Origin of the sequence: Pseudomonas oryzihabitans NBRC 102199, from assembly GCF_000730625.1 — a bacterium.
In the GTDB taxonomy this organism is placed as follows: domain Bacteria; phylum Pseudomonadota; class Gammaproteobacteria; order Pseudomonadales; family Pseudomonadaceae; genus Chryseomonas; species Chryseomonas oryzihabitans.
This window is the reverse complement of sequence record NZ_BBIT01000010.1, coordinates 1-114,446: the sequence shown is the minus strand read 5'-3', so window position 1 is coordinate 114,446 and position 114,446 is coordinate 1. Positions and strand designations below refer to the sequence as shown.

At 68.0% G+C, this 114,446-nt stretch carries 93 protein-coding genes and 3 pseudogenes (1 of these 96 running past the window's edge); 44 read left to right on the top strand and 52 right to left on the bottom strand.

Annotated elements, in window-relative coordinates; all coding sequences use genetic code 11:
- The 3 genes in view from secD to POR01S_RS13170 are tightly spaced (at most 59 nt apart) and all read left to right on the top strand, a layout consistent with a single transcriptional unit that may run on beyond the window.
- A protein-coding gene (gene secD, locus POR01S_RS13180) for a protein translocase subunit SecD (protein WP_027597225.1) crosses the window boundary here: on the top strand, positions 1–383 show its 3' portion. The gene continues 1,486 nt to the left of window position 1, outside the view; 383 of the gene's 1,869 nt are visible here — the last part of the coding sequence; its start codon lies off the left edge, out of view; its stop codon occupies positions 381–383.
- Positions 384–393: 10 nt separating this feature from the next.
- Positions 394–1,299: a protein translocase subunit SecF gene (gene secF, locus POR01S_RS13175; protein ID WP_027597224.1), complete on the top strand. Its 906-nt coding sequence runs from the start codon at positions 394–396 to the stop codon at positions 1,297–1,299.
- A gap of 59 nt (positions 1,300–1,358) precedes the next feature.
- Entirely contained in the window at positions 1,359–1,886 is a 528-nt protein-coding gene (locus POR01S_RS13170) for a glycine zipper 2TM domain-containing protein (protein WP_007162948.1), read from the top strand.
- Positions 1,887–2,040: 154 nt separating this feature from the next.
- Here the strand turns inward: POR01S_RS13170 and POR01S_RS13165 are convergent, their stop codons facing one another.
- The 7 genes from POR01S_RS13165 to POR01S_RS13140 all read right to left on the bottom strand — a co-directional run bounded on the left by POR01S_RS13165 (position 2,041) and on the right by POR01S_RS13140 (position 7,969).
- A complete protein-coding gene (locus tag POR01S_RS13165) occupies positions 2,041–3,081 on the bottom strand; it encodes an acyltransferase family protein (protein WP_027597223.1) in 1,041 nt (346 codons plus the stop codon).
- A gap of 286 nt (positions 3,082–3,367) precedes the next feature.
- Entirely contained in the window at positions 3,368–3,913 is a 546-nt protein-coding gene (locus POR01S_RS13160; protein WP_042136318.1) for an HI_1492 family protein, read from the bottom strand.
- Positions 3,914–4,033: 120 nt separating this feature from the next.
- On the bottom strand, positions 4,034–4,171 hold the full coding sequence (locus POR01S_RS23845; RefSeq protein WP_007159685.1) for a hypothetical protein: 138 nt from the start codon (positions 4,169–4,171) through the stop codon (positions 4,034–4,036).
- 64 nt (positions 4,172–4,235) lie between these two features.
- Positions 4,236–5,588 carry an MATE family efflux transporter gene (locus tag POR01S_RS13155; RefSeq protein WP_042136316.1) on the bottom strand — a complete coding sequence of 451 codons (1,353 nt, stop codon included), beginning with the start codon at positions 5,586–5,588 and terminating at the stop codon, positions 4,236–4,238.
- A 79-nt stretch (positions 5,589–5,667) separates the two neighbouring features.
- Positions 5,668–6,306: a pyroglutamyl-peptidase I gene (gene pcp / locus POR01S_RS13150; RefSeq protein WP_042136313.1), complete on the bottom strand. Its 639-nt coding sequence runs from the start codon at positions 6,304–6,306 to the stop codon at positions 5,668–5,670.
- Positions 6,307–6,314: 8 nt separating this feature from the next.
- Positions 6,315–7,265, bottom strand: coding sequence for a DUF979 domain-containing protein (locus POR01S_RS13145; RefSeq protein WP_027597219.1), 951 nt, complete (start codon positions 7,263–7,265; stop codon positions 6,315–6,317).
- Positions 7,262–7,969, bottom strand: coding sequence for a DUF969 domain-containing protein (locus tag POR01S_RS13140; RefSeq protein WP_027597218.1), 708 nt, complete (start codon positions 7,967–7,969; stop codon positions 7,262–7,264). Before POR01S_RS13140 ends, POR01S_RS13145 begins: the two co-directional genes overlap by 4 nt.
- Positions 7,970–8,241: 272 nt before the next feature.
- On the opposite strand from POR01S_RS13140, the gene POR01S_RS13135 reads away from it, so the two are divergent.
- From POR01S_RS13135 to bfr, 6 genes are all read left to right on the top strand, one after another.
- On the top strand, positions 8,242–9,162 hold the full coding sequence (locus tag POR01S_RS13135) for a LysR family transcriptional regulator (RefSeq protein ID WP_027597217.1): 921 nt from the start codon (positions 8,242–8,244) through the stop codon (positions 9,160–9,162).
- Between the two features lie 105 nt (positions 9,163–9,267).
- Positions 9,268–10,014 (top strand): 5-oxoprolinase subunit PxpA, encoded by a 747-nt coding sequence (locus tag POR01S_RS13130; protein WP_042136311.1) that lies wholly within the window; start codon positions 9,268–9,270, stop codon positions 10,012–10,014.
- Positions 10,011–10,688 carry a 5-oxoprolinase subunit PxpB gene (gene pxpB / locus POR01S_RS13125; RefSeq protein WP_042136308.1) on the top strand — a complete coding sequence of 226 codons (678 nt, stop codon included), beginning with the start codon at positions 10,011–10,013 and terminating at the stop codon, positions 10,686–10,688. Before POR01S_RS13130 ends, pxpB begins: the two co-directional genes overlap by 4 nt.
- On the top strand, positions 10,685–11,617 hold the full coding sequence (locus POR01S_RS13120; protein ID WP_042136306.1) for a 5-oxoprolinase subunit C family protein: 933 nt from the start codon (positions 10,685–10,687) through the stop codon (positions 11,615–11,617). The genes pxpB and POR01S_RS13120 overlap by 4 nt, the downstream gene beginning before the upstream one ends.
- A gap of 150 nt (positions 11,618–11,767) precedes the next feature.
- Positions 11,768–12,658: a PA4780 family RIO1-like protein kinase gene (locus POR01S_RS13115; protein WP_027597213.1), complete on the top strand. Its 891-nt coding sequence runs from the start codon at positions 11,768–11,770 to the stop codon at positions 12,656–12,658.
- 120 nt (positions 12,659–12,778) lie between these two features.
- Entirely contained in the window at positions 12,779–13,276 is a 498-nt protein-coding gene (gene bfr / locus POR01S_RS13110) for a bacterioferritin (RefSeq protein WP_007159675.1), read from the top strand.
- Between the two features lie 40 nt (positions 13,277–13,316).
- On the opposite strand, the gene POR01S_RS13105 is transcribed toward bfr, so the two are convergent.
- From POR01S_RS13105 to POR01S_RS13055, 11 genes are all read right to left on the bottom strand, one after another.
- A complete protein-coding gene (locus tag POR01S_RS13105; protein WP_042136305.1) occupies positions 13,317–15,884 on the bottom strand; it encodes an ATP-binding protein in 2,568 nt (855 codons plus the stop codon).
- A gap of 97 nt (positions 15,885–15,981) precedes the next feature.
- A complete protein-coding gene (locus tag POR01S_RS13100; protein WP_042136303.1) occupies positions 15,982–17,310 on the bottom strand; it encodes a bifunctional DedA family/phosphatase PAP2 family protein in 1,329 nt (442 codons plus the stop codon).
- 62 nt (positions 17,311–17,372) lie between these two features.
- Positions 17,373–18,518, bottom strand: coding sequence for an alginate O-acetyltransferase AlgX-related protein (locus tag POR01S_RS13095; RefSeq protein WP_042136301.1), 1,146 nt, complete (start codon positions 18,516–18,518; stop codon positions 17,373–17,375).
- A gap of 10 nt (positions 18,519–18,528) precedes the next feature.
- Positions 18,529–19,944, bottom strand: coding sequence for an MBOAT family O-acyltransferase (locus POR01S_RS13090; protein ID WP_027597209.1), 1,416 nt, complete (start codon positions 19,942–19,944; stop codon positions 18,529–18,531).
- Between the two features lie 13 nt (positions 19,945–19,957).
- Positions 19,958–20,608, bottom strand: coding sequence for an alginate O-acetyltransferase AlgF (locus tag POR01S_RS13085; protein ID WP_042136299.1), 651 nt, complete (start codon positions 20,606–20,608; stop codon positions 19,958–19,960).
- On the bottom strand, positions 20,605–21,270 hold the full coding sequence (locus tag POR01S_RS13080) for an SGNH/GDSL hydrolase family protein (RefSeq protein ID WP_027597207.1): 666 nt from the start codon (positions 21,268–21,270) through the stop codon (positions 20,605–20,607). The genes POR01S_RS13085 and POR01S_RS13080 overlap by 4 nt, the downstream gene beginning before the upstream one ends.
- Positions 21,271–21,284: 14 nt before the next feature.
- The gene (locus POR01S_RS13075; protein WP_042136297.1) at positions 21,285–25,067 is read right to left on the bottom strand and encodes a cellulose biosynthesis protein BcsC; all 3,783 of its coding nucleotides are present in this window, start codon (positions 25,065–25,067) and stop codon (positions 21,285–21,287) included.
- 3 nt (positions 25,068–25,070) lie between these two features.
- Positions 25,071–27,299 (bottom strand): cellulose biosynthesis cyclic di-GMP-binding regulatory protein BcsB, encoded by a 2,229-nt coding sequence (gene bcsB / locus POR01S_RS13070; protein WP_081875215.1) that lies wholly within the window; start codon positions 27,297–27,299, stop codon positions 25,071–25,073.
- Positions 27,296–29,494 carry a UDP-forming cellulose synthase catalytic subunit gene (bcsA, locus tag POR01S_RS13065; RefSeq protein WP_042136295.1) on the bottom strand — a complete coding sequence of 733 codons (2,199 nt, stop codon included), beginning with the start codon at positions 29,492–29,494 and terminating at the stop codon, positions 27,296–27,298. The genes bcsB and bcsA overlap by 4 nt, the downstream gene beginning before the upstream one ends.
- A gap of 2 nt (positions 29,495–29,496) precedes the next feature.
- Positions 29,497–30,552, bottom strand: coding sequence for a cellulose synthase operon protein YhjQ/BcsQ (locus tag POR01S_RS23120; protein WP_051399196.1), 1,056 nt, complete (start codon positions 30,550–30,552; stop codon positions 29,497–29,499).
- A 364-nt stretch (positions 30,553–30,916) separates the two neighbouring features.
- Complete coding sequence (locus POR01S_RS13055) at positions 30,917–33,934, bottom strand: cellulose biosynthesis protein BcsC (protein ID WP_042136293.1); 3,018 nt, start codon at positions 33,932–33,934, stop codon at positions 30,917–30,919.
- A 252-nt stretch (positions 33,935–34,186) separates the two neighbouring features.
- Here POR01S_RS13055 and POR01S_RS13050 point away from each other — a divergent pair, with 252 nt between their 5' ends.
- The 12 genes from POR01S_RS13050 to lipA all read left to right on the top strand — a co-directional run bounded on the left by POR01S_RS13050 (position 34,187) and on the right by lipA (position 45,329).
- Positions 34,187–35,452, top strand: a complete 1,266-nt coding sequence (locus tag POR01S_RS13050; protein ID WP_042136292.1) for a glutamate-5-semialdehyde dehydrogenase — start codon at positions 34,187–34,189, stop codon at positions 35,450–35,452.
- Positions 35,452–36,114 (top strand): nicotinate-nucleotide adenylyltransferase, encoded by a 663-nt coding sequence (gene nadD / locus POR01S_RS13045; RefSeq protein WP_042136291.1) that lies wholly within the window; start codon positions 35,452–35,454, stop codon positions 36,112–36,114. Before POR01S_RS13050 ends, nadD begins: the two co-directional genes overlap by 1 nt.
- Positions 36,115–36,124: 10 nt before the next feature.
- Positions 36,125–36,475: a ribosome silencing factor gene (gene rsfS, locus POR01S_RS13040; RefSeq protein WP_042136289.1), complete on the top strand. Its 351-nt coding sequence runs from the start codon at positions 36,125–36,127 to the stop codon at positions 36,473–36,475.
- A 5-nt stretch (positions 36,476–36,480) separates the two neighbouring features.
- Positions 36,481–36,948, top strand: a complete 468-nt coding sequence (gene rlmH, locus POR01S_RS13035) for a 23S rRNA (pseudouridine(1915)-N(3))-methyltransferase RlmH (RefSeq protein ID WP_007159668.1) — start codon at positions 36,481–36,483, stop codon at positions 36,946–36,948.
- A 12-nt stretch (positions 36,949–36,960) separates the two neighbouring features.
- Positions 36,961–38,856 carry a penicillin-binding protein 2 gene (mrdA, locus tag POR01S_RS13030; protein WP_042136287.1) on the top strand — a complete coding sequence of 632 codons (1,896 nt, stop codon included), beginning with the start codon at positions 36,961–36,963 and terminating at the stop codon, positions 38,854–38,856.
- 44 nt (positions 38,857–38,900) lie between these two features.
- On the top strand, positions 38,901–40,004 hold the full coding sequence (gene rodA, locus POR01S_RS13025; protein WP_085982634.1) for a rod shape-determining protein RodA: 1,104 nt from the start codon (positions 38,901–38,903) through the stop codon (positions 40,002–40,004).
- 39 nt (positions 40,005–40,043) lie between these two features.
- Positions 40,044–41,048, top strand: a complete 1,005-nt coding sequence (gene mltB / locus POR01S_RS13020) for a lytic murein transglycosylase B (RefSeq protein WP_371099744.1) — start codon at positions 40,044–40,046, stop codon at positions 41,046–41,048.
- Complete coding sequence (locus POR01S_RS13015) at positions 41,048–42,037, top strand: septal ring lytic transglycosylase RlpA family protein (RefSeq protein WP_037007194.1); 990 nt, start codon at positions 41,048–41,050, stop codon at positions 42,035–42,037. Before mltB ends, POR01S_RS13015 begins: the two co-directional genes overlap by 1 nt.
- A 126-nt stretch (positions 42,038–42,163) precedes the next feature.
- Positions 42,164–43,324, top strand: coding sequence for a D-alanyl-D-alanine carboxypeptidase family protein (locus tag POR01S_RS13010; protein ID WP_007159663.1), 1,161 nt, complete (start codon positions 42,164–42,166; stop codon positions 43,322–43,324).
- A 73-nt stretch (positions 43,325–43,397) separates the two neighbouring features.
- Positions 43,398–43,673 (top strand): DUF493 domain-containing protein, encoded by a 276-nt coding sequence (locus POR01S_RS13005; protein ID WP_007159662.1) that lies wholly within the window; start codon positions 43,398–43,400, stop codon positions 43,671–43,673.
- Complete coding sequence (gene lipB, locus POR01S_RS13000) at positions 43,673–44,329, top strand: lipoyl(octanoyl) transferase LipB (RefSeq protein ID WP_007159661.1); 657 nt, start codon at positions 43,673–43,675, stop codon at positions 44,327–44,329. Before POR01S_RS13005 ends, lipB begins: the two co-directional genes overlap by 1 nt.
- Position 44,330: 1 nt before the next feature.
- The gene (gene lipA / locus POR01S_RS12995; protein ID WP_017642509.1) at positions 44,331–45,329 is read left to right on the top strand and encodes a lipoyl synthase; all 999 of its coding nucleotides are present in this window, start codon (positions 44,331–44,333) and stop codon (positions 45,327–45,329) included.
- A 136-nt stretch (positions 45,330–45,465) separates the two neighbouring features.
- Here lipA and pgm read toward each other — a convergent pair whose 3' ends face one another.
- Entirely contained in the window at positions 45,466–47,130 is a 1,665-nt protein-coding gene (gene pgm, locus POR01S_RS12990; protein ID WP_042136284.1) for a phosphoglucomutase (alpha-D-glucose-1,6-bisphosphate-dependent), read from the bottom strand.
- 159 nt (positions 47,131–47,289) lie between these two features.
- Entirely contained in the window at positions 47,290–48,039 is a 750-nt protein-coding gene (locus POR01S_RS12985) for a sulfite exporter TauE/SafE family protein (protein ID WP_081875214.1), read from the bottom strand.
- 103 nt (positions 48,040–48,142) lie between these two features.
- On the opposite strand from POR01S_RS12985, the gene POR01S_RS12980 reads away from it, so the two are divergent.
- On the top strand, positions 48,143–49,045 hold the full coding sequence (locus tag POR01S_RS12980; protein ID WP_042136281.1) for a LysR family transcriptional regulator: 903 nt from the start codon (positions 48,143–48,145) through the stop codon (positions 49,043–49,045).
- A 46-nt stretch (positions 49,046–49,091) separates the two neighbouring features.
- Here POR01S_RS12980 and POR01S_RS12975 read toward each other — a convergent pair whose 3' ends face one another.
- The 5 genes from POR01S_RS12975 to leuS all read right to left on the bottom strand — a co-directional run bounded on the left by POR01S_RS12975 (position 49,092) and on the right by leuS (position 55,127).
- The gene (locus tag POR01S_RS12975; protein ID WP_042136280.1) at positions 49,092–50,414 is read right to left on the bottom strand and encodes a lytic murein transglycosylase; all 1,323 of its coding nucleotides are present in this window, start codon (positions 50,412–50,414) and stop codon (positions 49,092–49,094) included.
- A gap of 73 nt (positions 50,415–50,487) precedes the next feature.
- Positions 50,488–50,649, bottom strand: coding sequence for an alternative ribosome rescue factor ArfA (gene arfA / locus POR01S_RS12970; protein WP_007159657.1), 162 nt, complete (start codon positions 50,647–50,649; stop codon positions 50,488–50,490).
- 88 nt (positions 50,650–50,737) lie between these two features.
- The gene (holA, locus tag POR01S_RS12965) at positions 50,738–51,775 is read right to left on the bottom strand and encodes a DNA polymerase III subunit delta (RefSeq protein WP_042136278.1); all 1,038 of its coding nucleotides are present in this window, start codon (positions 51,773–51,775) and stop codon (positions 50,738–50,740) included.
- A 48-nt stretch (positions 51,776–51,823) separates the two neighbouring features.
- The gene (locus POR01S_RS12960; protein WP_027597194.1) at positions 51,824–52,438 is read right to left on the bottom strand and encodes an LPS-assembly lipoprotein LptE; all 615 of its coding nucleotides are present in this window, start codon (positions 52,436–52,438) and stop codon (positions 51,824–51,826) included.
- A gap of 25 nt (positions 52,439–52,463) precedes the next feature.
- Positions 52,464–55,127, bottom strand: a complete 2,664-nt coding sequence (gene leuS, locus POR01S_RS12955) for a leucine--tRNA ligase (RefSeq protein WP_042136275.1) — start codon at positions 55,125–55,127, stop codon at positions 52,464–52,466.
- A gap of 177 nt (positions 55,128–55,304) precedes the next feature.
- Here leuS and POR01S_RS12950 point away from each other — a divergent pair, with 177 nt between their 5' ends.
- Positions 55,305–55,628, top strand: a complete 324-nt coding sequence (locus tag POR01S_RS12950; protein ID WP_255211830.1) for a hypothetical protein — start codon at positions 55,305–55,307, stop codon at positions 55,626–55,628.
- Between the two features lie 41 nt (positions 55,629–55,669).
- On the top strand, positions 55,670–56,431 hold the full coding sequence (locus tag POR01S_RS12945; protein WP_042136272.1) for a YdcF family protein: 762 nt from the start codon (positions 55,670–55,672) through the stop codon (positions 56,429–56,431).
- 7 nt (positions 56,432–56,438) lie between these two features.
- Here POR01S_RS12945 and lnt read toward each other — a convergent pair whose 3' ends face one another.
- From lnt to POR01S_RS12915, 6 genes are all read right to left on the bottom strand, one after another.
- Positions 56,439–57,986, bottom strand: coding sequence for an apolipoprotein N-acyltransferase (gene lnt, locus POR01S_RS12940; RefSeq protein WP_042136269.1), 1,548 nt, complete (start codon positions 57,984–57,986; stop codon positions 56,439–56,441).
- A gap of 227 nt (positions 57,987–58,213) precedes the next feature.
- Positions 58,214–59,050: a CorC family transporter gene (locus POR01S_RS12935; RefSeq protein WP_007159650.1), complete on the bottom strand. Its 837-nt coding sequence runs from the start codon at positions 59,048–59,050 to the stop codon at positions 58,214–58,216.
- A gap of 7 nt (positions 59,051–59,057) precedes the next feature.
- Complete coding sequence (gene ybeY / locus POR01S_RS12930; RefSeq protein WP_042136266.1) at positions 59,058–59,513, bottom strand: rRNA maturation RNase YbeY; 456 nt, start codon at positions 59,511–59,513, stop codon at positions 59,058–59,060.
- Positions 59,503–60,519 carry a PhoH family protein gene (locus POR01S_RS12925; protein WP_027597188.1) on the bottom strand — a complete coding sequence of 339 codons (1,017 nt, stop codon included), beginning with the start codon at positions 60,517–60,519 and terminating at the stop codon, positions 59,503–59,505. The genes ybeY and POR01S_RS12925 overlap by 11 nt, the downstream gene beginning before the upstream one ends.
- Before the next feature lie 100 nt (positions 60,520–60,619).
- Positions 60,620–61,993, bottom strand: a complete 1,374-nt coding sequence (gene miaB / locus POR01S_RS12920) for a tRNA (N6-isopentenyl adenosine(37)-C2)-methylthiotransferase MiaB (protein WP_155951403.1) — start codon at positions 61,991–61,993, stop codon at positions 60,620–60,622.
- A gap of 86 nt (positions 61,994–62,079) precedes the next feature.
- On the bottom strand, positions 62,080–62,484 hold the full coding sequence (locus tag POR01S_RS12915) for a RidA family protein (protein WP_042136264.1): 405 nt from the start codon (positions 62,482–62,484) through the stop codon (positions 62,080–62,082).
- 119 nt (positions 62,485–62,603) lie between these two features.
- On the opposite strand from POR01S_RS12915, the gene POR01S_RS12910 reads away from it, so the two are divergent.
- Both POR01S_RS12910 and POR01S_RS12905 read left to right on the top strand, forming a co-directional pair.
- Positions 62,604–63,527 carry a LysR family transcriptional regulator gene (locus POR01S_RS12910; protein WP_042136263.1) on the top strand — a complete coding sequence of 308 codons (924 nt, stop codon included), beginning with the start codon at positions 62,604–62,606 and terminating at the stop codon, positions 63,525–63,527.
- 65 nt (positions 63,528–63,592) lie between these two features.
- On the top strand, positions 63,593–63,928 hold the full coding sequence (locus POR01S_RS12905; protein ID WP_007159644.1) for a DUF1820 family protein: 336 nt from the start codon (positions 63,593–63,595) through the stop codon (positions 63,926–63,928).
- Positions 63,929–63,940: 12 nt separating this feature from the next.
- On the opposite strand, the gene POR01S_RS12900 is transcribed toward POR01S_RS12905, so the two are convergent.
- From POR01S_RS12900 to POR01S_RS12885, 4 genes are all read right to left on the bottom strand, one after another.
- Positions 63,941–64,486 (bottom strand): tetratricopeptide repeat protein, encoded by a 546-nt coding sequence (locus POR01S_RS12900; protein WP_027597185.1) that lies wholly within the window; start codon positions 64,484–64,486, stop codon positions 63,941–63,943.
- Between the two features lie 197 nt (positions 64,487–64,683).
- A complete protein-coding gene (gene hemL / locus POR01S_RS12895; protein ID WP_027597184.1) occupies positions 64,684–65,970 on the bottom strand; it encodes a glutamate-1-semialdehyde 2,1-aminomutase in 1,287 nt (428 codons plus the stop codon).
- Between the two features lie 20 nt (positions 65,971–65,990).
- The gene (thiE, locus tag POR01S_RS12890) at positions 65,991–66,620 is read right to left on the bottom strand and encodes a thiamine phosphate synthase (RefSeq protein WP_042136261.1); all 630 of its coding nucleotides are present in this window, start codon (positions 66,618–66,620) and stop codon (positions 65,991–65,993) included.
- Positions 66,617–67,414, bottom strand: a complete 798-nt coding sequence (locus tag POR01S_RS12885) for a hydroxymethylpyrimidine/phosphomethylpyrimidine kinase (RefSeq protein ID WP_042136259.1) — start codon at positions 67,412–67,414, stop codon at positions 66,617–66,619. The genes thiE and POR01S_RS12885 overlap by 4 nt, the downstream gene beginning before the upstream one ends.
- A 179-nt stretch (positions 67,415–67,593) precedes the next feature.
- Between POR01S_RS12885 and POR01S_RS12880 the strand changes: the two genes are divergently transcribed.
- The 7 genes from POR01S_RS12880 (at position 67,594) to POR01S_RS12850 (ending at position 80,092) form a co-directional block, all read left to right on the top strand.
- The gene (locus POR01S_RS12880; RefSeq protein ID WP_027597182.1) at positions 67,594–69,327 is read left to right on the top strand and encodes an ABC transporter ATP-binding protein; all 1,734 of its coding nucleotides are present in this window, start codon (positions 67,594–67,596) and stop codon (positions 69,325–69,327) included.
- On the top strand, positions 69,324–71,069 hold the full coding sequence (locus POR01S_RS12875; protein WP_052382663.1) for an ABC transporter ATP-binding protein: 1,746 nt from the start codon (positions 69,324–69,326) through the stop codon (positions 71,067–71,069). Before POR01S_RS12880 ends, POR01S_RS12875 begins: the two co-directional genes overlap by 4 nt.
- Positions 71,070–71,139: 70 nt before the next feature.
- Complete coding sequence (gene amn, locus POR01S_RS12870) at positions 71,140–72,612, top strand: AMP nucleosidase (protein ID WP_042136257.1); 1,473 nt, start codon at positions 71,140–71,142, stop codon at positions 72,610–72,612.
- 680 nt (positions 72,613–73,292) lie between these two features.
- Entirely contained in the window at positions 73,293–74,456 is a 1,164-nt protein-coding gene (locus POR01S_RS12865) for a type III PLP-dependent enzyme (RefSeq protein ID WP_027597179.1), read from the top strand.
- Positions 74,457–74,637: 181 nt separating this feature from the next.
- On the top strand, positions 74,638–76,854 hold the full coding sequence (locus tag POR01S_RS12860) for a TonB-dependent receptor (RefSeq protein ID WP_027597178.1): 2,217 nt from the start codon (positions 74,638–74,640) through the stop codon (positions 76,852–76,854).
- 62 nt (positions 76,855–76,916) lie between these two features.
- The gene (locus POR01S_RS12855) at positions 76,917–77,600 is read left to right on the top strand and encodes a Fe2+-dependent dioxygenase (RefSeq protein WP_027597177.1); all 684 of its coding nucleotides are present in this window, start codon (positions 76,917–76,919) and stop codon (positions 77,598–77,600) included.
- Positions 77,600–80,092 carry a PepSY domain-containing protein gene (locus POR01S_RS12850; RefSeq protein ID WP_052382664.1) on the top strand — a complete coding sequence of 831 codons (2,493 nt, stop codon included), beginning with the start codon at positions 77,600–77,602 and terminating at the stop codon, positions 80,090–80,092. The genes POR01S_RS12855 and POR01S_RS12850 overlap by 1 nt, the downstream gene beginning before the upstream one ends.
- Here POR01S_RS12850 and POR01S_RS12845 read toward each other — a convergent pair.
- Positions 80,089–80,538, bottom strand: a complete 450-nt coding sequence (locus POR01S_RS12845; protein ID WP_255211831.1) for a DMT family transporter — start codon at positions 80,536–80,538, stop codon at positions 80,089–80,091. The two genes, POR01S_RS12850 and POR01S_RS12845, sit on opposite strands and share 4 nt — an antisense overlap.
- A 107-nt stretch (positions 80,539–80,645) precedes the next feature.
- Between POR01S_RS12845 and POR01S_RS12840 the strand changes: the two genes are divergently transcribed.
- Both POR01S_RS12840 and POR01S_RS12835 read left to right on the top strand, forming a co-directional pair.
- Positions 80,646–81,137 (top strand): hypothetical protein, encoded by a 492-nt coding sequence (locus tag POR01S_RS12840; RefSeq protein WP_042136254.1) that lies wholly within the window; start codon positions 80,646–80,648, stop codon positions 81,135–81,137.
- Positions 81,138–81,146: 9 nt separating this feature from the next.
- A complete protein-coding gene (locus tag POR01S_RS12835) occupies positions 81,147–81,599 on the top strand; it encodes a DUF421 domain-containing protein (RefSeq protein WP_042136252.1) in 453 nt (150 codons plus the stop codon).
- Positions 81,600–81,663: 64 nt separating this feature from the next.
- On the opposite strand, the gene POR01S_RS12830 is transcribed toward POR01S_RS12835, so the two are convergent.
- The 4 genes and pseudogenes from POR01S_RS12830 to zapE form a co-directional block, all read right to left on the bottom strand.
- A complete protein-coding gene (locus tag POR01S_RS12830) occupies positions 81,664–81,969 on the bottom strand; it encodes a con-10 family general stress protein (RefSeq protein WP_027597172.1) in 306 nt (101 codons plus the stop codon).
- 75 nt (positions 81,970–82,044) lie between these two features.
- A pseudogene (locus tag POR01S_RS12825) lies at positions 82,045–82,176 on the bottom strand (con-10 family general stress protein); the annotation flags it as partial.
- Positions 82,177–82,478: 302 nt separating this feature from the next.
- The gene (locus tag POR01S_RS12820) at positions 82,479–83,342 is read right to left on the bottom strand and encodes an MBL fold metallo-hydrolase (protein WP_027602500.1); all 864 of its coding nucleotides are present in this window, start codon (positions 83,340–83,342) and stop codon (positions 82,479–82,481) included.
- A 100-nt stretch (positions 83,343–83,442) separates the two neighbouring features.
- Entirely contained in the window at positions 83,443–84,543 is a 1,101-nt protein-coding gene (zapE, locus tag POR01S_RS12815) for a cell division protein ZapE (protein ID WP_042136249.1), read from the bottom strand.
- Positions 84,544–84,703: 160 nt separating this feature from the next.
- Here zapE and POR01S_RS12810 point away from each other — a divergent pair, with 160 nt between their 5' ends.
- A complete protein-coding gene (locus tag POR01S_RS12810) occupies positions 84,704–85,924 on the top strand; it encodes a pyridoxal phosphate-dependent aminotransferase (protein ID WP_042136246.1) in 1,221 nt (406 codons plus the stop codon).
- On the opposite strand, the gene POR01S_RS12805 is transcribed toward POR01S_RS12810, so the two are convergent.
- From POR01S_RS12805 to POR01S_RS12780, 6 genes are all read right to left on the bottom strand, one after another.
- Positions 85,925–86,707: a hypothetical protein gene (locus POR01S_RS12805; RefSeq protein WP_042136243.1), complete on the bottom strand. Its 783-nt coding sequence runs from the start codon at positions 86,705–86,707 to the stop codon at positions 85,925–85,927.
- Between the two features lie 296 nt (positions 86,708–87,003).
- Positions 87,004–88,341, bottom strand: a complete 1,338-nt coding sequence (locus POR01S_RS12800; RefSeq protein ID WP_027597166.1) for a sigma-54-dependent transcriptional regulator — start codon at positions 88,339–88,341, stop codon at positions 87,004–87,006.
- Complete coding sequence (locus tag POR01S_RS12795; RefSeq protein ID WP_042136241.1) at positions 88,326–89,771, bottom strand: sensor histidine kinase; 1,446 nt, start codon at positions 89,769–89,771, stop codon at positions 88,326–88,328. The genes POR01S_RS12800 and POR01S_RS12795 overlap by 16 nt, the downstream gene beginning before the upstream one ends.
- A 72-nt stretch (positions 89,772–89,843) precedes the next feature.
- The gene (locus tag POR01S_RS12790) at positions 89,844–90,995 is read right to left on the bottom strand and encodes an L-talarate/galactarate dehydratase (protein ID WP_042136239.1); all 1,152 of its coding nucleotides are present in this window, start codon (positions 90,993–90,995) and stop codon (positions 89,844–89,846) included.
- Positions 90,996–91,019: 24 nt separating this feature from the next.
- Positions 91,020–92,378 (bottom strand): MFS transporter, encoded by a 1,359-nt coding sequence (locus POR01S_RS12785; RefSeq protein WP_042136237.1) that lies wholly within the window; start codon positions 92,376–92,378, stop codon positions 91,020–91,022.
- Positions 92,379–92,465: 87 nt separating this feature from the next.
- Positions 92,466–93,500, bottom strand: coding sequence for a LacI family DNA-binding transcriptional regulator (locus tag POR01S_RS12780; RefSeq protein ID WP_042136235.1), 1,035 nt, complete (start codon positions 93,498–93,500; stop codon positions 92,466–92,468).
- Between the two features lie 144 nt (positions 93,501–93,644).
- Here POR01S_RS12780 and POR01S_RS12775 point away from each other — a divergent pair, with 144 nt between their 5' ends.
- From POR01S_RS12775 to POR01S_RS12765, 3 genes are all read left to right on the top strand, one after another.
- Complete coding sequence (locus tag POR01S_RS12775) at positions 93,645–94,244, top strand: LysE family translocator (protein ID WP_042136233.1); 600 nt, start codon at positions 93,645–93,647, stop codon at positions 94,242–94,244.
- Between the two features lie 17 nt (positions 94,245–94,261).
- The gene (locus tag POR01S_RS12770; RefSeq protein ID WP_042136231.1) at positions 94,262–95,119 is read left to right on the top strand and encodes an AraC family transcriptional regulator; all 858 of its coding nucleotides are present in this window, start codon (positions 94,262–94,264) and stop codon (positions 95,117–95,119) included.
- Between the two features lie 120 nt (positions 95,120–95,239).
- Positions 95,240–97,213 (top strand): BCCT family transporter, encoded by a 1,974-nt coding sequence (locus POR01S_RS12765; protein ID WP_027602507.1) that lies wholly within the window; start codon positions 95,240–95,242, stop codon positions 97,211–97,213.
- Between the two features lie 194 nt (positions 97,214–97,407).
- On the opposite strand, the pseudogene POR01S_RS24320 reads toward POR01S_RS12765, so the two are convergent.
- The 3 genes and pseudogenes from POR01S_RS24320 to POR01S_RS12755 form a co-directional block, all read right to left on the bottom strand.
- Positions 97,408–97,980: pseudogene (locus POR01S_RS24320) on the bottom strand (methyl-accepting chemotaxis protein); the annotation flags it as partial.
- A 288-nt stretch (positions 97,981–98,268) separates the two neighbouring features.
- A pseudogene (locus POR01S_RS24315) lies at positions 98,269–99,408 on the bottom strand (cache domain-containing protein); the annotation flags it as partial.
- A 198-nt stretch (positions 99,409–99,606) separates the two neighbouring features.
- Complete coding sequence (locus tag POR01S_RS12755) at positions 99,607–100,356, bottom strand: carbon-nitrogen hydrolase family protein (protein ID WP_042136229.1); 750 nt, start codon at positions 100,354–100,356, stop codon at positions 99,607–99,609.
- 215 nt (positions 100,357–100,571) lie between these two features.
- Here POR01S_RS12755 and gbd point away from each other — a divergent pair, with 215 nt between their 5' ends.
- From gbd to dld, 3 genes are all read left to right on the top strand, one after another.
- Complete coding sequence (gene gbd, locus POR01S_RS12750; RefSeq protein WP_042136227.1) at positions 100,572–101,708, top strand: 4-hydroxybutyrate dehydrogenase; 1,137 nt, start codon at positions 100,572–100,574, stop codon at positions 101,706–101,708.
- 160 nt (positions 101,709–101,868) lie between these two features.
- Positions 101,869–103,212, top strand: a complete 1,344-nt coding sequence (locus POR01S_RS12745) for an MFS transporter (protein ID WP_042136225.1) — start codon at positions 101,869–101,871, stop codon at positions 103,210–103,212.
- Positions 103,213–103,291: 79 nt separating this feature from the next.
- Entirely contained in the window at positions 103,292–105,061 is a 1,770-nt protein-coding gene (gene dld, locus POR01S_RS12740) for a D-lactate dehydrogenase (RefSeq protein WP_052382662.1), read from the top strand.
- A gap of 18 nt (positions 105,062–105,079) precedes the next feature.
- Here the strand turns inward: dld and POR01S_RS12735 are convergent, their stop codons facing one another.
- From POR01S_RS12735 to POR01S_RS12725, 3 genes are all read right to left on the bottom strand, one after another.
- Positions 105,080–106,018, bottom strand: a complete 939-nt coding sequence (locus tag POR01S_RS12735; protein ID WP_042136224.1) for a LysR family transcriptional regulator — start codon at positions 106,016–106,018, stop codon at positions 105,080–105,082.
- A 451-nt stretch (positions 106,019–106,469) separates the two neighbouring features.
- Complete coding sequence (gene bglX, locus POR01S_RS12730; protein ID WP_052382661.1) at positions 106,470–108,749, bottom strand: beta-glucosidase BglX; 2,280 nt, start codon at positions 108,747–108,749, stop codon at positions 106,470–106,472.
- A 147-nt stretch (positions 108,750–108,896) separates the two neighbouring features.
- A complete protein-coding gene (locus POR01S_RS12725; protein ID WP_027602514.1) occupies positions 108,897–110,174 on the bottom strand; it encodes a glucarate dehydratase family protein in 1,278 nt (425 codons plus the stop codon).
- A gap of 182 nt (positions 110,175–110,356) precedes the next feature.
- Between POR01S_RS12725 and POR01S_RS12720 the strand changes: the two genes are divergently transcribed.
- Both POR01S_RS12720 and POR01S_RS12715 read left to right on the top strand, forming a co-directional pair.
- A complete protein-coding gene (locus tag POR01S_RS12720) occupies positions 110,357–112,018 on the top strand; it encodes a VRR-NUC domain-containing protein (protein ID WP_042136219.1) in 1,662 nt (553 codons plus the stop codon).
- The gene (locus POR01S_RS12715; protein WP_042136217.1) at positions 112,015–114,288 is read left to right on the top strand and encodes an ATP-dependent DNA helicase; all 2,274 of its coding nucleotides are present in this window, start codon (positions 112,015–112,017) and stop codon (positions 114,286–114,288) included. The genes POR01S_RS12720 and POR01S_RS12715 overlap by 4 nt, the downstream gene beginning before the upstream one ends.
- Positions 114,289–114,446: the final 158 nt, after the last annotated feature.

The following is a 114,446-nucleotide window of genomic DNA, read 5'->3' as shown; positions in this document are numbered from 1 at the left end:
TGCTGCTGATGGCCTTGATGTCCATCCTGCATGCCACCCTGACCCTGCCGGGCATCGCCGGTATCGTCCTGACCATGGGTCAGGCGGTGGACGCCAACGTGCTGATCTTCTCGCGGATCCGCGAAGAGATCGCCAACGGCATGCCGATCCAGCGCGCCATCCATGAGGGCTTCAGTCGCGCCTTCACGGCGATCCTGGACTCCAACCTGACGACCCTGCTGGTGGGCGCCATCCTGTTCGCCATGGGCACCGGGCCGGTCAAGGGCTTCGCCGTGACCATGTCGCTGGGTATCTTCACCTCCCTGTTCACCGCCATCTTCGTGACCCGTGCCATGGTCAACCTGATTTATGGCGGCCGGAACGTCAAGAAGCTGTGGATTTGAGGACGCGGCGATGAAAAAGACCATCAACTTCATGGGCGTACGCAATATCGCGTTCGCCATCACCGCGCTCCTGACCGTTCTGGCGCTGTTCAGCTGGTTCTACAAGGGGCTGAACTTCGGCCTGGATTTCACCGGCGGTACCCTGATCGAGCTGCGCTACGAGCAGCCCGCCGACCTCGGCAAGATCCGTCAGGAGTTGCAGGGCGCCGGCTTCGAGGAGGCGGTGGTGCAGAGCTTCGGCGCCACCACCGATGTCCTGGTCCGGATGCCGGGTGACAACCCGCAGCTGGGCCAGCAGGTGACCAGCGCGTTGCAGAAGGCGAGCACCGAGCGCTTCTCCCTGACCCGTACCGAGTTCGTCGGTCCGCAGGTGGGCGAGGAACTGCGTGACCAGGGCGGCCTGGGCATGCTGCTGGCCCTGGGTAGCGTGCTGGTCTACGTGGCCTTCCGCTTCCAGTGGAAGTTCGCCGTGGGCGCGATCATTTCGCTGGTGCACGACGTGGTGGTGACCCTGGGCCTGCTGTCGTTCTTCCAGATCACCTTCGACCTGACGGTGCTGGCGGCGGTCCTGGCCATCATCGGCTACTCGCTCAACGACACCATCGTGGTGTTCGACCGGGTGCGGGAGAACTTCCGGGTACTGCGCAAGGCCAGTCTGATCGAGAACATCAACGTCTCGACCACCCAGACCCTGCTGCGCACCCTGGCCACCTCGATCTCGACCCTGCTGGCCGTGGCGGCGCTGCTGTTCTTTGGCGGCGACAACCTGTTCGGCTTCTCCCTGGCGCTGTTCATCGGCGTGCTGGCCGGTACCTACTCGTCGATCTATATCGCCAACGTGGTGCTGATCTGGCTGGACCTGAAGAGCGAGGACCTGATTCCCCCGCAAGCCAAGGAACTCGACGACCGTCCCTGATGTCCCAGGCATGGCAAAGGGCCAGGTGCCCGCTATGACAGAGTAGTCAGGAGGTTGTAGTGAACAAGTCGATGCTCGTAGGTACGGTTCTGGGAGCCATCGTCGCCACCGCTGGTGGCGCCGTGGCGTACAGTTTCGTCGACCGCGGGCCTCAGTACGCCGAGGTCGTCGCCGTCCAGCCGGTCAAGGAAACGGTCAAGACCCCGCGCGAGGTCTGCAAGGAGGTCGCGGTGACGCATCGGCGGCCTGTTCAGGACCAACACCAGATCGCCGGGACCGCCGTAGGCGCGGTCGTCGGCGGTCTGCTGGGCAACCAGGTCGGCAACGGCAGCGGCAAGACCCTGGCGACCATCGCCGGTGCCGTGGGCGGTGGTTACGCCGGCAACAAGGGTCAGGAATACATGCAGAACCGCGACACCTACACCACCACCCAGACCCGCTGCAGCACGGTCAACGACAGCAGCGACAAGGTGGTCGGCTATGACGTCAAATACCTGCTGGATGGCAAGATCGGCCAGGTCCGCATGGACCACGAGCCGGGCAAGCAACTGGAAGTGAAGAACGGCCAGGTACTGGCCAGCCAGTGATTCGCGTGACCGGCTGAAGCCCCAGGGCTGCAGCCAACAAAAAACCCGCTGCCAGGTGACTGGCAGCGGGTTTTTTTATTGGCTCTTGCGCGGTGATCCGAAAGCTCTGCCGCGCCGGCCAGGGCGCGCAGGGCGCCCTGGCCGGTGTCGTCATTTAGACGGCGGGGCGGGGGGTTTCTGCTTTGGGCCGAAGCCACCGCCGGGCGGAGATCCACGCCGGCGCCTCGAACAGACCGTTGATGCCGCGGGCTTCCAGCAGCTTGGCGATGGCCACCGGCACCAGGATGCCGAAGGCGCAACCGGCGACGATGTGCAGCAGGCCGTCGTTGATGTGCAGGCCCTTGCTCAGGACGATGCGGGCGCCACTGCCGCTGAGCACGTGCATCACGTAGATGGGCATCGACAGCGCGCCCAGGGTCAGCACCCATTGCAGCGGCCGCTGCGCCAGCACCATGCAGAGGCTGCTGACGAAGACGATGCCGTTCAGCGCCAGCACCAGGGTGGCCAGGCCACGATCGGTGTAGACCAGGCCCAGCAGGCCGTGGAACCAGTATTCGAGCACCACGAACAGCAGACCCGAACCCAGCATCACGCGACCGGCCTGTTCCTCGATGGCCTGCTTGAAGTTGTTGAACCAGACGCCGAAGGCGAAGAACACGAAGTTCTGCGCGGTAAAGGTGAAGAAGAAGTCTTCCGGGCCGGCGTTCTGGAACAGATAGACCAGGGCGCCAAAGGCGAACACGGCGAAGAAGGCCAGCGGCTTGGCCCAGCGATAGGCGAGCATGGCCAGGCAGAACACCAGGAACAGCGCATAGAGGAACCAGAACTGCTGGCGTGGCTCCCAGACCGTCAGGACTTCGCTGAAGCTGACGCCGCCATTGGTGTAGCGCGACATCAGCGCCTCCACCGAGCCCTGCAGCAGCGACCAGACCAGGAAGGGATAGACGATGGTGTCGATCTTGTTCACCAGCAGGCCGCCGGTGCCGCGCTTGATGAAGGAGCTGTAGAAGAACAGGCCGGACAGGAAGAAGAACAGCGGCATGTGGAAGCTGTAGATGACGCTGTCCACCAGGCCGTGGAATTCGGCGTCCTGCAGGATGCCGGCGTTGAGCAGGCCGCGGACGACATGGCCGTAGACGACCAGCACGATGCCTATGGCCTTGGCATAGTCGACCCAGAGATTGCGAGTGTTCATTGAATGATCCTTTTCAAAAGAGAACCTGTGCAGCTGAAGCCAAAGCACTGGGGCAAACGAAAGCGGGAACGCTGCGGCGCCAGGGCGCGCGTTGCGACAGGTTCGGTCATGGTAGGACTCCCGAAGGAACGACGTCCGTAAGTAGCCGGTTACAGGAAGGGGCTCCTTGCCCGCGTTCTGACCGTGGCTATCTGCCATTGTTCATGGCTTGTTTCCGGCCATACGTGAACGGGGCAACACTTTGATGGCCAAAGGCCCAATTGTCCGACGAGCTGTAACCGGATGTTTAGAGAGAGTCTTTGACGAACTGCAGCTGCTTCTCCTTGAGCAGGGGCTCGTAGCGCGGCGAGGTATAGATCAGCAGGACCTGCTTCTTGCGTGCCGCCTGGGCGCTGAACTTGTAGACGACGGTGTCGTGGTCGAAGGCCAGATAGGCCTGGGCGTCGTCGTCCTGGGTCAGGCGCTCGAAGGCGGCGGCCGACGACTGGGAAGAGGGCTTGCCGTATTTCTGGGTGAGGCCTTCGGCGATCAGGAAGGACTGCGCCAGGGGCGTGACGATGGACAGGCGCAGGAAGCGGCCATCGATGAAGAAGGCGCCGGCCTCGACCTTTTCACCGGCGAAGGTCAGGTCGGTGCATTCGAAATACTCGACGCCAACGACGTCGATCTTGCGCGGCTGGAAGGTGCAGAGCTTTCTCGCCAGAAAGGCTTTCTGCTCGGTGCCGAAGGCGATCCCGGCGTAGCCGTCGACGGCCTGAGCCAGCGCCGGGACAAGCGCCAGTAGCGCCAACAGGGGCGCGCGCAGAGGCGACAGGTAGGACCTGGCGGTCATGGTGATCCGGATTCCCTTCACGAAGGCCCTTGGGCCCACTCAACCCGACGGATGCTAAGAGCTCCGCCGGGGCTTTGCCACCGCTGTCGACGGCTTTTGTCGAGAGGTTCAGGGTTGGCGTCAGGCGATGCCGGGCGGAATCTGGTCCTTGCCGTAATCCTTGAGCTTTTCCAGATTTTCCGGCTTCTGGTGCTCGGGGACGTCGTCGCCGTCGGCGGGGGTGTCCAGGGGTTCCTGATCGCGGGTGTCTTCGCTCATGGCAGCGCTCTCGGCAGGGGATGTCCGACTTTGAGGGGGGCGCCGACCCGGCGGTTCCGCAGCGTCAGGCGCTGCCGTCGTCGCTGAGCCAGCCTTCGCGGTGGGCCAGGCGCCAGGCGAGCAGGGCGGAGATCAGGCCGCGCAGCGCCATGAAGGCAAGAAAGGCCAGCCACAGGCCGTGGTTACCGAGGCCGCGCAGCAGCCAGCCGAGCGGCAGCGCCAGCAACAGGGCCAGCAGCATCGAGTTGCGCATCTCCCGGGCGCGGGTGGCGCCGATGAAGAGGCCGTCCAGCAGGTAGCTGACCATGGCGATCAGCGGCAGCACGGCCAGATAGGGCAGGTAGGCGTGAGCCGCCTCGCGTACCGCGACGATGTCGCTCTGCAGGGCGATGAACAGATCGCCGCCGAGGGCGAAGGCCAGGGCGAAGCCGAGGCTGGCCAGCAGTGACCAGCCACCGGCGATCACCAGCACCCGGCGCAGGGTGGCGCCCTCGTGGGCGCCCAGGGCATGGCCGGCCAGGGCCTCCACCGCATGGGCGAGGCCGTCGAGGGCGAAGGCGGTGACCAGCAGGCCATTGAGCAGCAGGGCGTTGACCGCCACCGTGGTCTCGCCCAGCTGGGCGCCCTGGGCGGCGAACAGCAGGAACACCGCCTGCAGCGCCAGGGAGCGGATGAAGATGTCGCGATTGACCGCCAGCAGCGGCCGCCAGCTGGCGAGGCGGCGCAGCGCCGGGCGATCGATCCGGCCGGGCCACAGCCGCAGGCGGCGCAGCACCAGCCAGAGGCCGAGCAGCATGCCGCTCCATTCCGCCAGCACCGAGGCCAGGGCGATGCCTTGCACCCCGGCGCCGAGACCCAGCACGAAGCCGGTTACCAGCAGCAGGTTCAGGGCATTGGTGGTGAGCAGCAGCACCAGCGGCGTGCGCGCATCCTGGGTGCCGAGCAGCCAGCCGATTACCGCGTAGCTGAGCAGCGCCGCGGGCAGGCCGAGCAGGCGCAGGTGCAGGAAGCGCGCGGCCAGGTCGGCGAAGGCGGGATCCAGGCCGAGCCAGGCAAGCAGCGGTTCCAGCGCCAGGCTGGCGGCCAGCAGCAGGAGCAGCGACAGACCCAGCCCGAGCAGGCCGGCCTGCAGGAGGATCTGGCGCAGAGCGGCGCCGTCGCGGCGGCCGCTGGCCTGGGCGGCGAAGCCGGTGGTGCCCATGCGCAGGAAGCCGAGGATGCCCAGCAGGGCGGTGTAGAAGGCGCCGCCCATGGCCACCGCGGCGAGCTGACGGGCTTCGGGCAGATGACCGGCGATGGCGCTGTCGACCAGGGTCACCAGCGGCACGCTGAGATTGGACAGGATCATCGGCGCGGCCAGGGCCCAGACGCGGCGGTGCAGCAGGGGGTGACGCCAGTCGGCAAGCAGGGTGGACATGGGCTAATCGCAGCGGCGGCGGAGGGGGCATTGTAGGCCAGCCGGCCCGGGTGGTCCTCCGCCGCAGCGCCTGCGGGGATCAGTCCAGTTGGCCGCCGCCTTCGCGCAGGTCCGCCCGGGTGGTCGCCGCGCAGGTGAGCGCCAGGCGCAGACCGGCGATCAGGGTCTCCAGGGCCATGGACGGCGCGCCGGGCTGAGCGGCGGCCTGGGCCGGCAGATAGGGGATATGGATGAAGCCGCCGCGTACCCCGCTGCCCTGCAGGCGATGCTGCAGGCCGTAGAAGACGTGGTTGCAGACGAAGGTACCGGCGGTCTGGGACACCGCCGCGGGAATGCCGGCGTCGCGCAGGACCCGGGTCATGGCCTTGATCGGCAGGGTGCTGAAATAGGCCGCCGGGCCATCGGCCACCACCGGCTCGTCGATGGGCTGGCGTCCGGCGTTGTCGGGGATGCGGGCGTCGTCGACGTTGATGGCGATGCGCTCCAGCGACAGCTCGGCCCGCCCGCCGGCCTGGCCGACCGCCACCACCAGGGTCGGGCGATGGCGCTCGAGCAGCTCATCCAGCACCCGGAGCGCGGTGCCGAATTCGGTCGGCAGCTGCGCCGCGACCACCGGCAGATCGCCGAGGCACTCGCCATCCAGCCGGCGCACGGCTTCCCAGGAGGGGTTGAGGGTCTCGCCGCCAAAGGGCGCGAAGCCGGTGAGCAACAGGGTCATGGGATACCTCACATCAGCAGATAGAGCAGCACCACGTTGCAGGCCAGCACCGCCAGGGCGGTGGGGACCTGGGCCTTGATCACGGCATTCTTGTCGTCCAGCTCCAGCAGGGCCGCCGGCACGATGTTGAAGTTGGCCGCCATGGGCGTCATCAGGGTGCCGCAGTAGCCGGAGAACATGCCGATGGCGGCCATCACCGCCGGATCGGCGTGGTAGACGCCCACCAGCACCGGCACGCCGATGCCGCCGGTCATCACCGGGAAGGCGGCGAAGCCGTTGCCCATGATGACGGTGAAGGCGGCCATGCCCACCACATAGACCACCACCGCCACCAGGCGCAGGTCGAGGGCCACGTAGGCGGTGGCCAGGTGCGCCACCGCCTTGCCGACGCCGGCGTCGGTAAAGACCAGGCCGAGCATGGCCAGGGCCTGGGGCAGCACCAGCGACCAGCCCAGGGCATCGGTCAGGCGCCGCGATTCGCGCATCGCCTGGATCGGGGTGTCGCGGGTCAGCCAGCAGGCCAGCGCCAGGGCCACCAGGGCGCCCAGGCCGAGGGAGACGAAGGTGACGTTCTTCGGGTCGAGCAGCGGCAGGCCGGCGATCTGCACATCCTTAAGCAGGACGCTGCCGATCACCGTCACCACGGGAATGGCCAGTGCCGGAATGAACAGGCGATTGCCCAGGCGGCCGGCGCTGGCACGGGTCTCGCGTTCAGGACGACTGGCGTGATGACCGCTGCCCACCGCACCGCAGCCGGCGAGCACCGCCATCAGCAGCACCCCGGCGCCCACCCAGGCGGGTGGCAGGCGATCGCCGATCAGGAAGACCAGGCTGAACAGGCCCCAGAACAGGCCGCTGGTCCAGCGCTTGGGGTGCTGACGATCGGCCAGAGTCATGACCGCGGTCAGCGCCAGGATGGCGCCGGCCAGCCAGAACAGGTACTGGATCGACAGGATCATGGCCGCACCTCCCGGTTCGCGGTCAGCTCGCGATAGAGCTGGCGATCGAAGCGGTGCAGGCGCAGGGCGTGGATGAAGAAGGCGCAGAGCGCCGTGGGAATGCCCCAGAGGGCGATGTGCAGGGGTTCGACATCGAGTCCGGCGCCGAGCAGGAAGGTGTGCATCAGGGCGATGGCGCCAAAGGCGACGAAGATGTCCTCGCCAAAGAACAGGCCGACATTGTCGGTGGCAGCGCAAAAGGCCAGCAGCCGCTGGCGCAGGGCCTCGGGCAGGCGGCCATGGAGTTTTTCGGCGGTGCCTTCGGCCATGGGCGCCAGTAGCGGACGGACCATCTGCGGATGGCCGCCGAGGCTGGTCAGCCCCAGGGCGGCGGTGGTCTCGCGGACGAAGAGGTAGAAGATCAGCAGGCGGCCGACGGTGGCGTTGCGAAAGCGGGCGATCCAGTTCTGCGCATGCAGGCGCAGGCCGTGGCGTTCGAGCAGGCCGATCACCGCCAGCGGCAGCAGGATGATCAGCGGCAGGGCGCGCGCCTTGATGAAGCCGGTGCCGATGGCGGCGAGCAGCGCCTCGGGGCTGAACTGGGCGGCGATCCCGGTGGCCACGGCGGCCAGGGCGACGACCAGCAGCGGATTGAACCTCAGCACGAAGCCGACCACGATGACCAGCACGCCCAGCAGCGGCCAGAGGTTGACGGTGGTTTGCATAGGTGGATGTCTCCAGCGGGTCCACCGCGCTCCGGGCAGACGGTGCGGCGGACGGTAGGAAGCCGCGGGCGGCTTCGGCTGATCCAGGCAGTGCCCGCGGCACCGCTCGTTATTGTTGTCAGACGTCACTTGGCATAACGCCGGCTGGCATCTTTCGCCGCCGGCGGAGCTGGCGTCCAGCAAATAAAACTGTTCGCCGCCGATAGGGAAAAGCGGGGCAGACAAGCTCGCCGGTGGGGGTAAAGTGGCGGGGTAGCCTTGTCGAGGTCCCCATGAATCTGCGCTTTCTCGATACCTTCGTCTGGGTCGCCCGCCTGGGCAGTTTCCGCCTGACGGCGGAAAAGCTGTCCACCACCCAGGCGGCCATTTCCAGTCGCATCGCCGTGCTGGAGAGCGAACTGGGCGTGCAACTGTTCCTGCGCGACTCCCGCGGCGTGAGCCTGACCGCCGAGGGCCATCGGGTACTGGGCTACGCCGAACGGATGCTGGCCACCCAGCGCGAGCTGCACGAGGCCCTGGGCCATGGCCAGACCCTGGAGGGCCGCCTGCGCATCGGGGTGATGGATACGGTGATCCACAGCTGGCTGGACCAACTGATCGCCGCGGTCACCCAGACCTATCCGGCCATCGAGCTGGAATTGACCGCGGACACGGCGCTGAATCTGGCCGAGCAGCTGGCGCGGGGGCAGCTCGACCTGATCTTCCAGACCGATCTCCTGCGCGCCGAGGGCATCCGCAATCTGCACCTGGCCAGCTATCCGGTGCGCTGGCTGGTGGCCAGCGACAGCCACCTGGCGCGGCCCTACGCAAATCTGGCCGAACTGGCGGGCGAACGGCTGATCACCTTTTCCCGCCATTCCCGCCCGCACCAGGACATCCTCGGCCTGCTCCAGCGCGAGGGCATCGCCGAACCGCGGGTCTGTTGCATCAACTCGGTGGCGGCCATCATCAAGCTGATGGGCGAGGGCTTCGGTATCGGCGCCCTGCCGCCGGCCCTGGTGATCGAGGAATTGGCCCGCGGCAGTCTCATGCCCCTGCCGCTGGCCGGCCCGCCGCCCTTCGATGTCCAGGCCAGCTGGCATGGCGGCGCCGGCCTGGCGCTGAGCGAGGCGGTGGTGGCCCTGAGCCAGACGGTGGTGGCCGACTGGTGCACGCGGCTGGGGCCGGAGCGCGCCTTGCCGGTGCTGGTCTAGCCAAGGTGTTTCAACAGCTTCTTATCGCCAGCGCCCGGAATCTTTTGTTGGACAGCGGCGCTCCGGCTTTCCGACACTCGAGCTACCTTCTCAGAGGATCCTGTCATGCCCGCTCGCCTGCTGCTCAATTGCGATTCCGGTGAAAGCTACGGTGCCTGGTCCATGGGTGACGACGCCCATGCCATTCCCCTGGTCGATCAGGCCAACCTGGCCTGCGGCTTCCATGCCGCCGATCCCCTGACCATGCAGCAAGCCGTGACCCTGGCGGTGGCCAACGGCGTGCAGATCGGCGCCCATCCGGCCTATCCCGATCTGGTGGGCTTCGGTCGGCGACCCATGGCCTGCACCCCGCCTGAGGTGGAAGCCATGATCCTCTACCAGATCGGCGCCCTAGACGCCTTCTGCCGCGCCGCAGGCGTGCGCGTCGAGTACGTGAAGCCCCATGGCGCCCTCTACAACGCCCTGGTCAAGGACGATGCCCTGCTGAGCGCCGCGCTCTCCGCCTGCGCCCGCTATCGCCAGGGACTGCCGCTGATGGTGCTGGCCAAGGCCGACAATGATCGCGAGCGCCGGCTGGCCGAAGCCGCCGGGGTGCCGCTGCTGCTGGAAGCCTTCGCCGATCGCGCCTATCTGGCCGACGGCTCCCTGGCTCCGCGTGGCCAGGTCGGGGCCGTCCATCACGACCCCGAACGCATCCTCGCCCAGGCCGTCGCCATCGCCCGCGGCGAAGACTTTCCCGGTTTCGATGGCCAGCCCATGCGGCTGCAGGCCGACAGCCTCTGCGTGCATGGTGATAACGCCGAATCCCTGGCGGTACTACGGCGGCTGCGCGCCGCCCTGGACGCCCTATGATCGTCTGCAAGCCTTTTGGCGTTGCGGCGCTGCTGCTCGAACTGGCCGAGCATCCCGATGCCGCGCTGCCGCCGCGCATCGCCCGCCTGGGCGAGCGGATTCGCCAGCGCTTCGGCCCGGCGGTGACCGATCTGGTGGCGGGCTGGACCAGCCTGCTGGTGCACTACGATCCCCTGCAACTGACCCTGGCCGAGCTACAGGCCGGCCTCGACCCCCTGCTGGCCGACTGGCCGGGCGCCGCGCCGGCGGGCGAGGGTGGGCGCCTGCACCAGGTGCCGACGCTCTATGCCGGCCCCGATCTGGCCGAGGTGGCCGAGCGCTGTAGCCTGAGCGAGGGCGAGGTCATCACTCTGCACAGCGGTCGTGACTATCAGGTGGGCGCCATCGGCTTCATGCCGGGCTTCGCCTTTCTTGGCGAACTGGACGAACGCCTGGCGCTGCCCCGGCGCAGCACGCCGCGGACCCACGTACCCGCCGGCAGCCTGGCCATCGCCGAGCGCCAGACCGCCGTCTATCCCCAGGCCTCGCCAGGCGGCTGGAATCTCATCGGTCGCTGCCTGTGGACGGTCTTCGATGCCCGGGCCGAGCCGCCGTGCCTGCTGGCACCCGGTGATCGGGTGCGTTTCGTACCCGTCGACGAAGCGGCCTTTCGCGCCCAGGGAGGTCAGCCATGAGCGGACTGCAGGTCATCAAACCCGGTCCCCTTACCCTGCTGCAGGATCTGGGGCGCCAGGGCTGGCAACACCTGGGGGTAGCGCCCTCGGGGCCCATGGACGGCCATGCCGCGCGCTGGGCCAATCGCCTGGTGGGCAATCCGGTCGCGGCGCCGCTGCTGGAGATCGCCCTGGGCGGCGCCGAATTCGAGATCGAGACCGATACCTGGCTGGCGCTGACCGGTGCGCCGCTGGACGCCCGCCTGGATGGCGAGCCCCTGCCGGCCTGGTCGTGTTTTCCGGTAAGGGCTGGCGCGCGCTTGCGCCTGGGCTTCGCCCAGTCCGGACAGCGCGCCTACCTGGCCGCCGCCGGTGGCGGCTTCCAGGCGCCGGCGACCCTGGGGAGCGTGGCCAGCAACCGACGCGAAGGCCTGGGCGGGCTGGAAGGCCAGGGCGCGCCGCTGGCGGCCGGACAGCGGCTGGGCTGCGCGGCGGTGAGCGCGCTGCATGCCCACGGCTGCGGTCCGGCCGCGCGCTTCGTGCCGGACTATCGTGAGGTGCCGACCCTGCGGGTGATCCTCGGTGGCGACGCCGAGGCCTTCGGACCGGCGCAGCAGCAGGCGCTCTGCACCCAGCCCTGGCGCATCAGCCCGCAGTCCGATCGCATGGGCATCCGCCTGGCCGGCGAGGTGCCCCTGGCGCCCCCGCGTCGCCAGTGGTCGCTGGGCGTGGTGACCGGTGCCATCCAGGTGCCGCCCGATGGCCAGCCCATCGTGCTCATGGCCGATCGCCAGACCATGGGCGGCTATCCGCTGCTGGGCTTCATCCACCCGCTGGACCTGGCGCGCCTGGCCCAGTGCCCGGCCCATCACGAGGTGCGCTTCGCCCCGGTGGAGCTGGCCGAGGCCCAGGCCGAGTGGCGGCGGTTCCTGGCCTTCTTCGGCGGCTGACGATGCAACCGGTCACGGCTGAGGAATCTTGTCCGCTTCGATGAGTCGCACGCTCAGGGGCGACGCCGACTTCCCTTTCTCGGCGTCTGGCTTGAAACTTGCCTCACACGTCCCCCTGAGACGACCGACAAGAAGGAGCTGGAACCGGCGATGAAAACTCCCAAACGCATCGAGCCGCTGATCGAGGACGGCTTGGTCGATGAGGTGATACGGCCCCTGATGAGTGGCAAGGAAGCGGCGGTCTACGTGGTGCGCTGCGGCAGCCAGGTACGTTGCGCCAAGGTCTACAAGGAGGCCGACAAGCGCAGCTTCCGCCAGGCCGCCGAGTATCAGGAGGGGCGCAAGGTGCGTGGCAGTCGGGAAAACCGCGCCATGGCCAAGGGCTCCAAGTTCGGTCGCCGCGAGCGCGAGGACAACTGGCAGAACGCCGAGGTGACGGCGCTCTATCGCCTGGCCGATGCCGGGGTGCGGGTGCCCAAGCCCCATGACTTCCTCGATGGCGTGCTGCTGATGGATCTGGTCACCGACGGCAATGGCGAGGCCGCGCCGCGGCTCAACGACGTGACCCTCACCGCCGAGGAAGCGCTGCGCTACCACGAGCTGATGATCGGCCAGATCGTGCGCATGCTCTGCGCTGGCCTGGTCCACGGCGACCTCTCCGAATTCAACGTGCTGCTGGCCGAGGACGGCCCGGTGATCATAGACCTGCCCCAGGCGGTGGACGCCGCCGGCAACAACCACGCCTTCCGCCTGCTGGCGCGGGACGTGGAGAACATGGCGCTGTATTTCGGTCGCTTCGCCCCGGAATTGCGCAAGACCCGCTATGCGCCGGAGATGTGGGCGCTGTTCGAGAAGGGCGAGCTGTTCGCCAATACCCGCCTGACCGGCGAATTCGTCGAACGCGAAGGCCAGGCCGACGTCCATGCGGTGATGCGCGAGATCGAGGCCGCCCGGCGCGACGAGGAGCGTCGCCAGGCCGCACGGCGCGAGCAGGACGAGCCCAGCGTGCGCGAAGAACCGCCGCCGCCCTGGCTAAGCTGATCGTTAAGTAGAACGATTAGCGCTGCGATGAGACGAACGGCCCCAGTGGTCGGGCGATGAACGGCGTCCTCCGGGCGCCAGCGCGCTAAACTGGGCACTGAACAGCACAGGACTCTTTTCATGCAAGGCCATCCGGACGTCATCAACTACCTCAACCAGCTGCTGCGCGGCGAGCTGGCGGCGCGCGACCAGTACTTCATCCACTCGCGGATGTACGAGGACTGGGGCCTGATGCGCCTGTACGAGCGGATCGGCCACGAGATGGAAGAGGAAACCCAGCACGCCGATGCCCTGCTGCGCCGCATCCTCTTCCTCGAGGGCACGCCGGACATGCGTCCCAACGCCATCACCGTCGGCCAGACCGTACCGGAGATGCTGCGCGCGGACCTGGCGCTGGAGTACGAGGTACGCGAAGCCCTGGCCCAGGGCGTGGCCCTGTGCAATCAGCACAAGGACTTCGTGACCCGCGAGATCCTGGTGGTGCAGCTGGAAGACACCGAGGAAGACCACGCCTACTGGCTGGAGCAGCAGCTGGGCCTGATCGACAAGATCGGTCTGCAGAACTACCTGCAATCGCAGATGAAGGGCGGCACCACGCCCCATGGCGCCGGCCTCTGAGGTCGACCGAGCGGCGCCGCCGGGCGCCGCCGGGCGCCGCTCAGGACGTGCGGGCGTCGTCCTCCGGTGCCCGTGGCAGATAGAGCGAGATGCAGGTGCCCACGCCCGGCGTAGTGTCGACCTGGATCTGGCCACCCGACTGGTGCACGAAGCCGTGCACCATCGACAGGCCCAGTCCGGTGCCCTGACCCGGCGGCTTGGTGGTAAAGAAGGGATCGAAGATCCGCTCCAGGATCTCCGGCGCGATGCCGGTCCCGGTGTCGCTCACCTTGACTCTCACGTAATCGCCTGCTGGCAGGTCCTCCGGTCGCTCCGGCGCATCCTCCGGCAGATTGGCCGTGGACAGCCGCAGCTGGCCGCCCTGGGGCATGGCGTCCCGGGCGTTGATCGCCAGGTTGAGCAGGGCGCTTTCCAGTTGCACGGCATCGATCACCGTCGACCAGAGCGGCTCAGTCGGCTCGGCCTGCACCTCGATCGCCGGGCCGACGCTGCGGCGGATCAGCTCTTCCATGGCCAGCATCAGCTCGTTGACGTCGGTGGGTTTGGGTTCCAGGGTCTGCCGCCGGGAAAAGGCCAGCAGCCGCTGGGTCAGGGAGGCCGCGCGCGCAGCATAGGCCTGGGCGCCACCGAGCAGCCGGTCGAGCTGGTCGGTCCGGTGCTGCTGCAGGCGGCGCTCGATCAGCTCCAGGCTGCCGATGATGCCGGCCAGCAGGTTGTTGAAGTCGTGGGCGATGCCGCCGGTCAACTGGCCGATGGCTTCCATCTTCTGCGCCTGGTGCAGCGCCTGCTGCGCCTGGGTCAGCTCGGCGGTGCGCTCGATGACCCGCTGTTCGAGGGTCTCATTGGCGGTCCGCACCGCCTGGAACAGCTGGGCCTGCTCGATGGCGATGGCCGCGCGAGCGGCCAGGGCAACCATCAGACGTTCGTGGCGGGCGTTGAAGCGCCCCGGTTCGGGATGGCCGAAGCCCAGCCCGCCCAGCACCGTGCCGCTGCGGGCCACCACCGCGACGGCCAGATAGCTGCGCACCGGCAGCCGGCCCGCGTGGCAGCCTTGCGGCGCCAGGGCGTGGTCGAACTGGAGATCGTTCGCCAAGTCATCGCTGCGGACCACGCCCGCGCTGCCCAGGGTGGTGACGAACAGGGCAGTGGCGGCGGATTCTCCGATCTGCTCGAAAAGGTCCCGCTCGACGCCGGACAGGGTGAAGCGCTGCAGGCGTCCGCCACCTTCTTCATGGCGTTGATGAAAGTAGGCGCCGAATTCCGCGCCCGTCAACTCCACCCCGGCATCGGTCACGGTCTGCACCAGGTGCGCGAGATCCAGCTGGCTGGCCAACTCCGTGTCGATGCGCTTGAGGGCTTCGAGGGTGCGGGTTTCCTCGCGCAACTCGGCCTCGGCCTGCTTGCGGTCGCTGATGTCGACCAGGAATTCGAAGGCGCTGCCATCGGGCAGGCGCTTGGCGGCCACCAGCGCCCAGCCAGTCGAGCCGTCGCGGCGCCGATAGCTGCGCTCCTCGGGCGGCACCTGAGCGTCGGCATGGGGCAGTAGCGGTGCGGGCCAGGCGATGCGTCCGGCGGCCAGGTCCTCGCGGTCATGGCCGCTCATGCGCAGGAAGGCGTCATTGGCATCGATCAGCCGCCCCTCGGCATCGAAGCAGAGGGCGCCCACCGTCTCGATTTCCAGGGCGGTGCGGAAGCGTCGTTCGCTGGCCTCCAGCGCGGCGCGCGCCAGATGGGCTTCGGTGACGTCCTGCCCCTGGCAGAAGATGCCGATCACCTGGCCGGTTTCGTCGGTCAGGGGTTCGTAGATGAAATCCAGGTACAGGGTGCGGACCGGTTCGCCCGCGGTTTCCAGGCGCAGGGGCTGGTGCTCGGCGACGAAGCGGCGACCGCTGCGATAGACCTGTTCGAGCCACTCGAAGTAGCCCTGATTGTGCAATTCGGGAAAGACCTCGCGCACCGTCAGGCCTTCGCGGGGCCGGCCATCGAACAGGCGGCTGTAGGCGACGTTGACGAAGTCGAAGACGTGATCCGGGCCGCGCACGATGGCGACGAAGCCGGGCGCCTGCTCGAACATCCGCCGCTGGCGGGCGGCATCCGCGGCCCGACGGCGCTCGTCGAGGATGCGCTGGGTGGTCTCGTGGCCCTGGTTGAAGATCCCGGCGATCTCGCCGCCTTCGCCACGGATCGGGGTGAAGCTGTAGTTCCAGTAGGTCTCGGTGACCACCCCCTGGCGCAGCATCGGCAGCAGCTGGTCGAATACCGAAAAGCCCTGGCCGCTGCTCAGGACCTGCCCGAACTGCGGCCCCACCACCGGCCAGATGTCCTGCCAGACCTCCTGCGCCGGGCGACCCAGGGCCCAGGGATGCCGCTCGGCGGGAATTGGCGCCCAGGCATCGTTATAGAGCAGCAGCAGGTCGGGGCCCCAGTAGATGGCGGTGGGAAAGCTGGAATTCAGGCAGATGCTCAGTGCGGACCTGAGAGATTGCGGCCACTGAGAAGGCGGGCCCAGAGGGGATTCCGACCAGTCATGACTGCGCAGCCGGGCGCCCATCTCGCCACCGCCGGCGAGAAAGTCCAGTTCGTTCCAGTCGGCAAGCTGCGCTGCCATCTATCGTGTCTCCCCACCCACCGCCGTAGTTCCAGCCGTTCAGACCACGATCGAACCGGAACTGCAGGACCAGGCGCGGATTTTTTCGGCCGCGGCCTTACAGCCGGGGCGCATAGCGCTCGATGGCTTCGGGCAGGGCCCAGCCGGCGGCGAAGGCCAGCACCAGTACGACCAGGGGCAGCAGCACCCACCAGGTCCGCGGCGGGATCGGCTCCAGGCGATTGCCGCCGGTCTTCTGCAACAGCGCCAGGCTCAGGCCGCAGAAACCGCCGGCGAGCAGGGCGCCGGCCAGGATGTCGGTGGGCCAGTGCACGCCCAGGTAGACGCGGCTGAGGGCGATGAGCACCGCCGGCAGGGCAGCGATCACCAGCCAGGCGAGGCGCCCGCGCGGACCATAGCGGCGGCCGACGAGGATGCCCAGGGTCAGGAAGAAGGCGAAGGAGGCCGAGCTGTGGCCGCTGGGCAGGCTGTAGGTGGTCAGGGGTTCGGCGAGCACATCGGGGCGCGCGCGGGCCAGCAGATTCTTCAACTGGCCGTTGGCCAGAGCGGTCCCCAGGGTGGTGCCCAGGGCGAACAGCAGCGGGCGCCACTGGCGGAAGGCGGCCAGCACCAGGATCAGCACTGCGGCCAGGATCAGCTGGGTACGGAAATCGCCCATGCGGGTGATGACCACGGCAACCAGGTTGAGCCAGCCCTCGCGATGCTCCTGCACCAGCGCCATCAGGCCTTCGTCGAAGGCGCGCAGGTGGTGCCAGCCGAACAGCAGGGCCAGCAGCCCGGCCAGGCAGAGGGCGCCGCTGATCAGGGTGGTGCCGGCGCGCTCGCGCCAGGCACCATGGGCGATGACCGCCACCAGCGCCGCGATGCCGCCGAGGATGATGCCGGCCTGCTGCCAGAAGCCTTCCGGCAAGGGTAGGCGGAAGGCCGCGCCAGTCACCCAGCCCGGGCCGAGGTAGGCGATGGACCAGCCGGCGGCGGCCACCAGGCTGACGCTGACGAATTTGACCAGGGGCATGTCCAGCATGCCGGCGATCAGCGGCAGCAGCGGGCGCAGCGGACCGATGAAGCGACCCACCAGCAGACTGGCCACGCCGTATCTGTGGATGAAGCCCTCGGCCGAGCCGATCCATTCCGGATGGGTACGCAGGCCGGGCAGGCGCCGGATGCCCTCGTGGAAGCGGCGGCCGATGAAGTAGGACACCGCATCGCCAAGGATGCCGCCCAGAAAGCCCAGCAGCAGGGTATCGAAGAGATTGAGCGCGCCATTGCCGGCGGCGACGGCCACGGCGAACAGGATCACCGTGCCCGGTACCACCAGCCCGGCCAGGGCCAGGCACTCGAGAAAGGAGATGATGAAGATGGCCACGCCCAGCCACTGGTGGTGCTGGTTGATCCACTGGGTCAGGCCGTCTAGCAGTTCCGTCATCGAAAGGCTTCCTGGGGGCTGGGGGTTGCGTCCTCAGACCCATGGGGAAAGCCTTGGTTGCCTCAAGGACGCGGATCGAGACGCAACGCCTCGGGGCCGGGGGATTGTAAATCGCGCTCGGGAATTTCCCAGACCAATAACTGTGGCGGGGTTTGTCGGAAGGCGGGACTGGCGAAATAGTCCCGTGCCGCACCGGCGAAATGCCCGCCGTCCTTGACGAAACGCCCGACGCTGGCGCCCAGGGCCTGTTCCAGGAAGGGCAGGAAATTGGAATTGCGCGAGAAGGAGGTGCCGATGAGCGCCACATTGGGCAGGTCCCCATCGCCGAACAGGTCATCGCTGGCGCCGGCCGCGGCGCGGCTGTCGACCTGGGTCAGGCGCAGCACCTCGGGGGTCGGCTGCAAGCGCGGCGGCAGCCAGTCCAGGCCGGCCAGGCGCACCAGGTCACCGGGTCGCGGTGCCGGCGCCAGCAGCGTGCGAGTGAAGGCCCGTGCCGGGCTGGCCTGGAAGGGGAGCGCCTGGATGCGCAGCGCCAGGGCGCGGGCCGCGGCCTCGGCACCGGCCTCGTTCCAGTGGGTATCGGTGCGCAGGAAGGCGGCGCTGCCCAGGGGCGTGAGCGCCGTGGTCAGGTCGAGCACCGGTACCCGCGCGGCACTCAGCATCCGCGTCCAGTCGGCGACCCGATTGGCGAAGGCGGCCGGGCGTCGCAGTCCGCACAGCTGGTCGGCGGCGATGCGACTCTTGTCCGGCACCACGGCGACCAGCAACTGGATGTGCCGGGCGGCCAGCTGCTGGCGCAGTTCGATCACCGTCTGGGCGCGGGCCCGGGCATTGGCGGCGGCCTGGCGCGAGACCTCGAGTTCTTCGGCGAGAAACAGCCAGCCGGGGCAGCCCTGGCGCACCCGGGGTCCGCTGTCGCCCAGCAGCAGCCAGCTGGCGCCGCGTTCCAGGCGGGCGGCCGCTTCCGGCAACGGCGCCTTGGCCAGTTCCTTGGCGATGTGGTGGGTGATCTCGCCTTCGAGCAGGGCATGGCGATCCACCCTTTCCGGCCAGAGCGAAAGGCGATCGGTGAGCAGCGCCCAGGCGCAGGACAGCAGGCCGATCGCCAGGAACAGGGCGAAGACCACTCCGGCGAGCGGGGCCAGCCGCACGCTGCTGGCGCTGGGCGGTTGCGGTGCGGGTGAGGGCGGCAGGGCGGGAGCGCTCATGACGGCGGCCTCAGAACTGGAAGTAGAGGAAGGGCACGGCTTCGCGACTGGCGATCAGCGCGAAGCAGAGCAGGAAGCCGGCCACCGGCCAGGCGGCGCCGAGGACGCGCAGCAGGGCGCTGTCGGGCAGGCGCGCCTCGATGCGCGCCTGCCACAACGGGGCCAGGATGCAGGCCACGCCCAGGGCGGCGGCCAGGCCGTGCACGGGCCTCAGGGTCACGGCCAGGGCATCGCCGAGGGCGAAGCCGTGCAGACCGAACTGGCCGGCGTACAGCGACAGCGCCGTGGCGAAGTCCGGCGCGCGGAACAGCGTCCAGGCCAGGGCCACGAACAGCAGCGTCAGGCCATGGGCCAGGGGCCGCGGCAGCGGCCGGCCGCCGAGTTCGTCCCAGAGCCGGTCCAGGCACAGCGCCAGGCCGTGCAGCATGCCCCAGAGCAGGTAGTTCCAGCTGTCGCCACCGTGCCAGAGACCGGCGATGGCCATGGTCAGGAAGAGGTTGCGATAGGTGCGCCAGCGACCGCCGCGATTGCCGCCCAGGGAGATGTAGAGGTAGTCGCGCAGCCAGCTGGACAGCGACAGGTGCCAGCGCCGCCAGAAATCCTGGATGCTGCGGGCGAGATAGGGCCGGTTGAAGTTTTCCGGAAAGTGGAAGCCCAGCATCAGGCCCAGGCCGATGGCCATGGCGCTGTAGCCGGCGAAGTCGAAGAACAGTTGCAGCGAATAGGCCAGGCAACCGATCCAGGCGTCGACGAAGGAGGGCTGGTCGAGGTGGAAGGCCACGTCCACCAGCGGCGACAGGGTGTCGGCCACCAGCACCTTCATGCACAGGCCGATCATGAAGCGGCGCGCGCCGAGGGCGAAGTTCTCGCGATTGAACCAGCGCTGGTTGAGTTCGCGGCGCACCCAGTCGTAGCGGATGATCGGGCCGGCGATGGAATGGCCGAACATGGAGATGTAGGTGGCGTAGTTGACGAAGCTGCGCTCCACCGGCACCACGTGGCGATGGACGTCCACCAGGTAGGAGATGGCCTGCAGCACGATGAAGGATAGCCCGGCCGGCAAGGCCACCTTCTGCCAGTCCAGCGGCAGGGCGCCGGCGGTCACCAGCACCTGGCTCCAGGTGGCAGCGACGATGTTGGCGTACTTGTACCAGCAGAGCACCGCCAGGTTGATCACGATCAGCCCGGCGAGCAGTTGCAGCCGGGTCCTCGAGCCTTCGCGCGCGCGATCCACCAGCAACCCGCCGACCCAGGCCAGCAAGGCCAGGGCCATGTGCAACAGCAGGAACAGCGGACTCAGCCAGCCATAGAACAGCCAGCTGCCCACCAGCAGCACCCCGTTGCGCCCGCCGGGCCGCGCCAGGGCGTAGACCAGCAGGAACAGCGGCAGGAAGAGGGTGAGGAATTCCAGCGAGGCGAAGACCATCGAGCGGCTGTCCTTAGTGGGCGATAGCGTCCTGGGTGGCGAGCAGCCGCGGACCGCTGGCGCCAGGCAGTAGCAGCACGCTGTAGCGCTCGCCGGCCTTGAGTTCGCCCAGGTCCAGCGCTGCGCCCATGGCCTGGCCGGCGCAGGTCAGCTGCACCTTGAGCGCCACGGCGTTGAGACTGCGGCGCTGCAGGGTGCCGTCGGCCACGTCCTTGAAGATCTCGGCATTGCGCCCGGCCGCCTGCAGGCCCGGGGTCGCGCACTGCGGATCCAGGCTGTAGAAGGCCAGCGAGGCCTTGAGCGCATTGAAGTCGTCGGGTTGCTCGCGTACCAGGCGCTGGACCAGCGGGGTGCCGGGCAGGACGACCAGGGTGGCGAATTCACCGGCGGCCACGGTCAGTTCCAGCGGAGCCTTGGCCGCGCCCTGGACCAGTTCGCCCTTGATCGCCTTGGTCGCCGGCACGGTCAGGTAGTCGGAGACCGGCTTGGCGGCCTCCAGCTGCAGCCGCGCGGCGGAGCCGGAGGCCTGCAGCGCCAGGGGCTGGCTGCCGGCGTTGACGAAGCGGAGGAAGGCCGAGTCTTCGCTGGGGCCGGTGGGGTAGAGGGACACCTCGGCCTGGGCGACCCCGCCCACCAGCAGACCGAGCAGCAGCAGGGCCTTCACTGGGCGGCTCCCTTGAGCTTGTCGGCAGGCAGCTTGTTCAGGGCGTCGACGATGGCCGAACTCCAGGACTTGTAGCCCGGACCGGTCAGGTGCTGGCCGTCGATGGTGGCCCACTGGCCGGGCTTGGCGAAGCTCAGGGAGTCGATGTAGCTGCAGGGCGCGACGTTGCTGGCGAGGAAGCCGGACATCAGCTTGACCCGCTCGAAGGTCTTGCCGTACTTGCCGCCCTCGGTGCCCCAGGTCGGACCGACCCAGGCGCAGTGGGTCTTGGTGGCGGCGATGGCCTTGGTCAGGCTGGTGGTCTGTTGCCAGACCCAGGTCTTGGGAAAGCTGGGATTGGTGTAGCTGGCCATGGTGTCGCCCATGACGATCAGCACCAGATCGGGCTTGTCGGCGGCGATGAGCTCGTTGATCGGCTGGGTCGCCGCCTTGCCGCCGAGCACCACGGCCTTGTCGCCGTTGCGCCGCTCGGCGCCACCGCAGGTGCCGGGGGTGACCTTTAGCCAGTCGCCGGCGTTGGTCCCGCAGATACCCAGGGTGTGCACCTTGGCGCCCTGCTGCACCAGGCTGTCCTGCAGGGTGCCGATCAGGTAGTCGGGGGTGGCCAGATGGCTGTCGCCGATCATGAGAATGGTGAGGCCGGTGAGGAGGCTGGCTGCCATGGGAGCTCCGTGAATCAGTTGTCGTAGGGGGAACGATAGGGACTGACCGGCAGGGCGAGTGCACGGTCCTGGGGTTCCAGCGCATAGCGCAGATAGACGCCGCCATTGAGCTGTTGGAAATCGCGACCGTTGTCGACGCCGAGGTTGCCGCCGACGAACAGCTGGCGACCGAGCTGGTATTCGGTGGCGCCGTAGAGGCTGTAGCCGAGACTGGTCTTGCTTTGCCCGCCATAAACCGCCGGGGCGCCGAGCGCCTGGCTCGCCGCGGCCTGCAGGCGGGCGTCGGTCGGGTAGAAGTCGGCGCCGTCCTGCTCGATGCGTTGCAGGCCCACTGCGCCGCGCAACTGCCAGGTCCAGCGATCGGTGCGCTGCGACCAGGTCAGGGGCACGCCCAGGGCATAGAAGCGCTGCGGACTGAAGTAGCCGCCATGGCCGTAGGTGAAGAAGGCCTGGTTGTTGTCGTAGGCGATGCCGGTGAGGGACAGGCCCAGGGTCAGGCGACTGTCTTCGCTGTTGATCAGATAGCGGTACAGCCCGGTGCCCAGCTCGGTGCGGCTGTTGTCGGCGACATGGTTGCCCAGCAGCCGATACCAGGAGGCATAGGCATAGGCACCGAACTGGCTGTCGTCGTAGCCGAGCTGGCCGCGCACGCCATTGGCGGTGACGCCCCCCCACTGCTGGCCGGTGCGGGCGTCTTCGCTGCCGGCAAAGGAGGTCAGGCTGTCGATCACCGCCCGGCGCGAGGCCGAGAGGCTGTAGCGGCTGTGGTCGGTCAGCGGTCGCTCCAGGCTCACCCCGCCCACCGGGGTGGCATAGAGAAAGCCCTGGGGCGTGGTGCCGGCGTCGGCCTTGAGGCCGAGCTGGGGATCGCTGTAGGCCACCGCCAGGCCCACGCCGCTGTCGCTCTGGCTGCCCGGCGCGGCGTCCGGCGCGGCCTGGGTAGCGGCCGGGCCGCCACCGAAGCGACTGCGGGCGTCGCTGCCGACACTGCCGGCAGTCAGGCTGACCGGGGTCACCCGCACGGCCAAGCGCACATCGCCCAGCGGGAAGTCGATCTCCAGCGGCGCTTCCACGTCGGTGAGCTTGCCGAGGCCGCGTTCGTTGTCGTTGCTGCGCACCGTCAGGCCCTGGGTGATCCGCGCGCTGCGGGTCTGCAGCAGGTCGTCGAGGGCGCGCTCGGCGGCGCTGTCCTGCGGAGCGACTGGCGCATCCGCCAGCGGGGCGGCCTTGGCCGCCGCCAGCAACTGGTCGGCGGTCGGCGGAATGGCCTGGCTGGCCAGGGTGGCGCTGCCGCGGCGCGGGCCGAAGGGATTGGCCGGGGCGCTGGCCAGGGGCCGCGCGGTCTCGGCGTCGCGGCGCTCCACCGCCACCACCTGGCGCAGCAGCTCAGTGGCCCGACCGTCGCGACCCAGGGCGCGATAGAGGCGCGCGGCCTCGGTCAACACCCCGACGTCGTCGGCGCCTAGGGTGACGGCGCGTTCGAGGGCGCGCTCGGCATAGGCGTTGTCCCGGGCACGCACGGCGGCATCGGCCGCACCCAGTTGCAGCCGGGGGTTGTCGGGGGCGCGGCGCAGCAGGGGTTCATAGAGGCGCAGCGCCTTGTCGGCCTCGCCATTGGCCAGGTACAGCCGCGCCAGGGCGGCGTTGGCCAGGTCATCGTCCGGACGCTGGGCCAGGGCCGGTGACAGGGTGTCGTAGGCGGTGACCAGATCGCCGCGCTCGCGCAGCTGGTCGGCCTGACGCACCCGGTAGCGATAGAGCAGGTCGTCATAACCCTGGCGCTGCGCGGCGGTCAGGCGCTGTCCCTGCAGATCGTGCAGCAGGGCATTGACCTCGTCGTCGGCGCCACTGCGCAGCAGCACCTCGCCGTATTGCAGGCGCAGGGCGGGATCGGGCGTGCGTTCGCGGGCCAGGACATCGCGCAGCAGGCGCAGCCCGCGTTCCGGGTCACCGGCCTCGGCATAGGCCGCCGCCAGGCCACCCAGGGCGGCGGGGCGCTCGCCGGCTTGTGGCTCCAGGGCCGCCAGCTGGCGCCGCGCGGCCTGCTGCTGGCCGCGGCGGGCCAGGTCACGGGCGGCGCTTACCCGGGCATCGAAGTCGAGATCGGCGGCCAGCCCTGTCATGGCCGGCGTGCGCTGGGCCGGCGGGATGCGCCCTAGCAGCGCGCGCGCCGCGGCGGGATCACGCTGCTCCAGGGCGAACAGGGCGCGGACATAGAGCGCTTCCGGGCGCTGGGGGTCCTTGGCCAGACCGCTGTCCAGGGTCTGGCGGGCGGCCGCCTCCTGACCCTGGCGCAGCTGCAGGCGGGCCAGGGCCAGCAGTGTCCAGACATCGTCCGGATCGGCGCGTCGGGCGTCTTCCAGGGCGCGACGGGCCCCCTGGAGATCGCCACGGCCCTCGGCCAGCTTGGCTTCCTGCAGGGCCTGGGTGGCCTTGAGCCGATCCAGGTTGCCGAGCCTGGCGCGTTCGGCCGGGGTCAGGGTGTCGAGCAGGCGCAGGGCCTCGGCCGGACGCTCGCTCTCGGCGAGCAGATCGATCAGGCCCCGACGGGCTTCGAGATTGCGCGGATCCTGCTGCAGGATCCGTCGATAAGCGGCCTCGGCGGCGTCCAGCTGACCGGTCTGGGCCTGCAGTCCGGCCAGGGCCAGCGGTGCTTCCGGGCGCTTGGCGTCCAGCCGCAACGCCTGTTCCACGCGGGCACGGGCGGTGCTGAAGTCGTTGGCCTGTTGGGCCTTGCGGGCCTGGGCGAGCAGCGCCCAGTAGCGTACCTCGGCCAGCGGCGCCTGCCAGCGCGCCCCGCCCGGCTGACGGGTGGCGCGGTTCAGCAGCGCTTCGGCTTCGTCGAAACGTTCCTGGCGCTGACGGACGATGCCCAGGCCGCCCAGGGCGTTGGCATCCTCCGGCGCCATCTTGAGGCGCGCCTGGAAGGCGCTTTCGGCAGCGCCCAGCTCATTGCGGCGCAAGGCTTCGATACCGCGGGCCAGTTGCGGATCCAGACCGCCGCTGCGACTCAGGGCGCGGCCCTTTTCCAGCTGGGCGCGCAACTCGGCGTCATCCGGGTGCTGGCGCAGATAGGCCTCGAACAGCGGTGCCTCGGCCGGACCGGGCGGACCGCTCCAGACCAGGGCCTGGCGCCAGTATTCGGCGGCTTCGCCACCGATGTCCTTGCGCGTGCTCAGCTCCGCCAGGGCCTGGATGCCGCGGCTGCGACTGGCCGGAAAGCGCGCCAGGTGCTTGGCCTGGATCAGCATCAGCGCCGGATCGCTGGGCTGCAGCTTGCGCAGACGCTCGATGCCCGGACCGGCTTCCTGCCAGCCATTGGGGGTGTAGGCGAGGATGTCGTAGTACTCCCGCGCCAGATCACCCTGGGGCAGGCGGCCACCAAACAGCTGACGATAGAGCGCCAGTGCCTGCACCGGCTTTTCTTCGCTGACCAGCTGGCGGGCATCCACCAGGCGCTGCGGATTGTCGCCACTGGCCAGGGCGATGTCCTGCTCCAGCTGCAGGGCCTGCTGGGGCACGGGCTTGAGCGCCTGCAGGCGGCGCAGATAGGCCTGGGCGGCCGGCAGCCGGTTGGCCTGCACCTCGATCAGTCCCAGGCCGTACAGCGCCTCGGGCTGCTGCGCATCCAGTTCGAGCAACTTGTTCCAGGTCTCCTGGGCGCGGGGCGCATTCTTGCGCGCCTGCCAGAAGTGACCCTGCTCGAGGAGCAGCGCTTCGGGGGTACCGGCCGCCTGGGCCAGCGGCGGCAGCAGCAGACCGGTCAGCAGGGTAGCCAGCAGCGGTGCACGGGTCATGGTCTAGCGCTCCAGCCGCTGACGGGCGCGGGCGCGCAGCGCCGCATGGAGCAGGCCGGCCAGCAGGGCCACGCCCAGGGCGCTCAGGCCCAGCATCAGCAGCGGATGGCGAGCCAGTTGCCAGCGAACATAGAGCAGCGGCCCGAGGCTGCCGACGTGATAGGTCTCGTCGGCCACCAGGCTTTCCACCTGCTGGCCACGCACCGTCGCCAGGCTGCCCTGCAATGCCTGGGCATAGTCTTCCCGGGTGGTCAGGGCGCGGCTGATGTCGGCCAGGCCCTCCGGGCGGGCGGCGACCAGGGCCACCACGCTGCGACCGCTCCTGAGCGGCGATTCGAAGCCGGTGACGAAGGCCGTACCGGCACCGCCACTGGCACTCAGGGCCGCGCGACTGCGCTCCAGGCTGGCCGCGTTGTCGCTGCCGAACCACTGGCGCACCTTGAACGCCAGGTCGGATACCTCGAAGCGCTGGCCGTTGCCGGTGAAGCCGGCGGGCAACTGGGCGGCCCAGCGTTGCAACAGCGGCTGGTCGGCGCCGCTGGCGATCAGCAGTAGATCCTTGTCGGCCAGGCCGTCGACCTCGCCGGCACGGGCCACGGTGACCGCGGTGGCGGGATAGCCGGTGGAGCTGCCGAAGCGGCCGAGCACGTTGAGGTAGGTGTCGATCTCCGCCGCGCTGGGCGCATCGGGCAGGATCACCGCGGTTTCGCTCAGGTCCGCCAGGCGAGTGAAGGGAAAGCCGCTGTCCTTGAACACGCCCAGGTTGGGCAGGGCGATGAAGTGCCGATAGCCGGAGAGATTCAGGGTCGAATCCGGTTCCAGGGTGCCGCGCATGTTGTCGATGATGACGTCGCGGCATTCGCCCTGCTTGAGGTAGTCGTACATGAAGCGGAATTGCAGGCGGGCCTGCAGCGCCTCGCCCTCCAGCGGCAGCCGCACCTCGGCTTCGCGCGGCAGTTCCTCGTCCTTGATCAGCCCCAGCAGGCCCTGGTCCAGGTGTTCCTGGGACGGCAGGGCGATGGACTGCACGAAGCGGTCGTTGAAACTCACCAGCAGCGAGGAATTGGTCGCCACCGGCTGTGGGGTGTAGCGGTACCTGAGGTGCAGCGGCAGCCCCTGGTTGCGCCAGAGGAACAGATCCGGCGGCAGCCGTAGCGGCACGCTCATGGTACCCGAGTCATAGCCGGAGACCGCCAGTTGCTTGGGCGTGGCCAGTTCGCCCAGGCGTACCGGTCGGTCGCTGGGCAGCCAGTTGGGCGCATCGTAGGGCTTGCGCGGTTGCAGCGCCTGCAGGGTGTCGAAGGTCATGCTCTGGCCGGAGAGGGTCTGGTGACCCAGGGCCACGGCGCTCGCGGCGCGCTTGAGTTCGTTGGCATCGCGGCCGGAGATCACCAGCAGCTGACCCTGGGGATCGAAGGGGTTGGCCAGGATGTCGACCCGCGCCGTCGCCGGTGCCGGCAGACTCAGGCCAAGGGTCTTGGCGCGCTCTTCGCTGGTGACCAGCACCACCGCATTGCCCTTGGCCGGCAGGGCGTTCTGGCTGCTGGGAAAGCGGGCGCCGCGATAGCTGGCCAGGGCGCTGAACCAGGACGACAGGGTGCCGGCGGCCTCCAGGGTGCCGTTGTCGGCCGCACCGGCGATGACGAAGGGCAGCTCCAGCTGCCGGGCATCGCGGCGATCGAAGAACGGCTGCGGCAGGCGCGCCAGGTCCGGGGCCAGGTCCAGGCGACTGACCTGGACGTCCAGGCGGCTGCCATTGCTCACCTTGGCCCAGAGGCTGGAGTGCAGCGGGTCTTCGCACTGCATGGTGTAGTGGCCGATCAGCTGGATGCTCAGCCGGTTGAATTCGGTGATCAGCCGCGGCGGGATGTCCACCACCCGGGTCTGGGGCGTGCCGGCGCCTTCCTTGGGCAGCGGAATGCTGGCGGCGACCTCGTCGTTGACCAGCACATTGAGCTGGGACAACTCCGGCAGCAGCGCCGGGGAATAGGTGTAGTTCAGCGTCACCTTGGCGGCGCTGACGATCTCGTCGGCGCGAATGTCGAAGCCGACTCCGTCCCGGCTGTCGATGCCGCGCAGATTGAAGGGATAGACCGCGCCGAGCTGCTTGAAGCTGTTGTCGTAGCCGCTGCCGGCCACCGCCACCGGCGGCGCATTCTGGGCCAGGGCGAAGGCGGGCGCGGCACCCAGGGTGGCGAGCAGCAGGGGGGCGAGACGTAGCGACACGGTCATGGGCGGTCCAGGGAGGCGGAGGAGGAGGGCGCCGTGCGCCGGGAAGGTCGGCTCAGGCGCCAGACGTTGCGATTGAGATCGGCGATGCCGCGCAGGCCGATCTGACTGACCTCGCGCAGCGAGCCCAGCAGGGAATCCGGACGGTGATTGCCCCAGGCCTCGGCCCAGAGATCGGCGCGGGAAAAGGTCATGCGCACCAGCTCGCGCTGTTCGGTCACGCTGAGTTCGGCGAAGCGGGTGCCCACGGCGCCGGCGCGGCTGAAGGCCACGGTGGCCGGGAAGCGACGGCTGCGACCGTTGCGGCTGAGTTCGACCTCTACCGCGCTGCCCTCGGGCAGATGCAGGCCCGCGGGCAACTTCAGGCCGATGCCGCTCTGGGAAAAGTCCAGGGTGCTGCATTCCAGGCGGCTGCCATCGGCGAGCACGAGTCCGGCCGGCAGCGTGGCGGCCACCCGGGGTTCGGCGCGCACCTGGCGCGTCTCGCTGGCCACGGCCACCGCGGCACTGGCGATCACCAGGTTGTAGAGGGTCCAGACCAGGTTGATGGCGACCGTGGTCACCGCCTCGGGATCGCCTAGGAACAGCCGACCGATACCCACGCCCAGGCCGAGCAGATTGAGCGCCAGCAGCACGATGTAGGGACGCGCCAGCTCCCAGTCGAAGTAGTCGCTGGCGATGATGCCGCCCTTGTCGGTGACGTTGAACTTGCCCAGCCGCGGGTTGATCAGCGCCAGCAGCGTGGGCCTGAGGATGTACCAGGCCAGTACCGTCTCGTAGACCTCGTTCCAGAAGGAGTGGCGGAATTCGCCCTGGATGCGCGAGTTGGTGAGGTTCGAGTGCAGCACATGGGGCAGCACATAGCAGGTGATCAGCAGTGCCGAGGCATGGAAGATCTGCGCGCTGAACAGCAGATAGGCCAGCGGCGCGGTGAGGAACACCAGCCGCGGCAGGCCATAGAAGAAGTGCAGCATGGCGTTGAGGTAGCAGAGCCGCTGACCGAGGGCGAGGCCCTTGCCCAGCAGCGGATTGTCCATGCGGAAGATCTGCGCCATGCCTCGGGCCCAGCGGATGCGCTGGGCGATATGACGCGACAGGCTCTCGGTGGCCAGGCCGGCGGCCTGGGGAATGCCCAGGTAGGCGGTGTTGTAGCCGAGCCGGTTGAGCTTGAGCGCGGTGTGGGCGTCCTCGGTCACCGTCTCGGTGGCCACGCCGCCGACCTCTTCCAGCATGGTGCGCCGGATCACCGCGCAGGAGCCGCAGAAGAAGGTGGCGTTCCACAGGTCGTTGCCATCCTGCACCAGGCCGTAGAACAGCTCGCCCTCGTTGGGCACGGTGCGAAAGGTCTTGAGGTTCTTCTCGAAGGGATCCGGGGAAAAGAAGAAGTGAGGGGTCTGCAGCATGGCCAGCTGCGGGTCCTTGAGGAACCAGCCCAGGCAGACCTGCAGGAAGGAGCGGGTCGGCACGTGGTCGGCATCGAAGATGGCGATGTACTCGCCGTCGGTCACCTTGAGCGCCGCATTGAGATTGCCGGCCTTGGCGTGCTCGTTGTTCTCGCGCACCAGGTAGGAGACGCCGGCGGTCGCGCAGAAGTGGCGGAAGTCCTCGCGACGACCGTCATCGAGTACGTGCACCCGCAGCTTGTCGCGTGGCCAGTCGATGGCCTGGGCCGCCAGGATCGACAGCTTCACGATGCTCAGGGCTTCGTTGTAGGTGGGGATGAAGACGTCCACGGTGGGCCAGGCGGCCGGGTCGGCGGGCAGCGGGACCGGCGTGCGGCGTAGCGGCCAGATGGTCTGCAGGTAGCCGAACACCAGCACCGCCAGGGCATAGAGTTCGGCGGCCACCAGCCCGTAGCCGAGCACCATTTCCAGCGGCGTCTCGAAGCCCAGGGTGCTGGTCAGGCGCCAGTAGAGATAGCGCAGCGACGCCAGCAGCGACAGCAGGACCAGTGCGATCACCGGCAGCCGTCCGGGCAGCCGACGCAGCATCAGGGCCGCGCCGAAGCAGCCGACGGCGAACGCCGCCTGTTCTTCCAGCGCCAGGGGCACGCTCACCAGCAGGGCGCCCAGCAACGCGGCGGCCGTCCAGGCGAACAGCTGCAGCCACAGCGGCGCCGCGGGCGGCACCGGCTGGGCGTCGGCAGCGCGCGCCGCGCGGCGCTGGCGAACCTGTTCCAGGCGGTCGAGAAAGCTCATGGCTAGGCGCGCGCGGCGTGCTGCACGGGCGAGCGAAGATCGCCGAGCAAGGCCTCGCCCAGCTCGGCCAGGCCACGCGCCCAGGCGTCCTGGACGCTGGCCAGACCCTGGCCCAGGGCCAGGGCCTGCTCCAGATCGGGGCTTTCCGGCAGTACGCCCAGCAGGCGTTCGCCCCAGGATTGCGCCACGATGGCGGCGATGTCTTGACTCAGGGGGCGGGCGGGATCGACCCGGTTGAGCAGGTGCAGCGGAGTGACCTGGCCGCTGCAGCGCTGCCACTGGCGTTCGAGGCGCGGCAGACTGGCATAACCGGTCGCATCCGCGGTCGTCACCCCCAGGATCCGGGTGGCCAGGGCCAGGGCCTGACGACTCAGGGGCGTCGAGCCCGTGGGGCAGTCGAGGATCACCAGGGTATCGGCCGGGACGTCCAGCGCCTGCAGGCGGCGGGTCAGCCACTGGGTGTCGGTGGCCAGGGCCTGCTCCAGAGCCTGCAGATCCAGCTCGTCGGGGGCGCCAAAGGGCACCAGGCGCAGGCGCTCGTCCACCGCCAGGCAGACGGAAAGCGGCGCCCTGACCGAGCCGGTGGTGGACGACGCTTCCTGCAGCAGCAGCGAAGACAGCACGTTCTGACTGTCCAGCTCCACCAGCAGCACCGGCTGGCCGCTGCGGCTCAACGCCTGGGCCAGGCCCGCGGCGATGACTGTCTTGCCGGTGCCGCCCCGGGCCGACATCAGTGCCAGCACCGGACCGGTCAACCGCGGCAGCGTGCGACTCAGCGCCTGGTCCAGGGCGGCGACCGCCTGGTTGGCCTGGCGGCTGCTGTGCAGCTGCGCCAGCTGCCGCGACAGCGGGGGCAGGGCGTCCGGTTCAGCCTGAGCGGCCGCCTCGGCCACCGTGACGACCGCTTCGACCTGGGCGCTCGGCGCAGGCTGCGGCTGAGCTGCGGCTGGCAAGAGGGCTTCGTGGGGCACCGGCTCGGGGGCTTCGAACTCATGGTAGCGCTGGGGGTCACCGCCGAAGGAGCGGAACAGATTGGCAATATCCAGCGAACGGACCATGGCGACTTCCGAAAAGGTGAAGGGTCTGCGTGAATGCTTGACGTCAAAATTATGGCTAAAAGCCATCAGGTGTCATTTTTTGTGGATACTGTCACGCGGAGTTCGTGACGCACCAATTGAAAATGCGTATGCGGGCATCGAAGCGGAGCGAACGGATCGTCTCGCTTTTCAGCGCCGGCTCGCTTCAATGTTTAGATCACCTCGGGCACCCGTCAACGTCACGCCTGGCGCCGTGCGGACGAAAGGCATGACGCGGGGACGGGGCGGTCGCGGTGGCGACGAACGCGGGGACGAGCGGTCGTTTCGGCGGCGCTGGGCAGGGTGCGGCGGCTAGAAAAAAGGCCCGCGGGTGCGGGCCTTTTGCTTATTCCTCGTTGCGCGAGCGGTAGGGCTGCGGCCGCGAGAGTTGCGGTCGGCCTTCCTGCTCTTCGAAGAAGTAGCGCAGATAGAGGTTGCCGTTGACGTCGCGCTCATCCTGGGCGTTGTCCAGGCCCAGGCGACCGCCCAGGGCGAATTGCCCGCTGAGGCGGTATTCGCCATTGGCGGAGAGGCTGTAGGCCACGCCGGTCTTGCTCTTGCTGCCGTACTGGCCTTGGCCCGCGGCTTCCGCGGCCGCCTGCAGGGCGGCGTCGTCCGGATAGCGATCCGCGGCGTCCTGGCGAATGGTCTGCACGCCCAGCATGCCCTGCACCTGGTAGGCCCAGAGATCGCCGCGCTGCGCCCACACCAGGGGTACGCCGATGGCGAAGTAGCGCTGCGGGCTGAAGTAGCCACCATGGCCGTAGGTCAGGTGGTTCTGGTTGTTGTCGTAGCCGATCGCGGTGGCCGAGAGGCCCACGGTGAACAGGCTGTCCGGGCCATTGCGCAGGTAGTAGTAGACGCCGGTGCCGATCTCGAACCGGTCGTTGTCCTTGACGTCGTGGCCGGTCAGGCGATGGGCCGCGCCATAGATGTAGGAGCCGTAGCGACCGTCGTCGTATCTCAGTCGCGCCAGGCCGCCGTTGGCGGTGACGCCGCCCCACTCCTGGCCGGTGCGTGGATCGCGGATGCCGCCGTAGGACGCCAGGGAATCGGTCACCGAACGGCGCGATACGCTCAGGGCATAGAGCAGGTTCTCGCTGAGGCTGCTCAGCGGGCGCTCCAGGGTCGCGCCGCCAACCACGGTGCTGTATCTCAGGCCCACCGGCGAGACGCCGATGTCGCCCTTGAGCCCGCGGCCCGCGTCTTCCACGGCGATGGACGCCGCTACGCCGTTTTCCTTCTGGCTGCCGTCGCTGCTGCTGTCGTTGATGCGCGTCGGGGTGACGCGCACAGCCAGGCGCTGGTCGCCGGCGGGGAAGGAGATCTCCAGCGGCGCGCTGACGGTGGTCTGGCGCGAACTGCCACTGGGGTCGTAGCTGCGTACGCTGAGGCCCTGGGTGATGCGGATGCTGCGCTCGCGCTGCAGCTGGCCGAGGATCTGCTCGGTGGCCAGGCTGCTCGACAGGCTGCTGGTGGGCACCACGGACAGGTCGCTGAAGGGGTTGTTGGCAGCCTTCTGCGCCTGCAGCGGATCGCTCCAGGCGTAGTCGGCGCTGCCGGCGTTGCCACCCGCGGCGGCCGGAACGGCGGCCAGGGCGTCATCGCTGCGGGTCTGGCCGGGCAGGGCGGCGAAGGGGTTGTCGCTGGCGCCGGCGGCGCGGGCCGCGGATTCGCGATCCTTGCGCTCCACCTGGACCACCTGCTCCAGCAGGCCGGTGGCGGTACCGGCCATGCCGATGTCGCGGTAGAGCAGGGCGGCGCGGCGCAGCACCAGGGGATCGCTCTGGCCCAGCTTGACCGCCTGGTCCAGGTACTGGCGGGCGGTGACGCTGTCCTGGGACTTGGCGGCGATCTCGGCGGCGCCCAAATAGAGCTCGGCGTCCTTCGGCTGGTCGCTGAGCACGTCGCGATAGAGCTGGCGCGCCTTCTGGGTGTCGCCGCTGGCCAGGTACATGCGCGCCAGGGCGGCCTGGGCGGCCTTGTCGTCGGGACGGGCCTTGAGCGCCGGGGCCAGGGTGTCGTAGGCGGCGGCGAGCTTGCCCTGGTCGGTGAGGCGATCGGCCTGACGGATGCGATAGCGGGCGAGGAGGTCGTCGTACTGCTGCTTCTCGCCGCTGTCGAGCACCACGCCCTGCAGGTCGCGCAGGACGTTGCCCACGGTCTGGTCCTGGTTCAGCTGCAGCTGGATGCTGGCGTAGTGCAGCTGCATGGCGGGCGCCGGGCGGGTATCGCCGGTGATCATCGGCTTGAGCAGGGCCAGGCCGTGCTCGGGATCGCCGGCGGTGGCGAAGGCCTCGGCCAGGTCGCCGATCAGATCCGGATTGCGACCGGCGCGGGCTTCCAGGCGCTGCATCAGGCTGCGCGCTTCTTCGCGGCGCCCCTGCTTGGCCAGGGCCACGGTCTCGGCCAATTGTTCGTTGAAGGTGATGCGCGCGGCCAGGGCGTTCATATCCGGCGAACGCTGGGCCTGGGGAATGCGCATCAGGGTCTGCATGGCGCGCGGGTATTCGCCCAGCTCGTTGGACAGCAGGGCGCTGGCATAGAGCACCTCGGGGCGCTGGGCGCCATCCTTGACCAGGCTGTCCACCAGGTCGCGGGCGGCGCGCGGCCGGCCCTGGCGGACCTCCAGGCGAGCCTGGGCCAGGCGCAGCCAGGGATCCTCCGGGGACTCCTGGCGCGCCTGTTCCAGCAGGCGCGAGGCACCCTGCAGATCGCCCCGCGCCTCGGCGGCTTCGGCTTCCTGCATGGCCTGGCCGGCGCGCAGGCGATCCAGGCCCTTGACCTGATTCTTGGCGCTCGGCTGCAGATTCTTGGTGAGTTGCAGGGCTTCTTCGGTGCGGCCCAGCTCGTTGAGCGCGGCGATGCGTCCGTAGTAGGCGTCGACGTTGGCCGGCTCGCGCATCAGCACCTGGCGGTAGGTGGCCTCGGCCAGTTCCCATTGGCGCTTCTGGCTCTGGATACCGGCCAGGAACAGCTGCGCCTCGACCGCTTCGGGCTTCAGGCGGATGGCTTCCACGCTGAGATCCCGCGCCTGGTCCAGCTCGCGCTTGTTCTCGGCGGCATGGGCGCGTTCCAGCAGGTGGTGGTAGCGCGCCTCGTCCAGCGCCGGCTGCCAGGTCTTGCCGCCTTTCTGCACGGCCTGGGTCAGCAACTGCTCGGCATCGGTCCAGCGCTGCTGCGCGAGGCGGGCACTGCCCAGCTTGCCCAGGGCGTCCGGATCCTGGGGCGTCTTCTTCAGCTGGGCTTCCAGGGCCTGGACGGCGGCCGCGCTCGGCGCGGCGTCGGCAGAGGCGGCCCAGGTCGCGTCGGCATGAATCAGCAGGGCGAGCAGACCAAGGGACAAGGTGAGGTGCTTGGGCATGGTTCTTTCCGTGAAGACTGGTAGGCGTCGCTGCAGCACCTGGCGCAGAGCTGGGGACGATTTCGGCTATAAGTGAATAGCTGAACGCAAGCTGAACGGCAAATACAGCCGCGGATGATTCCCGACAGGCCGTGGCGAGTCAACCAAATCGAGCAGGCGAATGCCATCGCCAGGCCCCTCGGCGCTGGCCGCGCAGGGCCCGGCGACGCTATACTCTGCGGCTTTCCCACCGTCTTTCGCAGGCCGCCGACCATGACCGAGTCCGTCTCCGCCTACATGACCCGTCTTGGCCAGGCTGCCCGTGCCGCGTCGCGGGTCGCCGCCCGGGCGAGCACCGCCCAAAAGAACCGCGCCTTGCTCGCGGCCGCCACCGCCCTGGACGCTCGCCGTGCCGAGCTCACCGCGGCCAATGAGCAGGACCTGGCCGCTGCGCGCGCCAACGGTCTGGACCCTGCCATGCTGGATCGCCTGGCGCTGACGCCCCAGCGCATCGACGACATGATCGAGGGTCTGCGCCAGGTGGCGACGCTGCCCGATCCCATCGGCGAAATCCGCGACATGAGATACGTGCCCTCGGGCATCCAGCTGGGCAAGATGCGCGTGCCGCTGGGCGTCATCGGCATCATTTACGAGTCGCGTCCCAATGTGACCATCGATGCGGCCAGTCTTTGCCTCAAGTCCGGCAATGCCACCATCCTGCGCGGCGGCTCCGAAGCCATCCATTCCAACCAGGCCATCGCCGCCTGCATCCAGGCCGGTCTGGCCGAAGCCGAGCTGCCGGCTGAGCTGGTCCAGGTGGTGGAGACCACCGACCGCGCAGCCGTGGGCGCGCTGATCACCATGCCCGAATACGTCGACGTCATCGTGCCGCGGGGTGGCAAGAGCCTGATCGAGCGCATCAGTCGCGATGCCCGGGTACCGGTGATCAAGCACCTGGACGGTATCTGCCACGTCTACATCGACCGCGCTGCCGACGTCGACAAGGCCATTCGCATCGCCGACAACGCCAAGACCCAGCGCTATGCGCCCTGCAACACCATGGAGACGCTGCTGGTCCATGCGGCCATCGCGGAGCGGGTGTTGCCGCCCCTGGCCGCCATCTATCGCGACAAGCAGGTGGAGCTGCGCGGCTGCGAGCGGACCCGAGCGCTGCTCGGCACCGACGTCCTGCTGGCCAGCGAAGAAGACTGGCGCACCGAATACAACGCGCCGATCCTGTCCATTCGGGTGGTGGATGGCCTCGATGCGGCCATCGAGCACATCAATGCCTATGGCTCGCAGCATACCGATGCCATCGTCACCGAGAATTTCAGCGACGCCCGGCGTTTCCTGACCGAGGTCGATTCGGCGTCGGTGATGGTCAATGCCTCCACGCGCTTCGCCGACGGCTTCGAATACGGCCTGGGCGCCGAGATCGGCATCTCCACTGACAAGCTGCACGCCCGCGGGCCGGTGGGCCTGGAAGGACTGACCAGCGAGAAATACGTGGTCTTCGGCGACGGTCACGTCCGCAGCTGATGAGCAGCCTGCCCACCCGCATCGGCTTGTTCGGCGGTACCTTCGATCCCGTGCACATCGGTCACCTGCGCGCGGCGCTCGAGGTGGCCGAGGCCCTGGCGCTGGACGAACTGCGGCTGATCCCCAGCGCCCGGCCGCCCCATCGCGAGGCGCCCAGCGTCTCCGCCGAGGATCGCCTGGCGATGGTGCGCCTTGCGGTGGCCGACGTCGCGACCCTGGTGGTCGATGACCGGGAACTGCGCCGGACGCGCCACTCCTATACCATAGAGACCCTGGAAAGCCTGCGCGCCGAACTCGGCGGTGAGGTGCAGCTGTTGCTCATGCTGGGCTGGGACGCCTTCTGCGGCCTGCCGAGTTGGCACCGCTGGCGCGAGTTGCTGGAGCTGTGCCACATCCTGGTCCTGCAACGACCCGACGCCGACAGCGAGCCCTGCCAGGAATTGCGCGATTTCCTGGCGGCGCGCAGTCAGCCCGATCCCCAGGCCCTCAAGGGGCCGGGCGGGCAGATCACCTTTATCTGGCAGAACCCGCTCGCGGTGTCCGCCACCCAGATCCGCGGCCTCTTGGCCACCGGGAAGTCCATCCGCTTCCTGGTGCCCGATGCCGTGCTTGACTACATCCGGACGCACGGCCTCTATCCGGCGTCCTCCGAACCGAGGTAAGAGCTACACCATGCAAAGCGAACAACTCGTCCAGGTGGCCATCGCCGCCCTGGAAGACATGAAGGCCCAGGACATCATCTCCCTGGACGTGCGGGAAAAGACCAGCGTGACCGACATCATGGTCATCGCCAGCGGCACCTCCAGCCGCCACGTCAAGTCGCTGGCCGACAACGTGCTGGAAAAGGTCAAGCATCAGGGCGTGCGCCCGCTGGGCAGCGAAGGCCTGGAAGGCGGCGAATGGGCGCTGCTGGACCTGGGCGACGTGGTCGTCCACGTGATGCTGCCGACCACCCGCGAGTTCTATGACCTCGAGCGCCTCTGGCGCGGTGCCGAGCAGAGCCGCGCCGCCCACGGCGAATAAGCCCGGTGCGCCTGCGTCTCATCGCCGTCGGCTCGCGCATGCCGCGCTGGGTCGAAGAGGGCTGGCACGAGTACGTCAAGCGTCTGCCGCCGGAACTGCCGCTGGAACTCGTCGAGATCCCGCTGCAGACCCGGGGCAAGAACGCCGATGTCGCCCGGCTGATCCGCCAGGAGGGTGAGGCCATGCTGGCCAAGGTGCAGCCGGGCGAGCGCGTGGTGACCCTGGAGGTCACCGGCAAGCCCTGGAGCACCGAGCAACTGGCTGAAACACTCCAGCAGTGGCGCCTGGAAGCCCGGACCGTCAACCTCATGGTCGGCGGTCCCGAGGGTCTCGCTCCCGAGGTGCAGGCGCGCAGCGAACAGCGCTGGTCGCTCTCGCCGCTGACCCTGCCGCATCCGCTGGTGCGCATCCTCGTCGGTGAGCAGCTCTATCGCGCCTGGACCGTACTGGCCGGCCATCCGTATCACAAGTAGTCCGTACCTGCGATGTCGCAACCCATACGCCTCAAGGACCACGAGAAAGACGCCCAGCTCGTCCGCGCCCGCGTGACCGTCGGGGCGGTGCTCTTTCTCGTGCTCGCCTGCGTACTGGTGGCGCGCATGTACTACCTGCAGGTCATCCAACACGACTACCACTCGACCCTGTCGGAAAACAACCGGGTCCATGTCCAGCCGATCCCGCCCACCCGCGGCCTGATCTACGACCGCAACGGCATCATCGTCGCCGACAACCGCCCCAGCTTCAGCCTGACCATCACCCGGGAGCGGGCCGACAACTGGCGGCAGACCCTAGATACCCTGGTGCAGGTGCTGGGGCTGACCGAGGAAGACCGCGAACTCTTCGAGAAGCGCATGAAGCAGGGGCGACGGCCGTTCGAGCCGGTGCCGGTGCTGTTCGAGCTGACCGAGGAGCAGATCGCCAAGATCGCCGTCAACCAGTTCCGCCTGCCCGGGGTCGAGGTGACGGCGCAGCTGGTGCGCCACTATCCCATGGGTGAGCACTTCGCCCATTCGGTGGGCTATGTCGGGCGGATCAACGAACAGGAGCTCAAGCGCCTGGATCCGGTCAACTACAGCGGCACCCACCACATCGGCAAGACCGGCGTGGAGCGCTTCTACGAGCCCGAACTGCACGGCGAGGTGGGCTACGAAGAGGTCGAGACCAACGCCCGGGGCCGGGTCCTGCGGGTGCTCAATCGCACCGACCCCAAGCCGGGCAAGGACATCGTCCTGACCATCGACTCGCGGCTGCAGGCCGCCGCCGAAGCCGCCCTGGGCGGACGTCGCGGGGCCATCGTCGCCATCCAGCCCAAGACCGGCGAGGTGCTGGCCATGGTCAGCCAGCCGAGCTACGACCCCAATCCCTTCGTGACCGGGATCAGCTTCAAGGAATATTCCGAGCTGCGCGATTCCATCGATCGCCCGCTCTACAACCGGGTGCTGCGCGGCCTCTATCCGCCCGGTTCGACCATCAAGCCGGCGGTGGCCATCGCCGGTCTCGACACCGGCGCCACCACGCCCCAGGCCAGGGTCTTCGATCCGGGCTACTACGAACTGCCCAACTACGATCACAAGTACCGCAACTGGAACCACGGCGGCGACGGCTACGTGGACATGGATACGGCGCTGATGAGGTCCAACGACACCTACTTCTATGACCTCGCCCACAAGATCGGCATCGATCGCCTCTCCGAGTACATGGGCAAGTTCGGCCTCGGCCAGAAGGTTGCCCTGGACATGTTCGAGGAAGCGCCGGGGCTGATGCCGTCGCGCCAGTGGAAGCGCGCCACCCGCCGCCAGGCCTGGTTCCCCGGCGAGACGCTGATCCTCGGGATCGGCCAGGGCTACATGCAGGTGACTCCGCTGCAACTGGCTCAGGTCACCTCGCTGATCGCCAGCCATGGCCAGTGGATCCGGCCGCACCTGGCCAAGACCCTCGACGGCCAGCCGCCGGCGGATCCCAATCCCATGCCCGACATCGACCTCAAGGATCCGAGCTACTGGGACAGGGCCATCCACGGCATGGAAATGGTGGTGCAGAATCCGCGCGGCACCGCCCACAAGCTCAACGTCGGTGCCCAATACCGCATCGCCGGCAAGAGCGGTACCGCCCAGGTGGTCGCCATTCGCCAGAACGAGAAGTACAACTCGGCCGCGCTCAAGGAGCGCCACCGCGACCACGCCCTGTTCGTCGCCTTCGCCCCAGTGGACAATCCGCAGATCGCCGTGGCGGTGATGGTCGAGAACGGTGAGTCGGGTGGCGCCGTGGCCGGACCGGTCGCGCGTCAGGTGCTCGACGCCTGGCTGCTCGATGACCAGGGCCATCTCAAGGCCGAGTACGCCAAGCCGACTACCGCCGCCGCGACCAAGGTGCAGCCATGAGTCTTGCTCCCAACTTCGATCGCACCATCCCCGAAGGGGACGTGATGAAGCGGCGCGCCACCCTGCTGCAGCGCCTGCACATCGACGGCCCCTTGCTGATCCTGCTGCTGATGCTGGGGGCGACCGGCCTGTTCGTCCTCTATTCCGCGGGTGGCCGCAATCTCGACCTGCTGTTCAAGCAGGCCAGCTCCTTCGGCCTCGGCCTGGTGGCCATGGCCGTCGTCGCCCAGCTCGAACCGCGCTTCATGGCGCGCTGGGTGCCCCTGGGCTACGTGATCGGCGTGGCCCTGCTGGTGGTGGTGGACGTCATGGGCCACAACGCCATGGGCGCCACCCGCTGGATCAACATTCCCGGGGTCATCCGCTTCCAGCCGTCGGAATTCATGAAGCTCCTGATGCCCATGATGATGGCCTGGTACCTGTCCAAGCGCAGCCTGCCGCCCAACTTCAAGCACAGCGTCATCAGCCTGTCGCTGGTGGTGGTGCCCTTCGTGCTGATCCTCGACCAGCCCGATCTCGGCACCGCCATGCTGGTACTGGCCTCGGGCGGCTTCGTGCTGTTCGTCGGCGGCCTGCAGTGGCGCTGGCTGATCGGCGCGGTGAGCGCCGCGGTGCCCCTGGCGGTGGCCATGTGGTTCTTTGTCCTGCACGACTACCAGAAGCGCCGGATCCTGACCTTCCTCGACCCGGAGATGGACCCCCTGGGCGCCGGCTGGAACATCATCCAGTCCAAGGCCGCCATCGGCTCGGGCGGGGTGTTCGGCAAGGGCTGGCTGCTGGGTACCCAGTCTCATCTGGATTTTTTGCCGGAAAGTCACACGGACTTTATCATTGCCGTCCTCGGCGAAGAGTTCGGCATGGTCGGCGTCTGCCTGCTGCTGGTGCTCTATCTGCTGCTCATCGGTCGCGGCCTGACCATCACGGTGCAGGCCCAGACGTTGTTCGGCAAGTTGCTCGCCGGCGGCGTGACCATGACCTTCTTCGTCTATGTCTTCGTCAACATCGGCATGGTCAGCGGCCTGCTCCCCGTGGTGGGCGTACCGCTGCCATTCATCAGCTATGGCGGCACCTCGGTGGTCACCTTGTTCACCGGGTTCGGAGTTTTGATGTCGATCCACACGCACCGCAAGTGGATCGCCCAGGTTTAACACGCAACAAAGAAGGGTTAGATGCCGACAATGGGATGGATGCGTCGCTGCCTGCTGAGCCTGGGGCTCGCGGGTGCGATGGGCGTGACGACCGGCGTCGTCGCGGGTGACTACGACGCGGCACCGCTGACGCGCGACTTCATCGCCGAGATGAGTCAGAGCTATGGCTTCGCCCCGGAACAGCTGCAGGCGCTGTTCGGCGAGGTCGAGCGCAAGCAGGCCATCCTCGACGCCATCTCGCGACCGGCCGAGCGGGTCAAGCCCTGGAGCGAATACCGCCCCATCTTCATCACCGATCGGCGCATCGCCCAGGGCGTCGACTTCTGGAAGGCCCACGAAGAGGCGCTGGCCCGCGCCGAGCGTGAATACGACGTGCCGGCCCAGTTCATCGTCGCCATCATCGGCGTGGAAACCTTCTACGGCCGCAACACCGGCAACTACCGGGTGCTGGATGCGCTATCGACCCTGGCCTTCGACTATCCGCCGCGCGCGCCCTTCTTCCGTAGCCAGCTGCGCGAATTCCTGCTGCTGGCCCGCGAGCAGCAGGTCGATCCGCTCAGCCTGACCGGTTCCTATGCCGGCGCCATGGGCCTGCCGCAATTCATGCCGGGCAGCTTCCGCGCCTATGCGGTGGACTTCGACGGCGACGGCCACATCAACATCTGGTCCGATCCCACCGACGCCATCGGCAGCGTGGCCAACTACTTCAAGCGCCACGGCTGGTCCGGGCGCGGTCCCACCGCCATTCGCGCCCAGGTCAGCGGCGAGCGGGTGGAGGAGGGCGTGGTGGCCGGCATCGAGCCGGTCAAGAGCGTCGCCGAGTTGCGCGCCCTGGGCTGGAACGCCCAAGACCCTGCCCTGCGTGACGATTTGCGTGTAACCTCGTTCCGCCTCGACGGAGACAAGGGACCGGAGTACTGGATGGGCCTGCCCAATTTCTACGCCATTACCCGATACAACCGCAGCGTCATGTACGCCATGGCTGTGACCGATCTGGCCAATGCCATCGCCGAGCGCCATGCCGCCGAGGGTGCCAAGCCGTGATGCGCCTGACTGCCCTGGCGCGCCTGGCCGGTTGCCTGGGCCTCGGCCTGCTGCTGGTGAGCTGTTCCAGCCAGGCGCCCAAGCCGACCAGCAAGGGCGTGGCCGGACCGGGTGGCTACCTGCGTCCGCACCGTGACGGCGCGCCCTGGTGGGACGTGGACGTCAGCCGCATTCCCGACGCCGTGCCCATGCCCTACAACGGGCCGCTGAAGAACAATCCCTACACCGTGCTGGGCAAGACCTATTTCCCGCTGACCGATTCGCGCAACTACCGCGTGACCGGCACCGCGTCCTGGTACGGCACCAAGTTCCACGGTCAGGCCACCGCCAACGGCGAGACCTACGACCTCTATGGCATGACCGCGGCGCACAAGACCCTGCCGCTGCCCAGCTACGTGCGGGTCACCAACCTGGACAACGGCCGCAGTGTGATCCTGCGCGTCAACGACCGCGGCCCCTTCTATTCCGACCGGGTCATCGACCTGTCCTTTGCCGCGGCCAAGAAGCTCGGCTACGCCGAGATCGGCACCGCCCGGGTCAGCGTCGAAGGCATAGATCCGCAGCAGTACTGGGCCCAGCGCGGCCAGGCGGTGCCCATGGTACTGGCCCAGCCGCGCCAGGCGCCGGTGGCCCAGAAGACCACCGAGACCCAGACCTTCGGCGCCATCGAGACCTATACGCCACCGGTCAACCAGCACGCCGAGCCGGTGACGCCCGCGGCCGTCGACGCAAAAAAAAACGTTTCTGTCCCAGCCGCTGGGCTCTATCTGCAGGTGGCGGCCTTCGCCAATCCGGACGCTGCGGAATTGCTCAAGGACAAGCTCAGCGACCTGACCGGTGCCCCGGTGTTCATCAGTTCGACGGTGCGCAACCAGCAGACCTTGCATCGGGTCCGCCTCGGACCGGTCCAGCCGGCTGAGGTTTCCCAGCTCCAGAACAGTGTACGCGTGGCCCGCCTGGGTCAGGCGTCTCTCGTGCAACCGGATTGAAGCAGGGATGCTTCATGACGCCCAGTCGCCGGCCCCAGCCGTCGTGATCCGCCTCGCGCGGATCGCCGTGGACCGTGCGGTCTGGGTCCGCTGCTCCTGCCATACCCCAACCTTTCAGAGATTCGGATGACAATCGCAAAACTCGCTCGACGCCTGCTCCTCCTAGTAACGATCGCCTGTGTCCCGGCCGTCTGGGCGGCCGAGACAATGGTTCCGGCGGCGCCCCAGCTGGCCGCCAAGGCCTGGATTCTCATGGATGCCAACAGCGGCGCCGTGCTCACCGAATCCAACTCCGACCAGCGCCTGCCGCCGGCCAGCCTGACCAAGCTGATGACCGCCTACATCGCCACCCTGGAAATCAACCGGGGTCGCATCAAGGAATCGGACATGGTCACCGTTAGCGAGCACGCCTGGCGTACCGGCGGTTCGCGGATGTTCATCAAGGTCGGCACCCAGGTGTCGGTCGGTGACCTGCTGCACGGCATCATCATCCAGTCCGGCAACGACGCCAGCGTCGCCCTGGCCGAGCACATCGCCGGCAGCGAAGACGCCTTCGCCGACATGATGAACACCACCGCGCAGAAGCTGGGCATGCAGAACACCCACTTCATGGACGCCACCGGCCTGCCGGATCCGAATCACTATTCCTCGGCCCACGACATGGCGATCCTGGCGCGCGCCATCATCAACGCCGATGCCCAGCACTACGCCATCTACTCCCAGAAGGAATTCTTCTGGAACAACATCAAGCAGCCCAACCGCAACCTCTTGCTGTGGCGCGACAAGACCGTCGACGGCCTGAAGACCGGCCACACCGACGAAGCCGGCTACTGCCTGGTGGCCTCGGCCGTGCGCGACGGCATGCGTCTGGTCGCCGTGGTCTTCGGCACCAACAGCGAACAGGCCCGCGCCGCCGAGACCCAGAAGCTGCTGACCTACGGTTTCCGCTTCTTCGAGACCCAGTCCTTCTACAAGAAGGGCACCGAGCTGGCCAAGGCGCCGGTATGGAAGGGTGACAGCCGCGAAGTCCAGGCCGGTCTGGCCAACGACCTGACCATGACCCTGCCGCGCGGTCAGGCCAAGAAGCTGCACGCCGAGATGGTGCTCAACCCGCAGCTGATCGCGCCCATCGCCCAGGGCCAGGTGATCGGCAAGGTCGAGGTGAAGCTGGATGACAAGGTGGTGCACACCGCCGACCTGGTCGCGCTGCAGCCGGTCGAGGAGGGTGGCCTCTTCCGTCGCCTGTGGGATAGCATTCGCCTGTTCTTCTACGGATTGTTCAACTGATCCGTCACCCTGGAAAGGCCCGCATCTGCGGGCCTTTCACCCCCTGCCGACAGAGCTCGGCCTGGAAGTCCGCATGACCGAAGACGTTAAACCCCCCAAGATCGAATTTCCCTGCCCGCGCTATCCGATCAAGGTGATCGGCGACGCCGGTGCCGATTTCGCCGAGCTGGTGCTCGACACCGTCCAGCGCCATGCCCCGGATCTGGATCGCGGCACCCTGGTGACCCGCGACAGTCGCAACGGCCGCTTCCTCTCCGTGCAGGTGCTCATCACCGCCACCGGCGTGGACCAGCTGCAGGCCATCCACCAGGACCTGCGCGCCACCGGCCGCGTGCACATGGTGATCTGATGACCACTCCCGCCCCGGCCAGCCTGGGCGTGCGCCGCTGGGGCCTGAGGCCCTACGAGGCGACCCTGGAGGCCATGCGCCGCTTCACCGATGAACGCGGCCCGGCCACTCCCGACGAACTCTGGCTGCTGCAGCACCCTGCGGTCTTCACCCAGGGCCAGGCCGGCAAGCCCGAGCACCTGCTCGCCGTGGGCGACATTCCGGTGGTGCAGGTCGATCGCGGCGGCCAGGTCACGTACCATGGTCCCGGTCAGCTCATCGCCTATGTGCTGCTGGATGTTCGCCGCAAGGGCCTGGGCGTGCGAGAATTGGTCAGCGCCATGGAAGACAGCCTGATCGCGCTGCTCGCCGACTGGGGCGTGCAGGCCGCGGCCCGAGCCGATGCGCCGGGTGTCTACGTGGACGGAGCCAAGATCGCCTCCCTCGGTCTGCGCATCCGCAATGGCCGGTCCTTCCACGGCCTGGCGCTCAATGTTGACATGGATCTGGCACCCTTCCGCCGGATCAACCCCTGCGGTTATGCCGGCCTGGCCATGACCCAGCTCCGCGATCTGGTGACCGGGCCACTAGCTTTCGACGAGGTCCGCGAGTCTCTGGTGCGTCACCTGAGTCTGCGCCTGGGCTACCCCGAACCGATCACCCTGGAATCGGATTGACATGACCACTACAGTACAAGACAGCGTCCAGACCCTTACCCCGCCCGCCCGCCCCAACAAGGTGGAAGCCGGCGTCAAGTTGCGCGGCGCCGAAAAGGTCGCGCGCATCCCGGTAAAGATCATTCCCACCGAAGAGCTGCCGCGCAAGCCGGACTGGATCCGCGTGCGCATCCCGGTCACCCCCGAGGTCGAGCGCATCAAGCAGCTGCTGCGCAAGCACAAGCTGCACAGTGTCTGCGAAGAGGCGTCCTGCCCCAACCTGGGCGAGTGCTTCTCCGGTGGCACCGCCACCTTCATGATCATGGGTGACATCTGCACCCGTCGCTGCCCCTTCTGCGACGTCGGCCACGGTCGGCCGAAGCCGCTGGACGTGGACGAGCCGAAGAACCTGGCGGTGGCCATCGCCGACCTGGGTCTGAAGTACGTGGTGATCACCTCGGTGGACCGCGACGACCTGCGTGACGGCGGTGCCCAGCACTTCGTCGACTGCCTGCGCGAGATCCGCAAGCTGACCCCCGGCATCCAGCTGGAGACCCTGGTGCCGGACTATCGCGGTCGCATGGATGTCGCCCTGGCCATCACCGAGCAAGAGCCGCCGGATGTCTTCAACCACAACCTGGAGACCGTCCCGCGCCTGTACAAGGCCGCGCGCCCGGGTTCGGACTTCGAGTGGTCGCTGGACCTGCTGCAGAACTTCAAGAAGCGCGTGCCCCACGTGCCGACCAAGTCCGGTCTGATGCTGGGCCTGGGCGAGACCGACGAGGAAGTCATCGAGGTCATGCAGCGCATGCGCGAGCACGAGATCGACATGCTGACCCTCGGCCAGTACCTGCAGCCCTCGCGCAACCACCTGCCGGTGCAACGCTTCGTCCACCCGGATACCTTCGCCTGGTACGCCGAGGAAGGCGCGAAGATGGGCTTCAAGAACGTCGCCTCCGGTCCCCTGGTACGTTCGTCCTACCACGCCGACCAGCAGGCGCACGGCACCAAGATCAACTGATCCTGGCGTCGTCATGAAAAAGGGCAGCCCCGTGGCTGCCCTTTTTCATGTTGGAGGCGGAATCTCTAGCCCCACTCCGATCCGCGTCTAGCCCCCTCTCCCTTCGGGAGAGGGTTGGGGTGAGGGGAGAGTCCCGTTACCCGCGCAGCACGCCATCCACCAGCGCCTTGGCTTCTTCCTGGATACGCCCCAGATGGGCTTCGCCCTCGAAGCTCTCGGCGTAGATCTTGTAGACGTCTTCGGTACCGGAGGGGCGAGCGGCGAACCAGCCGTTCTCGGTGACCACCTTGAGGCCACCGATGGCGGCGCCGTTGCCGGGGGCCTCGGTGAGGATGGCGGTGATCGGCTGGCCGGCCAGCTCCTTGGCGGTGACCTGGGCGGCGGAGAGCTTGCTCAGCCGAGCCTTCTGCTCGCGGTCGGCGGCGGCGTCGATGCGCTGGTAGACCGGAGCGCCGAAGCGCTCGGTCAGGGCCTGGTAGCGCTCACCCGGGTCCTTGCCGGTCACGGCGGTGATTTCCGCGGCCAGCAGGCCGAGGATGATGCCGTCCTTGTCGGTGGACCAGGCGCCACCGGCCTTGCGCAGGAAGGAGGCCCCGGCGGATTCCTCGCCACCGAAGCCCAGGCTGCCATCCAGCAGGCCGTCGACGAACCACTTGAAGCCTACCGGCACTTCCACCACCTGGCGGCCGATGCCCTGGGCCACGCGGTCGATCATCGAGGAGGACACCAGGGTCTTGCCGATGCCGGCCTGCTGGCTCCACTGCGGGCGGTGGGTGAAGAGGTATTCGATGGCCACCGCCAGGTAGTGGTTGGGATTGAGCAGGCCCACCGAGCGGGCGACGATGCCGTGGCGGTCATGGTCGGTATCGCAGGCGAAGGACACGTCGAATCTGTCCTTGTTCTCGATCAGGCCGGCCATGGCGTGGGGCGAGCTGCAGTCCATGCGGATCTTGCCGTCCCAGTCCAGGCGCATGAAGCGGAAGGTCTGGTCGACGCGGGTCGACAGCACCTCCAGCGGCAGGCCATAGCGCTCGGCGATGCGCGGCCAGTAATGTACCCCGGCACCGCCCAGGGGATCGACGCCAAAGGTCAGGCCGGAGCCGCGGATGGCGTCCAGGTCGATGACCTGGCCCAGGCCGCCGACATAGCTGTCGAGGAAATCGAATTCATGGGTGGTGGCGGCCTTGAGCGCCTGGCGGTAATCCATCCGCTTGACGCCTTCCAGGCCGGCCACCAGCAGGGCATTGGCGCGATCCTGGATACTCTTGGTGACGTTGGTGTCGGCCGGGCCGCCATTGGTGGGGTTGTACTTGAAGCCGCCATCGGCCGGCGGATTGTGCGACGGGGTGATGACGATGCCGTCGGCCAGGCCCGAGCTGCGGCCGGCGTTGTATTCGAGGATGGCGTTGGACAGTGCCGGGGTAGGGGTATAGCCCGGTTCGCCGTGGGTCTCGGCGCAGCCGGCGTCGATACGGACCTCCACGCCGTTGGCGGCGAGCACTTCCAGGGCGGAGATGAAGGCCGGTTCGGACAGCGCGTGGGTGTCCATGCCCATGAACAGCGGGCCGTCGACGCCCTGGGCATTGCGGTATTCGCAGATGGCCTGGGTGATGGCGAGGATGTGCCACTCGTTGAAGCTGCCCTTGAGCGAGGAGCCGCGGTGCCCGGAGGTGCCGAAGGCGACCTGCTGACCCGGATCGCTGGGGTCGGGGCGATCGCTGTAGTAGCGTGCCACCAGGCGCGGCAGGTGGGTCAGGGTGTTCTCGTCGGGAAGGCGTCCTGCATTGGGAGCGAGCGTCATGAAAGCGTCCTGTATACGTCGGAAAGAGGCAGCGGTCAGGCACAAGGCCGGTTCTGAATGGGCAGCGCGGCGCGGCGACCATTAGATTACGCCCATAGACCGTGCTGCCCGTCGAAGGTGCAGCCTACACCGGCTGAACCTGACAGCGCTGTGACGGGTTCAGCCAAGATAGCCCAGGCGCAGCAGATAATGCAGGACGGCGTAGGCGCCCAACAGCAGCAATCCTCCAAAGAACAGGCGGCGGAACAGGCGTTCATCGAGACGCTGGCGCAGGCGCTGGCCCAGCGCCATGCCCAGGAGGGCCGGTAGCAGCAGCAGACTGGAAGCCCTCAGGCGCTCGACCGCCAGGGCGTCCTGCCACCAGAGGCCCATCAGCAGGGCCAGGGTGGCGACGGTGAAGGTCAGGCCCAGGGCCTCGATCAGCTGTTCCCTGTCCAGCGCCAGACTCTGCAGATAGGGCACCGCCGGCAGCACGAAGACCCCGGTCATGCCGGTGATCAGACCCGTGACGAAACCCACCAGCGGAGCGACCTTGCCCTCATGACGACCAGGCGCGGGCAGGCGCCAGCCCGTCCAGCCGACCAGGCCATAGGCGACCAGCACCGCGCCCAGCGCAGCGGCGAGTCCGGCGCCATCGCCTCCGGTCAGCAACGGTATGCTGAGCAGGGTGCCGGGCACCAGGGCCAGTTGCAGCGGCAACAGGCGCGTGAACGTCGGCCAGGGCGAGGGGCCGGCGCAGCATTGCCAGACGTTGGTGAGCAGCGAGGGAATCAGCAGCAGGGCGGCGGCTTCGGCCGGCGTCATCAGCAGCGCCAGCAGGCTCATGGCCACGGTGGGCAGGCCCAGGCCCAGCACGCCCTTGGTCAGCCCCGCGAGCACGAAGATCAGGATACAGAGCAGCAGGGTCATGGTCGTCTCCGCGGGTGGAGGGGTTACCATGGCGTCCAGGACCGCAGGTGAGAAGCCGGGATTGGCGAAGGCTGCCTACGGTCGGCACAGAGGCTCTGCGGCGATGCGCTATGACCTGCTCGACCTGCGTCTGTTTCTCCATGTCGTGGCGGCGCGCAGCATCACCCTGGGCGCCGAACGGAGCCACCTGGCGCTGCCTTCCGCCAGTGCCCGCATCAAGGCCCTGGAAGACAGCCTGGGTACGCCGCTGCTGATCCGCCATGCGCGTGGGGTACGCCCCACCCCGGCCGGTCTGACCCTGGAGCGCCATGCCCGGGCGATCCTGCAGCGACTGGAGGACATGGACCAGGACCTCGCTGGCGCCGAGGCGGACAGCCGCACGCGGGTACGGCTGCTGGCCAATGGCGCCGCGGTGATGGAGCACCTTGATGCGCCCCTGGCCGATTTCCTCCAGGCGCAGCCCCGGGTGGACGTGGACGTCGAGGAGCTGCCCAGCCCGCGTATCGTGCTGGCGCTGCGTGAGGGGCGTGCCGACCTGGGGATCTTCGTCGCGGCGCCGGGGCTGGAAGGGCTACAGGTCCGGCCATTCCGGACGGATCCCCTGGTGCTGGTCACGGCGCCGGGTCGCCTGAGGCTCGAGGACGGCGAGGCGGTCGACTTCGCCGATCTGCTCGAGCAGCCCTTTGTCGGTCTGTCCCGCGGCAATGCTTTGCAACTGCATGTGGAAGCCCAGGCCGCGCAATGGGGGCGGGAGCTGGCGATCCGTATCCGGGTGCCGAGTGCGATCCAGGCCTGTGCCCTGGTCGCCCGTGGCCTGGGTGTGGCCATCCTGCCGGCCGCGAGTCTGCTCCGCGCAGGACCGGGCCTGGCGCTGGCCCGTCATCCGCTGAAGGACGCCTGGGCGCGTCGTGACCTGGTGGTGGGTTGCCGGGACTTCGCGGAGCTGGCGCCGGCGGCGACAGCTCTGCTGGAGGCGCTGGTGGGGGAGGTGGCGCGCCAGGGCTGACGGCGGACGCCCCTTTCCACGTGTGGATAAGGGGCGTCGTCAGGCCCTAGCCGCGCAGCTTGTCCAGCAGCTGATGGTTGGGATAGCCGTCGGCAGGCCAGCCCTGGGACTGCTGGTAGGCGCGGATGGCCTTGCGGGTGTTGGCGCCGATGATGCCGTCGGCGCTGCCCGGGTCGAGCCCCAGGGCGGCCAGGCGCTGTTGCAGCTCCACACGCTCGCTGCGGCTCAGCGGCAGGTCGTCGGTGGGCCAGCTGCCGGCGATCTGGCCGGCGTCGCGATAGCGCTCCGAGAGCAGCGCCACGCCCAGGGCATAGGAGCTGGAGTTGTTGTACTTGAGGATGGTGCGGAAGTTGTTAAACACCAGGAAGGCCGGGCCGCGATGGCCGGCGGGCAGCAGCAGCGAGGCGCTGTCGCTCGGCTGGGCGGCCGGTTGCGGCAGGCCGAGGCCCTGGATGCCCAGGGCGTTCCACTCGGCCAGGCTCTTGCGCACGCCCATGTCGGCCAGGCTGTAGTCGAAATTGGCCGGTACCCGGACCTCGTAGCCCCAGGGCTTGCCGTCCTGCCAGCCGGAGGCCTTGAGGTAGTTGGCGGTGGAGGCCAGGGCATCGGCGGTGGAGCCCCAGATGTCGCGGCGACCGTCGCCGTCGAAGTCCACCGCGTACTGGTCGTAGGTGGTGGGGATGAACTGGGTCTGGCCCATGGCGCCGGCCCAGGAGCCGATCATGCGGTCGGCGGTGACGTCGCCGTGCTGCAGGATGCCGAGGGCGGCGATGAGCTGGTCTTGGGCGAAGTCCGGGCGGCGACCTTCGTAGGCGAGGGTGGCCAGGGAACGGATGACGCCCTTGTTGCCCATGTTGTTGCCGTAGTTGCTTTCCATGCCCCAGAAAGCCACCAGGCGCGCGGGCTCGATGCCATAGCGGGCTTCCAGGGAGGCCAGCAGCCCGGCCTGCTGGATCAGCAGGCTCTTGCCGTTGCGCACCCGCAGCGGCGACACGGCGGATTCCAGGTATTCCCAGACCGGCTTGGTGAATTCCGGCTGGCTGCGGTCGGCGGCGATCACCGCCGGATCGGGTTGCACGCCGGCGAAGGCCTGGTCGAAGGTGGCGGCCGAGATGCCCCGGCCCAGGGCCAGGGTACGAAAGCGACTGCGCCATTGCTCGAAGCTTTCGTCCGGCTGTGGCATGGCCTCGGCCGCCGAGGCGGGGGCATTGGCCGCGGGCGCGGGTTTGGACGAGGAGGGTGAAGAGGGCGCCGCGGAGGGCGTCGTCTGAGTCTGGGCGCAGGCGGCCAGGGCGGCGGTCAGCAGGGTGACCAGGGTTCCGGCGAGGAGGCCGCCGGTCTTGAATCCGCGGGTTTTCCCGAATTGCATCTGTCTCCACCGGACGTCTAGGCAGGAAGACTCACCTTAGCACGGCCCGGGTGCTGGCGTCTGGACGCGGCTTTCAGGCGGCCAGAAAGACCGAAGCCTTCTCGTCTTGCAACGAGAAGGCTTCGCGGCGGTAGCTGCCTTTGCCCTTGGCAGGCTTTTCCTGGCGGGCGCGATATCGGGGATCGCTGACGAGGACCTTGGCCTTGTTGGGGCCGCGGCTGTATTTCTTGGCCATGGTGCGTGCTCCGAGGGTTGGGGACTCCCCCTTGATGGGGGCGCGCCAGTCTATTGCAAGGGCCGTGGATTGCAAGGCGCGGCCAGCGTCAGGACCTGGGCAGGGCCAGCCGCTTGCCGGCGAGCGTCAGCGCCAGGCTGGCCAGGGTCAGCCAGACCTCGCCGGGTGCCTGGCCCTTGATCTGTTCGTCGGCGACCTGGGCTTCGCGCAGCAGGGCTTCCAGGCGGCGCGCACCCTGGCGCTGCAGGGCCCGACTGACCAGCGGCCGCCGCTTGTCCCACACCGGCGGTTTGACCTGGGTGAAGGCGCGCTCCAGCGGCGTGCCGCTTTCCTGCAGATGGGCGAGGTTGGCCAGCAGGCGCAGCTCCCGGGCCAGGGCCCAGAGCACTACGGCGGCTTCCACGCCTTCGCCGCGCAGGCCTTCGAGGATGCGCAGGGCATGTTCCGCATCGCCTGCCAGGGCGGCGTCCAGCAGGCCGAAGACGTCGTAGCGGGCACTGTCGGCCACCGAGGCGCGCACGGTCTCGGCATCCACCTGGGAGCCTTCGATGAGCAGGCGGAGCTTTTCGATCTCCTGGGCCGCGGCCAGCAGATTGCCTTCCACCCGCTCGGCGATCAGTTCGACCGCCTCGGGGGTGGCCGCCAGCCCCAGGCGCGACAGGCGCTGGTTGATCCACTGCGGCAGCTGCGCCAGTTCCACGGGCCAGATCTGCACGAATTGCGTCTGCGGGTGCTCCAGCAGGGCCTTGGCCCACTTGGTCTTCTGGGCGGCGGCATCCAGGCGCGGCAGGCTGATCAGCAGCAGGGTGTCTTCGGCGGGGCGGGCCAGGTAGTCGAGCAGGGCGGCGGAGCCCTTGTCGCCCGGCTTGCCGGTGGGCAGGCGCAATTCGAGGATGCGCTTCTGGGCGAACAGCGAGAGGCTGGCGCCGGCCTCATAGAGACGACCCCAGTCGAAACCGGCATCGACGTCGAAGACCTCGCGCTCGTCGAAGCCCTGGGCGCGGGCCGCGCCGCGAATGGCGTCGCTGGCTTCCTGGCAGAGCAGCGGCTCGTCGCCGCTGACGGCATAGACGGCGGCCAGCGAGCCCTGGAGCTGCTTGCCGAGCTGGTTGGCGTTGAGTTTCATGCTGAACCGGAAGGGCAAACCGGAGCCTTGCGGCTCCGGATGCGGCGCTTAGCGCGCGGGGGTGGGGATGTCGATCGGCGACTGCTGCGGCGGGGCGGACTCGCGGGCGCGGCGGTCGGCTTCGGCCTTGGCGGCGGCACGGGCATCGGCGTCGCGCTGCAGCTTCTCCAGGCGCTCCGGCGTCACGGCCTGCAGGCGGGCGGCCAGCTGTTGCACCAGCTCGCGACGCATTTCGCGGCGCAACTGGTCCTTCTGCTGTTCGGAACCAACGATGTTGTTCTGGTCGGTCACGTAGTAGCGCTGGGTTTCCAGGTAGTCGCTGACCAGCACCGCCTGGTTCTTGCCAATGATGCTGTAGGGCTGACGGGTGGTCAGCTCGACCTCGGCACTGCGGGCGCCGCTGGTGTAGCTGGCGGTGCGCTCGCTCTGGGCTTCGCCGCCCAGATCCAGAGTGTAGGGCGCGCCCGAGGTGACCCGCACATGGGCGTCGTCCAGCATGTCGCGGACGTCCTTGACGGTCTGACCATAGGCGTCGCGCGCCGTCAGGTTCAGCTCGGTGAGGCTCAGGCGGGTTTCGCCGGTGCCACGCAGCTGGAAGCCGCAGGCGGTCAGCAGGGTCGCCAGGCCGACTACCGCAAGGCCGGGGAGAATCCGTTTCTTCATCTGTTGTCTGCTCCGTTCGCGTGTCTTAGTTGGCGACGATGTTGACCAGTTTACCCGGGACCACGACGACCTTGCGGATGGTCAGACCCTCGGTGAAGCGTGCCACGTTCTCGTTGGCGCGGGCGGCGGCCTCGATGGCCTCGCGGCTGGCATCGGCCGGTACTTCGATCTGGCCGCGCAGCTTGCCGTTCACCTGGATGACGATCTGCAGGCTGTCCTGCACCAGGGCGCTCTCGTCCACCTGCGGCCAGCGGGCGTCGATGACCGCGTCGCTGTGGCCCAGTTGCTGCCAGAGACCGTGGGCGATGTGCGGGGTGATGGGCGCCAGCAGCAGGGTGACGGCCTCCAGGCCTTCCTGCAGCAGACGGCGATCGGTGTCGCTGTCCTGGGCGGCCTTTTCCAGCACATTCATCAGGGTCATGACCGCGGCGATGGCGGTGTTGAACTTGTGATGCTGACCGATATCCTGGCTGGCCTGGCGGATGGCCAGGTGGATGGCACGGCGGACGTCCTTCTGGGCGGGCGACAGCTCGCCGAGGGCGCCGGCAGTCGGCAGGCCCTGGCTCACGTGGGCCTGGGCCAGACGCCAGACGCGGCGCAGGAAGCGGCTCGCACCCTCGACGCCGGAATCGGACCACTCCAGGCTCATGTCCGGCGGCGAGGCGAACATCATGAACAGGCGGCAGGTGTCGGCGCCGTACTGGTCGATCATCGCCTGGGGATCGACGCCGTTGTTCTTCGACTTGGACATCTTCTCGACGCCACCGATTTCCACCGGCTGGCCGTCGCTCTTCAGGCGCGCCCCGATCACCTTGGCCTTGGCGTCGCGTTCCACCTCGACATCGGCCGGGTTGAACCAGTCCTTGCTGCCGTTGGGATTGGTGCGGTAGTAGGTCTCGGCCACCACCATGCCCTGGGTCAGCAGATTCTCGAAGGGCTCGTCGGAATCGATCAGGCCCTGGTCGCGCATCAGCTTGTGGAAGAAGCGCGAGTAGAGCAGGTGCAGGATGGCGTGCTCGATGCCGCCGATGTACTGGTCGACGGGCAACCAGTAGTTGGCTTCTTCCTTGTCCAGCATGCCGCCGGTGAAATTCGGCGAGGCATAGCGGGCGAAGTACCAGGAGCTCTCGACGAAGGTGTCCATGGTGTCGGTTTCGCGACGGGCCGGCTGGCCGTTGCGCGGATCGACGGTCTCGTAGAATTCCGGCATGCGCGCCAGCGGCGAGCCGGCGCCGTCCGGCACCACGTCCTCGGGCAGCACCACCGGCAGCAGATCGGCCGGCACGGGGATGTCGACGCCGTCTTCACCGTGGATGATGGGGATCGGGCAGCCCCAGTAGCGCTGGCGGCTGATGCCCCAGTCGCGCAGGCGGAACTGGGTGCGCGGCTGGCCCAGGCCCTTGGCCTGCAGATCGGCGCCGATGGCGTCGAAGGCGGCGTCGTAGGCGAGGTTGTCGTAGGCACCGGAATTGATCAGGAAGCCTTCCTTGCTGCCGTACCAGTCCTTCCACTGCACCGGGTCGAACTGGTAGCGCTCGTATTCCTCGGGGCTGTAGTCGTCCGGATTGGCCAGCACCTGGGTGGCCTCGGCGGTATCCACCACCTGGACGATGGGCAACTGGTACTTATTGGCGAATTCGAAGTCACGCTCGTCGTGACCGGGCACGGCCATGACCGCGCCGTCGCCGTAGTGCATCAGCACATAGTTGGCGACCCATACCGGCAGGCGGGCGTCGGTCAGCGGATGACGGACGAACAGGCCGGTGTCCAGGCCCTTCTTCTCCTGGGTGGCGATGTCGGCTTCGGCGACGCCGCCGCGCTTGCACTCGTCGATGAAGGCCTGCAGCTCGGCATTGCCCTGGGCGGCCTGGGTGGCCAGCGGGTGTTCCGCGGCCACGGCGACATAGGTGGCGCCGAGCAGGGTGTCGGGGCGGGTGGTGAAGACCTTCAGGGTACCTTCGGCGCCGATGCTGTCCTGGTCATAGGGGAATTGCACCTCCATGCCGCGGGACTTGCCGATCCAGTTGCGCTGCATGGTCTTGACCTGCTCTGGCCAGCCGGGCAGGCCGTCGAGGGAGGTCAGCAGCTCTTCCGCATAGTCGGTGATGCGGAAGTAGTACATGGGGATCTCGCGCTTCTCGATCAGCGCACCGCTGCGCCAGCCGCGGCCGTCGATGACCTGCTCGTTGGCCAGGACGGTCTGGTCCACCGGGTCCCAGTTCACCGTGCCGTTCTTGCGGTAGATGATGCCCTTCTCGAACAACTGGGTGAACAGCCACTGCTCCCAGCGATAGTAGTCGGGCTTGCAGGTGGTGACCTCGCGGGACCAGTCGATCGCCAGACCCAGGCTCTGCAGCTGGGACTTCATGTAGGCGATGTTCTCGTAGGTCCACTTGGCGGGGGCCACGCCGTTCTTCATGGCGGCGTTTTCCGCGGGCATGCCGAAGGCGTCCCAGCCCATGGGCTGCAGGACGTTCTTGCCCAGCATCCGCTGGTAGCGGGCGATGACGTCGCCGATGGTGTAGTTGCGCACGTGCCCCATGTGCAGCTTGCCGCTGGGGTAGGGGAACATCGACAGGCAGTAGAACTTCTCCTGGCCCGGGCGCATGGTGGCCTTGAAGGACAGATTCTGGTCCCAGAAGGACTGGGCGGCGGCTTCTATTTCGCGGGGCTGATAGTGTTCGTGCATGGGCGTGTCGAGGGCTGCAGAGGCGTTTGATCGAGCCGCCAAGCATACATGACCCCCCGAGCGCGGGGAAATGTCCCGGTCCGCCGCTTGTTTCGCACTCCGGGGGAGGCAGGGTTGGAAGGGCCGTACTAGGCTGTTCAAACGTCCGTTCAATTATTCGGGAGGATGATCGCCATCATGGGAAAGTTTCGACGCGAGTCCGAAAAGCTGCCCGTCGACGTGCGCCTGCAACGGCGCCTGGCGCTGGCGCTGGATGAGGCGGCTACCCAGGAGCGCCTCTATGACAAAGCCGATGAGGAAATCGAGGTGCAGGGCCTGAGTCCGGCCGAATACGCCCTGGTCAAGCGCTGGCTGGCGCGCCATCAGGCGGCCGACGCCGCCATGGCCTGCTGCCTGGGCTGTGGCCGGGTCCAGCCGGCGGGTGCCTTCTGCCCGCGGTGTCAGGGTCGACGACTGCTGGTCGAGAGTCCTTCTGCCCCGGTCGGCGCTCCCCTACACTAGGCGCCGCCGCGACCCGGAGGTCGCCCCCGACCGGAGGGACCATGGGTCTGCGCTATTTCTTCAAGCAACTGCTGCTGCCACCGGGCGGCCTGCTGCTGCTCCTGTTGCTGGGCTGGTGGTTGCGTCGTCGCTATCCGCGCCTGGGGCTGGTCTGCTTCCTGGGCGGTCTGCTGGGCCTCTGGGCCAGTACCCTGCCGGTCGTGGTGGAGACCGGCGGGCGCCTGCTGGAGCGCGATGCCGCCCTGCCCGAGGCGCGCTGGGCGACGCTTGCGCAGCAGGCCGATGCCATCGTGGTGCTGGGCGCCGGTCGCGAAGTGGACGATCCGGGCTGGGCGGGCGATGCCGCCAGCCACCTGGCGGTGGAGCGGCTGCGCTATGCGGCGCGGCTGGCCAAGGCCAGCGGCCTGCCGGTGCTGATCACCGGGGGCTCGCCCCATGACCGTCCACTGAGCGAGGCGGCGCTGATGACCGAGGTGATGGAACGCGACCTGGGGGTGCCGGTGCGCTGGCAGGAAGGGGGCAGTCGCACCACCTGGGAAAACGCCACCCTGAGTGCGCCGCTGCTGCGCGAGGCCGGGGTCAAGCGGGTGGTGCTGGTGACCCAGGCCTATCACATGGCTCGTTCGCGCTGGTGTTTCGAACGGCAGGGCTTCGCCGTGGTGGCCGCGCCCATGGGCTTCATCGGCGTCGCCAATGCCCGGCCCTTCGGTGGCTGGCTACCGGAAGCCAAGGCGGTCGAGCAGACCGCCCAGTTGCTCAACGAGGCTGCCGGACTACTTCTCTATCCGCTCGCCTATCGCTGACGCGCGCCTAGCTCTGGGTGACCACCAGCGGCGTCTCTTCCGGGCGATCCTGCCGACGCATTAGCAGACCCCAGAGCAGCACTAGGGCGGAAAAGATCCCCAGCGGCCAGAGGCGGTAGTGCAGATAGGGCGTCAGGCCGTCCATGGGCACCACGGTGCCCTGCAGCACGCCGACCTCGAAGGCCGGGATCTGCCGGCTGATGCGACCGAAGGGATCGACCAGGGCGGTAATGCCGTCGTTGGTGACCCGTACCAGCCAGCGCCCGCTTTCCAGGGCGCGCATCTGCGCCATCTGCAGGTGCTGTTGCGGTCCGATGGACTTGCCGAACCAGGTGTCGTTGCTGATGGTGAGCAGCAGCTGACTCCGGGCCGCCATGCTGGCGACGAATTCCGGATAGACCACCTCGTAGCAGATGTAGGGCGCCACGCGATAGCCCTTCACCAGCAGCGGTTCCTGCTGCTCGGGACCACGGACGAAGTCGGACATGGGCAGGTCGAAGAAGCCGATCAGGCCGCGCAAGTAGTCCTGCAGCGGCACGTATTCGCCAAAGGGCACCAGCTTCTGCTTGTAGTAGGTGCCCGAGCCGTTGCCGACCGCGGTGATGCTGTTGAAATAGCGCGAATCGCCGTCGGCGTCGCGTTCCCGCGCCGGCAGGCCGGTCACCAGGGCGCCGCCATGGGCCGCCACCTGGGCGCCTTCGGCGGCGAGGAAGTCACTGACGTATTCGCGCAGCACGGGAATGGCGTTTTCCGGCCAGACCACGAGGTCGGCATCGGTCTGCTCGGCGGTGCGGTCGCGATAGAGCGCCAGGGTGGCGCGGGCGTGGTCGGGATTCCACTTGAGTTCCTGGGCGATGTTGCCCTGGACCCCGGCGACCTTGAGCGGCGCGCCGGCGGGTTGCGTCCAGACCTGGCCCTTGAAGACGTCGCCGGCCACCCACGGCAGGGCCACCAGCACCAGGCCCGCGACCAGGGCGAGCGGCCGCATGATCAGGCGCGGGGCGTTGACCAGCAGCGCTGCGGTAAAGGCCAGCGCGGCGGAGATCAGCCAGACGCCACCCAGCGGCGCCAGGCCCTGCAGGGGGCCGTTGAGCTGGCTGTAGCCGAGCAGCAGCCAGGGAAAGCCGGTCAGCGCCCAGCTGCGGAACAGTTCCAGGGCGAACCAGAGGCCGGCAAAGGTGAGGGCGTCGCCCAGGGGCGCCTGGTTGCGTCTCAGGCACAGCGCCCAGAGCGCGGCCGGCAGGGCGAAGAACAGGGCGATACCGGCGCAGAAGCCTACGGTGAGAAAGAGCGCCAGGGGTACCGGCGCGGCGCCATAGGTGTGGATGCTGACGTAGATCCAGCTGGTGCCGGCGAGAAAGGCGCCGAAGCCGTAGCACCAGCCGCGCAGCAGGGCGCGCCAGACACCAAGACCCTTGAGGCCCAGGTAGAAGAGGGCGGCGGACAGCAGCGCCAGCGGCCAGATGTTGAAGGGGGCCAGCGCCAGGGGCGTGAGGGCACCAGCGAAGAGCGCCAGAAGGTTGCCCTTCCAGCCGGGTTGAGAGATCCAGCGCATCGAAAATCCTTGGTCCGATCGAGGCTGCGCAAGCTTACTCGCCGCCGCGGGGGAGTGCCAAAGGCGTGTGCGGGGAGCGAGGCAGATCGCAGTCCGGGTGAAGAAAGGAGTGTTCAGGCGAAGGGCAATCGCGGCCATGGGCCGCTCCTACAGGATGTCAAGCTCTTGTAGGAGCGGCCCATGGCCGCGATTAAACAATCCCTGAAGGGGGAGAGGGGGTAAGGGCGCTACCGATTGACCGGGGTCACGCGCAGCAGGTGGATGCGGCGGCCGTCGGCGTTGAGCACGCGGAAGCGGAAGTCGTCGATCACCGTTTCCTCGTTGCGCTTGGGCAGGTGACCCAGGCGATTCATCACCAGGCCACCGGCGGTGTCGGCCTCGGCATCGGCGAAACGGGTTTCCAGGGTTTCGTTGAGGGTCTCGATGGGGGTGAGCGCCTTGACCACGAAGTCGCCATTGGGCAGCGACTTGATGAAGCTCTCTTCCTCCACGTCGTGCTCGTCCTCGATCTCGCCGACGATCTGCTCGAGCACGTCCTCGATGGTGACCAGGCCGGCGACGCCGCCGTATTCGTCCACCACGATGGCCATGTGGCTGTGGGTCGAACGGAATTCCCGCAGCAGCACGTTGAGCCGCTTGGACTCGGGCACGAAGGTGGCCGGGCGCAGCACCGCCTTGAGGTCGAAGGTGCGCTCGTGGTCGAGCAGCAGCGGCAGCAGGTCCTTGGCCAGCAGCAGGCCGAGGACGTCGTCGGGGCCGTCGCCGATCACCGGATAGCGGGAGTGGGCGGCCTCGATCACCGCCGGCAGGAATTCCGCCGGGGTCTGGTGGGCGCGGATGCTGATGATCTGCGAGCGCGGCACCATGATGTCGCGTACCTGCAGGTCGGCCACCGAGATGGCGCCCTCGACGATGGACAGGGCTTCGCTGTCGAGCACCTTGTTCTCATGCGCCTCGCGCAGCAGTTCCAGCAGTTCCTGGCGACTCTTGGGTTCATGGGCAAAGGCCTGGACGATGCGTTCCAGCCAGGAACGATGCCCAGTGCCTGATCGATCTTCGTTCATGTGTGTGTCATTCACCGTAGGGATCGGGGTAGCCCAGTTCAGCGAGCAATTGGCGTTCCAGTTCTTCCATCTCCTCGGCTTCGTCATCCTCCAGATGATCGTAGCCGAGCAGGTGCAGGCAGCCATGGATGACCAGATGCGCCCAGTGCGCCTTGGCGGGCTTGCCTTGCTCGGCGGCCTCGCGCGCCACCACGGGGGCGCAGATCACCAGATCGCCGAGCAGGGGGATATCGAGGAATTCGTCCGGCACGTCGGCCGGAAAGGACAGCACGTTGGTGGCGTAGTCCTTGTGCCGCCAGGTGCGGTTGAGCTCGCGGCCTTCGTCTTCGTCCACCAGGCGGATGGTGAGTTCCGAATCGCCCTGGCGGGCGCGCAGGGCCAGTTCACACCAGCGACGTAAGTCCGGCTCCTCGGGGAGGTCGGCCGCCTCGCTGGCGACCTGGGCGTCCAGCTCAATCGCCATGGCGATCCTCTCCGTGAGCGCGCGGCTTGTCCTGCAGCGCCTCGAAGCGGTCGTAGGCCTCGACGATGCGCTGCACCAGCGGGTGGCGCACCACGTCCTTGGACTCGAAGTGGGTGAAGCCGATGCCGGGCACGTCGCGCAGGACCTCGATGACGTGCTTGAGACCCGACTTGGTGCCGCGCGGCAGGTCGACCTGGGTGACGTCACCGGTGATCACCGCGGTGGAGCCGAAACCGATCCGGGTCAGGAACATCTTCATCTGCTCGAGGGTGGTGTTCTGACTTTCGTCGAGAATGATGAAGCTATTGTTGAGGGTGCGGCCACGCATGTAGGCCAGCGGCGCGACCTCGATGACCTGGCGCTCGATGAGCTTGGCCACCTGCTCGAAGCCGAGCATCTCGTAGAGGGCGTCGTACAGCGGGCGCAGGTAGGGGTCGATCTTCTGCGCCAGGTCGCCGGGCAGGAAGCCGAGCTTCTCGCCGGCTTCCACCGCCGGGCGCACCAGCAAGATGCGGCGGATCTGCTCGCGCTCCAGGGCGTCCACGGCGCAGGCCACGGCCAGATAGGTCTTGCCGGTACCGGCCGGGCCTATGCCGAAGTTGATGTCGTGATCGAGGATCGACTTGACGTAGCGCTGCTGGTTGGCGCCGCGCGGGCGGATCATGCCCTTCTTGGTGCGCAGGGCCACGCTGGTGTCGCCGCCGCCGCGGTGCTCTTGCTGCAGGGCTTCCAGACCGGATTCCTGCAGGTAGAGGTGCACCAGTTCCGGGGCCACCGCGGTGCCGCTGGCGGTCTCGCGGTAGAGGCGCTGCAGGAGGTTCTGGGCCGCGCGGGTGCGCTCGGGATCGCCGACCAGTTCGAACTGGTTGCCGCGATTGCGGATCTCGATGCCAAGACGGCCTTCGATCTGGCGCAGATTTTCATCGAGCTGGCCGCACAGGTTGGCGAAACGGTCGGCATCGAAGGGTTCGAGGGTGAAATGCTGGAGCGTCTGGGGGGTATTCAAGGTGTGCTGGGAAACCCTTTGGATTGGCTTTACGAAAACTTGACGTAGCTTGAGAGTAACCTGCGTCGCGCCCTTGGCAAAGGGCGCGTGCGACCATCCATCAGGCCAGCGCGACGGCGACGGGCGGGCGCGCACCGCTGGCGACGGGGGCCAGCAGGGTGCCGCGCAGGGAGTGCGGCAGGGCCTCGTCGATGTGCACCTGGACGAACTGGCCGATCAGGCTGGCATCGCTGCAGCGGAAGTTGACGATGCGATTGTTCTCGGTGCGGCCCTGCAGCATGCCGGGATCGCGCTTGGAGAAGTCGCTCACCAGGATGGTCTGGACGCTGCCAGCCATGCGCCGGCTGATCTCGAAGCCCTGCTGGTGGATGCGCGTCTGCAGGATCTGCAGGCGCTGCTTCTTGAGTTCGTCGGGGGTGTCGTCGACCAGGTCCGCCGCCGGGGTGCCGGGGCGGGCGCTGTAGATGAAGGAGAAGGAGAAGTCGAAACCGACGTCCTCGATCAGTTTCATGGTCTGCTCGAAGTCCTTCTCGGTCTCGCCGGGGAAGCCGACGATGAAGTCCGAGCTGATGCAGATGTCGGGCACCGCCGCCTTGAGCTTGCGGATGCGCGACTTGTACTCCAGCGCCGTGTGGTTGCGCTTCATGGCCGCCAGGATGCGATCCGAACCGGCCTGCACCGGCAGGTGGACGAATTTCACCAGTTCCGGGATCTCGGCGTGGGCCTGGATCAGGGCGTCGGAGAATTCCAGCGGGTGCGAGGTGGTGTAGCGGATGCGGTCGATGCCGTCCACCGCCGCCACCACATAGAGCAGCTCGGCGAAGTCGGCGATGCGGCCGTCGCCGGTGGCGCCGCGATAGCCGTTGACGTTCTGGCCCAGCAGGGTCACCTCGCGCACGCCGTGTTCGGCGAGGTGGATGATCTCGGCAAGGACGTCATCCAGCGGCCGGCTGACCTCTTCACCGCGGGTATAGGGCACCACGCAGAAGGTGCAGTACTTGCTGCAGCCTTCCATGATGGAGACGAAGGCGCTGGGGCCGTCGATGCGCGGCTCGGGCAGGCGGTCGAACTTCTCGATCTCGGGGAAGGAGATGTCCACCTGGGGCGCCCGGGTGGTGCGCGCGGCGTCGATCATTTCCGGCAGGCGATGCAGGGTCTGCGGCCCGAAGACCACGTCGACATAGGGCGCGCGATCACGGATGGCGGCGCCTTCCTGGCTGGCCACGCAACCGCCGACGCCGATCACCAGGTCGGGATTCTCCAGCTTGAGTTCGCGCCAGCGACCGAGCTGGGAAAACACCTTTTCCTGCGCCTTCTCGCGGATCGAGCAGGTGTTGAGCAGGATGACGTCGGCCTCGGCCGGATTCTGGGTGACTTCCAGCGTCTCCCGTTCGCCGAGCAGGTCGACCATGCGCGACGAATCGTATTCGTTCATCTGGCAGCCATGGGTTTCGATATAGAGCTTCTTGGACATGCGCGGCAGGGAGTCGGTGGCGAGTGGACCGCGCATTATAATGATGGCCTTCCGGACGGGGAAGAGCCGCCCGGAAGGCGGTCGGTCTAGGCCTGGGCAGCGCCCTCCGGCAACCGGGCGATGACCTTGATCTCGAAGCGAAAGCCGGCCAGCCAGGTGGCGCCGACCGCAGTCACCGTGGGGTAGGGCGCCGTGCCCCAGTGCTCCAACAGCACCGGCCAGATGCGTTCGAAGCTGGCTTCGGCATCGACCATGAACAGGGTGACGTCCACCACGTCGGCGAAGGAAGCGCCGGCCGCGTTGAGGACGGCGTCGAGATTGGCGAAGGCCAGGCGGACCTGATCTTCCAGCTCCGGCTCGGGCAAGCCATCGGCGCGGCTGCCGACCTGCCCGGACACGAAGAGAAAGCCGTTGGAACGGATGGCCGGCGAATAGCGGTGCTGTTCGTAGAGGGCGTGGCGCTGGGCGGGAAAGACGACGTCGCGGGTCATGGTGGGGCTCCGGTAGGGATGGATGGGGCCACCTTAGGCGTCGCCCGCCAGGGGATAAACCCGGCCCGGCGGTCAGCATTGTTTGTACAATCCAAACAATCTCCTGGTGAGGAATCGGCATGGATCTGTTCGCCGCGATGCAGACCTTCGTGCGGGTGGTGGAAGCGGGCAGCTTCACCCGCGCGGCCGAGACCCTCGGCAGCAGCCGCACCCGCGTCACCCAGCAGGTGCAGCAGCTGGAAGCGCACCTGCAGGTGCGCCTGCTCAATCGCACCACCCGGCAGGTGCAGGTCACCGCCGACGGCGCCGCCTACTACGACCGCTGCCTGGGCGTGCTGGCGGCGGTGGACGATGCCGAGACGGGGCTGTCGGTGGCCACCCGCACGCCCCGTGGCCGCCTGCGGGTAGACGTGCCCAGTCCGTTGGCGCGGCTGATCCTGATCCCGGCCCTGCCGGACTTCTTCCAGCGCTATCCGGACATCCAGCTCGAACTGGGCGTCAGCGATCGCCAGGTGGATCTGATCGGCGACAACGTCGATTGCGTGATCCGCGGCGGGCGCATCCGCGAGCAGTATCTGGTGGCCCGACCGCTCGGGGCGCTGCAACTGGGGTGCTATGCCGCGCCGGCCTATCTCGCCGCCCAGGGTGTGCCGCTTCATCCCGCCGAACTGGCCGAGGCACCGCACCGGGTGGTGCGATTCCTCTGGGGGGCGGGCAAGGGCTTTCCCTATGCCCTGCGGCGCGGGGGCGAGCGCCTGGAATTGCAGAGCCAGCACCGTCTGGAGGTGGACGACGGCAATGCCTGCCTAGCCGCGGGGCAGGCCGGGCTCGGTGTGGTCTGCCTGCCGCACTATCTGGCGGCGGAGTCTGTCGCCCGCGGCGAACTGGTCAGGCTGTTCGCGGACTGGCGGGTTGCCCCCATGCCGCTGTATCTGGCCTTCGCGCCCAACCGTCACGTCAGCGCCAAGTTGCGGGTCTTCATCGACTGGGTGACGGCCCTGGTGGCCGAGCGGGCCTGGCTGGAAACCCCGGGCGAGCCCTGACGGCAGCCGGGGACGACATGCTATGCTCGCCGCCCCCTTTTTCCTCGGCGAACCCCGCGTCCACCATGAGCTCATCCCCCAGCAAGCCGGCCATCTACAAGGTCATCTTCGTCAACCAGGGTCAGGTCTTCGAGATCTACGCCAAGCAGATCTTCCAGAGCGATCTCTGGGGCTTCCTGGAGATCGAGGAGCTGGTGTTCGGCGAACGCACCCAGGTGGTGGTGGATCCGAGCGAGGAAAAGCTCAAGGCGCAATTCGAAGGCGTGGTGCGCAGCTTCGTGCCCATGCACTCGATCATCCGCATCGACGAGGTGGAGCGCCTGGGCCAGCCCAAGATCAGCGAAGCCAAGGGCGGCACCAATGTCATGCCGTTCCCCATGCCCATGCCCGACAAGCCCTGACCGGGCTCGCGGTCAGTTCTGCGGCGGCTGGAAGGGATTGAGGTTGCCCGCGGTCTGCATGTCCTGCAGATAGTCGCGGAAGATCTGGCCCAGCACCTGGGTGGCCATCTCCAGCTCGTCCCGGCGCATCTGGGCGCTGACCAGGTCGGCGGTGTCCATGGCTTCGTCGTTGCCATTGATGGCGGCCATCTTCAGCACGATGTAGGCCTGGATATTGTTGGGCGGTACGCCCTCGCCGCGAAAGAACATGTTGCCGAGGCGATTCTGCGCATCGGCATTGCCCTTGAGCGAGGCCTGCTCGAACCACTGACGCGCCTGGTTCAGGTCCTTGGGCGTCTGCTTGCCTTCGTAGTAGAAGTCACCGAGTTCGTACTGCGCCTGGGAATCGCCGTCATGGGCGATCTGCTGGCAACGGGCGATCGCCTGCGCCAGGGCTTCGTTGGCCAGATTCAGGTTGCAACGGCTGGTGCTGGGGACGAGCAGCGAATTGCCTCCGGCCAGGGCGACCAGGGGCATCAGGATTAGGGCTGCGCACAGGGTACGACCAGCGCGGTGCATGAAGCGCCTCCACAAGCGAGGCAGGTTCGGAGAACCCGGTCGGCGAAACGCGCCGACGTCTCATTATGGGTCAAGCCGACGCACGCTTTCAAAACCTTTACGCGCAACGGCGGAACTTTTTTACCTGTGACGCCGGCCACTCAACTAGGTGTGAGGCCGGCAGGGCAGAGAGGTTCCGCAAGCGAGACGAATGACACCTAGTCCTTGAAGGTGGCGAAGGCGCGCTCGGCGGCGTCCAGGGTGATGCGCAATTCCTCGTCGCCATGGGCGATGGAGGTGAAGCCGGCCTCGAAGGCGCTGGGTGCCAGGTAGACGCCACCGTCCAGCATCAGGTGGAAGAAGCGCTTGAATCTCTCGCTGTCGCTGGCCATGACATCGCTGAAGGTGACGATGTCTTCGGCGCCGCTGAAGTAGAGACCGAACATGCCGCCCGCCTGAGTGGTGACGAAGGGCACGCCGGCGGCATCGGCGCGATCCTGCAGGCCCTGCAGCATGCGCGTGGTGTAGTCGGTCAGCTCGGCATGGAAGCCGGGGCGGCGGATCAGCTGCAGGGTGGTGAGGCCGGCGGCCATGGCCAGTGGATTGCCCGACAGGGTACCGGCCTGGTAGACCGGGCCGAGCGGGGCGATCTTTTCCATGATCTCGCGCTTGCCACCAAAGCAGCCCACCGGCATGCCGCCGCCGACGATCTTGCCGAAGGTGGTGAGGTCGGGGCGGATGCCGTAGTGCGCCTGGGCGCCGCCCAGGGCGACGCGGAAGCCGGTCATGACCTCATCGAAGATCAGCACCACGCCGTACTGGTCGCAGAGGCTACGCAATCCTTCCAGGAAGCCCGGCGCCGGCGGCACGCAATTCATGTTGCCGGCCACCGGCTCGACGATGATGCAGGCGATCTGGTCGCCGACCTTGGCCAGGGTTTCTTCCACCTCGCCCAGGTCGTTGTAGGCCAGGGTCAGGGTGTGCTGGGCAAAGGCCGCCGGCACGCCGGGGGAGCTGGGTACGCCCAGGGTCAGGGCGCCGGAGCCGGCCTTGACCAGCAGGCTGTCGGAGTGGCCGTGGTAGCAGCCCTCGAACTTGATGATGGTGTCGCGCCCGGTGTAGCCACGCGCCAGGCGGATGGCGCTCATGGTGGCTTCGGTGCCGGAGCTGACCATGCGCACCATTTCCATGGACGGCACGAGCTCGCAGATGAGGTCGGCCATGGTGGTTTCCAGGGCGGTCGGGGCGCCATAGGAGAGGCCGTGTTCCAGCTGGCGGCGCACGGCGTCGAGCACGTCCGGATGGCTGTGGCCGAGAATCATCGGACCCCAGGAACCGACGTAGTCGACATAGCGCTTGTCATCCTCGTCGACGATGTAGGCGCCCTGGGCGTGCTTGAAGAACAGCGGCGTGCCGCCGACGCTCTTGAAGGCGCGGACCGGCGAGTTGACGCCGCCGGGGATGTGGCGCTGGGCCTGGTCGAAGAGTTGCGCGGAGCGGGACATAGGGGTCTCCTTGAATGAGATCAGGCCGCGAACAGCTGGGCGAAGGCGCGCGCACGGCGCTCCACCTCGCCCGCGCTGGCGGCGGAAAACAGGCTGTGGACGACGGCGAGCAGATCGACGCCGTGATCGAGCAGAAGCGGGGCGTTGTCCAGGGTGACACCGCCGATGGCGCAGACCGGCAAGGCGAAGCGGCTGCGAGCCTGGTCGAGCAATTCCAGGGGCGCCGGCGGGGCATCTGGCTTGGTACTGGAGGCGAAGAAGCGGCCAAAGGCCAGGTAGCTGACGCCGGCCTGGGCCGCGGCCTCGGCCAGTTCCAGGCTGGCGTGGCAGGTACCGCCAAGAATAGCGTTCGCCCCCAGGTCGGCACGGGCCGCGGCCAGGGAACCGTCTTCCTGGCCCAGGTGCAGGCCCACGCCCAGCCGGCGGGCCAGGGCGAGGTCGTCATTGATGATTAGCTGGGCACCGTGCTGGCGGCAGAGCTCGGCCAGGGCGGCGGCTTCGTCCTGGCGGCGACTGGCATCCCCTGACTTGTCGCGGTACTGCACCAGCCGGGCGCCGCCTTGCAGGGCGGCCTCCACATAGGGCAGCAAGCGACCCTCGGCGAGCAGGGCGCTGTCGGTGATGGCATAGAGGCCGCGCAAGGGGCTCATGAGCAGAAGTCCAGTGGCAGGCGGCGCGGCACGTACTGGCCGCGACCGGGGCGCTCGGCGTCTCTCAGGGTGCGCCAGGTGTAGTCCAGGGCGCTGCGCACCGCGCTGGGCAAGGCTTCGCCCAGAGCCAGGCGCCCGGCCAGGGTACTGGCCAGGGTGCAGCCGGAGCCGTGGTAGCTGCCGGGCAGGCGCTGGCAGACGTGGGTCTCGCAGCCACCGGCACGGTCATAAAGGCGGTTGTGCACCTCGTGTTCCTCGCCATGGCCGCCGGTGATCAGCAGGTGGGCGCAGAAGGGCAGCAGGCGCTCGGCGCACTGCTCCGGGGTGCCTTCGGGCAACTCGGCGAGGATGCGTGCCTCGGGCAGGTTGGGGGTGGCGATGGTGGCGCGCGGCAGCAGCCGTTCGCGGATGGCATAGCCGACCTCGTCCTTGCCCAGGGCGCCGCCGCCACCGGCGCGCAGCACCGGATCGCAGACCAGGGGTACGCCGGGCAGGGCTTCCATGATCTCCAGCACCGTCTCGACCATCTCCACCGAACCGAGCATGCCCAGCTTGACCGCCGCCACCGGCAGGTCGGCGATGATCGCCCGGGCCTGGGCCAGCACCCACTCGCGATCCAGCACCCGGAAGTCGCGCACGTCGACGGTGTCCTGCACGGTCAGGGCAGTGACCGCCGGGGCGGCATGGCAACCCTGGGCGAGCAGGGCTTCGATGTCGGCCTGCAGGCCGGCGCCGCCACTCGGATCGTGGCCGGACAGGCAGAGGACGACGGGACGTTGGGGTTCGAGGGTCATGGACGTCAGCCTAGCAAAGGAAAAAGGGGCGCAGCGGCCGGGCGCCGCAGGGAGTGGCACCCTACAACGACCTCGCGCCCCGCGCCACCCGTTGACATGGGACCCGCATCGGGACGAAGGAACTCCGCTGCCGGTTGGGTAGCCGATATACTGCACCTTTGCTCGGGTAAGGCGGTTCTATGGCGTTGTGGCGGTTGTTGCGTGATTTCTTCCTGCGCCAACGGCGTGCCTACGGGACTGCCATCCTCTGCCTGCTGGGCGTCGGCCTGCTCAACCTGACCCTGCCCTGGTGGATCGGCAAGGCCATCGACGCCTTGCGCGCCGGCGAGCTGGATCAGACCGGGCTGCTCTGGCGCGTCGCCCTGATCGTGGCGGTCGGCTGTGGCCTCTATGTGCTCCGCTATCAGTGGCGGGTGCGGCTGTTCGGCACCTCCTACCAGGTCGGGGTGGAATTGCGCGACGCCTTCTTCGCCAAGCTGGCGCGGCTGGATCCCGGATTCTTCCAGTCCAGTCGCACCGGTGATCTGCTGGCCCGCGCCACCCAGGACATCGACGCCGTGGAGACTGCCGCCGGCGAAGGGGTGCTGGCCAGTTTCGACGGCATGCTGACCCTGCTGCTGGTGCTGCTGGCCATGTTCATCGGCATCGACGCGCCCCTGGCCGCCCTGGCGCTGTTGCCCTTTCCCTTCATGGCCTGGGGCTTCTATCGCGTGGCGCGGCGGGTGCAGCAGCGCTTCGGCCTGGCGCTGGCCGGCTTTTCCGCCCTCAACGACCGTACCCAGGAAGCCTTGAGCGGTCTGCGCATGCTGCGCCAGCACGCCCTGATCGAAGCCGAGCTGGACGACTTCGACGCCCGCGCCCGCAGCGTGGCCAAGGCCGACTACCAGGTGCAGCGCACCGAGGCGCGCTACGAGCCGATCATCTTTGTCGCCCTGAGCCTCGCCACCCTGCTGACCCTGGTCATGGGCAGCTGGCGCTATCTCGACGGCCATATCACCCTCGGCCAGCTGACCAGCTTCAGCCTCTATCTGGTGCAGCTGATCTGGCCGATGTTCGCCATTGGCTGGTGCTTCAACCTCTTGCAGCGTGGTGAGGCTGGAGCGCGTAGGCTGGAAGAGGTGTTCGCCGTCACCGAGCGCATCCGCGACGAGGGCACCCAGACGCCACCGGACCAGGCCGATCTGTCGGTCTACATCCCGGCCTTCACCTATCCCCAGGCGCGCCAGCCGGCCTTGCAGGACGTGGTCATCGACCTGCCCGCTGGCGATACCCTGGGCATCGTCGGCGCCACCGGCAGCGGCAAGAGCACCCTGCTGCGCCTGCTCTTGCGCCAATTCCCGCTGGAGCAGGGCTGCATCCGCCTGGGCGGGGTGCCGCTGGAGGAGTATCGCCTGGGCGATCTGCGCGCCCAGTTCGCCTATGTGCCCCAGGATCCCTTCCTGTTCGCCCGCACCCTGGGCGAGAACGTCGCCCTCAGTCGTCCCGACGCCACCGCCGGGGAGATCCGCGAAGCCCTGGACGCCGCCGCCTTCGGCACCGACCTGGCGGCCTTGCCGCAAGGCCTGGACACCCCGGTGGGCGAGCGCGGCCTGACCCTTTCCGGTGGCCAGCGCCAGCGGGTGGCCCTGGCCCGGGCGCTGCTCTCGCCGGCGCCCATCCTGCTGCTGGACGACACCCTCTCGGCGGTGGATACCGCCACCGAAGCCCGCCTGCTGAAGACGCTGGCCGGGCTGCAGGGGCGTACCACCCTGATCGTCAGCCACCGGCTCTCCGCCGTGCAGCAGGCCGACGAGATCATAGTGCTCGACCAGGGCAGCCTGGTGGAGCGGGGCCGGCACGCCGAGCTGCTCGCCGCGGGCGGGCTCTATGCCCGACTCTGGACGCTGCAGCAGGCGGAGGAGGCCAGCCAATGACCAAGACGCGCGTGCTCTCGCTGCTGCTCAAGCCGGTACTGGCCAATCCGCGCAAGCTGGCCGGCACCCTGGCGATCCTGGTCATGGCGACCCTGTTCGATGTCCTGGGACCCTGGCTGACCAAGCACTACCTGGACAACTACCTGGTGCCCCACGACCTGCGGCTCTGGCCGCTGGTGGGCCTGGTGGCGGCCTATGTGGTCTCCCAGGGCCTGGCCGCCTACGGTCGCTACCTGCAATCGCTCAGATTCGCCGAGATCGCCATGGACGTGGTGCTCCTGCAGCGGCGTCGGCTGTTCCGCCACGTGTTGAGCCTGCCGCAGAGCTTCCACGACCGCACCGCCACCGGCGAACTGGTGGCGCGGGTCACCAACGACACCGACGCCCTGCGCGAACTCTATGTGGCCTTTCTCGGCAACATGGTCGGCAACATCGTGCTGCTGATCGGCATCCTGGTAGCCATGGCCCTGCTCGACGTACGGCTGATGGCCATCGCCGTGCTGCTGATCCCGGCGGCCATGCTGATCGTCTGGGCCTATCAGCGATACAGCGGGGCGGCGGCCATGGAGGTCAGGATGCTGCGCGCCGAGCAGAGCGCCCGCCTGGGCGAGGCCATCGGCGGTATGGGCCTGTTGCAGGCCTTCAACCAGACCGAGCGCTTCCGCCAGGATTTCCAGCGGCTCAATCAGGCGCAGTACGGCGCCCGCATGCGCACCATCCGCGTCTCCGGGCTCCTGCTGCGTTCGGCCCTGGACCTGGTCAGCGTGGCGGTGCTGGCGGTGCTGCTGCTGGTCTACGGGCTGGGCCATCTGCAGGGCGGCGCCGAGATTGGCGTGCTCTATGCCTTCGTCACCTACCTGGGGCGGGTGACCGAGCCGCTGATGGACATCACCCAGAGATTCAACCTGTTCCAGCAGGCCACGGTGGCCGGTACCCGCCTGCTGCACCTGCTGGAAGAGAAGCCGGCGCTGAGCGGCGAAGACGACCGGCCCATCGCGACCGCGCACTTCCACCTCGACGCCGTGCGCTTCCGCCATGCCGGCGCCGGGCACGACACCCTGCACGGCATCGACCTGGACATCCCTCCGGGCACCTTTCTCGGTATCGTCGGGCCCACCGGCAGCGGCAAGTCGACCCTGCTCGACCTGCTCGCCGGGCTGCAGCCGGTCACCGGCGGCCACCTCTGCCTGGACGGCCGCGAGCTGGGCAGCCTGACCCCGGAGGTGCTGGGCGCGGCCCTGGCCAGCGTGCCCCAGGAACCCTTCATCCGCTCCAGCAGCCTGAGGGACAACCTGCTGCTCGGCAGCCAGGTGCCGGACGCGCGACTGCGCGAAGCCCTGGCCGCCGCCCACCTGGACGACCTGGTGGCGCGTCTGCCGGAGGGCCTGGATACCCTGCTGGGCGAGCGTGGCTTCACCCTGTCCACCGGCGAGCGGCAGCTGCTGGCGCTGGCGCGGGCGCTCTTGCGCGAACCCAAGGTGCTCTTGCTCGACGAGGCCACCGCCAGCATCGACAGCGCCACCGAGGCACGGCTGCAGGGGGCGCTGGACGAGTTGCGCGGCCAGGTCACCCTGATCGTGGTGGCGCACCGGCTCTCCACCATCCGCCATGCCGATCGCATCCTGGTGCTGCGCGATGGGCGCAAGGTGGAGGAGGGCAGTCACGAGGCCTTGCTGCAGCGTCCCGACGGCCACTATCGGCGCCTGTGGGAGCAGCACGCCCAGGGGGAAAAGACGCTTTAGCGGGGGAAGCCGTTGTCATGCAGGGGTGTTAGGGTGTCAGCTATAGCAGTGCCCCAACAAGGAAACTTGCATGACCTCCGTACCCGAGGATTTCACCGTCGTTGCCACCGCCAGCGAGGCGGTGGACCGTCTCGCGGCGCTGCATCAGGAGGCCACCCAGGCCCTGGATGCCGCCCTCAAGCGCTATCTCAAGGATCGCGTCGAGCCCAGCGCGGCCGAACGCGAGTTGTTCCGCTATCCCGAGATCCGCATCCGCTATCGCGCCCCCGGCGTGCCGCCGGCCACCACCCGCGCCTACGCCAAGATCCAGCTGCCCGGCACCTATGTGGCCACCGTGACCCATCCGGCGGCCTTTCGCGGCTATCTGCTGGAACAGCTCGAACCGCTGATGCGCGACTATGACGTCCAGGTCGAGATCGGTCGCAGTCGCCAGGACATCCCCTATCCCTATGTGGTGGAGCAGGGCGACGAACTGGCCGGCAGTGGCGTGACCGCCGCCGAGCTGGCGCGGGTCTTTCCCAGCACCGATCTCTCCGCCGCCCACGACGACATCGCCGACGGCCACTACGACTGGGAGCGCATCGATCCGCTGCCATTGGCGCTGTTCGACGCCGCCCGCACCGACTTCTCGCTGCGTCGCATCGTCCACTACACCGGCAGCGACTGGCGCCACGTGCAGCCCTGGATCCTGCTGACCAACTACCATCGCTACGTCGACCAGTTCATCCAGCACGGCCTCGAACAGCTGCGTAGCGATCCGCGCTTCGAGCGCCTGGTGCTGCCGGGCAACGTCATCATCGAACGCGACATGGACCCCACCGAGGCCCAGGCGGTCATCGCCGCTATCGCCTGGCATCGCTTCCAGATGCCGGCCTACCACCTGATCGCCAGCGACGGCCATGGCGTCACCCTGGTCAACATCGGCGTCGGCCCGTCCAACGCCAAGAACATCACCGACCACCTGGCGGTGCTGCGTCCGCACTGCTGGCTGATGATCGGCCACTGTGGCGGCCTGCGGCAGTCGCAGACCATCGGCGACTATGTGCTGGCCCACGCCTACATGAGACGCGACGGCATCCTCGACCGCGTGGTGCCGCCGCACATCCCCATCCCGGCGCTGGCCGAGGTGCAGGTGGCGCTGCAGGAAGCCGCCGCCAGCGTCACCGGCGAACGCGGCGAGGCGCTCAAGCGCCGCCTGCGCACCGGCACCGTGCTGACCTACGACGACCGCAACTGGGAGCTGCGCTGGGCCCAGGAACGCCCGCTGATCAACCTGGCGCGCGCCGTGGCGGTGGACATGGAGAGCGGCACCATCGCCGCCCAGGGCTATCGCTTGCGGGTGCCCTACGGCACCCTGCTGTGCGTCTCCGACAAGCCCCTGCACAGCGAGATCAAGCTGCCGGGCTCGGCCAACGCCTTCTATGCCCGCGCGGTGAGCCAGCACCTGGCGATCGGCATCGCTGCCTTGGACCAGCTGCGCACTCAGCTCGACTCCCTGCACTCGCGTAAGCTGCGCAGCTTCGACGAGCCGCCGTTCCGGTAAGGGTTGGGGTTGGGCCTGTTGGGCTTCGCTGCGCTCAACCCAACCTACAAAGGCGATAAGACCCAGCTCGATTGGTCCAGAGTCGCGCGGATGGCCCCCTCTCCCTCTGGGAGAGGGCTGGGGTGAGGGCACGCCTCGGCACCGAAAGTCTCGGTGGAAAAGGCTGCGCCGTTTTCCACGCTACGGTGGCAAGGGACTGATCGCGATCATGGCGGTCCGCCGATGCGGCCGATGCTACGGTTGCTTTCGTGCCTGTAGGAGCGGCCCATGGCCGCGATTGCCCAGCGCCACCGTCAAAGCCCGACGATGGCGCTATCCGGCCTCCTGATTACCCGCGCGGAAACCTCCTGTCATCGCCCCTCCGGAACATCTCGGCGATCGCTCCGGTCGGTTGCAGGAGAGGGGGGAGTCCGTGCGCGTCACCGTTCGGTAAAGATCATGGATTTAACATTGATCTCTGAGGCGTCTGGCCCTAAAGTTCGCGCCCGAACGTCCATGCTGGAAACGATCCATCCGGCTCAAGTACCGACGACGAGACAGCGAGGTCAACGCCAGTACGCGTTGACCTTTTTGCTTTCGGCGATGTGCCTTGGGAAGTAGGCGAACCAAAGTGGGGAAACGGATTAGGCGTTCAGAACACCCCCTCCTTCAATTTGTTCTGCCCATCGGGAGTCCGACGCATGTCCATCAAGGTCGAAGATTACTATTCTCGCGAAACCTTCCAGAAGATGAAGGCCTTCGCCGACCAGCATGAAACCCCCTTCGTCGTCATCGACACCGCCACCATCGGCCGGGCCTATGACGATCTCGTTGGCAACTTCCCGTTCGCCAAGATCTACTACGCGGTCAAGGCCAACCCGGCCATCGAGATCACCGAGTTGCTGCGCGACAAGGGCTCGAACTTCGACATCGCCTCCATCTACGAGCTGGACAAGGTGTTGTCCACCGGTGTCGAGCCGGAGCGTATCAGCTACGGCAACACCATCAAGAAGTCCAAGGACATCCGCTACTTCTACGAGAAGGGCGTGCGCATGTTCGCCACCGACTCCGAGGCCGACCTGCGCAATATCGCCAAGGCCGCCCCGGGCTCGCGCATCTATGTGCGGATCCTTACCGAAGGCTCCAACTCCGCCGACTGGCCGCTGTCGCGCAAGTTCGGCTGCCAGCCCGACATGGCTCTGGACCTGCTGATCCTGGCCCGCCAGCTGGGCCTGGAGCCCTACGGCATCTCCTTCCACGTCGGCAGCCAGCAGCGCGACATCGACGTCTGGGACGCCGCCATCGCCAAGGTCAAGGTGATCTTCGAGCGCCTCAAGGAAGAAGACGGCATCACCCTGAAGATGATCAACATGGGCGGTGGCTTCCCGGCCAACTACATCCAGCGCACCAACAGCCTGGAGACCTATGCCGAGGAGATCATCCGTTTCCTCAAGGAAGACTTCGGCGATGAACTGCCGGAAATCATCCTGGAGCCGGGTCGTTCGCTGATCTCCAACGCCGGCATCCTGGTCAGCGAAGTGGTGCTGGTGGCGCGCAAGTCGCGTACCGCCGTGGAGCGCTGGGTCTACACCGACGTGGGCAAGTTCTCCGGCCTGATCGAAACCATGGACGAATCCATCAAGTTCCCGATCTGGACCGAGAAGAAGGGCGAGATGGAAGAAGTCGTCATCGCCGGGCCGACCTGCGACAGCGCTGACATCATGTACGAGCACTACAAGTACGGTCTGCCGCTGAACCTGGCCAGCGGTGACCGCCTGTACTGGCTGTCCACCGGTGCCTACACCACCAGCTACAGCGCGGTGGAATTCAACGGCTTCCCGCCGCTGAAGGCCTTCTACCTCTAAGGTCTTCCCGCGGTAGTCGAGCCCGCGTCCCATCAGGGACGCGGGCTTTTTCATGCCTGTGGAAAAGCCCTGTGTCAGGCGGTTTTCCGGATTGTTAAGAATAATTTACATTCGCTATGGATTTGATAATCGTTTGCAAATAGAATCGCGCCGCATTCACATAAGGAGGCGGCCCACCATCATGTCCAAGGAAATGTCCTCGCTGTCCCAGCGCCGTTTGCTGGTTTCTACCTTCAGTGTCGCCGTCGCTTCGCTTTCCCTCGGGGCTCAGGCCCAGGATGCCAAGGAGCCGGTGACCCGATTGGAAAGTCTGACCATCGAAGGTCAGGCGCAGCAGGAAGGCTTCAAGGCCGAGCAGTCCGCCTCGCGCAAGTACACCGCGCCCCTGCTGGATACCCCCCAGACCGTCACCGTGGTGCCGGCGCAGGTCATCCAGGACCAGCAGGCCCTGAGTCTGAGATCGGTGCTGTCCAACGTATCCGGCATCACCTTCAACGCCGGCGAGGGCGGTGGTGGCTCCGGCGACAGCATCAATATCCGCGGCTTCAGCGCCAACTCGAACATCCAGATCGATGGCCTGCGCGACAGCACCCAGACCAACCGTACCGACACCTTCAACCTGGAGTCGGTCGAGGTCATCAAGGGCCCCAACTCGGTGTTCGGTGGCGCCGGCACCACCGGTGGCTCCATCAACCTGATCAGCAAGAAGCCCCAGGAGCGCCAGTTCACCCGCATCGGCGCGGGCCTTGGCACCGACAGCTATCGCCGCCTGACCCTGGACACCAACCAGCCGTTGCAGGGCGTGGGTACCGACAGCGCCTTCCGCCTGAATCTGATGGCGCACGAGAACGACGTGCCCGGCCGCGACCAGATCGATCGCGAGCGCTGGGGCATCGCGCCGTCGCTGGCCCTGGGCCTGTCGGACGACACCCGCCTGACCCTGAGCTACTTCCATCAGACCGACAACAACCAGCCCGACTACGGGGTGCCGGCGCTCAACGGCAAGCGCCTGGGCGGGGTGGATCGCGATGCCTATTTCGGCTTCAAGAACATCGACAAGGAAGACATCAACAACAATGTCTTCACCGTGGAGCTGGAGCACCGCTTCAACGACAACCTGAGTCTGCAGAACCTGACCCGCTACAGCCGCATCGAGCGCGACGTGGTGATCTCGGCGTCCCACGTCAACCTGGGTGGCGTGGCCGCGGGTCGCTATCGCCCGGCCGGTCCCCAGGGCTATGGCCGCGACGTGACCTCGGAGATGTGGATCAACCAGACCAACCTGACCGGCAATGTCGATACCTTCGGCCTGGGTCATTCCTTCGTGCTGGGCGCCGAGTTCTCCCGCGAGGACTACGACCGCGACACCTACAGCTATGGCCTGACCTTCCCGGCCGCCGGCTATTCCCTGGCCGCGCCGCCGGAGCGCTACGACGGCGCGACCGACAAGCAGACCTCGGCCATCGCCAACAACGTGCTGACCGACAAGGCGCTCTATGCCTTCGACACCATTGCCCTCAACGACTACTGGGATCTGAACCTGGGCCTGCGCTACGACTGGTTCGACGGCGACAGCGACACCACCCCGGTCGCCAACGGCGTGCGCGGCGCCAAGACCAAGCTCAGTTCCGATGACGCCAAGTTGAGCGGGCGCGCCGGCCTGGTGTTCAAGCCGGCTCCGAACGGCCGGGTCTACGTGGCCTATGGCACCTCCTTCAACCCCTCGGCGGAAAGCCTGACCTCCACCGGCGCCGGGCTGAGCGCGGCCAACCAGGATCTGGGGCCGGAAAAGAACAAGACCTGGGAGCTGGGCACCAAGTGGGAATTCCTCGACAAGCGCCTGGAGCTGGACGGCGCGCTGTTCCGCGTCGAGAAGAGCAATGCGCGGGAAACCCTGGCCGACGGCAGCACCGCCCTGGCCGGCAAGCAGCGCGTGCAGGGCATCGAGCTGGGCGCCACCGGACGGATCACCCCGCAGTGGAACGTCTACGCCAACTTCACCTTCCTCGACAGCGAGACGCTCAAGGCCGCCGATACCCTGGACGGCCGCAATCGTGAAGGCCAGGCGCTGGCCAATACCCCGCCGCGTTCGCTCAATCTCTGGACCACCTACGAACTGCCGGCCGGCTGGCGGGTGGGCTATGGTGCCCGCTACGTCAGCGAACGCAACGTCACCTCCAGCAACGACGGCGCCAAGCTCGACGACTATTGGCTGCACAACGCCATGGTCGGCTATCGCGTCAATCGCAACGTCGACCTGCAACTCAACGTCAACAACGTCTTCGACAAGGACTATGTGGAGCGGGTGCGTTCGCAACTGGGGGTGAGCACCCGGTCGTCGGCCATCGAATACGGCGATGCCCGTTCCGCCATCCTGACCGCGACCTACAGCTTCTGAGGTCGCCTGCAGCAACCGAAGCCCTGCCTGCGCAGGGCTTTCGGCGTTAGAGGGGAATCACCATGATGATCAGCGTTCCGGGCGTGCTGACGCCTGAGCAGGTAAGGGAATGCCGGGAGCGGCTGGAGGCGGCCGCCTGGGCCGATGGCCGGCACACGGCCGGTTTCCAGTCGGCCATGGCCAAGGACAATCTGCAGCTGCCGGCGGACGAGCCGGCGGCGCGCGCGGTGGGCGAGCTGATCCAGCAGGCGCTGGCACGGCATCCGCTGTTCGTCGCCGCGGCGCTGCCGGCACGGGTGTTTCCGCCGCTGTTCAATCGCTACCAGGGCGGCCAGTCCTTTGGCCTGCACGTGGACAATGCCCTGCGGCCGCTACCGGATGGCAGCGGCTACCTGCGCACCGATCTGTCGGCCACGCTGTTCTTTTGCGAGCCGGACGAATACGACGGCGGCGAGCTGGTGGTGGAAGACACCTATGGCGCCCACAGCGTCAAGCTGGCGGCGGGCGATCTGATCCTCTATCCGGCCAGCAGCCTGCACCGGGTGCTGCCGGTCACCCGCGGTACCCGGCTGTGTTCCTTCTTCTGGATCCAGAGCCTGGTGCGCGACGCCGGCCAGCGCGGCCAGCTGTTCGAACTCGACCAGGGTATCCAGCGGGCGGCGGCCGAGCTGGGGCAGGGCCACGAGGCCTGCCTGCAGCTGACCGGCGTCTATCACAACCTCCTGCGGCTGTGGGCCCAGCCCTGATCCGCGGGGGTCTGTTCCAGCTGCACAGCCTGCTCGGGCTGGTGGCGGGGCTGGTGCTGGTGGTGCTGGGGGTGACAGGGGCGCTCTACAGCTTTCAGCTGGAGTTGCTGGAGCTGCTCAATCCGCCGCCGACCGCCGCGACGCCGGACCGGCGCCCGCTGACACTGCCGGAAGTGCGGCAGCGTCTGCTCGCTCCGGGTCAGGAATTAGGCTTCGTCTCCAGCATGGCGGGGGAGGGCTACGGCCTGCTCGGCCTGGCGCCGGCGAGCGGCCAGGGCCGTGGCGAGGTGCTGCTGTTCGATCGCTACACCGGCGAGGTGCTGAAGGCGCCGCGCGGCCAGGGATTCTTTCGCCTGGTCCTGGACCTGCACCGCTCCCTGGCCCTGGGGCCGGTAGGCAAGGCCCTGACCGGGGCCGCCACCCTGATCCTGCTGGTGCTCTGCCTGTCCGGCCTCTACCTGCGCTGGCCGCGCCAGGCAGGGCGCTGGCGCACCTGGCTGACCCTCGACTGGGCGCGTCGGGGGCGGAGTTTCCACTGGGACCTGCACGCCGTGGCGGGCACCTGGTGCCTGCTGCTCTATCTGCTGGCGGCCATGACCGGTCTGTACTGGTCCTATGACTGGTATCGCCAGGCCAGCGAGCGATTGCTGGGGGCGGCGCCGGAACCCCGGATCAGTGGCGTGGTGGCGCGCCAGGACGTGGATTTGGATGCGCTCTGGCAGAGCTTTCGGCAGGAAACCGGCGGACAGGTCGAGGGCTATGGCCTGCTGCTGCCCAATCCGGCGCGCAAGGTCAGTCAGCCGACCCTCTGGTACCTGCCCGACGAGGCCGAGCATGTCCGTGCCCTCAATCGGATCGTCTTCGATGGTGCGGGACGGGTGCTCGATCACCGCCGCTATAGCGAACAGCCGCTCGGCGCTCGGCTGCTGCTCAGTGTCTATGCGCTGCATTCGGGCGAGTATTTCGGTCTGGCCGGACGGGTGGCCCTGGCGCTCGCCAGCCTGGCCATGCCGCTGTTCGTGGTGACCGGCCTCTGGCTCTATCTGGACCGCCGCCGCAAGCGTCGCCAGGCGCACCAGGCCCGGCGCGGCCTGCTGCCGGCCACGCCGGGCGCCGCCGACTGGCTGATCGGCTATGCCAGCCAGAGCGGCCAGGGCGAGGCACTGGCCTGGCAGGCTGCCGGCCAGTTGCAGGCGGCGGGCCTCAGCGCCGAGGTGATCGCGCTCGGACGACTCTCGGTCGAGCGCCTGCAGCAGGCCACCCAGGCGCTGTTCGTCGTCGCCACCCAAGGCGATGGCGAGGCACCGGACGGCGCCCGTGGCTTCGAACGACGGATGCTGACCCAGAACGCGCTGCCGAATCTGAACTTCGGGGTGCTGGCCCTGGGCGACCGCCGCTATCCGGCCTATTGCGCCTTCGCCCGGCGGCTGGATGCCTGGCTCGCCGGGCAGGGCGCGCGGCCGCTGTTCGCCCCGGTGGAGGTGGACAATGGCGACGCTCGGGCGCTCGCGCTCTGGCAGGGTCGACTCGAGGCCTTGGGCGCCGTGGCCATCGAGCCAACGGTCGAACGGCCACTGCGGGCCTGGCCGCTGCTAGCGGTGCAGCCGCTCAATGCCGGCAGCCCCGGTGGAGCCGTCTTCGAGCTGCAGCTGTTGCCGCCGCCCGAGAGCATTTGGGCACCCGGCGATATCCTCGAAATTGCGCCGCGCCAGGGCGCCGAGCGCGTGGCGGCCTGGTTGTCGCCCCTGGGGCTGGCCGCGGACAGCGTGGTGGTGGGCGACGGCGTCAGCCAGACCCTCGCCGCGGCCCTGGACACCCGCCTGTTGCCGAAAGACCAGGCCGCGCTGGCGGGCCTGGGCGCCCAGGCGCTGCTCGACGCTCTGGTGCCACTCGCCGTGCGCCAGTACTCCATCGCCTCGCTGCCCGACGAAGGTGCGCTGCGATTGCTGGTGCGCCAGCAGCGCAAGGCGGACGGTCGCCTGGGCATCGCCTCCGGCTGGCTGACCTCAGGGCTGAGGCCGGGCGATGCGGTGCAGGCGCGGCTCCGCGCCCATCCGGGCTTCAGACCGCCGCTGGACCCGCGCCCGCTGATCCTGATCGCTGCCGGTACTGGTCTGGCCGGGGTGCGCCCGCTGTTGGCTGCCCGTATCGCCGCCGGGTACCGGCGCAACTGGCTGCTGTTCGGCGAACGCACGGCGGCCCACGACGATTTCTATGGGGCGGAGCTGGATGCCTGGCAGGCGCGGGGTGAACTGGAACGGCTGGACCGGGTGTTCTCGCGGGACGGCGACGGCTATGTGCAGGACCGCCTGCGAGCGCAACGGCAGTTACTGCTGGACTGGCTGGCGGCGGATGCCGTGATCATGGTCTGCGGCAGCCTGCCGGGCCTGGGGCGCAGTGTCCAGGCGACCCTGGCGGCGCTGCTCGGCGAGGCCGAGGTCCAGCGGCTGATCGACGAAGAACGCTACCGTCGCGATCTCTACAAGACCTAGGCCCGGGCGATGCACCAGACGCCGGCACCGATCAGCGCCACGCCGGCCAGCTTGCCGAGGGTGACCGGGTCCTGGCGAAAGCCGGCCCAGCCGAAGTGATCCAGGCTCAGCGACATGGCCAGCTGTCCGGCGATCACCAGCGCCATGAACAGGGTGGCGCCGATGCGCGGACCGGCGAAGGCGGCCATGGCGATAAAGAACATGCCCAGCAGGCCGCCGCACCAGTGCCACCAGTGCAGGTCGCGCAGGACACCCAGGGTAGGGACACCACGCTGCCAGAGGGTCAGGCCCAGCAGGGCGACGAGACCGACCATGAAGGAAATGGACGCCGCGGCGAAGACGCTGCCGAGGTGCCGGGCGAGTTGACCGTTGATGCCGGCCTGCAGCGGCAGGCAGGCACCGGCGATGAAGGGCAGGACGAGCAGCCACCAGACGGGCATCGACAGGACTCCAGGAAAAAGGGGGCGCAGTATGCCCCAGTGGGTGGGCGAAGCGGTCGAACCGGCGACCTCCGGTCGGGCTCCAAGCTCTATCGAATTCCGGAGCGACCGCCATGACGCCACGGGTGGAAAAGCCTCTGCCGATCCGCGAGGAGCCGGGCCTGCAACGCTGGATCTGGCGCTGCGAGCGGCTGGGCTGGGTGCTGCTGGGCCTGTTCGTCGCCCTGGCCCTGGCCGGCCTGTTCGCCAGCGGCGGGCCCTGGGCCACGGCGACCCGGGTCAGCGCGGACGGCCAGCTCCGGGTCGAGTACGAGCGCTTCCAGCGCCGGGGTGCGCCGGCGACCCTGACTCTGGAACTGGCACCCGGCCTCGACCGCATCGGCCTGGATGAACGCCTGGTGGCCGACTGGACGGTGGAAGCCCTCTATCCCCAGCCGCTGCGCATGACCAGCAGCGACGGGGTGCTCTGGCTCGATCTGGCGCCGGGAACGGGGTCGAGTCGACTGCACCTCGCCTTGCGCCCGGACCGCCTGGGCACCGTCGACTGGCGCATTCTGCGACCCGGCCAGCCACCGCTGGCACTCTCCGCCTTCATCTATCCCTAGGGAATTGCCATGGAATCCGTCCTGCGCGCCGCCGCCCTCTACGCCTTTCTGCTGGTGCTGTTTCGCATCACCGGACGGCGGGCGCTGTCGGAGATCACCACCTTCGATTTCGTCCTGCTGCTGGTGATCGGCGAGGCGACCCAGCAGGCGCTGCTGGGGGATGATTTTTCGGTGATCAATGCCTTCGTGGTGATCGCCACCCTGGTGCTGATCGACATCCTGCTGTCGCTGTTCAAGGAACGTTCGCCCCGGGTCGGGCGCTTTCTCGACGGGGTGCCGCTGATCGTGGTGGAGTACGGCAAGCCGCTGACGGAGCGACTGCGCAAGGCCCGCCTCACCGAGGAAGACATCCTCGAGGCGGCGCGGCAGAGTCAGGGGCTGGAACGGCTGGAGCAGATCCGCTTCGCGGTGCTGGAAAAGAACGGCCAGATCTCGGTGATACCCGAGCTGGGAGAAAAGTGAACGGACGTGAAAGCAGGAAGGGCAGGATGAGCCTGCCCTTCGTCATGGCCTGGATCAGGCCGGATTACTGCTGGCCGCCACCGCCGCTGTTCTGACCGCCCTTGCGGCCGGCCTCGGACGCCTTCTCGCGGTCATTGGCGAAGTTGCCGCCACTGTTCTCACCGCCCTTGCGCCCGGCTTCGGCGGCGCGCTCGGGGTCATTGGCGAAGTTGCCGCCGCTGTTCTCGCCGCCCTTGCGGCCGGCTTCGGCGGCGCGCTCCGGATCGTTGGCGAAGTTGCCCCCGCTGTTCTGCCCACCTTTGCTGCCGGCTTCGGCGGCCTTTTCGCGATCGTTGGCGAAGTTGCCGGGATTGGAGTTGTTGGTGCTCATCGTGAATTCCTCTTGATCGTGGGACGAAGGAGCCGGGTCCACCCGGACGTGGCTCCGCTACAAGGAGGGAAGCGCCTAGCGGCTACCACCCTTGCGTCCGGCTTCGGAGGCTTTCTCGCGATCGTTGGCAAAGTTGCCCCCGCTGTTCTGGCCGCCCTTGCGCCCGGCCTCGGCAGCCTTCTCGCGATCATTGGCGAAGTTGCCGGGATTGGAGTTCGAATTCTTGGTGGTCATGGTCGCTCTACCTCTTTTGGGAATGTAGTGCAGAACACATTGCCTGCCCTGGTATTGAGGAGCGGACGCGGCGAGGTTTCCCGGCCAGGGGATGGGTGGTCGCAGGCCATGGGCCACTACCAGGTCTGTATCTAAATTCGGCCGAGGCGCTGTCCAACCTCGCCGCTGGGTTGGACGGAGCAGAGACGCTGTGCGAAGTGAAAAAGCCTGGACGCAGCGGCGCCGCTGCGTCCAATACCTGTGGCTCTTACCTTGTACGACGGGTGGTGGCGGATCTAGAAACCGTCGATGGGAATCTTCAGGTAACGGCGGCCATTGGCCTCGGCGGGCGGCAGGGTGCCGGCGCGGATGTTTACCTGAATCGCCGGCAGGATCAGCGTTGGCATGGACAGGGTGGCATCACGGCGGGTGCGCAGGGCGACGAAGGCATCCTCGTCCACGCCATCGCGGACATGCACGTTGAGGGCGCGCTCTTCACCCACGGTGGTCTCGTGGCGCGCTTCGCGGCCGGCGGGCGGATAGTCGTGGCACAGATAGAGGCGCGTGGCCTCGGGCAGGGTCAGCAGCCGGCGGATCGAACGATAGAGGTCGCGAGCGCTGCCGCCGGGGAAGTCGCAGCGCGCCGAGCCGACATCGGGCATGAACAGGGTGTCGCCGACGAAGACATGCTCCTCTTCCACCTGGTAGGCCATGTCGGCCGGAGTGTGGCCCGGCACGTGCAGGGCGCGGGCGGTCAGGGCGCCGATATGGAAGACCTCGTCGGGCTGGAACAGGTGATCGAACTGGGAGCCGTCGAGGCGGAATTCCGGCTCCAGGTTGAAGACGTCCTTGAAGGCGCCTTGGACCCTGCGGATGCCCTCGCCGATGGCGATGCGCCCGCCCAACTGCCGCCGCAGATAGGGCGCGGCGGAGAGGTGGTCGGCGTGGGCATGGGTCTCCAGCAGCCACTCCACGGTCAGCCCCTGATCGCGCACGAAGCGGGCGACGCGATCCGCCGAAAGGGTGGCGGTGCGGCCCGAATGCGGATCGTAGTCCAGCACCGAGTCGACGATGGCGCAGCGACTGCCGGGGGCTTCGTAGATCACATAGGTGAAGGTGGACGTGGTGGCGTCGAAGAAGGGTTCGATGCGCGGAGTCATGACCGGGCCTCGTCAAGCTGTGGGATGTCCCACCTTACCACGGGGCTCCGCCGCTCCGCGGCGTGCCTCGTCGCCGCAGCGCCCGATTGCCGTGCTAGGCCTAGTACCGCGCCTGCTGCATCTCCTTCAAGCGACTCAGGGTGCGGCGGAAGGGGAATTCCAGAAAGCCGCGGGTGTACAGCTGATCCAGGGGCACGGCGGCCTCCAGGTAGAGCGGGCGGCGGCGGTCGTAGGCTTCGTCGACCAGGGCGATGAAGCGGCGCACGGCGTCGTCCTGGGGCGCCAGGCGGGGCAGTTCGCGGTCGCCGGCCAGGACCCGCGTCGCGCCGTCTTCGGTGCCGCGGGCGATCCGGCCCGCACGGGGATCGCCGGACAGGCAGGGCATGCCGCTCAGCAACAGGGCGGGGAAACGGGTGCAGAGATCCATGTAGTCGGTGGTGGCCCAGGCGCCCTGGCAGAGCACGGCGAAATCCAGCCAGATCGCGCTGGACGCCCGCTGCACCACGGGCAGCGGGCGCTCGCCGAGGATCAGGGGCGCGGTCGTCACGGCTTCTCCCGCGGTGAGGCGGGCAAAGGTCGTGGCGAGGGCGGTGGGATCGTCCACCCAGAAGCGCGGTTCGGCTTGGCCTTGGTGCAGGCGGTGGTCCTGGCCGCCGTCCACCTCCAGCACGTCCAGGTGTGCCTGCAGAGCGGCGATGGCGGGCAGCAGGCGCTCGCGATTGAAGCCGCCGGCATAGAGCTGCCCGGGCGGCTGGTTGGAGGTGACCACCAGCACCAGACCCTGGTCCAGCAGGGCGCGCAGCAGGCCGCCCACCAGGATGGCGTCGCCGATGTCGCTGACGAAGAGTTCGTCGAAGCACAGCACCCGCACCTCGGCGGCCAGCTCCCGGGCCAGCACCTGCAGGGGATCGCGAGTGCCGGCGAGCTGGAACTGACGCTGGTGCACCCAGCGCATGAAGTGGTGGAAGTGCTGGCGGCGGGCGGGCACCGGCAAGCTGGCGTGGAACAGATCCAGCAGCCAGGTCTTGCCACGGCCGACCGGCCCCCAGAGATAGAGACCGCGCGTCGGCCGGCCCGCCAGCAGCGCCGCATGGCAGGCTTCCAGCCGCAGGACAGCGACCTCCTGGGCGGCATCGGGCAGGCGTTCGCCCTGGGCCAGGGCGTGGTGGTAGGCGGCGAGGGGGGAGGGTGCGGTGGTCATGGTCGCCACTCTAGCCTCCGTGTTGACGCCAGACCATGCCCCGGCGGAATGACGTGAGTCCTTTATAGCGTTTGAAGGCAAGCGGCCGCGGTTCGATAGTGCGAGACGATCCCTGCCGGACGCTTCCGGCACCTCTTTTCGTCCTGCCTGGAGCCCTGTCATGGCCGCCGATTCGACCCTGCACCTCGCCCACTGCCTCGCCTCCGTGGGCGTCTCCGAGATCCTCAAGATCACCGAGCGCGCCAATGCCCTGCGCCGCCAGGGCGCCGATCTGCTGGTGCTGGGTGCGGGCGAGCCGGACTTCGATACCCCGGAGCACATCAAGGAAGCGGCGATCCAGGCCATTCGCGCCGGCCAGACCAAGTACACGGTGCTCGACGGCAGCCCGGCGCTCAAGGAGGCCATCCGCCGCAAGTTCGCTCGGGAGAACGACCTGGTGTTCGCCCAGGACGAGGTGACCGCCTCGGCCGGGGCCAAGCAGGTGATCTTCAACGCCATGATGGCGACCCTGGACCCGGGCGACGAGGTGATCATCCCCGCGCCCTTCTGGGTGACCTATGCCGACATCGTCACCATCCTCGGCGGCACGCCAGTGGTGCTGCCGTGCCGTGAGGAGGATGGCTTCCGCCTGACCGCCGAGGCCCTGGATGCGGCCATCACCCCGAGCACCCGCTGGGTGATGCTCAACTCGCCCTCCAACCCCTCCGGGGCGGCCTATGGCGAGGAACACTATCGCCCGCTGCTGGAGGTGCTGCTGCGCCATCCGCAGGTCTGGCTGATGGTCGACGACATGTACGAGCACATCCTCTACGACGGCTTTCGCTTCGTCACTCCGGCGGCCCTGGAGCCACGGCTGCGCGAGCGGACCCTGACCATCAACGGCGTCTCCAAGGCCTATGCCATGACCGGCTGGCGCCTGGGCTATGCCGGCGGACCCAAGGCGCTGATCCAGGCCATGGCCAGTGTGCAGAGCCAGGTGACCTCCTGCCCCTGCTCGGTCAGCCAGGCCGCGGCCATCGCCGCCCTGGATGGGCCGCAGGACATCGTGCGCGAGCGCTGCGAGCTGTTTCGCCAGCGGCGGGATCTGGTGGTGGACGCGCTGAACGCGGTGCCGGGCCTGTCGGCGCGGCGGCCCGAGGGGGCCTTCTATGTCTATGCCAGTTGCGCGGGGGTTTTGGGTCGGCGAACGCCGGGCGGGGAGCTGATCGACAGCGATACGGCCTTTGCCCGCTACCTCATGGACGAGGGCGGGGTGGCGGTGGTGCCAGGCTCGGCCTTTGGCCTGGCGCCTTACTTCCGGGTTTCCTACGCCACCTCGCGCGAGGTGCTGGAGGAAGCCTGCCGCCGGATCGCCGAAGCGACCCGGCGGCTGCTGGCCTGATCAGCCGGCCGGCGGTGCCGGGGGCGCCGGCGGTTGAGCGCCCGGGGCGACCGGCTGGACGCCGGGGGGCGGGGGCGGCGGCAGACGACCGGGACCGCGGGGTGCCGGCGGGGTATCCAGGGTCTGCAGCGAGTTGGCATCGGCGCCGAGGGCGCTGACCCGGAAGGCACGGCCCTGGGCATTGACCACCAGCTCGCCGCGGACGGCTACGGTCTGGCCGGGTTTGAGCAGCGCTTGCAGGCGCAGGGCTTCATGGGGCGGCAGGCGCAGGGCGGTACCGTCCTGCAGCAGGGCGCCGTTCACGTCGCCACGGGGACCGTGCAGCAGCTGGACGATCTGGCCCTGGAGGCTGTCGCCATCGCGCTCGGTGCCCGGTGCCGGGGGTGCCGGCGGACGGCGACCGCCCACGCGATCGGGGCCTTCGTCGGTGACCGTCTTGCCGGTCTGGACGTTGGTCAGGGACACCGCCTGGACCAGCGGCAGGCTGGCGGCGCGCAGACCGGCGACGTTGATGCTGTCACCCGGCTTGAAGGTGGCGGCCAGTTGCTCGGACAGGTGCGGCGGGGTGTTGACCTCGGTGCCGTCGGCCAGGATCAGGCCGTCGATATCGCCGCGGGGATTGAGCAGGAACTGCTTGAGCTGGCCCTGCTGGGTAGGGATCTGGGCGCTGGCCGCGGTGGTGGAGGCGGCGCTGCCAGCGGGTGCGGTTTGTGCCAGGACGAGGCCGCTGACGGACAGCAGGGCGAAGGTCCCGATCACGAGGGTTTGGGTCTTGGTAGGCATGGATGACTCCTGCGGTGGTTGACGATCAGGATATTGCAGGGCCTGTGCCAGCTTTTATTTTCTATATAAATCAATACCTTGCGATTTATTGAGACCGTCCGAGCCCGGCATTGCGTCCGGCTGGCGGACAGGCCTGTCGGCAAAGCGGACAGCCTAAGAGCCTGTCCAAAGTCTGCTGCGCGTCGGCCAAACGGCGTTGAAAATGGCTTCGGAATGCTCATTTACCACTCGTAAACTCCGCTTCCTCAGTCATTTTCGCCTTGTTTGTCTCTAGCTCGCGAGACTTTGAATAGGCTCTAAGCGGGACTGTCGTCTGCGCCGACACCCAGGCCCAGCCGACTCAGCTTGGTGTAGAGCAGCTGGCGATGGATGCCCAGGCGGCGGGCCGCTTCGGCGCGATTGCCGCCGCTGCGCTGCAGGGCGCGCTCGATCAGCAGGCGTTCCAGGCGCGCGGTGGCTTCGGCCAGGGTCTCCTCCGGCCAGCTGGCGTCGATGGCGACCGCATCCGGGGGCTCGCCCTGCAGAAAGGCCAGGTCGGCGGCGACGATGCGTTCGCCCTGGGCCAGGGTCGCGGCGCGCTGGATGGCGTTGCGCAATTCGCGCACGTTGCCCGGCCAGGGGTGGCGCAAGAGCAGGGCGGCGGCATCGTCCGCCAGGACGCGGCCGCTGGGGGCGAGGAAGTGTTCGGCCAGCGGCAGGATGTCGGCCCGCCGCTCGCGCAGCGCCGGCAGGTGGATGGGTACCACGTGCAGGCGATAGAAGAGGTCCTCGCGGAAGTCGCCGCTGGCGACCCGCTGGGCCAGGTCGCGGTGGGTGGCGGCCACCAGGCGCACGTCCAGGCGCACCGGCGCGCCACCCACCGGCGTCACCTCGCGTTCCTGCAGGGCGCGCAGGATCTTGGCCTGCATCGGCAGCGGCATGTCGCCGATCTCGTCGAGAAAGAGGGTGCCGCCCTGGGCTTCGCGAAAGGCACCGAGGCGATTGGCGGTGGCCCCGCTGAAGGCGCCGCGCACATGGCCGAAGAGTTCGCTTTCCAGCAGATCCGGCGGGATGGCCGCGCAATTGACCGCCACGAAGGGCGCCCCGCGTCTCTTGCCATGCTCGTGGATGGCCCGGGCCACCAGTTCCTTGCCGGTGCCGGTCTCGCCGGTCACCAGCACCGTGGCCTCGCTGTCCACCAGGCGGCCGATGGTCTTCTGCACCTGGCGCAGGGCGTCGCTGCCGCCCACCAGGGTATGGCCCTCGACCGCGGCCGGTGGCGCACTGGCCGGACGGCGCTGGGCGGTCATGCCGGCCAGTACCCGGATCAGCTCGTCACGGCCGATGGGCTTGGTGAGGTGGTCGAAGGCGCCCAGGCGCATGGCCTCGATGGTGTTGCCGGCGCTGGCGAAGGCGGTCAGCACCGTGACCGCCGGTGGTTCGGGGAGGGCGCGGATGCGCGCCAGCACCTCCAGGCCATCCAGCCCGGGCATGCGCAGGTCGAGCAGCACGGCGTCCACCGCCTCCTGCGTCAGGAGCTGCAAGCCCGCTTCGCCCCCGTCGGCCTGCAGCACCCGGTAGCCCTGGTCCGCGGCGGTTTCCGCCAGGGCGTCGCGCAGACCGGCGTCGTCATCGATGATCAGCAGGGTTGGCATGGCAGGAGGATCTCGAAGCGCGTGGGAAGGGAGGGATCGATCAGTCGCGCCTCGCCGCCGTGGGCGCGGGCGGTCTCGCGGACCAGGGCCAGGCCCAGGCCGGTGCCCTCCGGGCGACCGGTGACGAAGGGCTCGAAGAGCTGGGCGCGCAACTCGGCGGGTGGCCCCTGGCCTTCGTCTTCCACCGCCAGCACCAGCCAGTCGCCGCGCCGGCTGGCGTCGAGACGGATTTCGCTGTCTGCCGGGGCGGCCTGGAGGGCGTTGAGCAGCAGGTTGTCCAGGGCGCGGGCCAGGGCGTCGCGATCGAACCAGCCCTCTTCGACGGCCACCCGGGCGGTCAGGCGGATGCCGCGCTGGGCGGCCTGGTCTTCGTGACCGGCCAGCACCTCGCGGCAAAAGGCCGGCAGCGCGATGACAGTGGGTTGCAGGTGCAGCGGCTGGGTGAGGTCGAGCAGGCGGCGCAGCAGGCGGTCCAGCCGGGTGACCTGGGTGAGGATGGCGTCCAGCGCCTTCTGCTGCCGGCCGCTGTCGCCGGCCAGGGCGTTCTCGGCCTTGAGGCGCATGGCGGCCAGAGGGTTGCGGATCTCGTGGGCGACCCCGGCGGCCACCCGACCGAGGGCGGCCAGCCGTTCACTGGCGTGGACCTGGGTGGTCAATCGCTGGGCCTCGTCCCGGGCCTGGGTCAGGCGCTGCCCGGCCTGGTTGAGCGCCGCCAGCACCCGGTCCAGCTCGCGCTCGCCAGTCAGGGCGAGGGTGGGCAGGTCATGGCTGGCATTGGCGCCCAGATCGCGCTCGACCCGCGCGACATGGCGCGACCACTGCCAGGTGAGTCGGCCGAGCAGCAGGGTGGCGGCGAGCATGGCCAGCAGCAGCAGGCCCAGGCCCAGTTTCAGCTGGCGCTGCCCGCTGCCCTCGGCGAAGGTCAGGCGGGTCAGGGTCCAGGCGGCGAGATCGGCAATGGGCCCGGACAGCGGGCAGGCGGCCACCAGCACCGTGGCGCCGTCCGCGCTGAAGCTGTCGCTCAGGCTGCGTGCCTCGGCCAGGGTCGCGGCGGAGAGATCGGCCAGGTGCTGGCGTTCGGCGGCGGTCAGGGGGAAGGGACTGGCATCGGCCAGCAGTCCCGCCTGTTCCTGCCAGAGGCCGCCGGCCATGCCGCGATAGCGCAGCAGGGCGACACTGGCCACGCCCCCGAGACTGCGCTGCAGCGACGGGTCGGCGAGGCCCGCGGTAGGGCCGGACCAGCCATTGCTGTAGAAGCGATAGCTGCTGGCGATGGCCTGGCAGGCCTGCTCGGCTTCCACCGTGGCCTGGCCGAGCTGGGCGCTTTCCGACTGGCGCAAGAGCAGGATCATCAGCCAGCCGACCCCGACGGCCATGCCGCCGAGCATCAGCAGCAGGGCAATCAGACGACTGCGCAGCGATCCGAACATGGGCTTTCTCTTCCAGGCCTTGGCCTGGATAGAGTGCCACACCCGTGTGGAGTTCGCGGCGCAGAGCGGGTGTCAGCCGCGCCGGCCGAATTCGGCTTCCTGCGCGGTCCAGCCGGCGACCCTGTCGCTAAGCGACAGCCCCAGGCCCGGGCGGGTCGGCACCAGCATCCGCCCGTCACGGGTTTCCAGGCGTTCGTTGAACAGCGGCTCCAGCCATTCGAAGTGTTCCACCCAGGGCTCGGTGGGGTAGGTGGCGGCCAGGTGCACATGCAATTCCATGGCGAAGTGCGGCGCCAGCATCACGCCGGCCTGCTCGGCCAGCGCAGCCACCTTGAGGAAGGGCGTGATACCGCCCACCCTTGGCGCGTCGGGCATCAGGAAGTCGGCACCGCGCAGACGAATGAATTCCTGGTGTTCGGCAATGCTGGTGAGCATCTCGCCGGTGGCGATGGGGGTATCGAAGGCCGCGGCCAGGGCGGCGTGGCCCTCGGCGTCGTAGCAGTCCAGCGGTTCCTCGATCCAGATCAGGTTGAATTCCTCGAAGCGCCGGCACATCCGCTGGGCGGTGGGTCGGTCCCATTGCTGGTTGGCGTCGACCATCAGCGGGAAGCTTTCGCCCAGGTGGCGGCGCACGCGGGCGACGCGCTCAAGGTCCAGGGCGCAGTCGGGCTGGCCGACCTTGAGCTTGATGCCGCCGATGCCTTTTTCCCGGGAAAGATCGGTGTTCACCAGCAACTGCTCCAGTGGCGTGTGCAGGAAGCCGCCGGAGGTGTTGTAGCAACGTACCGAGTCGCGCTGGGCGCCCAGCAGGCGCGCCAGGGAAAGGTTGGCGCGACGGGCCTTGAGGTCCCAGAGGGCCACGTCGAAGGCGCCGATGGCCTGGGTGGCGATGCCGCTGCGACCCACCGAGGCGCCGGCCCAGCAGAGCTTGGTCCAGAGTTTCTGGATGTCGCTGGGATTCTCGTCGAGCAGCACCGGGGCGATTTCCCGGGCGTGGGCGAACTGGCCCGGGCCACCGGCGCGCTTGGAATAGCTGAAGCCCAGGCCACGCTGGCCGTCGCGGGTCTCGATCTCGACGAAGAGGATGGCGATCTCGGTCATCGGCTTCTGCCGGCCGGTGAGCACCTTGGCGTCGCTGATGGGGGTGGCCAGCGGCAGGAACACGGAAGCCAGACGGACCCAGGCGATGCGGTCCTGGTCGGCGCTGTAGGAGGTGTCGGTCATGGGGAAAGTCTCCGGGGTGAGGGATCAGGGGCGGGTGGCAGGCAGGGCGGTGTCTGTGGTGGCGGATGGCTCGTCGTTGAGCTCGCCCAGGTCCAGGCGCTTGAGCGGGCCGACGATGACCAGGTAGGAGAAGGCGCCGAGCAGGCCCATGGCGGCGACGTAGGTGAGGGCCACGTCGAAGGAGCCGAGCTGGTTGATCATCAGGCCGATGGCCAGCGGGGTGACGATGCTGGCGATGTTGCCGCAGAAGTTGAAGATGGCCCCGCTCACGCCCATGGCGCGCTTAGGCGAGACGTCGCCGACGATGCACCAGCCGAGGTTGCCCACGCCCTTGGCGAAGAAGGCGATGGACATCACCAGGGTGACCAGGGCGATGGACTGGGTGTAGTTGGCCACCACGATGCTGCTGGAGAGCAGCAGGCCGACGATGATCGGCGTCTTGCGCGCGGCGGTGAGGCTGTAGCCGCGGCGCAGCATGCCGTCCGACCAGAGTCCGCCGAGAACGCCGCCCAGGCAGCCGGCCACCGGCGGGATGGCGGCGATCAGGCCGACCTTGAGCATTGTCAGGCCCTTGGCCTCGACCAGGTAGGTGGGAAACCAGGTGAGGAAGAACCAGGTGATGGTGGTCAGGCAGAACTGCCCCAGGTAGATGCCCAGCATCATGCGATTGCCGCTGATGGCCTTGAAGGTGCGCCAGCTGAAGGGCGCCCGGGTGTCGCCCAGGTCGGGCAGACCGCCGCCGGCCTCGATGTGGTCCAGCTCGCTCTGGCTGACCCTTTTGTCGTGCCGGGGCTCCTGCACGGTGGCGAACCACAGCAGGCCGATGAGGATGCCGGCGCCGCCCGTCCAGAAGAATACGTGCTCCCAGCCGAACTGGTTGAGCAGGATCACCATCAGCGGCGTGAACACCGCCAGGGCGAAATACTGCGCCGACTGGAAGATGGCGGTGGCCAGGCCGCGCTCCTGGCGCGAGAACCACATCACCGTGAGGCGATTGTTGGCCGGAAAGGCCGGCGACTCCGCCACCCCCATCAGAAAGCGCAGCACGAACAGAGCCAGTAGTGCCGAGGAGAAGAATTCGACGTAGCCCTGCAGGAAGGTCAGCGCCGACCAGAGAATCAGGCTGGCGCCCAGCACCAGGCGCGAGCCGAAGCGATCGAGCACGATGCCGCCGGGAATCTGCATGGCGGTATAGGCCCAGCCAAAGGCCGAGAAGGCAAGACCCATGGCCACGGCGTCGAAGCCGAGGTCGTGACGCATGGCCGGTGCGGCGATGGAGAGGGTGGCGCGGTCGACGTAGTTGAATACCGTGACCAGGAAAATCATCGCCAGGACCAGATAGCGGACGTGGGTCCGCCGCGACGGAGCGGTGGGGTTGCGCATTGTTATTGTCCTTTTCAGCGGGCAAAGCCGGCGGCGAGGCCAGCACCTGCAGGAGGACGCTAAGCTGATTACGCAATCATTCAAGCGTCAGCGCGTGCTCTCGCGCATGACCAGTTCGAAGCCGGTATCCCGTCGCAGCCGTGTCTCCGCGCCTGCCAGCCGGGCGAGCAGGGCCTCCGCGGCCTGGGTGCCCATCTCGGCGCCGCGCACGTCCACGGTGCTCAGCGCCGGGATCAGATGGGCGGCGCTGGCCAGGTTGCCGAAGCCCATCACGGCCAGCTCCTCCGGGACCCGCAGGCCGCGCGCATGGGCTTCGGCCAACGCCCCGTGGGCGAGGGTATCGGAGCTGCAGACCACCACCTCGGGGCAGGCGCCAACGTCGAGCAGGCGGGCCAGGCCCTGGCGACCCAGTGCCGGGGTGGCCGGCGGTGGCAGGCTGACATCGGCTGGCGCGGCCAGGCCCTGGATGGCCAGTTCGTCGCGTAAGGCATCGCGGCGCAGCCGTCCGCGGGGATCGTCCAGGGTCAGGCTGGCGAAGTGGCGATAGCCGCGCGCCAACAGCGCCCGGGCGACGGCCTGGCCTACCGCGACATGGGAAAAGCCCACCAGCATGTCGAGCGGCCGCTCGCCCTGGTCCCAGCACTCCACCAGCGGAATGCCGGCCTGGGACAGGCGTAGTCGGCTGGCGGCCGTGTGCAGGGTGCCGGTCAGCACCATGGCATCGGGGCGGCGGCGCAACAGGGCATCAAGCAGCTGCTCCTCGCGTTCGGTGGAATAGTCGGTCAGGCCCAGCAGGGTCTGGTGGCCGGCCTCGGTCAGGGTCTGCATGAGCGCCTGCACGGTGTCGGCGAAGATGGAATTGACGATGGTGGGCACCAGGATGGCGATCAGCCGACTCTCCTGGGGCGCGCTGCCTGTGGTGAGCATGGCCGGCTGGTAGCCGCTCTCGCGCACCGCGCGAAAGACTTTCTCACGCAATGCCGGGCGGACGATCTCCGGCTGGTTGAGGGTGCGCGAGACCGTGATCGGCGAGACCCCAGCCAGGCGCGCCACGTCCTTGAGGGTCGGCGGCTTGCCATCGGGGCGGCCAGGCCAGGGCGAGGTGTTGCGATCACCGGACAAGAGCGACTCCGCGACAGGAGAGGAAAGCCTGATTCTGCCGAGTCATACGATGACTCTCAAGGCAGACCAGCCACATACGTACAAGCCAGACCCCGGGCGCGCTGGCTAGCCTGGGCTTCCTTCTCGAAGCCTGGCAGGTGCCCCTTGGAAATCGTCCTCTATGCCTTCAGCGTCATCTACAGCCCTGGCCCGGTAAACGCCCTGGGCCTCAATGCCGGTTTGCGCGGCCAGGCCCGCCGGTCGCTAGGGTTCTATGCCGGGGTGGGCTGCGCCATGCTGGTGCTCTTTCTGGCGCTGGGCTATGCCGGGGCGGTCGTGGTCTCGGGGGCGCTGCTGCCGTGGCTGGCGCTCCTCGGCGGTGGCTATTGCCTGTACCTCGGTTATCGCATCGCCCGGGCCGCGCCGCCGACGGCGGAGGGGGAGGGCGCCGCCACGCGGCTGACCTTTGCCAGCGGCCTGCTGATCCAGGGCCTCAATCCCAAGGCGTGGCTGGCGGTGCTGCCCATCGCCACGGTGATGTTTCCGGCGGCCCAGGTGACCGGGGGCAAGATCGCCTTCTGGTCGCTGCCGCTGGCGCTGTCGGCCTGCGGCGCCCCGGCGAGCTACGCTTTGCTCGGGGCGCTGCTCGGGCGCTACCTGGTGCGGGGACGCGGCTTTCGCGCGGTGAATCGGCTGCTGGGCCTGAGTCTGGTCGGCTGTGCCCTGCTGTTGTTCCACGACGCCTGGCGCGGTCTGCTAGGCTGAGCGCCGGAGGAGTCGCCATGAGCAGCCAGATCGAATTGCCCGGTGCCACGGATTGGGTGAGGCACGCCCCGGCCCATGCCGAGCTGGAGTCCATCGAGGCCTTCTTCAGTGGCCATGCGTTCGACCCCCATCGCCATGCCACCTATGCCATCGGCCGTACCCTGGCCGGTGTGCAGAGCTTTTCCTATCGCGGCGCCCGGACCAACAGCCTGCCCGGCGAGACCATGATCCTGCATCCGGACGAGGTCCATGACGGGCGTGCCGGCGCTGCCGATGGCTTTCGCTATCGCATGCTCTACCTGCCGCCGACCCTGGTGCAGGACATCCTGGGTGGACGGCCCTTGCCCTTCCACCGCGAGAGCGTCTCCCGGGACCCGCGCCTGGCCCGAGCCACCGAGGCGGTGTTCGCCGCCCTCGACGCGCAATCCGATGTCCTGGCTCGCGACGACGCCCTCTATGGCCTGGTCGCGACCCTGGCCGAGGTCTGCCAGGCCTGGCCCAGTCGCGGACGGGTGGACTTCGCCGCCGCGCTGCGTGCGCGGGAATACCTGGAGGATCATCTGGACCAGGCGGTCACCCTCGACGACCTGGCCCGCTGCGCCGGTCGGGATCGCTGGAGTCTGACCCGGGATTTCCGTGCCTACTTCGGCACCAGTCCCCATCGCTACCTGACCTTGCGCCGTCTCGACCAGGTACGGCTGCAGGTGCGCCTCGGTCGGGGGCTGGCCGAGGCGGCCGTTGCCGCCGGCTTCTATGACCAGAGTCATATGACGAAACATTTCCGCCAGGCCTTCGGCGTGGCGCCGGCGCGCTGGTTTCGGGGGCTGGCGGGAGCACCCGGCGCCACTGTGCTGGCTGGCGTATCCGACCCTTAGCGCCCCAGCGATTGGTGCGGTAGCACACAGCGGCATGCGCCCTTCCCGCAGCGTCGCCAGCGAAACGATCACGGGCGAGGGCAGTCAACCTGTGCGCACTTCATGAACAGGAGCCCTTTTATGACCGGCCAGGGAGAATCCGCCGCTCGTCCCACCTTCAGTCCTCCGGTCTTCTGGACCTCGACCTTGCTGCTACTCGTGCTGGTGCTCTATGCCAGCCTGTTCCAGGCCAACGCCCAGTGGCTGTTCGCCGCCATCCAGGGCTGGATCATCACCAACCTCAGCTGGTTCTACATCCTCGCCGTGGCCATCATCCTCGGCACCGTGGTGTTTCTCGGCATGAGTCGCTATGGCGACATCAAGCTCGGCCCGGACCATAGTGAGCCGGACTACGCCAACACCACCTGGTTCGCCATGCTGTTTTCCGCCGGCATGGGCATCGGTCTTATGTTCTTTGGCGTCGCCGAGCCGGTGATGCACTTTCTCAACCCGCCCTATGCCGATGGCCAGACGGTGGACGCCGCGCGCCAGGCCATGCGCATCACCTTCTTCCACTGGGGCCTGCACGCCTGGTCGATCTATGCCATCGTCGCCCTGATCCTGGCCTACTTCAGCTATCGCCACGGCCTGCCGCTGACCCTGAGATCGGCGCTCTATCCGCTGATCGGCGAGCGCATCCATGGGCCCATCGGCCATGCCGTGGACATCTTCGCCATCATCGGCACGGTGCTGGGCGTCGCCACCTCCCTGGGCTTCGGCGTCTCGCAGATCAACACCGGGCTCAACGTGCTGTTCGGCGTGCCGGTGTCCACCCCGGTGCAGATCGGCCTGATCGTCGTCACCACGGCGCTGGCCACCCTCTCGGTGGTCTCGGGGCTGGACAAGGGCGTCCGGCGGCTGTCGGAGCTCAATCTGGGCCTGGCGGTGCTGCTGATGCTGACCGTGGTCATCCTCGGCCCCACGGTGCTGATCCTGCAGACCTTCGTCGAGAACACCGGGGGCTATCTCAGCGAGATCGTCAGCCGCACCCTCAACCTCAACGCCTATCGACCCACCGACTGGATCGGCGGCTGGACGCTGTTCTACTGGGGCTGGTGGCTGGCCTGGTCGCCCTTCGTCGGGCTGTTCATCGCGCGCATCTCGCGCGGGCGGACCATCCGCGAATTCGTCTCCGGCGTGCTGCTGGTGCCGGCCGGCTTCACCCTGCTGTGGATGACGGTGTTCGGCAACACGGCGATCCACATGATCCTCACCGAGGGCATCACCGATCTGGCCGCCGCGGTATCCCAGGACAGCTCCCTGGCGCTGTTCGCCTTCCTCGAGCACTTCCCCTTCGCCAGCGTGATCTCGCTGATCGCCATCGTCATGGTGGTGGTGTTCTTTGTCACCTCCGCCGATTCCGGCGCCATGGTGGTGGACATGCTGGCCTCCGGCGGCCAGGACCAGACGCCGGTCTGGCAGCGGGTGTTCTGGGGCGCCAGCATGGGGCTGGTGGCCATCGCGCTGCTGCTGGCCGATGGTCTCAAGGCCCTGCAGACCGCCACCATCGCCAGTGCCCTGCCGTTCACCCTCGCCCTGCTGTTCAGCATGCATGGCCTGCTCAAGGCCCTGAAGCTGGACGCCACCAAGCGCGGCCTGCGCCATCAGTCGCTGAGTCTCACCCCGCCCACCAGCCGTACGCCGGGCGGCTGGCAGCGCCGCCTGCGCGGTCTGGCGATGTTTCCGCGGCGCAGCCACGTGGTGCGCTTCATCGGCGAGGTGGCCAAGCCGGCTTGCCTGGCGGTGGCCGAGGAGTGGCGCAAGCAGGGCTATGTCTGTGGCGTGGAAGACCGCGAGGATGGCGGGGTGCGGCTGTATGTCGGTCCGGCCGAGCAGCCCGAGTTCGTCTACCAGGTCAGACCCCACGCCTACGCCATGCCCAGTTTCGTCATGGGCAGCGAGCCGGGGGAGGAGCGCAAGTACTTCCGCGCCCAGGTCTATCTGCGCGAGGGTGGCCAGGACCATGACGTCATGGGCTGGTCCCGCGAGGACGTCATCGGCGACATCCTCGACCAGTACGAGCGCCATATGCATTTTCTGCATCTGGTGGGCTGAGAACCTATCCACGATCTGCTGCGCGTCGGCCAAACTGCGTTAAAAACGCCTTCGGAATGCTCATTTACCACTTGTAAACTCCGCTTCCTCAGGCGTTTTTGCCTTGTTTGTCTCTAGCTCGCGAGATCGTGAACAGGTTCTGAAACGAAAAAGCCGGGCGCAGTGCCCGGCTTTTTCCTGTCGCGACGCTCGGGTCACCTCACCCGGAAGCGCCGGACCACCGCGATCAGCTGCTCGTTGGACGACTGCACCGCCGCGGTACTCTCGGCGGTGCGCTGACCGCTGGTGACCAGGTCGTCGACGATATGGCGCACGGCAACCATGTTCTGGTTGATCTCGCCGGCCACCACGCTCTGCTCTTCGGCCGCTGCGGCGATCTGAGTTGAGAGATCGCTGATGCGCACCACCGAACCGCTCATCTCGTCCAGGCCTTCGGTGACCTCGCGGGTGCGCTCGGCAGTGCTCTGGCAACTGGCCTTGGTCATTTCCATGGCCGCGACCGCGGAACTCACCCCCTGCTGCAACCGGTTGAGCATCTCGTTGATCTCGGCGGTGCTCTGCTGGGTACGGCCGGCCAGGGCGCGGACCTCGTCGGCCACCACCGCGAAGCCGCGACCCTGTTCGCCGGCCCGGGCCGCCTCAATGGCCGCGTTGAGCGCCAGCAGGTTGGTCTGACCGGCAATCCCGCCGATCACCCCGAGCACGTCGTTGATGCGCTGGGCATCGCTCTGCATGGCCTGCACCTTGAGGGTGGCGTCTTCCACCTGATCCACCAGGGCCAGCACGCTGGCCGAGGCCTGCTGGACCACCGCGCGGGAACGCTCGGCCTGGCCGTTGGCGGCCTGGGTGAGGGTGGCGGTATCGCTGGCACTGCGCGCCACGGAGTCGGAGGTGGCGCTCATCTCGGTGATGGCGGTCACCGCCTGGTCGGTCTCGCTGGCATGGCGGGCCAGGATGGCACCGTTCTGCTGGGCCTGGCCGTGCAGTTGCTTGAGACCGGTGTCGATGCGGTCGGTGGCGTCGCCCACCTCGCCGATCAGCCGCTGCAGATAGCCGATGAAGCCGTTGACCGCGCCGGCCACCGCGTCCACCTCGTCCTGGCCGTGCACCGGGATGCGCCGGGTCAGGTCGGCGTCGCCGGCGGACAGGGATTCGATGTTGCGTTGCAGCAGGCCCAGGCGACCCATCAGCTTGCCGAGCGCCAGCACCATGATGCCTACCAGCAGCAGGACCAGCGGCAGCTGGATCGCCGCCAGGGTCTTGAGGATACCGGTGTTGGTCGCCGCGATGAGCGAGGTGGGCAGCGCCGTGGCCAGCAGCCAGGGGGTGCCGGCCAGCGGGCGCAGGAAGAAGGTGTGGGGCGTGCCGTGCTCGTCGACATAGGTGTCGCGCACCACGGCCTCGCCCTTGAGCTTGCCGAGGTTCTGCTGGATGGCGGCGACGAAGGGCGAACGGGTGGCATAGGCCGAGACGTTGTTCAGGATCTGCGAATCGCCGAGTTCGCTGAGGTTGCTGAGGATCTTGCCGTCGGCCTCGACGATCATCATGTCGGTGTCGTCGAGTTCCTTGCGCAGGCTGTCCACCAGGGGGTTGAAGAAGCCCAGGGTGAGGTCGATGGTCGAGACGCCAAAGGCCTTGCCGTCGCGCTGGATGGCCATGGCGCAGTTGGTGCGCGGCTCGGCGCTGGCGGCGTCCTTGTAGGCGGCGGCCCAGACGCACTGGCCGGCGGGAGCCTTGAGGCCAGCCTGGAACCAGGGTTGCTCCCAGTAGTTGAGCGACTCGGGGGAGTTCCAGTGCGTGTTGACGATCAGCTTTCCGCCGGCATCGCGGTGATAGAAGGTGCTGAACTTGTCGCGACCCTGCTCGCGCTGGTTGGGCAGCGGCCAGATGCCGCCGCCGAACACCTTGGCATCGCCGTACTGGTCCACCAGGCCGGGCAGCACCCGGTCGATGGCGGCGCTGTCCAGCAGCGGCACGGTCTGGGTGATGGAGCGCTGCTGCGCCTGGATCTGGTTGAGTTCGCGATAGATGCGGGTGCCCACCTCGTTGACGCGGGTGAGCACGGCGGATTCACCGGCGGCGACCAGGTCCGGCGTCACCCACAGGCGAATGCCGATGACGGTGGCCGCGAGGGTCGCGCCGATGAAGCCGAGGAAGATCAGGGTGTAGCGGGTCCGAATGGTGTTCAAGGCCATGGTGTCGCTCCTGCGGTTACAGCGTCGTTCACGCTGCGAAAGGCATCCTTGGCGGTGTTCTGAACGAGGATGTCAGAGCCTTATCGGCGTCTGACGTGTGACCTTTAGTCGCAGGAGGCGCGGGATATCGGGACGCGAATCCAGTCGCGCCGTGACCTGGCAGCCGCTTTCCGGTCAGAGGATTGCGCCGTGCGGCGATCAGGGTCGCACGGTGCGGATTTCGCCCTGCCAGGCACCGGCGACCTGCCGGACGATCACCAGGCAGGGACCGTCGCCTGGCGCCGCGACCAGGCACCCGCCATCGGCCTGCCAGAAGGCGCTGCGGCCCACGCAGGCATAGCCGCCGGTGGGCGCGCCGTGATTGGCCAGGAGCACCAGCATGCCCAGGCGTCGGGCATGGCCGGCCAGGCGCGCGCTGTCGGCGGGATAGCCGGTCGGACCTATCACCGCCGAGGCCAGGTAGAGATCGGCGCCGCGGGCATGGGCGCCATCGGCATGGGCCTCGTGATTGCTGTCGGCGCAGATGGCCAGGGCGGCCTTCAGCCCGCGCACCTCCAGCAAGTCCCCGCCATCGCCGGGCACGAAGGGCGGCGCCTCGCCCGGATGCAGGTACTCCTTGGTATGGACATGGCAGCGGCCATCGGCGCCCAGGATCAGCGCGCCGATCTGCAATCCCGCCACGCCCCGCACGGGCGCTCCGACCACGGCCGTCAGCCCGGCCGCGCGGCAGGCGTCTCGCAGCGGCAGCAGGCGCGCATCGCTGCTTTCCAGCGTCAGCCCTGCCGCCAGGGTCGGCTCATAGCCGGTCAGGGACAGTTCCGGAAACAGCAGGAGCTCCACCCCGACGTCGGCAGCCGCGGTGATGAAGTCGAGATGGGTGCGCAGATTGGCGGCGAGGTCGCCGGCGAGCGAAACGGATTGGGCGGCGGCCAGGGTAGGGGTGGGCATCGAGACTCCAGGGAAAGCGGCGGCGCCCGGGAGAGCGGGCCCGGCCATCGCTGTGGGGAGGGCGTCCGGCAGGGGAGGCAGGGCTATGCCGGCTTTAGCTGAACAGGCTGGGTTGCCTCCTGGTTATACCGCTATCGCTACCTCTCAGTATTTGGCCGGGAGGCGCCTCGCTATAGTCGGGCCGTCTATCAATTTCAAGAATAACAGGACGGGTCATGGCGATAATCAACTATGTAACGGAGATCCGCTTCGGCGCCGGCTGTGCGGCCGAACTGGCCGACGTCAACGCCCGGCTGGGCTTCCAGCGGCCACTGATTGTCACCGATCGGGGCGTGGTGGCCGCCGGTCTCATCGAGCAGCTGGTGGAGCAGAATCCCCTGGCCGCCTACCAGGTGTTCGACGCCACCCCGGCCAATCCCACTGAGGCCGCCACCCGCGAGGGCGTCGCCTGTTTCCGGGGTGCGGACTGCGACGGCATCATCGCCGTCGGTGGGGGTTCGCCCATCGACCTGGCCAAGGCCATCGCCGTGTCCGCGCGCCATCCCGGACCGCTGAAACAGTTCGCCGTCATCGAGGGCGGCCTGACGCGGATCACCGCGGCGACGGTACCCATCGTGGCCATTCCGACCACGGCCGGCACCGGCAGCGAGGTGGGACGCGGCGCCATCATCATTCTCGACGATGGCCGCAAGGTCGGCATCCTCTCGCCCCATGTCATCCCGCGGGTGGCCATCTGCGATCCGCTGCTGACGCTCAGCCTGCCGCCGCACCTGACCGCCGCCACGGGCATGGACGCAGTGGCCCACTGCATCGAGACCTTTCTCGCGCCCGGCTTCAATCCGCCGGCCGAGGGCATCGCCCTGGACGGCCTGCGCCGGGCCTGGCGCCATCTGGAACTGGCGTTCAACGAGCCCACCAACCTGGAAGCCCGTACCCAGATGCTCAGCGCCTCGCTGCAGGGGGCGCTGGCCTTCCAGAAGGGGCTGGGCTGCGTGCACAGCCTGAGTCACTCACTGGGCGGCATCGATCCGCGGCTGCACCATGGCACCCTCAACGCGGTCCTGCTGCCGGCCGTGGTGGCCTTCAACCGGAGCGCCGAATCGGTGGTCCGCGACGAGAAACTCGAACGCCTCGCCCAGGCCATGGAACTGCCGCCGCGGCTGTCGGTGGAGCAGGCGCTGGCGCACAAGGCCGAAGCCCTGCGGCTGCCGACGGGGCTGGCGCAGATGGGGGTCGACAAGGGACTCATCCCGCGCATCGTCACCGGCGCCCTGGCCGATCACAGCCACCAGACCAATCCCCGGGAAGCCTCGGCGGAGGACTATGCCGACCTGATCCAGGCCTCGTTCTAAGGCCCCGACTTCCCTAGCGGCAAGCCCTTCCGCTGCAGTGCCATCCGCCGTCCTGCCCTGCGCCTCGACTCGTTCCGGGCGGGTAGTGGGCTGCGGATGACCGACAGCCGTTCTGCAAGACCCTCGCGACAATCACAACAATTAAAGGACGCGAAACATCATGGCCCATCCCAGTACCGCCGCATCCCCGGTGCAATTCGATCCGCTCTATCGCAAGGTCGCCTGGCGCGTGTTGCCGCTGCTGCTGCTCGGTTACATCATCGCCTATCTCGATAGGGTCAACGTCGGCTTCGCCAAGCTTGCCATGCTCAGCGACCTCGGCATGTCCGATGCGGCTTACGGCCTGGGCGCTGGTATCTTCTTTATCGGTTACTTCCTCTTCGAGGTCCCCAGCAACCTGATGCTGCATCGCGTCGGCGCCAAGCTGTGGATCGCCCGCATCATGATCACCTGGGGCCTGGTCTCGTCGCTGATGGCCTTCACCGGGCCCATTGCCCAGTTGCTGGGCATCAGCCACGAACTGACCTTCTATGGCCTGAGATTCCTGCTCGGCGTCTGCGAGGCGGGCTTCTTTCCCGGGGTCATCCTCTACCTGACCTACTGGTTTCCCGCGGCGCTGCACAGCCGCATGATGGCCATCGTCATCCTCGGCAATCCGGTGTCCTTCATCTTTGGTGGTCCGCTCAGCGGCGCCATCATGTACTACATGGGCAGCAACGGCCTACTGGCGGGCTGGCAGTGGATGTTCGTCATCGAGGCGGTGCCGGCCGTGGTGGTCGGGGTGGTGGTGCTCTGGCTGCTGGACAACGGCATCCAGGACGCCCGGTGGCTGAACCAGCAGGAAAAGGCCGAACTCACCCGGCGTCTGGCCCTGGAGGCCGCGGAAAAGCCGCGCATCGCCCTCAAGCGGCTGTATGCCCTGCCCATCATCTGGCTGCTCACGGTCATCTACGTCCTGCTGATGCTTGGCAACTACGGCATCAATTTCTGGGTGCCGACCATCATCAAGAACGCCGGGGTGGCCTCGGTCCTGGACATCGGGCTCATCACCGCCATCCCCTATGTGTTCGGCGCGGCGACCATGGTCTGGGTCACCCGCCAGGCCCAGCGCACGGGTAACCAGCGCGCCTATGGCGCCCTGATGTCGGTGCTGGCCGGGATCGGCCTGATCCTCTGCGCGGCCTTTCCCCAGCACCTGCTGCTGATGATCCTCGGTGTCGCCTTCGCCGTGGGTGGCAGCCTGAGCGCCATCGCCCTGTTCTGGGGGCTGCCCGGGGCCTTTCTGCAGGGCGCCGCCGCCGCGGCCGGCATCGCCATCATCAACTCCTTCGGCAATCTCGGCGGCTTCGCCGGGCCCTATCTGCTGGGGTTGCTGACCACGCTGTTCGGCTCGGCGCAGGTCGGGCTGATGCTGCTCGGGGGTTGCCTGCTGGGGTGCGCGGCGCTGATGCTGTGGGTGACCCGCCGGCCCGCGCCGTCGACTACCGGGCTGCTGGCCGAGTAGCCACGCCGCGCCAGCCGCGCCTTTCGAGCGGAAGCGACTATCCTTCGCTGCCGCTTTCCTTGTCAGTGAAGAGGACGTCATGGATCTGGTCAGCGAGTTGCACACCATCGTCGGGCGGCGCCATGTCCTGCAGGGCGACGCGGCGACCCGGCGCTTCCGCCTGGGCATCCGCTATGGCGGCGGGGCGGTGCTCGCCGTGGTGCGGCCCGGCACCCTGCTGGAGATGTGGCGCGTGCTGCAGCGCTGCCACAGCGCCGGCACCATCATCATCTGCCAGGCGGCCAACACCGGCCTGACCGGCGGCTCCACCCCGGTGGCCGAGGGCTACGACCGGCCGGTGGTGCTGATCAACACCCTACGCCTGACCCGCCTGGCCCTGCTGCGCCAGGGCGAACAGGTGCTGTCCCAGCCGGGTGTGACCCTGAGCCAGCTGGAGACGACACTGAAACCCCTGGGGCGCGAGCCGCATTCGGTGATCGGCTCGACCTGCATCGGCGCCTCCGTCACCGGTGGCGTTTGCAACAACTCTGGCGGCTCGCTGATCCGCCGCGGACCGGCCTTCACCCAGCTGTCGCTGTTCGCCCGCATCGATGAAGCCGGGCAGCTGCAACTGGTCAATCACCTGGGCCTGGCCTTGGGCGACACCCCCGAGGAGATCCTTAGCCGACTCGACGAGGGTCGCTTCGACGACAGCGTCGTGCAGGATCCGGCCGGGGCCATGGCCTCAGATCGCGAATACGCCCGCCATGTCCGCGACGTGGCCTCAGCCACCCCGGCGCGCTACAACGCCGATCCGCGGCGGCTGTACGAAGCCTCGGGTTCGGCGGGCAAGATCGCCGTGTTCGCCCTGCGCCTGGATACCTTCGTCGCCGATCGCAACACCCGGGTGTTCTACATCGGCTCCAATCGGGCCGCCGATCTGGAAGCCATCCGCCGGCACATCCTGGTCAACTTCGCCCAGCTGCCCATCGCCGGCGAATACATGCACCGCACGGCCTACGAACTCAGTCGTACCTACGGCAAGGACCTGTTCCTGTTTATTCAGCGCTGTGGTGCGCAACGGGTGCCCCAAGCCTTTGCCTGGAAGACTCGCTTCGATGCCCTGAGCGAACGCCTGGGCCTGGGTGCCCAGCTTGGCGATCGCCTGCTGCAACGTCTGGCGGCGCCCTTGCCGGAGCACCTGCCGGCGCGCCTCAACGCCTTTGCCGCGCGCTTCGAGCACCATCTGCTGCTGAAGATGGGCGAAGACGGCATTGACGAGGCCCGCGCCTATCTGCAGTCCTGGCTGCCCAGCGCCGACGCGGACTTCATCGAGTGCGACCTGGAGGAGGGCAACGCCGCCTTCCTCAATCGCTTCGCGGTCGGCAATGCCATGAATCGCTACCGGGCGGTGCACCGGGACACCGTGGAAGACATCCTCGCCCTGGACATCGCCCTGCCGCGCAACACCCAGGACTGGTTCGAGACCCTGCCGCCGGAGCTGGCGGAGCAGATCGAGGTGACCATGTATTGCGGGCACTTCTTCTGCCACGTGCTGCACCAGGAATACCTGGTGAAGAAGGGCCGGGACTGCGCGGCGCTCAAGCGTCGCCTGCTGGCCCTGCTGGAGGCTCGCGGCGCCCGTTATCCCGCCGAGCACAATGTCGGTCACCTCTACGCCGCGGCGCCGGAACTGGAGCGGCACTATCGCCAGCTCGATCCGACCAACGCCTTCAATCCGGGCATCGGGCAGCTGACGCGGCGCCATCGCTGGCAGGAGGACTGCTGCGCCGCGCATGCCGGCGATGCCATCGCCGCGGTGGCGAAGGCGGCCCGGGCGGAGACCGCGGAGACGAGTCGCACGTCCTGAGCGGTCGTGCGGGGCGGCTCAGTCTTTCTGCTGGATGGCGTAGAGCGATTCCACCAGCAGCGCGAACGCCGGATTCTGCTGGGCGCTGCGCCGCGAGACCAGCTCATAGGGCTCGCTGTGCGACCTCAGCTCCAGCGGCAGGCGGCTGACCAGGCCATGCTGGCAGACATAGTCCGCCACCTCGACCGACACCAGGGCCACCAGCCGGGGATTGCGGCTCAACAGCGAAAGGGTGGTCAGCGCCGAGGTGGTCTCGATCAGGTGCAGCGGAAAGGGCAGCTGCGCCTCGAAGAATTCGTGTTCCAGGGTGCGTCTCATGGGCATGTTGGCTCGATAGACCACCCAGCGACTGTCCGAGAGATCCCGCAACTCGACCCGCTCGCGCTGGGCGGCCGGATGGGCGGCGTGGGCGATGACCGCGAGGGACTCGTCCTTGATGACCAGGGCGTCGTAGCTTTCCGGCCGCTCGCTGACCGACAGGCGACAGATGGCCGCGTCCAGCCGCCCCTGGTCGATCAGGCCGAGCAGGGTCGTGCTGGTGTCTTCCACCACCTCGATGGACAGCCGCGGCTGCAAGTCCAGCAGCCGCGAGATGGCATGGGTGAGCAGGGGCACGGCGCCCATGATGGTGCCGATGGCCAGCTTGCCGCCGGAGCCGCTGGCGATGGCGTGGAGTTCGAGGCGCAGATTGTCCAGGTCGGCCTGGATCAGCCGGGCGAAGCGAATGGCGCAGGTACCCGCCGGGGTCGGCAGCAGGCCGCGATTGGTGCGCAGGAACAATTCCACTCCGAGGGCGGACTCCAGCTCTTTGAGCGCCTTGCTGGCGCCCGGCTGGGTGAGCCCCAGGCCTTCCGCGGCATTGAGCAGCGAACCCTTTTCCGCCAGAGCGATGAGCAGGCGCAGCTGCTTGGCGTGCAGGCGCGACATGATGGCGTTGAGGCTGGCGAGCTGCTTCATTGACCGACCGTTATACCGCGCTTGCTTATGGTTGATCCCGAGGGCTCTAGCCTAGAGCAAGTCGTTGCTTGCGTATAACGGACTGTAATAGGAGCGGGGCTTGATCGGCCGCGAGCCTGCCGCTACGAGGCGTGGTTCGATTCGTTGGGCTTCGGCGATAGAGCCGCCTCAACCCAACCTACGGGAACTCTAGGTTGGGTTGAGCGCCAGCGAAGCCCAACGGGTCGGACTCAGGGCGCGGAGCCTGTCCCTCACCCCAACCCTCTCCCGGAGGGAGAGGGGGCGGCTGGGGCATGAAGGGATGCGGCGGCATCAAAATGCAGGATTTTTACCCCCTCTCCCCTTGGGAGAGGGTTGGGGTGAGGGCCCGCAGGAAGGCAAGGCGGCATCGAGCTGCGCGCTTTTACCCCCTCTCCCTCTGGGAGAGGGCTGGGGTGAGGGCTGAGCCCCCTCAGAGCAGCGTGAAACGCCCCTCGCGCACCCGCTCCGAATCCAGGCCGACCATCACCCTGAACTCGCCCGGCTCCGAGACCAGCTTGAGGTCGTTGTTGTAGAAGCGCAGGTCCGCCTCGGTGATGGGGAAGTCCAGCTCGCGACTCTCGCCCGGTTGCAGCATCACCTTCTGGAAGCCCTTGAGCTCCTTGACCGGTCGCGCCAGGGAGGCGGTCACGTCGTGCAGATAGAGCTGCACCACGGTAGCGCCGGCGCGGCTGCCGGTGTTCTTGACCGTGACCCTGGCGGTCAGGGTATCGCCCTTCTTCAGGGTGGCGCTGGACAGCTGCGGCGCCGAGACCTCGAAGGAGGTGTAGCTCAGGCCGTAGCCGAAGGGGTAGAGCGGACCGTTGACGATGTCGAAGTAGCGCGAGGTGTACTTGTTCGGCTTGGCCGCATCGAAGGGGCGACCGCTGCTCAGGTGGTTGTAGTACAGCGGCACCTGGCCCACTTCACGGGGAAAGGTCATGGTCAGCTTGCCGGAGGGGTTGTGGTCGCCGAACAGCACATCGGCCACGGCGTTGCCGCCTTCGGTGCCGGGGAACCAGGCTTCCAGCAGGGCGTTGGCCTGTTCCTGCTCCCATTCCAGCGCCAGCGGGCGGCCGTTCATCAGCACCAGCACCAGCGGTTTGCCGGTGGCCTTGAGCGCCTTGATCAGCTCGCGCTGGGTGTCGGGCACGCTGATGCGGGCGCGGCTGGAGGCCTCGTGGGCCATGCCCTGGGATTCGCCGACCACGGCCACCACCACCTCGGCCTGGCGCGCGGTGGCCACGGCTTCGGCGATCAGTTCGCTGGCGCTGCGCGGATCCACGGCGACCGCCGGTTCGTAGGAGTTCAGGTAGGCCAGCACATCGCGGTCGTCCAGCAGGTTGGCGCCCTTGGCATAGAGCACCTTGCCCTGACCGGCCACGGCGTTTTCCAGGCCGCGGCGGATGGAGACGGCCTGGGCGGCCACGCCGGCGGCGGACCAGTTGCCCATGACGTCGCGCGGACTGTCGGCCAGCGGGCCGACCACCGCCAGGGTGGCGCCCTTGCGCAGTGGCAGCACGGCCTTTTCGTTCTTCAGCAGCACCAGGCTCTCGCGGGCCACCTGACGCGCCTCGGCGCGGTGCAGCCGCGATTCGGCGTTGGTGTCGGCCGGATCCTGGCCCTGCAGCCGGCGATAGGGATCGTCGAACAGGCCCATGCGGTACTTGGTCAAGAGCATGTCGCGCACGGCCTGGTCGATCTCGGCCTGGGTCACCTTGCCGGCGGCCAGCAGGGCGGGCAGCTGCTTGCCGTAGACGTCGTCGTGCATGTTCAGCTCGACGCCGGCCTTGAGCGCCTGTTCGGCGGCGTCGCGGGTGTCCTTGGCCACCCCGTGCAGCACCAGCTCGTTGATGGCGCCGTGGTCGCTGATCAGCAGGCCCTGGTAGTTCCAGTCCTTGCGCAAGAGGTCCTGCAGCAGCCAGCGATTGGCCGTGGCCGGGACGCCGTTGATGCTGTTGAGCGCCACCATCACTGCTCCGGCACCGGCCTCGGCGGCGGCGCGATAGGGCGGCAGGTAGTCCTGCATGAGTCGCTGCGGACTCATGTCGACGTTGCTGTAGTCACGGCCGGCTTCCACGGCGCCATAGCCACCGAAGTGCTTGATGCTGGCCATGAGACTGTCGGGGGCGCGAAGGTCCTTGCCCTGGTAGGCGTGCACCAGGGTGGCGCCGATGCGCGAGGTCAGCCAGGTGTCTTCGCCAAAGGTTTCCGAGGCACGGCCCCAGCGCGGCTCGCGGGTGACGTCGACGGTGGGGGAAAAGGTCAGGTTGAGGCCATCGGCCGCCGCTTCCAGGGCGGAGATGCGCCCGCTGGTGGCGATGGCGTCGAGATTCCAGGTGCTGGCCAGGCCCAGGTTGATGGGGAAGATGGTGCGCATGCCGTGGATGACGTCATAGGCATAGAACAGCGGGATCTTCAGCCGGCTGTGGGCGATCTGGTCCTGCATCTGGCGGATATCGGGGCGGGTCACGGTGTTGAACATGGCGCCCACCTTGCCGGCGCGGATGTCCGCCATGATGGCTTCCTTGGGATAGTCCGGCCCGACGCTCACCAGATTGAGCTGGCCGATCTTTTCCTCCAGGGTCATCTTCGCCAGCAGGGCGTCGACGTAGGCGCGTGCCGGATCCCTGTCCTGCGCCGGGGCGAGGGTGGCGCTGACCGCCAGTCCCAGGCCGAGCATGAGTGCGGTGAGGCGTGGTGCGTTCAACATCGTCCCCCAATTCCCTGTGCGTACTTTCTCGTTGTTCTTGGGCACCCTTGTGCCGAGGGGATTGTACAACCGCGACGCCGGGAAGCGGAGCCGTTGACGGCCGGCGGGCGAGCCGGTCGTCAGGGGCCTGGGAGAGGGGGCGAAGATCTAGAAACGCGGCTTGCGGGTTTCCCAGTCCGGCTGGTACTTGCGCATCTGGCGCACGTCGTCGCGGCTGCGGATGTCGATGGCGAGGAACTGCTCGTGCAGCTTGGCGAGCTGATCCTGGTCCAGCTCCACGCCCAGGCCGGGCGCATCGGTGATCGCCACGCAGCCATTGCGGATCGGCAGCTTGCCGCCCCGGATGACCTCTTCGTCCTCTTCCTGCCAGGGATAGTGGGTGTCGCAGGCATAGGCCAGGTTGGGCACCGCGGCGGCCACGTGGGTCATGGCCATGAGGCTGATGCCCAGGTGCGAGTTGGAGTGCATGGAGACGCCCAGGCCAAAGGTGTCGCACAGCCGCGCGAGGATCTGGGTGTCCCGGAGGCCGCCCCAGTAGTGGTGGTCGGCGAGCACGATCTGCACGCTGTTCTGGGCCACGCTGCGGCGGAATTCGTCGAAATCGGTGACCACCATGTTGGTGGCCAGGGGTATGCCGGTGCGCCGATGCAATTCGGCCATGCCGTCCAGGCCCGGAGTTGGATCCTCGTAGTACTGCAGGTCGTCCTTCAGCACCTCGGCGATGCGCAGCGACGTTTCCAGCGACCAGTTGCCGTTGGGGTCGATACGCAGCGGCGCTTCCGGGAAGGCCAGGCGCAGGGCCTTGATGCAAGCCGCCTCGTGATCCGGACCGAGCAGGGTGCCCGCCTTGAGCTTGATGCTCTGGAAGCCGTTCTCCTCGATCATCCGCGCCGCCTGGGCCACCACCTGCTCGGGGCTGATGGCCTCGCCCCAGCGATCGGGCGGGTAGGGCGCATCGATATGCTCGGCGTACTTGAGGAACAGATAGGCGCTGAAGGGCACCTCGCGGCGCACCGCACCGCCCAGCAATTCGACCAGGGGAATGCCCAGGGAGCGCGCCTGCAGATCGAGGAAGGCCACCTCGAAGGCGGAATAGGCGTTGGCCACCTGCTTGCTCGGATGGGAGCCGGGCGCCAGTTCGGCACCGGCCACCACGCCGCCGGCGAGGCCTGCGACGGTCTCCACCACCCGGGCGCGCAGGCCGTTGAGGTCCCAGGCGGAGAGGCCGACCAGGCTGCTTTCCATGGCCTTCAACACCGCCAGCACCGGGGCGTCGCCATAGCTCTCGCCGAGGCCGATGTGGCCGTTGTCGCCTTCCACCTCGATGATGGATCTCAGCGCATAGGGTTCGTGGATGCCGCTGGCGTTGAGCAGCGGGGCATCGCGAAAGGCGATGGGGGTGACGGTGATCCGTTTGATCTTCACGCTCAGACTCCTGGACTTGTAGTTGTGGTGGTCTTTGTCAGTCATCGTATGACTACCGGTCGGGATCTTCAACCGAAAGAAGTGCCATGACCCCGGCGGGATGACCGCATATCGCATCGGGGTTGCCCGCTCTGGTCGGGGCTGGATAAATAGCCAGCCGCCACCCTATTCGCACCTTTCGCATGAAAGCTCCGCTCGAAGATCCCCTCTACTATCTGCACAACTTCCAGCGGGTACTGGACTGGGTCGCCCTGCGCTATCCCGATCTGCTCGACGACCGCGAGCAGGCCTTCATCACCGCCTTCGCCGAGCTGCCGCAGCCCTCGCGGGCTCTGCTGGTGCGCCTGGTTATGCGCAAGGGCGAGGTGTTCCGTGCCAGCAAGCTGGTGTATGGCGAGATCGGCTGCCCCCGCGCCGCGGCGAGTCCGCTGGTGGAGCTCGGCTGGCTGCTGGCCGATCCGGAATTGCACCTGATCGAACTCTTCGCCCTGCTGCGCAAGGAAGAGCTGCTCGGCTGCTTTGGCAATCGCCTACCCAAGGCCGGGCGCAAGGAAGACTGGCTGGCGCGGCTGGAGGCCGAGCAGGCCACACCCCTGGCCTTCAGCGGCTGGACCGGCAGCGTGCCCGAGCTGGTGGCGGAGGGCGTCTGGCGGCTGACGCTGATGGACCTCTGCGATCGCCTGCGTCTGCTGTTCTTTGGCAACCTGCACCAGGACTGGACCGACTTCGTGCTGGCCGATATGGGTATCTTCCAGTACGAGACGGTGGCCTTCAGCGCCGAATCCCGCGCCTTCGGCCAGCGCCACGAGGTGGACGCCTACCTCCACATCCAGCGCTGCCGCCAGGCGCTGCGCGATGGGCTGCCGGCCGCCGAGCTGCTGCCGTTGCTGCCCGCCGAACGCTTCGCCAACACCTGGCTGGAATTGCGCCGCGGCAAGCTGCTCCACGAACTGGCGCAGCACCACGAACGCCTTGGCGAACTGGCCCAGGCGCAGGCGCTCTACGCCGCCTCGGCGCACCCCGAATCGCGTATCCGCGCCCTGCGCATGCTCGAACGGCTGGAGGACTGGCCCGCCGCCCAGGCGCTGGCGGAAGCCATCGTCGCCGCCCCGGCCCATGACGCCGAACGCCAGCAGGTGGCGCGCATCCTGCCGCGGCTGGTGCGCAAGCAGGGCGGCCCGCCCAACAAGCGCCGTCCGGCCAGCCCGGTGGAGCGCCTCGACTTCGAACTGGTCAACGACGGCCTGCGCCGGGTCGAGTGGCTGGTGCGCGAGCACCTGGGTTGCGACGAGGCGCCGGTGCACTACGTGGAAAACACCCTGCTCACCAGCCTGTTCGGGCTGCTGTGCTGGGACGCCATCTTCCTCGCCATCCCCGGCGCCTTCTTCCACCCCTATCAGCGCGAACCGGCCGACCTGCGTCTGCCGGGCTTTCGCGAGCGGCGGGCCGAGGCCTTCGCCGCCTGCCTGGCGCGCCTGGACGACGGCTCCTATCCCGCGGTGATCCGCGAGCGCTTCGCCAGCAAGCGCGGCCTGGCATCGCCCTTCGTCGCCTGGGGCATCCTCGGCAGCGAACTGCTGGACCAGGCCCTTGCCTGCCTGCCGGCGCGGCACCTGCGGCTGTGCTTCGAACGGCTGCTGGAGGATCCGGAAAACAACCGCACCGGCTTGCCCGACCTGATCCAGTTCTGGCCGGCGGAAGGCCGCTACCGGATGATCGAGGTCAAGGGCCCGGGCGACCGTCTGCAGGACAACCAGCGCCGCTGGCTGGACTTCTTCGCTGCCCATGACATCCCGGTCAGCGTCTGCCACGTGCAGTGGCAGGTGGCCGCGACCTCCGCATGAGCTATCGCATCGCCGTTCGCGCCCTCTGCGAATTCACCGCCAAGGCCGGCGATCTGGATCTCAGATTCACCCCGTCGCCCACCGCCCTGGAAGGCATCGAGGGCCACCAGCGGGTGGCCGCCCGGCGCGGCCCCGGCTATGAGCGCGAGGTCAGTCTGCAGGGCGACTTCGAAGACCTGCAGGTGCGCGGCCGTGCCGATGGCTTCGACGCCGCTGCCCAGCGTCTGGAAGAGATCAAGACCCACAGGGGCAGTCTGGAGCGCCAGCCGGGCAACCACCGCCACCTGCACTGGGCCCAGGCCAAGGTCTATGGCCATCTGCTCTGCCAGAGCCGCGAGCTGCCTGAGCTGACCCTGGCGCTGGTCTATTTCGACATCGGCACGGGTGCCGAGACCGTCTTCACCGAGCAGTGGACGGCGGCGGACCTGGCCGCGCATTTCGAACTCCAGTGTTCGCGCTTTCTCGCCTGGGCGCGCCAGGAGCTGGCCCATCGCGCCACGCGGGATGCGGCGCTGGCGACCCTGGCCTTTCCCCATCCCGACTTTCGCCACGGCCAGCGGCCCCTGGCGGAAGCCGTCTACAAGGCCGCCAGCGTCGGCTGCTGCCTGCTGGCCCAGGCGCCTACCGGCATCGGCAAGACGGTGGGCACCCTGTTCCCGCTGCTCAAGGCCATGCCGCGGCAGAACCTGGACCGACTGTTCTTCCTCGCCGCCAAGACCCCTGGCCGCGCCCTGGCCCTGCATGGCCTGGAGTCCCTGGCCGCGCCGGTGCGGGTGCTGGAACTGGTGGCGCGGGACAAGGCCTGCGAGCACCCGGAACTGGCCTGCCACGGCGAGTCCTGCCCGCTTGCCCGCGGCTTCTATGACCGCCTGCCGGCCGCTCGCGCCGCCGCCCTGGCCGAACCCACGCAGTTGACCCGGGCGCGGGTGCGGGAGACGGCCCTGGCCCATGAGGTCTGCCCCTATTACCTGGCCCAGGAACTGGCGCGCTGGAGCGACGTGGTGGTGGGCGACTACAACTACTACTTCGACGGCAGCGCCATGCTCCACGCCCTGGCCCAGACCCAGGAGTGGCGGGTCGGGGTGCTGGTGGACGAAGCCCACAACCTGCTCGACCGGGCGCGCGGCATGTACAGCGCCAGCCTCGACCAGCGTCGCCTGGCCGCCGGCAAGGCCGTGGCGCCGCCGGCCATCGCCAAAGGCCTGCAGGCGCTCAATCGCGAGTGGAATCGCCTGCACAAGGAGCAGCAGGTCGACTACCAGGTGCAGCCGGACTTGCCCGCCGCCTTCCTGACCGCCCTGCAACGGGTGGTGGGTCTGCTCACCGAGCACTTCGGCGAATCCGGGCAGCCGCCGGCGCCGGAGTTGCAGACGCTGTTCTTCGACCTGTTGCAGTTCATGCGCCTGGGCGAGACCTTCGGCGATCACTCGCTGTTCGATGTCACCCTGCTCAAGGGTCGCGGCAAGGCGCAGTCGCAACTCAACCTGCGCAACCTGGTGCCGGCGCCCTTCGTCGGTCCGCGGCTGGCGGCGGCGCATAGCTGCACCCTGTTCTCCGCCACCCTGATTCCCCAGCATTTCCACCGCGACCTGCTCGGGGTCCCGGCCGGCAGCGCCTGGGTCGACGTCGCCTCGCCCTTCGCCGCCGAGCAGCTGGAGGTGCGCCTGGTGCGGCTGTCCACCCGCTACGCCGACCGCGCCGCCTCCCGCGCGCCCATCGCCGCCCTGATCGCCAGTCGCTATCGCCAGCGCCCAGGCAACTACCTGGCCTTCTTCAGCAGCTTCGACTACCTCGACCAGGTGGCCGAGGCGCTGGCCGAGCTGGCGCCCGACGTGCCCCAGTGGCGCCAGTCCCGCGGCATGGACGAAGCCGCCCGCCAGGCGTTTCTCGAGCGTTTCCAGGCCGACGGCCGCGGCATCGGCTTCGCCGTGCTCGGCGGCAGCTTTGGCGAGGGCATCGACCTGCCCGGCGACCGCCTGATCGGCGCCTTCGTCGCCACCCTGGGCCTGCCCCAGCTCAATCCGGTCAACGAACAGCTGCGCCAGCGCCTGCAGCGGCGCTTCGGCGACGGCTATCGCTATGCCTACCTCTATCCTGGGTTGCAAAAGGTCATCCAGGCCGCCGGCCGGGTGATCCGCACCGTGCAGGACCGCGGCTGCCTCTATCTCATCGACGACAGATTCACCCAGCCCGAGGTCAGGGCGCTGCTGCCGAGCTGGTGGCAGGTGGAGGAGGGCGCGGTGCCCACGGGCGAACCTGCGCCGGCTTGAAGACTATCGCGGCCATGGGCCGCTCGCCGATGCAACTGATCCTATGGCACTCCGGTGTTTTGTTGATCGCGGCCATGGGCCGCTCCTACGATTACATCGAGCCTGTAGGAGCCACTGTCTTAGCCGTTATAGGGGTGCACCTGGTGTAGAGCCGTAGC

Bases quoted from the DNA above. Each gene is read 5' to 3' on its own strand.
- secF (WP_027597224.1), top strand. From the start codon at position 394: ATGAAAAAGACCATCAACTTCATGGGCGTACGCAATATCGCGTTCGCC.
- POR01S_RS13165 (WP_027597223.1), bottom strand. From the start codon at position 3,081: ATGAACACTCGCAATCTCTGGGTCGACTATGCCAAGGCCATAGGCATC.
- POR01S_RS13160 (WP_042136318.1), bottom strand. From the start codon at position 3,913: ATGACCGCCAGGTCCTACCTGTCGCCTCTGCGCGCGCCCCTGTTGGCG.
- POR01S_RS23845 (WP_007159685.1), bottom strand. From the start codon at position 4,171: ATGAGCGAAGACACCCGCGATCAGGAACCCCTGGACACCCCCGCCGAC.
- POR01S_RS13155 (WP_042136316.1), bottom strand. From the start codon at position 5,588: ATGTCCACCCTGCTTGCCGACTGGCGTCACCCCCTGCTGCACCGCCGC.
- pcp (WP_042136313.1), bottom strand. From the start codon at position 6,306: ATGACCCTGTTGCTCACCGGCTTCGCGCCCTTTGGCGGCGAGACCCTC.
- POR01S_RS13145 (WP_027597219.1), bottom strand. From the start codon at position 7,265: ATGATCCTGTCGATCCAGTACCTGTTCTGGCTGGCCGGCGCCATCCTG.
- POR01S_RS13140 (WP_027597218.1), bottom strand. From the start codon at position 7,969: ATGCAAACCACCGTCAACCTCTGGCCGCTGCTGGGCGTGCTGGTCATC.
- POR01S_RS13135 (WP_027597217.1), top strand. From the start codon at position 8,242: ATGAATCTGCGCTTTCTCGATACCTTCGTCTGGGTCGCCCGCCTGGGC.
- POR01S_RS13130 (WP_042136311.1), top strand. From the start codon at position 9,268: ATGCCCGCTCGCCTGCTGCTCAATTGCGATTCCGGTGAAAGCTACGGT.
- pxpB (WP_042136308.1), top strand. From the start codon at position 10,011: ATGATCGTCTGCAAGCCTTTTGGCGTTGCGGCGCTGCTGCTCGAACTG.
- POR01S_RS13120 (WP_042136306.1), top strand. From the start codon at position 10,685: ATGAGCGGACTGCAGGTCATCAAACCCGGTCCCCTTACCCTGCTGCAG.
- POR01S_RS13115 (WP_027597213.1), top strand. From the start codon at position 11,768: ATGAAAACTCCCAAACGCATCGAGCCGCTGATCGAGGACGGCTTGGTC.
- bfr (WP_007159675.1), top strand. From the start codon at position 12,779: ATGCAAGGCCATCCGGACGTCATCAACTACCTCAACCAGCTGCTGCGC.
- POR01S_RS13105 (WP_042136305.1), bottom strand. From the start codon at position 15,884: ATGGCAGCGCAGCTTGCCGACTGGAACGAACTGGACTTTCTCGCCGGC.
- POR01S_RS13100 (WP_042136303.1), bottom strand. From the start codon at position 17,310: ATGACGGAACTGCTAGACGGCCTGACCCAGTGGATCAACCAGCACCAC.
- POR01S_RS13095 (WP_042136301.1), bottom strand. From the start codon at position 18,518: ATGAGCGCTCCCGCCCTGCCGCCCTCACCCGCACCGCAACCGCCCAGC.
- POR01S_RS13090 (WP_027597209.1), bottom strand. From the start codon at position 19,944: ATGGTCTTCGCCTCGCTGGAATTCCTCACCCTCTTCCTGCCGCTGTTC.
- POR01S_RS13080 (WP_027597207.1), bottom strand. From the start codon at position 21,270: ATGGCAGCCAGCCTCCTCACCGGCCTCACCATTCTCATGATCGGCGAC.
- POR01S_RS13075 (WP_042136297.1), bottom strand. From the start codon at position 25,067: ATGACCCGTGCACCGCTGCTGGCTACCCTGCTGACCGGTCTGCTGCTG.
- bcsB (WP_081875215.1), bottom strand. From the start codon at position 27,299: ATGACCGTGTCGCTACGTCTCGCCCCCCTGCTGCTCGCCACCCTGGGT.
- bcsA (WP_042136295.1), bottom strand. From the start codon at position 29,494: ATGAGCTTTCTCGACCGCCTGGAACAGGTTCGCCAGCGCCGCGCGGCG.
- POR01S_RS23120 (WP_051399196.1), bottom strand. From the start codon at position 30,552: ATGGTCCGTTCGCTGGATATTGCCAATCTGTTCCGCTCCTTCGGCGGT.
- POR01S_RS13055 (WP_042136293.1), bottom strand. From the start codon at position 33,934: ATGCCCAAGCACCTCACCTTGTCCCTTGGTCTGCTCGCCCTGCTGATT.
- POR01S_RS13050 (WP_042136292.1), top strand. From the start codon at position 34,187: ATGACCGAGTCCGTCTCCGCCTACATGACCCGTCTTGGCCAGGCTGCC.
- nadD (WP_042136291.1), top strand. From the start codon at position 35,452: ATGAGCAGCCTGCCCACCCGCATCGGCTTGTTCGGCGGTACCTTCGAT.
- rsfS (WP_042136289.1), top strand. From the start codon at position 36,125: ATGCAAAGCGAACAACTCGTCCAGGTGGCCATCGCCGCCCTGGAAGAC.
- mrdA (WP_042136287.1), top strand. From the start codon at position 36,961: ATGTCGCAACCCATACGCCTCAAGGACCACGAGAAAGACGCCCAGCTC.
- rodA (WP_085982634.1), top strand. From the start codon at position 38,901: ATGAAGCGGCGCGCCACCCTGCTGCAGCGCCTGCACATCGACGGCCCC.
- mltB (WP_371099744.1), top strand. From the start codon at position 40,044: ATGCGTCGCTGCCTGCTGAGCCTGGGGCTCGCGGGTGCGATGGGCGTG.
- POR01S_RS13015 (WP_037007194.1), top strand. From the start codon at position 41,048: ATGCGCCTGACTGCCCTGGCGCGCCTGGCCGGTTGCCTGGGCCTCGGC.
- POR01S_RS13010 (WP_007159663.1), top strand. From the start codon at position 42,164: ATGACAATCGCAAAACTCGCTCGACGCCTGCTCCTCCTAGTAACGATC.
- POR01S_RS13005 (WP_007159662.1), top strand. From the start codon at position 43,398: ATGACCGAAGACGTTAAACCCCCCAAGATCGAATTTCCCTGCCCGCGC.
- lipB (WP_007159661.1), top strand. From the start codon at position 43,673: ATGACCACTCCCGCCCCGGCCAGCCTGGGCGTGCGCCGCTGGGGCCTG.
- lipA (WP_017642509.1), top strand. From the start codon at position 44,331: ATGACCACTACAGTACAAGACAGCGTCCAGACCCTTACCCCGCCCGCC.
- pgm (WP_042136284.1), bottom strand. From the start codon at position 47,130: ATGACGCTCGCTCCCAATGCAGGACGCCTTCCCGACGAGAACACCCTG.
- POR01S_RS12985 (WP_081875214.1), bottom strand. From the start codon at position 48,039: ATGACCCTGCTGCTCTGTATCCTGATCTTCGTGCTCGCGGGGCTGACC.
- POR01S_RS12980 (WP_042136281.1), top strand. From the start codon at position 48,143: ATGCGCTATGACCTGCTCGACCTGCGTCTGTTTCTCCATGTCGTGGCG.
- POR01S_RS12975 (WP_042136280.1), bottom strand. From the start codon at position 50,414: ATGCAATTCGGGAAAACCCGCGGATTCAAGACCGGCGGCCTCCTCGCC.
- arfA (WP_007159657.1), bottom strand. From the start codon at position 50,649: ATGGCCAAGAAATACAGCCGCGGCCCCAACAAGGCCAAGGTCCTCGTC.
- holA (WP_042136278.1), bottom strand. From the start codon at position 51,775: ATGAAACTCAACGCCAACCAGCTCGGCAAGCAGCTCCAGGGCTCGCTG.
- POR01S_RS12960 (WP_027597194.1), bottom strand. From the start codon at position 52,438: ATGAAGAAACGGATTCTCCCCGGCCTTGCGGTAGTCGGCCTGGCGACC.
- leuS (WP_042136275.1), bottom strand. From the start codon at position 55,127: ATGCACGAACACTATCAGCCCCGCGAAATAGAAGCCGCCGCCCAGTCC.
- POR01S_RS12950 (WP_255211830.1), top strand. From the start codon at position 55,305: ATGGGAAAGTTTCGACGCGAGTCCGAAAAGCTGCCCGTCGACGTGCGC.
- POR01S_RS12945 (WP_042136272.1), top strand. From the start codon at position 55,670: ATGGGTCTGCGCTATTTCTTCAAGCAACTGCTGCTGCCACCGGGCGGC.
- lnt (WP_042136269.1), bottom strand. From the start codon at position 57,986: ATGCGCTGGATCTCTCAACCCGGCTGGAAGGGCAACCTTCTGGCGCTC.
- POR01S_RS12935 (WP_007159650.1), bottom strand. From the start codon at position 59,050: ATGAACGAAGATCGATCAGGCACTGGGCATCGTTCCTGGCTGGAACGC.
- ybeY (WP_042136266.1), bottom strand. From the start codon at position 59,513: ATGGCGATTGAGCTGGACGCCCAGGTCGCCAGCGAGGCGGCCGACCTC.
- miaB (WP_155951403.1), bottom strand. From the start codon at position 61,993: ATGTCCAAGAAGCTCTATATCGAAACCCATGGCTGCCAGATGAACGAA.
- POR01S_RS12915 (WP_042136264.1), bottom strand. From the start codon at position 62,484: ATGACCCGCGACGTCGTCTTTCCCGCCCAGCGCCACGCCCTCTACGAA.
- POR01S_RS12910 (WP_042136263.1), top strand. From the start codon at position 62,604: ATGGATCTGTTCGCCGCGATGCAGACCTTCGTGCGGGTGGTGGAAGCG.
- POR01S_RS12905 (WP_007159644.1), top strand. From the start codon at position 63,593: ATGAGCTCATCCCCCAGCAAGCCGGCCATCTACAAGGTCATCTTCGTC.
- POR01S_RS12900 (WP_027597185.1), bottom strand. From the start codon at position 64,486: ATGCACCGCGCTGGTCGTACCCTGTGCGCAGCCCTAATCCTGATGCCC.
- hemL (WP_027597184.1), bottom strand. From the start codon at position 65,970: ATGTCCCGCTCCGCGCAACTCTTCGACCAGGCCCAGCGCCACATCCCC.
- thiE (WP_042136261.1), bottom strand. From the start codon at position 66,620: ATGAGCCCCTTGCGCGGCCTCTATGCCATCACCGACAGCGCCCTGCTC.
- POR01S_RS12885 (WP_042136259.1), bottom strand. From the start codon at position 67,414: ATGACCCTCGAACCCCAACGTCCCGTCGTCCTCTGCCTGTCCGGCCAC.
- POR01S_RS12880 (WP_027597182.1), top strand. From the start codon at position 67,594: ATGGCGTTGTGGCGGTTGTTGCGTGATTTCTTCCTGCGCCAACGGCGT.
- POR01S_RS12875 (WP_052382663.1), top strand. From the start codon at position 69,324: ATGACCAAGACGCGCGTGCTCTCGCTGCTGCTCAAGCCGGTACTGGCC.
- amn (WP_042136257.1), top strand. From the start codon at position 71,140: ATGACCTCCGTACCCGAGGATTTCACCGTCGTTGCCACCGCCAGCGAG.
- POR01S_RS12865 (WP_027597179.1), top strand. From the start codon at position 73,293: ATGTCCATCAAGGTCGAAGATTACTATTCTCGCGAAACCTTCCAGAAG.
- POR01S_RS12860 (WP_027597178.1), top strand. From the start codon at position 74,638: ATGTCCAAGGAAATGTCCTCGCTGTCCCAGCGCCGTTTGCTGGTTTCT.
- POR01S_RS12855 (WP_027597177.1), top strand. From the start codon at position 76,917: ATGATGATCAGCGTTCCGGGCGTGCTGACGCCTGAGCAGGTAAGGGAA.
- POR01S_RS12840 (WP_042136254.1), top strand. From the start codon at position 80,646: ATGACGCCACGGGTGGAAAAGCCTCTGCCGATCCGCGAGGAGCCGGGC.
- POR01S_RS12835 (WP_042136252.1), top strand. From the start codon at position 81,147: ATGGAATCCGTCCTGCGCGCCGCCGCCCTCTACGCCTTTCTGCTGGTG.
- POR01S_RS12830 (WP_027597172.1), bottom strand. From the start codon at position 81,969: ATGAGCACCAACAACTCCAATCCCGGCAACTTCGCCAACGATCGCGAA.
- POR01S_RS12820 (WP_027602500.1), bottom strand. From the start codon at position 83,342: ATGACTCCGCGCATCGAACCCTTCTTCGACGCCACCACGTCCACCTTC.
- zapE (WP_042136249.1), bottom strand. From the start codon at position 84,543: ATGACCACCGCACCCTCCCCCCTCGCCGCCTACCACCACGCCCTGGCC.
- POR01S_RS12810 (WP_042136246.1), top strand. From the start codon at position 84,704: ATGGCCGCCGATTCGACCCTGCACCTCGCCCACTGCCTCGCCTCCGTG.
- POR01S_RS12805 (WP_042136243.1), bottom strand. From the start codon at position 86,707: ATGCCTACCAAGACCCAAACCCTCGTGATCGGGACCTTCGCCCTGCTG.
- POR01S_RS12800 (WP_027597166.1), bottom strand. From the start codon at position 88,341: ATGCCAACCCTGCTGATCATCGATGACGACGCCGGTCTGCGCGACGCC.
- POR01S_RS12795 (WP_042136241.1), bottom strand. From the start codon at position 89,771: ATGTTCGGATCGCTGCGCAGTCGTCTGATTGCCCTGCTGCTGATGCTC.
- POR01S_RS12790 (WP_042136239.1), bottom strand. From the start codon at position 90,995: ATGACCGACACCTCCTACAGCGCCGACCAGGACCGCATCGCCTGGGTC.
- POR01S_RS12785 (WP_042136237.1), bottom strand. From the start codon at position 92,378: ATGCGCAACCCCACCGCTCCGTCGCGGCGGACCCACGTCCGCTATCTG.
- POR01S_RS12770 (WP_042136231.1), top strand. From the start codon at position 94,262: ATGAGCAGCCAGATCGAATTGCCCGGTGCCACGGATTGGGTGAGGCAC.
- POR01S_RS12765 (WP_027602507.1), top strand. From the start codon at position 95,240: ATGACCGGCCAGGGAGAATCCGCCGCTCGTCCCACCTTCAGTCCTCCG.
- POR01S_RS12755 (WP_042136229.1), bottom strand. From the start codon at position 100,356: ATGCCCACCCCTACCCTGGCCGCCGCCCAATCCGTTTCGCTCGCCGGC.
- gbd (WP_042136227.1), top strand. From the start codon at position 100,572: ATGGCGATAATCAACTATGTAACGGAGATCCGCTTCGGCGCCGGCTGT.
- POR01S_RS12745 (WP_042136225.1), top strand. From the start codon at position 101,869: ATGGCCCATCCCAGTACCGCCGCATCCCCGGTGCAATTCGATCCGCTC.
- dld (WP_052382662.1), top strand. From the start codon at position 103,292: ATGGATCTGGTCAGCGAGTTGCACACCATCGTCGGGCGGCGCCATGTC.
- POR01S_RS12735 (WP_042136224.1), bottom strand. From the start codon at position 106,018: ATGAAGCAGCTCGCCAGCCTCAACGCCATCATGTCGCGCCTGCACGCC.
- bglX (WP_052382661.1), bottom strand. From the start codon at position 108,749: ATGTTGAACGCACCACGCCTCACCGCACTCATGCTCGGCCTGGGACTG.
- POR01S_RS12720 (WP_042136219.1), top strand. From the start codon at position 110,357: ATGAAAGCTCCGCTCGAAGATCCCCTCTACTATCTGCACAACTTCCAG.
- POR01S_RS12715 (WP_042136217.1), top strand. From the start codon at position 112,015: ATGAGCTATCGCATCGCCGTTCGCGCCCTCTGCGAATTCACCGCCAAG.